102 protein-coding genes and 1 riboswitch (1 of these 103 running past the window's edge) are annotated in these 115,343 nt (G+C 55.7%); of the genes, 49 read left to right on the top strand and 53 right to left on the bottom strand.

Translation table 11 applies throughout. The features are described from left to right. Nucleotides 1-97: 97 nt before the first annotated feature. Nucleotides 98-541, bottom strand: coding sequence for an acetyltransferase (locus tag AC007G_RS17335; RefSeq protein WP_142630592.1), 444 nt, complete (start codon nucleotides 539-541; stop codon nucleotides 98-100). A gap of 155 nt (nucleotides 542-696) precedes the next feature. On the opposite strand from AC007G_RS17335, the gene metA reads away from it, so the two are divergent. The 4 genes from metA to aceK all read left to right on the top strand — a co-directional run bounded on the left by metA (nucleotide 697) and on the right by aceK (nucleotide 6,732). Beyond that, nucleotides 697-1,626, top strand: a complete 930-nt coding sequence (gene metA, locus AC007G_RS17340) for a homoserine O-acetyltransferase MetA (protein WP_032689974.1) — start codon at nucleotides 697-699, stop codon at nucleotides 1,624-1,626. A 260-nt stretch (nucleotides 1,627-1,886) separates the two neighbouring features. Next, complete coding sequence (gene aceB / locus AC007G_RS17345; protein WP_142630591.1) at nucleotides 1,887-3,488, top strand: malate synthase A; 1,602 nt, start codon at nucleotides 1,887-1,889, stop codon at nucleotides 3,486-3,488. 95 nt (nucleotides 3,489-3,583) lie between these two features. Further along, a complete protein-coding gene (gene aceA, locus AC007G_RS17350) occupies nucleotides 3,584-4,888 on the top strand; it encodes an isocitrate lyase (protein ID WP_032689983.1) in 1,305 nt (434 codons plus the stop codon). Nucleotides 4,889-4,989: 101 nt separating this feature from the next. After that, nucleotides 4,990-6,732, top strand: a complete 1,743-nt coding sequence (gene aceK, locus AC007G_RS17355) for a bifunctional isocitrate dehydrogenase kinase/phosphatase (protein WP_046853257.1) — start codon at nucleotides 4,990-4,992, stop codon at nucleotides 6,730-6,732. Nucleotides 6,733-6,741: 9 nt separating this feature from the next. Here the strand turns inward: aceK and AC007G_RS17360 are convergent, their stop codons facing one another. Further along, a complete protein-coding gene (locus AC007G_RS17360; protein WP_094898348.1) occupies nucleotides 6,742-7,146 on the bottom strand; it encodes an ASCH domain-containing protein in 405 nt (134 codons plus the stop codon). A 9-nt stretch (nucleotides 7,147-7,155) separates the two neighbouring features. Then, nucleotides 7,156-7,983, bottom strand: a complete 828-nt coding sequence (gene iclR / locus AC007G_RS17365) for a glyoxylate bypass operon transcriptional repressor IclR (RefSeq protein ID WP_032689970.1) — start codon at nucleotides 7,981-7,983, stop codon at nucleotides 7,156-7,158. 196 nt (nucleotides 7,984-8,179) lie between these two features. Here iclR and metH point away from each other — a divergent pair, with 196 nt between their 5' ends. Together metH and AC007G_RS17375 are read left to right on the top strand one after the other, a co-directional pair. Next, nucleotides 8,180-11,863: a methionine synthase gene (metH, locus tag AC007G_RS17370; protein ID WP_032698396.1), complete on the top strand. Its 3,684-nt coding sequence runs from the start codon at nucleotides 8,180-8,182 to the stop codon at nucleotides 11,861-11,863. A 221-nt stretch (nucleotides 11,864-12,084) separates the two neighbouring features. After that, nucleotides 12,085-13,716, top strand: a complete 1,632-nt coding sequence (locus AC007G_RS17375) for a Na/Pi cotransporter family protein (protein ID WP_047663753.1) — start codon at nucleotides 12,085-12,087, stop codon at nucleotides 13,714-13,716. 87 nt (nucleotides 13,717-13,803) lie between these two features. Here the strand turns inward: AC007G_RS17375 and pepE are convergent, their stop codons facing one another. The 9 genes from pepE to AC007G_RS17420 all read right to left on the bottom strand — a co-directional run bounded on the left by pepE (nucleotide 13,804) and on the right by AC007G_RS17420 (nucleotide 21,356). Beyond that, nucleotides 13,804-14,493: a dipeptidase PepE gene (gene pepE, locus AC007G_RS17380; RefSeq protein WP_049268289.1), complete on the bottom strand. Its 690-nt coding sequence runs from the start codon at nucleotides 14,491-14,493 to the stop codon at nucleotides 13,804-13,806. Nucleotides 14,494-14,705: 212 nt separating this feature from the next. Further along, nucleotides 14,706-15,518 (bottom strand): shikimate 5-dehydrogenase, encoded by an 813-nt coding sequence (locus AC007G_RS17385; protein WP_032689965.1) that lies wholly within the window; start codon nucleotides 15,516-15,518, stop codon nucleotides 14,706-14,708. Continuing rightward, complete coding sequence (sorE, locus tag AC007G_RS17390; protein WP_047663757.1) at nucleotides 15,511-16,740, bottom strand: L-sorbose 1-phosphate reductase; 1,230 nt, start codon at nucleotides 16,738-16,740, stop codon at nucleotides 15,511-15,513. The genes AC007G_RS17385 and sorE overlap by 8 nt, the downstream gene beginning before the upstream one ends. A gap of 73 nt (nucleotides 16,741-16,813) precedes the next feature. Beyond that, complete coding sequence (locus AC007G_RS17395) at nucleotides 16,814-17,638, bottom strand: PTS system mannose/fructose/sorbose family transporter subunit IID (RefSeq protein ID WP_032698395.1); 825 nt, start codon at nucleotides 17,636-17,638, stop codon at nucleotides 16,814-16,816. Between the two features lie 11 nt (nucleotides 17,639-17,649). After that, nucleotides 17,650-18,447, bottom strand: a complete 798-nt coding sequence (locus AC007G_RS17400; RefSeq protein WP_046853254.1) for a PTS mannose/fructose/sorbose transporter subunit IIC — start codon at nucleotides 18,445-18,447, stop codon at nucleotides 17,650-17,652. 173 nt (nucleotides 18,448-18,620) lie between these two features. Beyond that, nucleotides 18,621-19,115 (bottom strand): PTS sugar transporter subunit IIB, encoded by a 495-nt coding sequence (locus tag AC007G_RS17405; protein WP_099973707.1) that lies wholly within the window; start codon nucleotides 19,113-19,115, stop codon nucleotides 18,621-18,623. Then, complete coding sequence (locus AC007G_RS17410; protein ID WP_099973706.1) at nucleotides 19,115-19,522, bottom strand: mannose/fructose/sorbose PTS transporter subunit IIA; 408 nt, start codon at nucleotides 19,520-19,522, stop codon at nucleotides 19,115-19,117. The genes AC007G_RS17405 and AC007G_RS17410 overlap by 1 nt, the downstream gene beginning before the upstream one ends. A 9-nt stretch (nucleotides 19,523-19,531) precedes the next feature. Then, on the bottom strand, nucleotides 19,532-20,335 hold the full coding sequence (locus AC007G_RS17415; protein WP_032689959.1) for an SDR family oxidoreductase: 804 nt from the start codon (nucleotides 20,333-20,335) through the stop codon (nucleotides 19,532-19,534). A gap of 67 nt (nucleotides 20,336-20,402) precedes the next feature. Further along, on the bottom strand, nucleotides 20,403-21,356 hold the full coding sequence (locus AC007G_RS17420) for a sugar-binding transcriptional regulator (protein WP_032697088.1): 954 nt from the start codon (nucleotides 21,354-21,356) through the stop codon (nucleotides 20,403-20,405). Nucleotides 21,357-21,699: 343 nt separating this feature from the next. On the opposite strand from AC007G_RS17420, the gene rluF reads away from it, so the two are divergent. Beyond that, nucleotides 21,700-22,578, top strand: a complete 879-nt coding sequence (rluF, locus tag AC007G_RS17425; protein WP_032698392.1) for a 23S rRNA pseudouridine(2604) synthase RluF — start codon at nucleotides 21,700-21,702, stop codon at nucleotides 22,576-22,578. Here rluF and AC007G_RS17430 read toward each other — a convergent pair. From AC007G_RS17430 to lysC, 3 genes are all read right to left on the bottom strand, one after another. Beyond that, nucleotides 22,575-22,847: a YjbD family protein gene (locus AC007G_RS17430; RefSeq protein WP_004856415.1), complete on the bottom strand. Its 273-nt coding sequence runs from the start codon at nucleotides 22,845-22,847 to the stop codon at nucleotides 22,575-22,577. The two genes, rluF and AC007G_RS17430, sit on opposite strands and share 4 nt — an antisense overlap. A 128-nt stretch (nucleotides 22,848-22,975) precedes the next feature. Beyond that, nucleotides 22,976-23,905, bottom strand: coding sequence for a ketopantoate/pantoate/pantothenate transporter PanS (panS, locus tag AC007G_RS17435; RefSeq protein ID WP_004856416.1), 930 nt, complete (start codon nucleotides 23,903-23,905; stop codon nucleotides 22,976-22,978). A gap of 206 nt (nucleotides 23,906-24,111) precedes the next feature. Next, the gene (lysC, locus tag AC007G_RS17440; RefSeq protein ID WP_004856417.1) at nucleotides 24,112-25,461 is read right to left on the bottom strand and encodes a lysine-sensitive aspartokinase 3; all 1,350 of its coding nucleotides are present in this window, start codon (nucleotides 25,459-25,461) and stop codon (nucleotides 24,112-24,114) included. Nucleotides 25,462-25,635: 174 nt separating this feature from the next. Beyond that, a riboswitch (Lysine riboswitch) is annotated at nucleotides 25,636-25,868 on the bottom strand. A gap of 349 nt (nucleotides 25,869-26,217) precedes the next feature. On the opposite strand from lysC, the gene pgi reads away from it, so the two are divergent. Beyond that, nucleotides 26,218-27,867 carry a glucose-6-phosphate isomerase gene (gene pgi, locus AC007G_RS17445; RefSeq protein WP_032689957.1) on the top strand — a complete coding sequence of 550 codons (1,650 nt, stop codon included), beginning with the start codon at nucleotides 26,218-26,220 and terminating at the stop codon, nucleotides 27,865-27,867. A gap of 63 nt (nucleotides 27,868-27,930) precedes the next feature. Here pgi and AC007G_RS17450 read toward each other — a convergent pair whose 3' ends face one another. Next, on the bottom strand, nucleotides 27,931-28,389 hold the full coding sequence (locus tag AC007G_RS17450; RefSeq protein WP_032689956.1) for an acyltransferase: 459 nt from the start codon (nucleotides 28,387-28,389) through the stop codon (nucleotides 27,931-27,933). An 8-nt stretch (nucleotides 28,390-28,397) separates the two neighbouring features. Then, on the bottom strand, nucleotides 28,398-28,907 hold the full coding sequence (locus tag AC007G_RS17455) for a GNAT family N-acetyltransferase (protein ID WP_032698391.1): 510 nt from the start codon (nucleotides 28,905-28,907) through the stop codon (nucleotides 28,398-28,400). A gap of 146 nt (nucleotides 28,908-29,053) precedes the next feature. Between AC007G_RS17455 and psiE the strand changes: the two genes are divergently transcribed. Next, nucleotides 29,054-29,464, top strand: coding sequence for a phosphate-starvation-inducible protein PsiE (gene psiE, locus AC007G_RS17460; protein ID WP_004856423.1), 411 nt, complete (start codon nucleotides 29,054-29,056; stop codon nucleotides 29,462-29,464). A gap of 195 nt (nucleotides 29,465-29,659) precedes the next feature. On the opposite strand, the gene malG is transcribed toward psiE, so the two are convergent. The 3 genes from malG to malE form a co-directional block, all read right to left on the bottom strand. Further along, on the bottom strand, nucleotides 29,660-30,550 hold the full coding sequence (gene malG / locus AC007G_RS17465; RefSeq protein WP_015585370.1) for a maltose ABC transporter permease MalG: 891 nt from the start codon (nucleotides 30,548-30,550) through the stop codon (nucleotides 29,660-29,662). 14 nt (nucleotides 30,551-30,564) lie between these two features. Then, on the bottom strand, nucleotides 30,565-32,109 hold the full coding sequence (gene malF, locus AC007G_RS17470; RefSeq protein ID WP_032689954.1) for a maltose ABC transporter permease MalF: 1,545 nt from the start codon (nucleotides 32,107-32,109) through the stop codon (nucleotides 30,565-30,567). 116 nt (nucleotides 32,110-32,225) lie between these two features. Continuing rightward, complete coding sequence (gene malE / locus AC007G_RS17475; protein WP_032689953.1) at nucleotides 32,226-33,416, bottom strand: maltose/maltodextrin ABC transporter substrate-binding protein MalE; 1,191 nt, start codon at nucleotides 33,414-33,416, stop codon at nucleotides 32,226-32,228. Nucleotides 33,417-33,785: 369 nt separating this feature from the next. On the opposite strand from malE, the gene malK reads away from it, so the two are divergent. The 5 genes from malK to ubiA all read left to right on the top strand — a co-directional run bounded on the left by malK (nucleotide 33,786) and on the right by ubiA (nucleotide 38,935). Further along, complete coding sequence (gene malK / locus AC007G_RS17480) at nucleotides 33,786-34,895, top strand: maltose/maltodextrin ABC transporter ATP-binding protein MalK (protein WP_032689952.1); 1,110 nt, start codon at nucleotides 33,786-33,788, stop codon at nucleotides 34,893-34,895. Nucleotides 34,896-34,995: 100 nt separating this feature from the next. Beyond that, nucleotides 34,996-36,306 carry a maltoporin gene (locus AC007G_RS17485; RefSeq protein ID WP_004856433.1) on the top strand — a complete coding sequence of 437 codons (1,311 nt, stop codon included), beginning with the start codon at nucleotides 34,996-34,998 and terminating at the stop codon, nucleotides 36,304-36,306. A gap of 109 nt (nucleotides 36,307-36,415) precedes the next feature. After that, entirely contained in the window at nucleotides 36,416-37,366 is a 951-nt protein-coding gene (gene malM / locus AC007G_RS17490) for a maltose operon protein MalM (protein WP_142630587.1), read from the top strand. 189 nt (nucleotides 37,367-37,555) lie between these two features. After that, a complete protein-coding gene (gene ubiC / locus AC007G_RS17495; protein WP_004856438.1) occupies nucleotides 37,556-38,053 on the top strand; it encodes a chorismate lyase in 498 nt (165 codons plus the stop codon). Nucleotides 38,054-38,065: 12 nt separating this feature from the next. Continuing rightward, nucleotides 38,066-38,935 (top strand): 4-hydroxybenzoate octaprenyltransferase, encoded by an 870-nt coding sequence (gene ubiA / locus AC007G_RS17500; protein WP_134935689.1) that lies wholly within the window; start codon nucleotides 38,066-38,068, stop codon nucleotides 38,933-38,935. 68 nt (nucleotides 38,936-39,003) lie between these two features. Here ubiA and plsB read toward each other — a convergent pair whose 3' ends face one another. Beyond that, on the bottom strand, nucleotides 39,004-41,427 hold the full coding sequence (gene plsB, locus AC007G_RS17505; RefSeq protein WP_032689949.1) for a glycerol-3-phosphate 1-O-acyltransferase PlsB: 2,424 nt from the start codon (nucleotides 41,425-41,427) through the stop codon (nucleotides 39,004-39,006). Between the two features lie 129 nt (nucleotides 41,428-41,556). Here plsB and AC007G_RS17510 point away from each other — a divergent pair, with 129 nt between their 5' ends. The 4 genes from AC007G_RS17510 (at nucleotide 41,557) to AC007G_RS17525 (ending at nucleotide 44,474) form a co-directional block, all read left to right on the top strand. After that, nucleotides 41,557-41,925 carry a diacylglycerol kinase gene (locus AC007G_RS17510; protein ID WP_032689948.1) on the top strand — a complete coding sequence of 123 codons (369 nt, stop codon included), beginning with the start codon at nucleotides 41,557-41,559 and terminating at the stop codon, nucleotides 41,923-41,925. Between the two features lie 219 nt (nucleotides 41,926-42,144). After that, nucleotides 42,145-42,753 carry a transcriptional repressor LexA gene (gene lexA / locus AC007G_RS17515; RefSeq protein WP_004856448.1) on the top strand — a complete coding sequence of 203 codons (609 nt, stop codon included), beginning with the start codon at nucleotides 42,145-42,147 and terminating at the stop codon, nucleotides 42,751-42,753. Between the two features lie 68 nt (nucleotides 42,754-42,821). Then, nucleotides 42,822-44,138, top strand: coding sequence for an MATE family efflux transporter DinF (gene dinF, locus AC007G_RS17520; protein ID WP_032697091.1), 1,317 nt, complete (start codon nucleotides 42,822-42,824; stop codon nucleotides 44,136-44,138). A gap of 126 nt (nucleotides 44,139-44,264) precedes the next feature. Continuing rightward, nucleotides 44,265-44,474, top strand: a complete 210-nt coding sequence (locus AC007G_RS17525; RefSeq protein ID WP_004856456.1) for a CsbD family protein — start codon at nucleotides 44,265-44,267, stop codon at nucleotides 44,472-44,474. 91 nt (nucleotides 44,475-44,565) lie between these two features. On the opposite strand, the gene zur is transcribed toward AC007G_RS17525, so the two are convergent. Then, on the bottom strand, nucleotides 44,566-45,081 hold the full coding sequence (zur, locus tag AC007G_RS17530; RefSeq protein ID WP_032689946.1) for a zinc uptake transcriptional repressor Zur: 516 nt from the start codon (nucleotides 45,079-45,081) through the stop codon (nucleotides 44,566-44,568). Nucleotides 45,082-45,195: 114 nt separating this feature from the next. On the opposite strand from zur, the gene AC007G_RS17535 reads away from it, so the two are divergent. The 3 genes from AC007G_RS17535 to pspG all read left to right on the top strand — a co-directional run bounded on the left by AC007G_RS17535 (nucleotide 45,196) and on the right by pspG (nucleotide 47,168). Beyond that, on the top strand, nucleotides 45,196-45,684 hold the full coding sequence (locus AC007G_RS17535) for a cupin domain-containing protein (RefSeq protein WP_004856461.1): 489 nt from the start codon (nucleotides 45,196-45,198) through the stop codon (nucleotides 45,682-45,684). 102 nt (nucleotides 45,685-45,786) lie between these two features. Further along, nucleotides 45,787-46,785 carry a tRNA dihydrouridine(20/20a) synthase DusA gene (gene dusA, locus AC007G_RS17540; RefSeq protein ID WP_032697092.1) on the top strand — a complete coding sequence of 333 codons (999 nt, stop codon included), beginning with the start codon at nucleotides 45,787-45,789 and terminating at the stop codon, nucleotides 46,783-46,785. A gap of 140 nt (nucleotides 46,786-46,925) precedes the next feature. Next, the gene (gene pspG / locus AC007G_RS17545) at nucleotides 46,926-47,168 is read left to right on the top strand and encodes an envelope stress response protein PspG (RefSeq protein ID WP_032689944.1); all 243 of its coding nucleotides are present in this window, start codon (nucleotides 46,926-46,928) and stop codon (nucleotides 47,166-47,168) included. Nucleotides 47,169-47,398: 230 nt separating this feature from the next. Here the strand turns inward: pspG and AC007G_RS17550 are convergent, their stop codons facing one another. Then, nucleotides 47,399-48,382, bottom strand: a complete 984-nt coding sequence (locus AC007G_RS17550; RefSeq protein ID WP_032689943.1) for a quinone oxidoreductase — start codon at nucleotides 48,380-48,382, stop codon at nucleotides 47,399-47,401. 88 nt (nucleotides 48,383-48,470) lie between these two features. On the opposite strand from AC007G_RS17550, the gene dnaB reads away from it, so the two are divergent. The 6 genes from dnaB (at nucleotide 48,471) to AC007G_RS17580 (ending at nucleotide 54,470) form a co-directional block, all read left to right on the top strand. Next, nucleotides 48,471-49,886 (top strand): replicative DNA helicase, encoded by a 1,416-nt coding sequence (dnaB, locus tag AC007G_RS17555; protein ID WP_004856470.1) that lies wholly within the window; start codon nucleotides 48,471-48,473, stop codon nucleotides 49,884-49,886. A gap of 148 nt (nucleotides 49,887-50,034) precedes the next feature. Further along, nucleotides 50,035-51,114 (top strand): alanine racemase, encoded by a 1,080-nt coding sequence (alr, locus tag AC007G_RS17560; protein WP_032689941.1) that lies wholly within the window; start codon nucleotides 50,035-50,037, stop codon nucleotides 51,112-51,114. A gap of 247 nt (nucleotides 51,115-51,361) precedes the next feature. After that, the gene (gene tyrB / locus AC007G_RS17565) at nucleotides 51,362-52,555 is read left to right on the top strand and encodes an aromatic amino acid transaminase (protein ID WP_150341469.1); all 1,194 of its coding nucleotides are present in this window, start codon (nucleotides 51,362-51,364) and stop codon (nucleotides 52,553-52,555) included. A gap of 282 nt (nucleotides 52,556-52,837) precedes the next feature. Continuing rightward, nucleotides 52,838-53,548: an acid phosphatase AphA gene (aphA, locus tag AC007G_RS17570; RefSeq protein ID WP_032689939.1), complete on the top strand. Its 711-nt coding sequence runs from the start codon at nucleotides 52,838-52,840 to the stop codon at nucleotides 53,546-53,548. Nucleotides 53,549-53,693: 145 nt separating this feature from the next. Beyond that, nucleotides 53,694-54,110, top strand: coding sequence for a secondary thiamine-phosphate synthase enzyme YjbQ (locus AC007G_RS17575; RefSeq protein WP_335290088.1), 417 nt, complete (start codon nucleotides 53,694-53,696; stop codon nucleotides 54,108-54,110). Nucleotides 54,111-54,113: 3 nt separating this feature from the next. Next, complete coding sequence (locus AC007G_RS17580) at nucleotides 54,114-54,470, top strand: MmcQ/YjbR family DNA-binding protein (protein ID WP_032689936.1); 357 nt, start codon at nucleotides 54,114-54,116, stop codon at nucleotides 54,468-54,470. Here the strand turns inward: AC007G_RS17580 and uvrA are convergent, their stop codons facing one another. Next, a complete protein-coding gene (gene uvrA / locus AC007G_RS17585) occupies nucleotides 54,471-57,296 on the bottom strand; it encodes an excinuclease ABC subunit UvrA (protein ID WP_032698380.1) in 2,826 nt (941 codons plus the stop codon). A gap of 246 nt (nucleotides 57,297-57,542) precedes the next feature. Between uvrA and ssb1 the strand changes: the two genes are divergently transcribed. Next, nucleotides 57,543-58,070: a single-stranded DNA-binding protein SSB1 gene (gene ssb1, locus AC007G_RS17590; protein WP_004856483.1), complete on the top strand. Its 528-nt coding sequence runs from the start codon at nucleotides 57,543-57,545 to the stop codon at nucleotides 58,068-58,070. Nucleotides 58,071-58,168: 98 nt separating this feature from the next. Here ssb1 and AC007G_RS17595 read toward each other — a convergent pair whose 3' ends face one another. After that, nucleotides 58,169-59,719: an MltF family protein gene (locus tag AC007G_RS17595; RefSeq protein ID WP_099973702.1), complete on the bottom strand. Its 1,551-nt coding sequence runs from the start codon at nucleotides 59,717-59,719 to the stop codon at nucleotides 58,169-58,171. Nucleotides 59,720-60,396: 677 nt separating this feature from the next. Between AC007G_RS17595 and AC007G_RS17600 the strand changes: the two genes are divergently transcribed. Beyond that, the gene (locus AC007G_RS17600) at nucleotides 60,397-62,658 is read left to right on the top strand and encodes a TonB-dependent siderophore receptor (protein WP_459674167.1); all 2,262 of its coding nucleotides are present in this window, start codon (nucleotides 60,397-60,399) and stop codon (nucleotides 62,656-62,658) included. A gap of 65 nt (nucleotides 62,659-62,723) precedes the next feature. On the opposite strand, the gene AC007G_RS17605 is transcribed toward AC007G_RS17600, so the two are convergent. Beyond that, on the bottom strand, nucleotides 62,724-63,077 hold the full coding sequence (locus tag AC007G_RS17605) for a helix-turn-helix transcriptional regulator (RefSeq protein ID WP_032689930.1): 354 nt from the start codon (nucleotides 63,075-63,077) through the stop codon (nucleotides 62,724-62,726). Between the two features lie 597 nt (nucleotides 63,078-63,674). Between AC007G_RS17605 and bamA the strand changes: the two genes are divergently transcribed. Both bamA and iraM read left to right on the top strand, forming a co-directional pair. Further along, nucleotides 63,675-66,098, top strand: a complete 2,424-nt coding sequence (bamA, locus tag AC007G_RS17610) for an outer membrane protein assembly factor BamA (protein ID WP_047663771.1) — start codon at nucleotides 63,675-63,677, stop codon at nucleotides 66,096-66,098. 292 nt (nucleotides 66,099-66,390) lie between these two features. After that, nucleotides 66,391-66,741, top strand: coding sequence for an anti-adapter protein IraM (gene iraM / locus AC007G_RS17615; RefSeq protein ID WP_072000053.1), 351 nt, complete (start codon nucleotides 66,391-66,393; stop codon nucleotides 66,739-66,741). An 11-nt stretch (nucleotides 66,742-66,752) separates the two neighbouring features. Here iraM and AC007G_RS17620 read toward each other — a convergent pair whose 3' ends face one another. Both AC007G_RS17620 and AC007G_RS17625 read right to left on the bottom strand, forming a co-directional pair. Further along, nucleotides 66,753-67,235 carry a hypothetical protein gene (locus tag AC007G_RS17620; protein ID WP_227502936.1) on the bottom strand — a complete coding sequence of 161 codons (483 nt, stop codon included), beginning with the start codon at nucleotides 67,233-67,235 and terminating at the stop codon, nucleotides 66,753-66,755. Nucleotides 67,236-67,241: 6 nt separating this feature from the next. Beyond that, nucleotides 67,242-68,099: a winged helix-turn-helix domain-containing protein gene (locus AC007G_RS17625; RefSeq protein ID WP_479466631.1), complete on the bottom strand. Its 858-nt coding sequence runs from the start codon at nucleotides 68,097-68,099 to the stop codon at nucleotides 67,242-67,244. Between the two features lie 441 nt (nucleotides 68,100-68,540). Between AC007G_RS17625 and AC007G_RS17630 the strand changes: the two genes are divergently transcribed. The 6 genes from AC007G_RS17630 (at nucleotide 68,541) to AC007G_RS17655 (ending at nucleotide 75,461) form a co-directional block, all read left to right on the top strand. Further along, nucleotides 68,541-69,116, top strand: a complete 576-nt coding sequence (locus AC007G_RS17630) for a LuxR C-terminal-related transcriptional regulator (RefSeq protein ID WP_032697103.1) — start codon at nucleotides 68,541-68,543, stop codon at nucleotides 69,114-69,116. A gap of 176 nt (nucleotides 69,117-69,292) precedes the next feature. Beyond that, on the top strand, nucleotides 69,293-69,877 hold the full coding sequence (ecpA, locus tag AC007G_RS17635) for a common pilus major fimbrillin subunit EcpA (protein WP_032697105.1): 585 nt from the start codon (nucleotides 69,293-69,295) through the stop codon (nucleotides 69,875-69,877). Nucleotides 69,878-69,936: 59 nt separating this feature from the next. Continuing rightward, entirely contained in the window at nucleotides 69,937-70,605 is a 669-nt protein-coding gene (locus AC007G_RS17640; RefSeq protein ID WP_032697106.1) for an EcpB family pilus assembly chaperone, read from the top strand. 24 nt (nucleotides 70,606-70,629) lie between these two features. Continuing rightward, entirely contained in the window at nucleotides 70,630-73,161 is a 2,532-nt protein-coding gene (locus tag AC007G_RS17645; protein WP_046853249.1) for a fimbrial biogenesis outer membrane usher protein, read from the top strand. After that, the gene (ecpD, locus tag AC007G_RS17650) at nucleotides 73,151-74,794 is read left to right on the top strand and encodes a fimbrial adhesin EcpD (RefSeq protein ID WP_032689925.1); all 1,644 of its coding nucleotides are present in this window, start codon (nucleotides 73,151-73,153) and stop codon (nucleotides 74,792-74,794) included. Before AC007G_RS17645 ends, ecpD begins: the two co-directional genes overlap by 11 nt. Then, on the top strand, nucleotides 74,763-75,461 hold the full coding sequence (locus tag AC007G_RS17655; RefSeq protein WP_479466632.1) for a fimbrial biogenesis chaperone: 699 nt from the start codon (nucleotides 74,763-74,765) through the stop codon (nucleotides 75,459-75,461). Before ecpD ends, AC007G_RS17655 begins: the two co-directional genes overlap by 32 nt. Nucleotides 75,462-75,508: 47 nt before the next feature. Here the strand turns inward: AC007G_RS17655 and AC007G_RS17660 are convergent, their stop codons facing one another. Next, complete coding sequence (locus tag AC007G_RS17660) at nucleotides 75,509-75,790, bottom strand: YjcB family protein (RefSeq protein WP_004856511.1); 282 nt, start codon at nucleotides 75,788-75,790, stop codon at nucleotides 75,509-75,511. A gap of 533 nt (nucleotides 75,791-76,323) precedes the next feature. On the opposite strand from AC007G_RS17660, the gene AC007G_RS17665 reads away from it, so the two are divergent. After that, entirely contained in the window at nucleotides 76,324-77,907 is a 1,584-nt protein-coding gene (locus AC007G_RS17665) for an EAL domain-containing protein (RefSeq protein ID WP_142630572.1), read from the top strand. A gap of 4 nt (nucleotides 77,908-77,911) precedes the next feature. On the opposite strand, the gene soxS is transcribed toward AC007G_RS17665, so the two are convergent. Then, nucleotides 77,912-78,241, bottom strand: coding sequence for a superoxide response transcriptional regulator SoxS (gene soxS / locus AC007G_RS17670; protein WP_004856516.1), 330 nt, complete (start codon nucleotides 78,239-78,241; stop codon nucleotides 77,912-77,914). 85 nt (nucleotides 78,242-78,326) lie between these two features. Between soxS and soxR the strand changes: the two genes are divergently transcribed. From soxR to AC007G_RS17690, 4 genes are all read left to right on the top strand, one after another. Beyond that, complete coding sequence (gene soxR, locus AC007G_RS17675; protein WP_004856518.1) at nucleotides 78,327-78,788, top strand: redox-sensitive transcriptional activator SoxR; 462 nt, start codon at nucleotides 78,327-78,329, stop codon at nucleotides 78,786-78,788. 257 nt (nucleotides 78,789-79,045) lie between these two features. Then, nucleotides 79,046-79,711, top strand: coding sequence for a glutathione S-transferase family protein (locus tag AC007G_RS17680; RefSeq protein WP_046853246.1), 666 nt, complete (start codon nucleotides 79,046-79,048; stop codon nucleotides 79,709-79,711). Between the two features lie 390 nt (nucleotides 79,712-80,101). Next, on the top strand, nucleotides 80,102-81,451 hold the full coding sequence (locus AC007G_RS17685; protein ID WP_032689921.1) for an NCS2 family permease: 1,350 nt from the start codon (nucleotides 80,102-80,104) through the stop codon (nucleotides 81,449-81,451). Nucleotides 81,452-81,600: 149 nt separating this feature from the next. Beyond that, nucleotides 81,601-83,247, top strand: a complete 1,647-nt coding sequence (locus AC007G_RS17690; RefSeq protein ID WP_004856523.1) for a Na+/H+ antiporter — start codon at nucleotides 81,601-81,603, stop codon at nucleotides 83,245-83,247. A 96-nt stretch (nucleotides 83,248-83,343) separates the two neighbouring features. On the opposite strand, the gene AC007G_RS17695 is transcribed toward AC007G_RS17690, so the two are convergent. Then, nucleotides 83,344-84,225 carry a LysR family transcriptional regulator gene (locus tag AC007G_RS17695; protein ID WP_032689920.1) on the bottom strand — a complete coding sequence of 294 codons (882 nt, stop codon included), beginning with the start codon at nucleotides 84,223-84,225 and terminating at the stop codon, nucleotides 83,344-83,346. Between the two features lie 102 nt (nucleotides 84,226-84,327). On the opposite strand from AC007G_RS17695, the gene AC007G_RS17700 reads away from it, so the two are divergent. Together AC007G_RS17700 and AC007G_RS17705 are read left to right on the top strand one after the other, a co-directional pair. Continuing rightward, entirely contained in the window at nucleotides 84,328-84,738 is a 411-nt protein-coding gene (locus tag AC007G_RS17700; RefSeq protein ID WP_032689919.1) for a CidA/LrgA family protein, read from the top strand. Continuing rightward, the gene (locus tag AC007G_RS17705) at nucleotides 84,731-85,420 is read left to right on the top strand and encodes an LrgB family protein (protein WP_032689918.1); all 690 of its coding nucleotides are present in this window, start codon (nucleotides 84,731-84,733) and stop codon (nucleotides 85,418-85,420) included. Before AC007G_RS17700 ends, AC007G_RS17705 begins: the two co-directional genes overlap by 8 nt. Before the next feature lie 33 nt (nucleotides 85,421-85,453). Here the strand turns inward: AC007G_RS17705 and actP are convergent, their stop codons facing one another. From actP to acs, 3 genes are all read right to left on the bottom strand, one after another. After that, on the bottom strand, nucleotides 85,454-87,103 hold the full coding sequence (actP, locus tag AC007G_RS17710) for a cation/acetate symporter ActP (RefSeq protein WP_032689917.1): 1,650 nt from the start codon (nucleotides 87,101-87,103) through the stop codon (nucleotides 85,454-85,456). Beyond that, complete coding sequence (locus AC007G_RS17715) at nucleotides 87,100-87,414, bottom strand: DUF485 domain-containing protein (RefSeq protein WP_032689916.1); 315 nt, start codon at nucleotides 87,412-87,414, stop codon at nucleotides 87,100-87,102. The genes actP and AC007G_RS17715 overlap by 4 nt, the downstream gene beginning before the upstream one ends. Nucleotides 87,415-87,597: 183 nt before the next feature. Next, the gene (gene acs, locus AC007G_RS17720) at nucleotides 87,598-89,556 is read right to left on the bottom strand and encodes an acetate--CoA ligase (RefSeq protein WP_004856536.1); all 1,959 of its coding nucleotides are present in this window, start codon (nucleotides 89,554-89,556) and stop codon (nucleotides 87,598-87,600) included. Between the two features lie 411 nt (nucleotides 89,557-89,967). Between acs and gltP the strand changes: the two genes are divergently transcribed. After that, nucleotides 89,968-91,281 carry a glutamate/aspartate:proton symporter GltP gene (gltP, locus tag AC007G_RS17725; protein ID WP_032689914.1) on the top strand — a complete coding sequence of 438 codons (1,314 nt, stop codon included), beginning with the start codon at nucleotides 89,968-89,970 and terminating at the stop codon, nucleotides 91,279-91,281. A gap of 832 nt (nucleotides 91,282-92,113) precedes the next feature. Here the strand turns inward: gltP and AC007G_RS17730 are convergent. Together AC007G_RS17730 and fdhF are read right to left on the bottom strand one after the other, a co-directional pair. Then, the gene (locus AC007G_RS17730) at nucleotides 92,114-92,797 is read right to left on the bottom strand and encodes a tetratricopeptide repeat protein (RefSeq protein ID WP_032689910.1); all 684 of its coding nucleotides are present in this window, start codon (nucleotides 92,795-92,797) and stop codon (nucleotides 92,114-92,116) included. 168 nt (nucleotides 92,798-92,965) lie between these two features. Continuing rightward, on the bottom strand, nucleotides 92,966-95,113 hold the full coding sequence (fdhF, locus tag AC007G_RS17735) for a formate dehydrogenase subunit alpha (RefSeq protein WP_205343238.1): 2,148 nt from the start codon (nucleotides 95,111-95,113) through the stop codon (nucleotides 92,966-92,968). Between the two features lie 273 nt (nucleotides 95,114-95,386). Here fdhF and AC007G_RS17740 point away from each other — a divergent pair, with 273 nt between their 5' ends. Further along, nucleotides 95,387-96,115: a response regulator gene (locus tag AC007G_RS17740; RefSeq protein WP_015585352.1), complete on the top strand. Its 729-nt coding sequence runs from the start codon at nucleotides 95,387-95,389 to the stop codon at nucleotides 96,113-96,115. A gap of 37 nt (nucleotides 96,116-96,152) precedes the next feature. Here the strand turns inward: AC007G_RS17740 and AC007G_RS17745 are convergent, their stop codons facing one another. Genes AC007G_RS17745 through AC007G_RS17755 form a run of 3 tightly spaced genes read right to left on the bottom strand, consistent with a single transcriptional unit; the run spans nucleotide 96,153 to nucleotide 99,644 of the window. Beyond that, on the bottom strand, nucleotides 96,153-97,094 hold the full coding sequence (locus AC007G_RS17745) for an ABC transporter substrate-binding protein (protein WP_064793404.1): 942 nt from the start codon (nucleotides 97,092-97,094) through the stop codon (nucleotides 96,153-96,155). A gap of 31 nt (nucleotides 97,095-97,125) precedes the next feature. Further along, nucleotides 97,126-98,127: an ABC transporter permease subunit gene (locus tag AC007G_RS17750; RefSeq protein ID WP_032689906.1), complete on the bottom strand. Its 1,002-nt coding sequence runs from the start codon at nucleotides 98,125-98,127 to the stop codon at nucleotides 97,126-97,128. After that, nucleotides 98,124-99,644: a sugar ABC transporter ATP-binding protein gene (locus tag AC007G_RS17755; RefSeq protein ID WP_032689905.1), complete on the bottom strand. Its 1,521-nt coding sequence runs from the start codon at nucleotides 99,642-99,644 to the stop codon at nucleotides 98,124-98,126. The genes AC007G_RS17750 and AC007G_RS17755 overlap by 4 nt, the downstream gene beginning before the upstream one ends. A gap of 185 nt (nucleotides 99,645-99,829) precedes the next feature. Here AC007G_RS17755 and AC007G_RS17760 point away from each other — a divergent pair, with 185 nt between their 5' ends. Then, the gene (locus AC007G_RS17760) at nucleotides 99,830-102,436 is read left to right on the top strand and encodes an ATP-binding protein (RefSeq protein ID WP_032689981.1); all 2,607 of its coding nucleotides are present in this window, start codon (nucleotides 99,830-99,832) and stop codon (nucleotides 102,434-102,436) included. Here AC007G_RS17760 and alsK read toward each other — a convergent pair. The 6 genes from alsK to AC007G_RS17790 form a co-directional block, all read right to left on the bottom strand. Further along, nucleotides 102,348-103,295, bottom strand: a complete 948-nt coding sequence (alsK, locus tag AC007G_RS17765) for an allose kinase (protein ID WP_032697116.1) — start codon at nucleotides 103,293-103,295, stop codon at nucleotides 102,348-102,350. The two genes, AC007G_RS17760 and alsK, sit on opposite strands and share 89 nt — an antisense overlap. Then, on the bottom strand, nucleotides 103,279-103,974 hold the full coding sequence (gene alsE / locus AC007G_RS17770) for a D-allulose 6-phosphate 3-epimerase (protein ID WP_032689903.1): 696 nt from the start codon (nucleotides 103,972-103,974) through the stop codon (nucleotides 103,279-103,281). Before alsE ends, alsK begins: the two co-directional genes overlap by 17 nt. A gap of 10 nt (nucleotides 103,975-103,984) precedes the next feature. Beyond that, nucleotides 103,985-104,965 (bottom strand): D-allose ABC transporter permease, encoded by a 981-nt coding sequence (gene alsC / locus AC007G_RS17775; RefSeq protein ID WP_004856559.1) that lies wholly within the window; start codon nucleotides 104,963-104,965, stop codon nucleotides 103,985-103,987. Continuing rightward, nucleotides 104,944-106,476 (bottom strand): D-allose ABC transporter ATP-binding protein AlsA, encoded by a 1,533-nt coding sequence (alsA, locus tag AC007G_RS17780; RefSeq protein WP_032689902.1) that lies wholly within the window; start codon nucleotides 106,474-106,476, stop codon nucleotides 104,944-104,946. The genes alsC and alsA overlap by 22 nt, the downstream gene beginning before the upstream one ends. 76 nt (nucleotides 106,477-106,552) lie before the next feature. After that, nucleotides 106,553-107,488: a D-allose transporter substrate-binding protein gene (gene alsB / locus AC007G_RS17785; protein ID WP_032697117.1), complete on the bottom strand. Its 936-nt coding sequence runs from the start codon at nucleotides 107,486-107,488 to the stop codon at nucleotides 106,553-106,555. 65 nt (nucleotides 107,489-107,553) lie between these two features. Next, nucleotides 107,554-108,441, bottom strand: a complete 888-nt coding sequence (locus tag AC007G_RS17790; protein WP_004856567.1) for a MurR/RpiR family transcriptional regulator — start codon at nucleotides 108,439-108,441, stop codon at nucleotides 107,554-107,556. 360 nt (nucleotides 108,442-108,801) lie between these two features. Here AC007G_RS17790 and rpiB point away from each other — a divergent pair, with 360 nt between their 5' ends. Next, a complete protein-coding gene (gene rpiB, locus AC007G_RS17795) occupies nucleotides 108,802-109,251 on the top strand; it encodes a bifunctional allose-6-phosphate isomerase/ribose-5-phosphate isomerase RpiB (protein ID WP_032689900.1) in 450 nt (149 codons plus the stop codon). A gap of 69 nt (nucleotides 109,252-109,320) precedes the next feature. After that, nucleotides 109,321-109,656, top strand: coding sequence for a DDRRRQL repeat protein YjdP (yjdP, locus tag AC007G_RS17800; RefSeq protein WP_046853237.1), 336 nt, complete (start codon nucleotides 109,321-109,323; stop codon nucleotides 109,654-109,656). A gap of 70 nt (nucleotides 109,657-109,726) precedes the next feature. On the opposite strand, the gene phnP is transcribed toward yjdP, so the two are convergent. The 8 genes from phnP to AC007G_RS17840 form a co-directional block, all read right to left on the bottom strand. Further along, nucleotides 109,727-110,485 carry a phosphonate metabolism protein PhnP gene (gene phnP, locus AC007G_RS17805; RefSeq protein ID WP_099973426.1) on the bottom strand — a complete coding sequence of 253 codons (759 nt, stop codon included), beginning with the start codon at nucleotides 110,483-110,485 and terminating at the stop codon, nucleotides 109,727-109,729. A gap of 9 nt (nucleotides 110,486-110,494) precedes the next feature. Continuing rightward, complete coding sequence (gene phnO, locus AC007G_RS17810; RefSeq protein ID WP_032689895.1) at nucleotides 110,495-110,929, bottom strand: aminoalkylphosphonate N-acetyltransferase; 435 nt, start codon at nucleotides 110,927-110,929, stop codon at nucleotides 110,495-110,497. After that, the gene (gene phnN, locus AC007G_RS17815; RefSeq protein ID WP_032697118.1) at nucleotides 110,916-111,485 is read right to left on the bottom strand and encodes a ribose 1,5-bisphosphokinase; all 570 of its coding nucleotides are present in this window, start codon (nucleotides 111,483-111,485) and stop codon (nucleotides 110,916-110,918) included. Before phnN ends, phnO begins: the two co-directional genes overlap by 14 nt. Further along, nucleotides 111,485-112,621 carry an alpha-D-ribose 1-methylphosphonate 5-triphosphate diphosphatase gene (phnM, locus tag AC007G_RS17820; RefSeq protein WP_046853235.1) on the bottom strand — a complete coding sequence of 379 codons (1,137 nt, stop codon included), beginning with the start codon at nucleotides 112,619-112,621 and terminating at the stop codon, nucleotides 111,485-111,487. Before phnM ends, phnN begins: the two co-directional genes overlap by 1 nt. After that, nucleotides 112,618-113,298 (bottom strand): phosphonate C-P lyase system protein PhnL, encoded by a 681-nt coding sequence (gene phnL, locus AC007G_RS17825; RefSeq protein ID WP_032697120.1) that lies wholly within the window; start codon nucleotides 113,296-113,298, stop codon nucleotides 112,618-112,620. Before phnL ends, phnM begins: the two co-directional genes overlap by 4 nt. A 396-nt stretch (nucleotides 113,299-113,694) precedes the next feature. Then, a complete protein-coding gene (gene phnK / locus AC007G_RS17830; protein WP_142630569.1) occupies nucleotides 113,695-114,453 on the bottom strand; it encodes a phosphonate C-P lyase system protein PhnK in 759 nt (252 codons plus the stop codon). Beyond that, nucleotides 114,450-115,298, bottom strand: a complete 849-nt coding sequence (locus AC007G_RS17835; RefSeq protein ID WP_032698356.1) for an alpha-D-ribose 1-methylphosphonate 5-phosphate C-P-lyase PhnJ — start codon at nucleotides 115,296-115,298, stop codon at nucleotides 114,450-114,452. The genes phnK and AC007G_RS17835 overlap by 4 nt, the downstream gene beginning before the upstream one ends. After that, nucleotides 115,291-115,343, bottom strand: the 3' end of a protein-coding gene (locus AC007G_RS17840) for a carbon-phosphorus lyase complex subunit (protein ID WP_131056520.1). It continues 1,012 nt past the right edge of the window; 53 of the gene's 1,065 nt are visible here — the last part of the coding sequence; its start codon lies off the right edge, out of view; its stop codon occupies nucleotides 115,291-115,293. Before AC007G_RS17840 ends, AC007G_RS17835 begins: the two co-directional genes overlap by 8 nt.

Consider the following 115,343-nt stretch of genomic DNA (forward strand, 5'->3'; position numbering starts at 1 on the left):
TCCCGGAGGGGTGAGCATCAGTGATACGACGACGCATGCACCACGGCCAGCCACCATTCAGTAAAAAGCCCGTCCTCACCGACGGGCTTTTTGCGTTTCAACACGCGTCATAACGCAAATGCAGCAGCGGGTAGGGGCGGCCATGGTCATCATGAGCGGATCGCCCGCTAACCACAAACCCCATATTCGCGTAAAACCCTACCGCCTGCGCGTTCTGCTCATTCACATCGGTTGTGAGTCGGGGGATCAATTCCAGAGCATACATGACTAACTGGCGACCCACGCCCATACCGCGAAAGTCAGGATCAACAAAAAGGGCTTCCAGATGCCGTTCAGACAGCAGCATCAATGCGCAGGGCTTGTCCTCATTCGTGACCGCAACCCATAGCGGCACCTGAGGAAAAAATGCGCACACCTGCCGCTCAATTTCCCTTCGGTCCTGCGCTGAAAGAAAGTGATGCGTTGCATCGACGGAACGACGCCAGATTTCAATCAGTTGTTCGCTCTCATCACTGCGCGAACGTCGAATCACTATATTCATGATATTTCCTTGCGATTAACCGCTGTATTCTATCCTGGAGATGGTTGAAACTTTCTCACCTTCCGCTTGCAGACTCGACATTTTCATTATTCCTGGTTATTGTTAGCTGTCTGGATGTCTAAACGTTTATACGTATGCTATGAGGTAATCAAGTTATGCCGATTCGGGTGCAGGACGAGCTACCAGCCGTCAATTTCTTGCGTAGTGAGAACGTCTTTGTGATGACCACTACGCGTGCAACAACTCAGGAAATTCGTCCGCTGAAGGTACTTATCCTTAACCTGATGCCGAAAAAAATCGAGACGGAGAATCAGTTCCTGCGCCTACTTTCGAACTCTCCGCTGCAGCTTGATATCCAGCTTCTACGTATCGATGCGCGTGAATCCCGCAATACGCCAAGTGAACACCTGAATAACTTCTACTGTAACTTCGACGATATTTGCGACCAGAACTTTGACGGCCTGATCGTCACCGGCGCCCCGCTGGGGCTGGTTGAATTTAACGATGTTGCCTACTGGCCGCAGATCAAGCAGGTGCTGGAGTGGGCGAAAGATCACGTCACCTCTACGCTGTTTGTCTGTTGGGCGGTACAGGCCGCACTCAATATTCTGTACGGCATTCCTAAGCAGACCCGCGCAGAAAAAATTTCCGGCGTCTATGAGCATCATATTCTGCATCCTCACGCGCTGCTGACCCGCGGTTTTGATGACTCTTTCCTCGCCCCGCACTCTCGCTATGCGGATTTCCCGGCGGCGCTGATTCGCGACTACACCGATTTAGAGATCCTGGCAGAAACGGAAGAGGGTGATGCCTATCTGTTTGCCAGCAAAGATAAGCGAATCGCCTTTGTGACCGGCCACCCGGAATACGACGCCCACACCCTGGCCAGCGAATTTTTCCGCGATGTGGAAGCCGGCCTGAGTCCGGACATTCCGTATAATTATTTTCCGCAAAACGATCCGCAGAACAAACCGCGGGCCACCTGGCGCAGCCATGGAAATCTGCTGTTTGCAAACTGGCTTAACTATTACGTCTACCAGATCACTCCATACGATCTGCGGAATATGAATCCGACTTTGGATTAATCCTCCAGATAACGCGATCCTAAAGCGTTTCAGCATTTTGCCTCTGGCACCTTCGGGTGCCTTTTTTGTTTCCGAAATTCAACTCACGATAAAGAATAACTTTAACTTCAATGTTATCAATATGTTGATTGTATATTAAATTAAAAATGGAAATTGTTTTTGATTTTGTAATTTTATTGAGTAGTCTTAATTGTGTTGAGCGAAAACCAGACAACGATCGTTCACTCGCGCCAACTGGATCAACCAATAGGAGCTACAAAATGACGCAACAGGCGACAATAACTGACGAACTGGCCTTCAGCCGGCCTTATGGCGAGCAGGAAAAGCAGATTTTAACGCCTGAGGCGATAGAGTTTCTGACGGAACTGGTGAGCCGCTTTACGCCTGAGCGCAATAAACTACTGGCGGCACGTATTCAGCAACAGCAGGCGATTGACGCAGGAAGACTGCCTGATTTTATTTCGGAAACGGATTCCATTAGAAATGGTGACTGGACGATTCGCGGTATTCCCGCCGATTTACAGGATCGTCGGGTGGAAATCACCGGACCGGTAGAGCGCAAAATGGTGATTAACGCCCTCAACGCCAATGTGAAAGTCTTTATGGCAGATTTTGAGGACTCGCTGGCCCCGGACTGGAACAAAGTCATTGATGGCCAGATTAATCTGCGCGATGCGGTGAATGGCACCATCAGCTACACCAATGAATCCGGCAAGATTTACCAGCTGAAGCCCAATCCCGCGGTACTGGTATGCCGCGTGCGCGGCCTGCATCTGCCGGAAAAGCATGTGACGTGGCGCGGCGAGTCGATTCCCGGCAGCCTGTTTGATTTCGCGCTCTATTTTTTTCACAACTACAAAAACCTGCTGGCAAAAGGCAGCGGTCCTTACTTCTACCTGCCGAAAACCCAGGCCTGGCAGGAAGCGGCATGGTGGGGCGATGTCTTTAGCTATACCGAAGACCGGTTTGGACTGCCGCGCGGCACGATTAAGGCCACGCTGTTAATTGAAACCCTGCCAGCGGTGTTCCAGATGGATGAGATTCTGCATGCGCTGCGGGACCATATTGTCGGTCTGAACTGCGGACGCTGGGATTACATTTTCAGCTATATCAAAACATTAAAAAATCATGGCGACCGCGTCTTACCCGACCGTCAGGTTGTCACGATGGATAAGCCGTTCCTCAGCGCCTATTCGCGTCTGTTGATTAAGACCTGCCATAAACGCGGCGCGTTCGCGATGGGGGGAATGGCGGCGTTTATCCCCAGCAAAGATGCCGACCGTAACCGCCAGGTCCTCGCCAAAGTTACCGCAGATAAAGAGCTGGAAGCGAAAAATGGCCACGACGGCACCTGGATCGCGCATCCGGGGCTGGCGGATACCGCCATGGCCGTCTTCAACCAGGTTCTGGGCGAACGCCCTAACCAGCTGTTCGTCAGCCGGGAAGACGATGCGCCGATAACCGCCGACCAGCTGCTGGCGCCCTGTGAGGGCGAACGTACGGAGGCGGGGATGCGCGCCAATATTCGTGTTGCGGTGCAGTATATCGAAGCCTGGATCTCCGGTAATGGCTGCGTCCCGATTTACGGTCTGATGGAAGATGCGGCGACCGCCGAAATTTCGCGGACCTCCATCTGGCAATGGATTCACCATCAGAAAACCCTCAGTGACGGCACGCCGGTCACCAAGACGCTGTTTCGTCAGTGGTTAGCGGAAGAGCTGATGGTCATTCAGGACGAGCTCGGCGAACACCGCTACAGCAGCGGACGTTTTGACGATGCCGCACGCCTGATGGAACAGATCACCACCTCAGAGGAGTTAATCGACTTCCTGACGCTGCCGGGCTACCGCCTGCTGGCGTAACCAGCGGGCAACTTGGTTTGTCTTTTTGGCCGCGGCCAAACTGCTTTCACCGATAACGCCTGGGAAGCCAGGAGAAAATAATGGAGCATCTGCACATGAAAACCCGTACCCAACAAATCGAAGAATTAAACAAAGAGTGGACACAACCGCGTTGGGAAGGCATTACCCGCCCCTATAGCGCTGAGGACGTGGTGAAATTGCGTGGCTCAGTCAATCCGGAATGCACGCTGGCGCAGCTTGGCGCGGCCAAAATGTGGCGGCTGCTGCATGGCGAAGCGAAAAAAGGCTACATCAACAGCCTCGGCGCGCTGACCGGCGGGCAGGCATTGCAGCAGGCGAAAGCCGGGATTGAGGCGATTTATCTCTCCGGCTGGCAGGTGGCGGCGGACGCCAACCTCGCCTCCAGCATGTACCCGGATCAATCGCTGTATCCTGCAAACTCGGTACCTGCGGTGGTCGATCGGATCAACAACACCTTCCGTCGCGCGGATCAGATCCAGTGGTCGGCGGGGATTGAACCGGGCGATCCGCGCTATACCGACTATTTTCTGCCGATCGTGGCGGATGCCGAAGCGGGTTTTGGCGGTGTGCTTAACGCGTTCGAGCTGATGAAATCGATGATTGAGGCCGGTGCAGCGGCCGTTCATTTTGAAGATCAGCTGGCTTCGGTGAAGAAGTGCGGCCATATGGGCGGCAAAGTGCTGGTGCCGACGCAGGAAGCCATTCAGAAACTGGTCGCGGCGCGTCTGGCCGCGGACGTGACGGGCGTACCGACGCTGGTGATTGCGCGAACGGATGCCGATGCTGCCGATCTGATTACGTCTGATTGCGATCCGTACGATCGCGAGTTTGTCACCGGCGAACGCACCAGCGAAGGATTTTTCCGTACCCATGCCGGTATCGAACAAGCGATCAGTCGCGGTCTGGCCTATGCGCCGTACGCGGACCTGGTGTGGTGTGAAACTTCGAAACCCGATCTGGAGCAGGCGCGCCGCTTTGCCGAGGCGATTCACGCGCGTTTCCCGGGCAAACTGCTGGCCTACAACTGTTCGCCGTCGTTCAACTGGAAGAAAAATCTTGATGACAACACCATCGCTCACTTCCAGCAGTCGCTGTCTGATATGGGTTACAAATACCAGTTCATCACGCTGGCGGGGATCCACAGCATGTGGTTCAACATGTTCGACCTGGCCCATGCCTATGCGCAGGGCGAAGGCATGAAGCACTACGTTGAGAAAGTGCAGCAGCCAGAGTTTGCCGCGGCTAAAGATGGCTACACCTTTGTCTCTCATCAGCAGGAAGTGGGCACCGGCTACTTTGATAAAGTGACCACTATTATCCAGGGCGGGGCTTCCTCGGTAACGGCGTTGACCGGTTCAACGGAAGAAGAGCAGTTCTGATTGCTGCCCGGTGGCGCTGCGCTTACCGGGCCTACGAAAGCGGTAGGCCGGATAAGCGAACGCGCCATCCGGCATGAGCGGATGCCGGATGGGGAAAAGCGATGACGCGTGGCCTGGAATTATTGATTGCACAAACGATTTTACAGGGCTTCGACGCGCAGTACGGGCGTTTTCTGGAAGTGACTTCAGGCGCGCAGCAGCGGTTTGAACATGCCGACTGGCATGCGGTTCAGCAGGCCATGAAGCAGCGAATTCACCTTTATGATCATCACGTCGGGCTGGTGGTGGAACAGCTGCGCTGTATTACCGAAGGTAAAAGCACCGACGTGGATTTTTTACTGCGGGTGAAAGAGCAGTACACGCACCTGCTGCCGGATTACCCTCGCTTTGAGATTGCGGAGAGCTTTTTTAATTCTGTCTATTGCCGGTTGTTTGACCACCGCTCGCTGACACCCGAGCGGCTTTTTATTTTCAGTTCTCAGCCGGAGCGCAGCTTTCGTTCCCTGCCACGACCGCTGGCGAAAAACTTCTTTCCCGATCGCGGCTGGGAGACGCTGTTAAGCAAGGTTCTCACCGACTTACCCCTGCGTCTGCCGTGGCAAAACAAGGCGCGCGACATCGGCTACATTAGCGCCAGCCTGCAGGAGGCGCTGGGAAGCGAGATGTTATCCCGCTCCCACTTGCAGATCGCGAACGAACTCTTTTACCGCAATAAAGCCGCCTGGCTGGTGGGTAAGCTGGTTACGCCGGTGGCAACCCTGCCGTTTTTGCTGCCTGTCCATCGCAGCGAGGAGGGCGAACTGTTTATTGATACCTGTCTGACGACTCACGCCGAAGCCAGCATCGTGTTTGGCTTCGCCCGTTCTTATTTTATGGTCTACGCGCCGCTGCCCGGTGCGCTGGTGGAATGGCTGCGCGACATTCTGCCGGGTAAAACTACCGCCGAACTGTATATGGCGATTGGCTGTCAGAAGCATGCGAAGACGGAAAGCTATCGCGAATACCTGCACTATATTGCCCGCAGCGATGAGCAGTTTATTGAGGCGCCGGGCATCCGCGGCATGGTGATGCTGGTCTTTACTCTGCCGGGATTTGACCGGGTATTTAAGGTGATCAAAGACCGCTTTGCGCCGCAAAAGGAGATGACCGCGGCCCACGTCCGCGCCTGCTATCAGCTGGTAAAAGAACATGACCGCGTCGGGAGAATGGCCGATACCCAGGAGTTTGAAAACTTCGTGCTGGAAAAACGGCAGATTGCCCCGGCGCTGATGGCATTACTGCAGACGGAAGCCGGCGCAAAAATCACCGATCTAGGCGATCGCATTGTCATCAGCCATCTCTATATCGAACGCCGGATGGTCCCGCTGAATATCTGGCTGGAGCAGGTGAGTGGCCAGGCGCTGCGCGATGCGGTGGAGGAGTATGGCAACGCGATTCGCCAGCTTGCCGCCGCCAATATTTTCCCCGGCGATATGCTGTTTAAAAATTTCGGCGTGACCCGCCATGGCCGGGTGGTGTTCTATGATTACGATGAAATTTGCTACATGACCGAAGTGAATTTCCGCGACATTCCGCCGCCGCGCTATCCGGAAGATGAGCTGGCGAGCGAACCGTGGTACAGCGTGTCGCCGGGAGATGTCTTCCCGGAAGAGTTTCGCCACTGGCTGTGCGCTGATCCGCGTATCGGGCCGCTGCTTGAAGAGATGCACGCCGATCTGCTGCGGGCAGACTACTGGCGAGAGCTGCAGACGCGCATTCGTCACGGCCATGTAGAGGATGTCTATGCCTACCGGCGCCGTCAGCGTTTTTGCGTGCGCTACGGCGCGTTGCAGCAGGCGGGGTAGGCGTGCTGTTCAGGCCGCCTCGATCACGGCAAACTCTTCGTACACCAGCTCCATATCCGGCGCCCAGCTGCCCTCTCGTTCAAAGAAGGCCCGATGTGCCGATTGCCAGTAAGCCAGGCTCAAATCGCCTTCGCCTTCCAGCGCGGCGAGCTCCGGGCTCATTTCGTTAAAACGGATGAGCCTGAGCGCCAGGGTACGTATCACACATACCGCTTTTCCTTTGCCGTCCAGCACAATGTGGTATGCCCCTGGCGTCACGGGCGGCTGCTCTTGCTGATAGCTGACAAGCGAGCCGCAGGTGCCTCGCTTTTTCCCCGCGACGACCAGGGCCGCCAGTTCGTCGGCCAGCTCAGGTGAATCGCCGAAAGACCAGCAGAAAGCAGAAGGGTATTTATCCTGCCAGTATGACTTCAGATCGCTCATTTATCGCATCCCGCCGTAGGCCAGCGTCACTTCTTTCGCCGCTTTAATCACCAGCGCCCCCAGTTCGGTGACGCGATCGTCGGTCATCCGGGAAATCGGCCCGGAAATAGAGATAGCGGCAAACGGTTCGCGGTGTTCGTCATAAATACATGAGGCGACGCAGCGTAAACCGAGGGCATGTTCTTCATCATCAAATGAGTAGCCGCGCTTGCGCGTCTGGGCTAAATCCTCTTTCAGATGGACCGGGGAGACCAGCGTGGCGTGAGTATAAGCATGTAGCCCTTTGCGATGCAGCAGACCGGTGACCTGCTCTTCGCTGAGCTGTGACAGGAATGCTTTACCCGCGCCGGAGGCGTGCATCGGGAGCTTGCCGCCAATCGGCGCCGACATGCGCATCAGCTGCGTACACTGCACCTGATCAATAATAATCGCCTGGTGATCGCTTTGATCCAGCACCGCCAGATTGACGGTTTCACCGGAGTCTTCCATCAGCTGGCGCAGGATCGGGTGGACGATCGCCAGCAGGTTGCGGCTTTGCAGGAAGCTGCTGCCGACCACAAAGGCATGTGCGCCCACGGACCAGTGGCCCAGCTCACCCACCTGGCGGACAAAGCCCAGCTGCTGCATGGTCGTCAGCAGACGATGGGTGGTGGAGTTGGGCAGCCCGGCCTGCTGGGCCAGTTCAGTCAGCGCCACGCTGCTGTGAGACTCAGCAATCCATTCAAGCAATTTTAATCCACGGGTGAGCGACTGAACCTGGCCGCCAGCCTGGGGGGCGGCGGGCGTCGCGGGTTTTCTGCCGCGCTTAGCGGGAACGGGAGTGGCCATCGCAGATTCCTTTTTTCTGTATCGTGGAAATAGTTTTCATTTTATTTTTCGGATTTGCAATCACAACCGGACTGATCGGAGGAGTGAAGCTGAACATGTCTCATATTGCCCGTCGTTCTCTTTTCCGCTCTGGTGCTTTATGCCAGTATGGTCCGTTGAGTTTTTTCGGTCTGGTTGAGCGTTGTCGGGAGCGAGTGTGAGCAGCAAAGTTGAACAACTGCATCAGCAGTTAAAAAAACGTATTTTGGTTCTGGATGGGGGCATGGGTACCATGATCCAGGGCTATCGTCTGAGTGAAGAGGACTTCCGCGGCGAACGCTTTGCCGACTGGCCATGCGATCTGAAAGGCAATAACGATCTGCTGGTGCTCAGTAAGCCGGATGTGATAACCGCTATCCATGACGCCTACTTTGAGGCGGGGGCGGATATCATTGAAACCAACACCTTTAACTCGACCACTATCGCGATGGCGGATTACCAGATGGAATCCCTGTCGGCGGAAATCAATTTTGTCGCGGCAAAGCTGGCGCGCGCCTGCGCCGATGAGTGGACTTCCCGCACGCCGGAAAAACCGCGCTACGTCGCGGGCGTGCTCGGCCCGACCAACCGCACCGCCTCTATTTCCCCTGATGTTAACGACCCAGCCTACCGCAATATTACCTTTGATGGGCTGGTGGAGGCTTACCGCGAGTCCACCAAAGCGCTGGTGGAAGGGGGCGTTGACCTGATTCTGATCGAGACCGTGTTCGATACCCTGAATGCCAAAGCGGCGATCTTCGCCGTGAAAGAGGAGTTTGAGGCGCTGGGCGTTGAACTGCCGATCATGATCTCCGGTACCATCACCGACGCCTCCGGGCGTACGCTCTCCGGGCAAACCACCGAAGCCTTTTATAACTCCCTGCGTCATGCCGATGCGCTCACCTTCGGCCTGAACTGCGCGCTGGGGCCAGATGAGCTGCGCCAGTATGTGCAGGAGCTGTCGCGCATTGCCGAATGCTATGTCACTGCGCACCCCAATGCCGGGCTGCCGAACGCCTTTGGTGAATACGATTTGGACGCTGACACCATGGCGGCGCAGATTCGCGAATGGGCGGAATCGGGTTTCCTGAACATCGTCGGCGGCTGCTGCGGCACTACGCCGGAACATATCGCCGCCATGACGCGCGCCGTTACGGGCCTCGCGCCGCGCGCGCTGCCGGAGATCCCGGTCGCTTGCCGTCTGGCCGGCCTGGAACCGCTGAATATCGGCGACGACAGCCTGTTTGTTAACGTCGGTGAGCGGACCAACGTGACCGGCTCAGCCAAATTCAAGCGCCTGATTAAAGAAGAAAAATATAACGAAGCGCTGGACGTTGCCCGCCAGCAGGTGGAAAGCGGCGCGCAGATTATCGATATCAACATGGATGAGGGGATGCTCGACGCGGAAGCGGCGATGGTGCGTTTCCTTAATCTGATCGCCGGCGAGCCCGACATTGCCCGGGTGCCGATTATGATCGACTCCTCGAAATGGGATGTCATCGAAAAGGGTCTGAAATGTATTCAGGGCAAAGGTATCGTCAACTCCATCTCAATGAAAGAGGGCGTAGAGGCCTTCGTTGAGCATGCGAAGAAGGTGCGTCGCTACGGTGCTGCCGTGGTGGTGATGGCCTTTGATGAAATGGGCCAGGCCGATACCCGGGCGCGGAAAATTGAAATTTGCCGCCGGGCATACAAGATTCTGACCGAAGAGGTGGGATTCCCGCCGGAAGATATTATTTTTGACCCCAATATCTTCGCTGTCGCCACCGGTATTGAAGAGCACAACAACTATGCGCAGGACTTTATCGGCGCCTGTGAAGACATTAAACGCGAACTGCCCCACGCGCTGATTTCCGGCGGCGTCTCAAACGTCTCCTTCTCGTTCCGCGGCAACGATCCGGTTCGCGAAGCGATTCACGCCGTCTTCCTCTACTACGCCATCCGTAACGGCATGGATATGGGGATCGTTAACGCCGGTCAGCTGGCGATTTATGACGATCTGCCGGCTGAGCTGCGCGATGCCGTCGAAGACGTGATCCTTAACCGTCATGCTGACGGCACCGAGCGTCTGCTGGAGCTGGCGGAAAAATACCGCGGCAGCAAAACGGACGACTCCGCCAACGCCCAGCAGGCGGAATGGCGCAGCTGGGACGTGAAAAAACGGCTTGAATACTCGCTGGTAAAAGGCATTACCGAGTTTATCGAGCTGGATACCGAAGAGGCGCGCCAGCAGGCCGCTAGGCCGATAGAAGTGATTGAAGGCCCGCTGATGGACGGGATGAACGTGGTCGGCGACCTGTTCGGCGAAGGTAAAATGTTCCTGCCGCAGGTGGTGAAGTCGGCCCGGGTGATGAAACAGGCGGTCGCCTATCTGGAGCCGTATATTGAAGCCAGCAAGGAAAAGGGCTCCAGCAACGGCAAGATGGTCATTGCGACCGTGAAAGGCGACGTCCACGACATCGGTAAAAATATCGTTGGCGTGGTGCTGCAGTGCAATAACTACGAAATTATCGATCTTGGCGTGATGGTGCCGGCGGATAAAATCCTCAAAACCGCCCGCGAAGTGAATGCCGACCTGATTGGCCTCTCCGGGCTGATTACCCCGTCGCTGGACGAGATGGTTAACGTGGCGAAAGAGATGGAACGCCAGGGCTTTACCATTCCGCTGCTGATTGGCGGGGCCACGACGTCGAAGGCCCATACGGCGGTCAAAATCGAGCAGAACTACAGCGGCCCGACGGTCTATGTTCAGAACGCCTCGCGCACCGTGGGCGTGGTCTCGGCTCTGCTCTCCGACACACAGCACGATGATTTTGTTGCGCGCACGCGTCGCGAGTATGAAACCGTGCGTATCCAGCACGCTCGCAAGAAACCACGCACGCCGCCGGTGACCCTGGCTGCCGCTCGTGAGAACGATCTGGCCTTTGACTGGGCCAGCTACACGCCACCGGTTGCCCATCGTCTGGGCGTGCAGAGCGTGGAAGCCAGCATCGAAACCCTGCGCAACTACATCGACTGGACGCCATTCTTTATGACCTGGTCGCTGGCCGGGAAGTATCCACGCATTCTGGAAGACGAGGTAGTCGGCGAAGAGGCGAAGCGGTTGTTCCACGATGCTAACGAGATGCTGGATAAACTGAGCGCAGAGAAGACGCTGAATCCGCGCGGCGTGGTGGGGTTATTCCCGGCCAACCGGGTGGGGGATGACATTGAAATCTACCGCGATGAAACCCGTACCCATGTGCTGACGGTCAGCCACCATCTGCGTCAGCAGACGGAGAAAGTCGGCTTTGCCAACTACTGCCTTGCCGATTTTGTGGCGCCGAAGCTCAGCGGCAAAGCTGACTACCTCGGCGCATTTGCGGTGACCGGCGGGCTGGAAGAGGACGCGCTGGCGGAAGCGTTTGATGCGCAGCACGATGATTACAACAAGATTATGGTCAAAGCCATCGCCGACCGTCTGGCGGAAGCGTTTGCCGAATACCTGCATGAACGCGTGCGTAAGGTCTACTGGGGCTATGCGGCGAATGAGAACCTCAGTAACGAGGAGCTGATCCGCGAAAACTACCAGGGGATTCGTCCCGCGCCGGGTTACCCGGCCTGTCCGGAGCACACGGAAAAAGCGGTGATCTGGGAACTGCTGGATGTCGAGGCGCATACCGGTATGAAGCTGACCGAGTCGTTCGCCATGTGGCCGGGCGCATCGGTTTCCGGCTGGTACTTCAGCCATCCGGACAGCAAGTATTACGCGGTGGCGCAAATTCAGCGCGATCAGGTGGAAGATTATGCCCAGCGGAAAGGGATGACGCCTGCGGAAGTTGAACGCTGGCTGGCGCCAAACCTGGGATATGACGCGGACTAGAACGCGACCGGTCACAAATCCGTCATCTTAGCTTACAACTTACAGGGCGCCATCAGGGCGCCCTGTCTCTTTATTGTGGTTAAACCCTTATACTGGAGTATTGATCCACAACGGCCGGCATCGCCTGATATCGCTCCGGACGATATCGCCCGGATAAGCCCGGCGCGTTCAGGACGGGTTATCGGTATATATCCGTCGGGTAATAAGGAGAATAAGAATCCGTGTTAACTCTGCTGCATCTGCTGTCTGCTGTTGCCCTGCTGGTCTGGGGCACCCACATCGTTCGTACCGGCGTGATGCGCGTATTTGGCGCGCGCCTGCGTTCCGTCCTCAGTAGTAGCGTTGAGAAAAAACCGCTCGCCTTCTGCGCGGGGATTGGCGTCACGGCTCTGGTCCAGAGCAGTAATGCCACCACCATGCTGGTGACCTCATTTGTCGCTCAGGATCTGGTCGCGCTGACGCCTGCGCTGGTGATTGTGCTGGGGGCCGATGTGGGGACCGCATTGATGGCGAGGGTGCTGACCTTCGATCTGTCGTGGCTGTCGCCGCTGCTGATTTTTATCGGCGTGATTTTTTTCCTCGGACGCAAACAAACGCGTGCCGGCCAGCTCGGACGGGTGGGGATCGGCCTGGGGCTGATTCTGCTAGCGCTGGAACTGATTGTGCAGGCGGTTCATCCCATCACCCAGGCAAATGGCGTGCAGGTGATTTTCGCCTCGCTGACCGGCGACATTATGCTCGACGCGCTGATTGGCGCCATGTTTGCCATCATCAGCTACTCCAGCCTGGCGGCCGTGCTGTTAACGGCAACCCTGACTTCCACCGGGGTGATTTCGTTTCCGGTGGCGCTGTGCCTGGTGATTGGCGCCAACCTCGGTTCGGGGATTCTGGCGATGATCAACAACAGCGCCGCCAACGCTTCTGCGCGCCGCGTGGCGCTCGGCAGTCTGTTGTTCAAGCTGGTGGGGAGTCTGATTATTCTGCCGTTTGTGCATGTGCTGGCCAATACGATGCACCGTATGCCGCTGCCGGAATCGGAACTGGTTATCTACTTCCACGTCTTCTACAACCTGATTCGCTGCGTGGCGATGGTGCCCTTTGCCGAGCCCATGGCCAGACTCTGCAAACGGATGATTCGTGAGGATCCCGAGCAGGACCTCCATCTCAAACCAAAACATCTGGATACCACGGCGCTGGATACGCCGGCGCTGGCGTTGGCGAATGCCGCACGCGAAACGTTGCGCATTGGCGACGCGATGGAGCAGATGCTCGAGGGGCTGCACAAGGTGATGCACGGCGAGCCGCGGGAGGAGAAAGAGTTGCGCAGGCTGGCGGACGATATCAACGTGCTCTACACCGCGATCAAGCTCTATCTGGCCCGCATGCCGAAAGATGAGCTGGCCGAAGAAGAGTCCCGCCGCTGGGCGGAGATCATCGAAATGGCGCTCAATCTGGAGCAGGCTTCCGATATCGTCGAGAGAATGGGCAGCGAAATCGCCGATAAATCGCTGGCGGCGCGCCGCGCCTTTTCGGTGGAAGGGCTGAAGGAGCTGGACGGGCTGTACGAGCAGCTGCTCAGCAACCTACAGCTGGCGATGTCGGTCTTTTTCTCCAGCGATGTCCCGAGCGCCCGACGCCTGCGCCGCAACAAGCATCGTTTCCGCATCCTGAACCGCCGCTACTCGCACGCACACGTCGACCGTCTGCACCAGCAGAACGTGCAGAGTATCGAGACCAGCTCGCTGCATCTGGGGTTACTGGGGGATATGAAACGCCTGAACTCGTTGTTCTGCTCGGTGGCTTATAGCGTGATGGAGCAGCCGGATGAAGATGACGATCGGGATGAATACTAAGTCGTTTTCCTGCCGTCGGCGGATTAACCGGTCACGGGGGCGATATCCCGGCGGCGACGCTGACGCCGCAAGCCGGGAACCGTCATCTTAAAAGCGGTGACCGGCCTGCAGAGGCACCGCTTCCTCACCGGCTTTAAACAGCAGCGTCGGGTTCGGGCCGCCGAGGGTGGCCTGCCCCTGTGTCACCTGAATCCAGTTGCCTTCCGGTAGGCCGACGATCGTCAGCTCCGGGGCCACGACCAGCAGTTCGCGAATACGCTGCTCACGGGTTTCGCCCTGATGTCCTTCCGGCAGCGCGTTGGTAAAGTGCGGGTTAATCTGCAGCGGGAACAGCCCCAGCGCGTCAAAACCCTGCGGATCGACAATCGGCATATCGTTGGTGGTGCGGATGGTCGGGCAGGCGAGATTTGCGCCCGCGCTCCAGCCGATGTACAGCGCGCCACGCTTCACAACGTCCACAACTGGCGCCAAAAGCCCGCGTCCACGGCACTCTTTCAGCAGCTGAAAAGTATTGCCGCCGCCGACAATCACCACTTCAGCGGCGGCAATCGCCGCCACCGGGTCGGCGACGCGGTGAATACCGGTGACGGAAACGCCAAGCGGGGCGAGCACCCCGGCGGCTTTGGCCGTGTAGTCATCCCAGGTTTGCGTCACCCCGGCAAAGGGGATAAACACCGCGGAACGGCGTCCGTTTAGCTGTCCGGCAATCAGCGGCAGCGCATGTTCCAGCCATGCTTTGCCGGGTAGCGACGAGTTACTCAATAACAGCAGTTCCATCTTTTCTCCATTTAGCCAGGTTACAGAGTCGCAGGCGATCCTACCACCGGTTGCCCGCAGGCTCACTGATATGGCTCACGATGTTGCAAGGTGGCGGCGCGACACCGGGTCTCTTGCTGTTGTGACGAGTGAGAAGAGGGGAACGGTGAAGGGGAGGCAAAGAGTATGAAACCAGGAAACCGGGGTAAGAGCGCCCTCCCTGGCGCTCAGGCTTACCCCGCCCGCGCAAATGCCGCAGCCTCGTTGACGAGATCGGCATCCGGACGTACGCCGGTATAAAGCGCGAATTGTTCCACCGCCTGCAGCGCAATCACCTCCGCGCCGCTGATAATCTGCTTATCCAGCCTCTGCGCCAGACGAATCAGCGGTGTTTGCGACGGCAGGGCCACCACGTCGAACACGACCTGAGCCTGCCCAACCATCGACTGGCTGAATGCCAGGGTGTCGCTTTGCGTACCGCCTGCCATGCCGAGCGGTGTGACGTTGACCAGAATATCGGCCCTGATCCCTTCAGGCTGCGGCTGCCACTGAAAACCGTACTGTTTCGCCAGCGCCAGGCCGCTGTCGCGATTGCGGGCGGCGATAACCACATCGCGAAAGCCGGCGTCGCGAAAGGCGGCGATAACCGCTTTCCCCATGCCGCCGCTGCCCTGAATCATCACGCTGGCATGGGTATCCAGCTGGTGGCTGTCGATCAGGCTCTTCACCGCGATATAGTCGGTGTTGAGTCCGGTCAATCTGCCGTTGTCGTTAACGATGGTATTGACGGAATCAATTACCCTGGCCGAAGGATCGATGGCGTCAAGGAAGGGCATGCAGCTCTCTTTAAACGGCATCGAGACCGCGCAACCGCGAATCCCCAGCGCCCGTACCCCTCCCACCGCGGCGGCGATATCCTGCGTGGTAAAGGCTTTATAGATAAAATTCAGCCCCAGCTTCTCATACAGATAGTTGTGAAAACGGGTACCGAAGTTGCCTGGCCGGCCGGCCAGCGACATGCAGAGCTGAGTTTCGCGATTAATCATGAGCAATGTCCGGTGCGTGGGCCAGCAGGTACCGTTCCGCTTCGGCGGACCAGATCCCGTGATGACGCGCCATAATGGCCGCCAGTTCAGGGTCAGCAATGGCACCAAGAGGGGTCAGGGGAAGTGATTTTTCGGTATACACCAGCTTTTTACCGCCGCCGACGGCCGGTAAATCGAGGGTAGTTTCACCCGCCGCATTGAGTCCGAGAATATGGGTCACCACTTTCGCCGCCTGGACTTTTTTCGCCTGCATCAGCGCCACGGCGGCCCGCATATCGTCTGTATTGCCGCCGGAAGTACCGACGTAATGCGTAAAGGCATAATGCACGTCGTAAAAGTTTACCGGAGCGCTGAACTGCTTATCCTGCGGGCCGGCAAAGAAGTTCAGACAGCCGTCGGGGGCCAGCAGCGAAGAGGCCATGGTAATCAGCTCCTCTTTCGGCACGAAGACAAAAATATCGTCAAAGCCGTGGCCGCCGCTCAGCGCCATCAGCGTCTCGCGTCCGGCATCGTGCCCGTCGAGGTAATGGATCAGCGTTTGCGGTTCTGACGGATAATGCTGGCGGGCATAGCTCAGCTTCGGTTTGTTGGTATCGGTCACCACCAACAGGGAAGGGTTGACCGGCCCATGCAGGGCGTAGTCGATCGCCAGCAGCCCCATGGGGCCGGTACCACCGAGGATCAGCGTGCGGCCCTGAGGTCGGATCCCCATCACATGGTTATAGCTCCCTTCCTGCAGATGATAGTTGGCGTTGAATGCACCGATCACACAGGAGAGCGGTTCGACCAGCGAGCCTTCAAACCAGGTATCGCCTTCCCAGGTGAGCAGACAATCTTGCGTCATGACCTCATCCGGGATCACCACGTGAGTCGCTTCGCCACCGATCCACGGGAAGGAGTAGCCGGGGCAATCGGGGCGATCCGGCAGCTGCAGGTTGGCCTGAATCACATAGCGCTGACCGGCCTGGAATTTATGCTGCCACTTTTTCCCGACCGCGAGGATTTCACCGCAGAATTCATGGCCGATAATGATCGGGTTCACCGCCACGTCGTCCGGCACCTTTTTATGGTTTTCCCCCTGGTTGGCCTCTTTCCAGGAAGAGAGGCACAGGCTATCGGTGACCACGCGGGCCAGGATCTCGTCATCCTGCATTTCCGGGAGTGCAAAGGTTTCCAGACGCAGGTCGCGTTTACCGTAAAGGCGTAGAGCTGTCGTTTTCATGTTTACCACCTCATCCCCTTTTACTACGGGGTTAGCTTATTGAAGTGGCCCCGGTGCGACCGGGGCCGAATAATCAGGACAAGAAGCCCAGCGCGTTACCGATAATCCCCAGACCAAACAGGGCAAAGATCAGCCATACCGGGTTAACTTTTTTATTGAGCAGACGCACCATCAGCAGCGTCAGGCCCAGCGCCAGCAGGCCGGGACAAAGCTGGTCGAGGATGTTTTGTACGGTCATGGTGACGGTGGTGCCGTCGGCGCCTGGCGTTTGCGACACCACCAACGGCACGTGGATGGAGGTCCACCTGGTGACCAGCACGCCCATCACGAAGAGACCCAAAATAGAGGCCCCTTCGGTCAGTTTTTGCAGCAGGTTACCGCCCATATCGCTGACGATATTGACCCCCTTACGGAAACCGAGCTGCAGGCCGTACCATTTCATTGCCAGGCGTACTGCATTGAAAATAAAGAAAAAGAGAAGTGGCCCAAGAAGATTCCCGGAGAGCGCGAGCGACGCGCCGAGCGCCGCGGTAATCGGGCGCAACGTGCCCCAGACCAGCGGATCGCCGACCCCGGCCAGCGGCCCCATCAGGCCAACTTTGATGCCGTTAATCGCCCCATCGTCGATGGCCGCGCCGTTGGCTCGCGCTTCCTCCATCGCCGCCGTTACGCCCAGCACCGGGCCGCAGACGGCGGGGGTGGTATTGAAGAACACCAGATGGCGTTTTAGCGCCGCCACCTGATCCTCTTTTAGCGGATAGAGACGCTTGATCGCCGGGATCATGTCGTAGCAAAAGCCGAGACCATGAATGCGTTCAAAGTTGAAGGAGGCCTGCTGCAGGTTGGAGCGCAGAAAGATGTTAACCAGGTCGCCTTGGGTGAGTTTTTTCGGTTCCATAACGGGCTCCATCAGTCGTCAAGTTGGTCAAGGGCGGTGGAAGAGGCGGCGGCCTGCTGGGGCTCGGCCTTGCGCCATTGCGGGTTCAGCTGGATATAAATCAGCGCGATAATGACGCCCACGCCGCCGAAGGCCAGCAGGCTGAAATCGAGATAGCCTCCCACCAGAAAACCGAGGAAAAAGAATGGCATCAGGTATTTGACGCCCATCATGCGCAGCACCATGGCGTAGCCCACCACCACAATAAAACCACCGGCGATTTGCAGGCCGCGGGTGACAAATTCCGGGATGGCGTTCAGCATGTTGCTGACCATGTCGGCGCTGACAAACAGCGAGACGACCAGTGCCGGAATTGCGACGCGGAGCGCCTGTACGCCCAGCGCCGAGATATGCAGCATGTCGATAGTGCGAAAACGCGCGTCCTCCGCCGCTTTGTCCGCTGCGTGTTGAAAGACCACCGTAATGGTGCGGGCGAAAACGGTGAGCACCTGCCCGGCCGCGGCCACCGGCAGCGCGATGGCGATCCCTGTGGCGATACTTTGATGGCCGACGATAACCAGAATCGCGGAGATAATGCTGGCCAGCGCCGAATCCGGCGATTGCGCGGCGCCGACGTTCATCCAGCCGAGTGCGATCAGTTCCAATGTACCGCCGAGCATAATCCCGGTTTTTAAATCACCGAGAATTAAGCCGATGACCGTGCAGGCAATTAACGGGCGGTGCGTCTGAAATTCATCCAGCACGCTGCCCATTCCGGCAATACAGGAAAAAATAAATATGGCGATTATTTGTAGAGTACTGATTTCCATAATGTGTCACCTTGAGGGTATGCAAATCCCTGCCTGTTACGGCATTAACACGGTATTATGCTGACGGTCACGGTATGGGTTTTATATTTTTAAACCTGTCACTAAAAATTGTGCTAAGTCTATTTCCAGGGTGTGCCATTCAGAATAACGATGTGCAAAATACAGGCGCTGTTTTATTCTGTAACAGAGTGCTCGGCTATTTTGTCGAGGATATTGACGGACGGATCTGATGCCACCACACGTAAGTCCAGTTTTACGCCCAGTTTATCCAGTTCATGAAACGCATGAATATCCAGGTCGTCTAAAGATACCGCCTTGGTTAATTGTTTTTTACCCGGTCGCCAGGCCATGCCGCCGATATTTAAGGTGGCAATATTGACCCCCTGTCTGACCATCGTTAAAACATCCTGGGGGTTGGTGAATAAATAAAAAACGGTCTCGTGTTGATATTGCGGGTTGTGATAAACGGCGACCGCCTTTTCGAGGTTAACGACATTGACCTTCATGCCCGGAGGCGCGGCCTGGCGGAGTAAGGTCCGACGTACCTCATCGTTATAGACCTCGTCGTTGCAGATAATAATGCGCCCGGCGTTGGCCACTTTTGACCACACGGTGGTCACCTGGCCATGGATCAGGCGGTCATCAATGCGAGCAAGCGTAATGTTCATCAGAAATCCTCCTCAATGGTTTCCGGCTGTCGCCACACCACGCAGCACTGGCTGGCGATGGTGGTCAGGTGTGCGCACAGGGCGTCTGCGGTCAGGGTCTGCTGGTTATCCACCAGTTCCAGCGCCAGCGGTAAAGAGAGACCGCTGATGACCCGCAGTCGCGGGTTTTTCATCGCCAGCCCGGCGGCGGCATTCCATGGGCTGCCGCACTGTAAATCGACGGCGATCAGCCACTCACTATCATTGTGAGCACTTACTAACTCATCGAGCCGGGTGGCGATGTCGCTGGCGTTTTCGCCGGGCATAAATGCCACCGCGCTGGCCTTTACGTCACCATAGACCATGCGTACCGAATCCAGCATGGCGCAGGCCAGCTGACCGTGGGTGCAGAAAATAACATTCACCATATCGACTCCTTATCCGCGGGTTTTTCCGCCGGCGATGTTAGTGGTTACTCCGGTTATATAGCTTGCCCGCTCTGACAGCAGGTAGCAGACATAGTCGGCCACTTCGCTCAGACGACCGGAGCGACCAAGCGGAATCGCGTTTTTGCTATAGCCCGCGCGCAGCTGCTCGACGCTGATATTGCGCGTCCAGGCCAGCGCTTCTTCGTATTCCGGCGTGCGCAGCCCGGTTTTTTCGAGGATGCCTGGCGCAACGCCCACGACGCGAATACCGTGTTTCCCCAGCTCTTTGGACCATGAACGCGTGAAGCTATTCAGCGCGGCCTTGGTTGCGGCATAGCAGCTCTGACCTTCAGAGCCTTCCAGCCCGCTTTCCGACGAGACGTTAACAATGACGCCTGCGCGCTGTTTCACCATCTGCCGGGCCACCGCCTGCGACATCAGAAAGACCCCTTTTTGGTTGATGTTCACCATCTTTTCAAAAGCGGCCTCATTGAGTTCGTAGCGTCCTGCCGGGGCTTTCTCATCGACGAGGAGACGCGGAAAATTCACCCCGGCATTATTCACCAGGCCATCGATACGGCCGTATTGTTGAATAATCTGCTCGACGGTGTGATTCACCTCGCTGGCGCTGGAAATATCCGTGGGCCAGAACCTGTAACGGTCATTGTGGTGATGCTTGTCACCGCCGTGAATATCGCTCATCTGGACATTTGCGCCGAGATTTAATAACTCATCAACAATTGCCAGACCAATTCCCGAAGCGCCGCCGGTAACAATAATGATTTTATCTTGCAGATTTAGCCATGTTTGCATAATCGTTATCTCATTTTCAGGTAAAGGGATCCCACGCAGCGCGAGCTGCGGCAAAAGAAAACGTCTTTTATTTCAGTAACAGTTCTGCGGTTTCTCTATTCGTCACCAGGCAGTTAATATAACCCCCGCGTAATGCGCCAATGATTCCGGTATATTTTTCTTCGCCGATGGCGATACCCACGGAATAACGCACCTGTTTTAATCTGGCAATATCGATGGAGAGCGTTTTTTCATTCATATTGGTTTCAACGGCGATACCGTTGATATCATAAAAGCGTGAACAAATATCGCCGGCGACGTGCCGCGCGTTGAGATCATCGCTCTCTTCGCTACCATAAAACGCATGCCAGTTGGCGCCATCGCGAATCGCCGGGGAACCGATACCCACCAGCGCCACATCGAGATTCTCCCAGTAGGATGAAATCGTTTTAAAATGCTGGGACTGCATAATACCGTTGCGAATCAATGTGTTTTCCAGCAGCGCCGGGAAGTCAGCAAGATGCGATTCGGCTTTCAGCCTGGCGGCGGCGCCGTAGGTCAGCGTGTTCACATGATACCGGCTCTCCAGCTTGCCCGAGGGACCGCCGATAATCGGCACGCAAATCACCTGCCGCGACTGACTTGCCTGCGGAAGGGTTTCGACCAGCGCACGGACCGCACGCCCCCAGGAAAAGCCGATAATATCGCCAGGCTCAAGCAGGCGGTCGACCAGCTGAGCGCCATGCTGCCCGATGGTGCTCAGCTGGTCCTCTTCCTGTGATGACTCGCAGGAAGCGACCACCGCCTCTTTGAGAGCGAACTTTTGCTTCAGCTGCTGTTCCAGCCACAGATTTTCGTTGTAGTCGTAGTTGATGGCGATGGTGACAATACCCTGCTCACGACCGCGTTTTAGCAGGCGGCTGATCGTGGTGCGGTAAATACCCAGCTCACGGGCAATCTGCGCCTGGGTCAGGTCCTGCTCATAATAGAGCTGGGCAACTTTAACTATTAAGCGGATATCATCGCTATTTTCGATCGCCATCTTTGGGCTCCTGCACATTTGTGCAAACGACACTCTTGCTCTCTTGATCTGATATAACCCCAACTATCGCCGGCGACAAAGCAATTTTCCGCTATATCATCACCATAAGGTGGCGGTTTGTTTTGCACATTTGATTACTGACCTGCCTGGAGATGGCACTTTTGTGCAGGGTGAGCTAATGGTTTGATTCTGCTTATTTTCGCCGGGCAGAATTGCACGGCACGGGGTGGAACACTTTTGTGTCGAAAGGTGTGACGGATCACATTTAGCGGCGAGCCGTGGAGACGCGATTATTTTTGATTGTCCGCGGCCTGAGGTATATTTCGCTTTTACAGGAGAATTTATGCTGCCAGACTCATCAACCCGACTCAATAAATACATCAGTGAAAGCGGAATTTGCTCGCGTCGCGAAGCCGATCGCTACATTGAACAAGGCAATGTTTTTATCAATGGCAAGCGTGCGACCATTGGCGATCAGGTCAACCCTGGCGATGTCGTGAAGGTCAACGGTCAATTGATCGAGCCGCGCGAGGCCGAAGATCTGGTTTTCATCGCCCTGAATAAACCGGTCGGTATTGTCAGCACAACGGAAGACAGCGAGCGCGATAACATTGTGGACTTTGTTAACCACAGCAAGCGCGTCTTCCCGATTGGTCGACTGGACAAAGACTCTCAGGGGTTGATCTTTCTGACCAACCACGGCGATCTGGTGAATAAGATCCTGCGTGCCGGCAACGATCACGAAAAAGAGTATCTGGTGACGGTGGACAAGCCGGTGACCGACGAGTTTATCCGCGGTATGGGAGCCGGCGTACCGATTCTTGGCACGGTGACGAAGAAGTGCAAAGTCAGGAAGGAAGCGCCGTTCGTGTTCCGCATAACCCTGGTTCAGGGCCTGAACCGGCAGATTCGCCGGATGTGTGAGCACTTTGGCTATGAGGTCATGAAGCTTGAACGAACGCGAATTATGAACGTCGGGCTGTCGGGACTGCCGCTGGGCGAGTGGCGCGACCTGACGGATGATGAGCTGGTGGCGCTGTTTAAGCTGATTGAGAATTCGTCCTCTGAGGCCAAACCGAAGGCGAAAGCCAAACCGAAAACCGCCGGGATCAAACGTCCGGTAGTGAAGGTTGAAAAGAGCAATGAGAAAAACGAGAAAGGGCGCCCGGCGTCTAACGGAAAACGTTTTACTCAGCCGGGACGGAAAAAGAAAGGGCGTTAACGCCTGCCGCGCGTCGGCGTGCTCGCCGACCATGAAAATGAAGCTTCGCTATCGGGTTTGTAGGCCTGCTTTTTCTTTAGCTGGCGGGCCTTTTTCGCTTCGGCTTCTCGCAGCACCATCAGCTTGTCGATGTACTCTTTCTTGACGGCGTTGGTCTCGGCGTTGGTCAGCGGACGGCCGTGCGCTATTCGGGCCCGGTCAAGCAGCGTTTTGAGTTCGCGTTGCTCGCGCTCTGTCATCTCTTTTTGCGTAATGCGGGGAAGTGCCATCGTGGTGCCCTCAGTCTGCCGGATAACCCAGTGTACGGTAATCGCGGGCCGACGGACAGCGCGTTAGTCCCGTTGAGGAGGGCGCAAACGGGGAAAATACCCGGGCCGTTGGCCCGGGTGAGGGAATATTAGCGTTTGTTCACGTTTTTGGCGGTAGGTTTCCCGGACCAGTAACCCGCCAGCAGCGAACCGGACAGGTTGTGCCAGACTGAAAACAGCGCACCGGGCAGCGCGGCGAGCGGGCCGAAGTAGATTTTCCCCAGCGCGGCAGCCAGACCAGAGTTTTGCATCCCCACTTCAATCGCCAGCGTCCGACAGGTTGACTCGTCAAAGCCAAACAGCCGCCCGCCCCAGTAGCCACCGAGCAGGCCAATGGCGTTATGCAGGATAACCGCGACAATCACCACCAGGCCCACCGAGGCGATATGCGAGGCGGAACCGGCGACGACGGCGCTGATGATCGCCAGGATGCAGATCATTGAGAAGGCGGGCAGAAAAGGCTCAACCGCTTTCACCACTTTGGGCAGCGTATGGTGAATCACCAGCCCCAGCGCAATCGGGATCACCACGATCTGCAGGATGCTGAGCAGCATCCCCATGACGTCGACCTGAATGTGCGCATCCACATACAGCCGCGTCAGCAGCGGCGTGGCAACCACGCCGACCAGCGTAGAAACCGATGAGATGGTGACAGACAGCGCCACATCGCCTTTCGCGAGATAGATCATCACGTTCGATGCGGTCCCACTGGCGACGCTCCCGACCAGTACCATGCCGGCTGAAAGCTCGGGCGGCATATGGAACAGCAGCGCCAGCGCCCAGGCGGCGAGAGGCATCACCAGATAGTGAAGAAAAATACCTGCAGCCACCGGCGCCGGGCGCGACAGCACGCGCTTAAAGTCATCCAGTTTCAGATGTACTCCCATTCCGAACATGATTAGCATCAGCAGCGTGGTGACCCATGGCCCGACGGGGGTAAAGGTCGACGGAGTGTAATAAGCCAGAACAGAGAGCAGCAGCGCCCATAACGGGAACAGCCTCGTCAGAGTAGCGAGCATGTTGTTTTCCTTGCGATTAACGCCTCATTCTTCGGGCAACGCGTGCGCAGGCGGTGTCTGTTTCCCCGGACACGTTGTCTGCTGTGCATCAGGGAGCGTCGCACCGTCCAGTCGCCTGAACGATTGAGGGGGTGTTGTGTTGGTATAGTTATAAAAAAGCCGGGTTCGAGCCCGGCTATAGGTAATATTTATCGCGTGAAGAAATATTATTCAAACAAATTATGATGTAATTTCTGCACGACTTTCTCGGCATCTGCGCCAGGCACCAGGAAGCAGAGGTTATGGCTGGATGCGCCGTAGCAAATCATACGAATATTGAACGGCTCAAGGACGCCGAAAACTTCTTTGCCCACGCCACAGGCGCGCGACAACTCGTTACCGATTAACGCCACCAGCGCCAGATCCTGCTCCACTTCTACGCGGCACAGGGAGGAGAGCTCGGTCAGCAGCGCCTGCGTCAGCAGAGTATCGGTGGCGGAGGTCGAACCGGTGGTATCCATGGTCAACGCAATGCTGACTTCGGACGTGGTGATCAGATCCACGGAAATATTGTGGCGCGCGAGGATCCCGAACACTTCCGCCAGGAAGCCGCGAGAGTGCAGCATATTCAGGCTATGCAGCGTCAGCAGCGTCTGACGACGGCGCAGGGCCAGCGCCCGGAACAGCGGCGGATTTTCGGTTTTATTGCACACCAGCGTTCCGCCGGCGGTGGGTTCTTTGCTGGAGCCCACGAAGACCGGAATATCGCTACGCACGGCGGGCAACAGGGTGGCCGGATGAAGCACTTTGGCCCCAAAGGTGGCCATTTCTGCCGCTTCGGCAAAGGCGATGACATCAATGCGTTTTGCCGCCGGCGCGACGCGCGGGTCGGTGGTGTAGATACCCGGGACATCGGTCCAGATATCGACACGGCTGGCGTTCAGCGCTTCGCCCAGCAGAGCCGCGGTATAGTCGCTGCCGCCGCGACCCAGGGTTGTCGTACGCCCTTTCGCTTCGCTGCCGATAAAGCCCTGAGTGACCACCAGACCTTCAGCCAGGCGCGGAGTCAGCTGCAGCTGCGTCAGCTCGGCCAGTGCGGCAATGTCTGGCTCGGCGCGGCCGAAGCGATCGTTGGTGCGCATAATTTTACGCACATCGAACCACTGTGACGCGATACCGCGCTCGCGGAGAATTTCGACAAACAGCAGGGTGGACATCAGTTCACCATGGCTGACCAGCTCGTCGGTCAGCGCAGCGGAACTTGCCAGCGCAGCGGCTTCTGCCAGGGTGGTGATATTTTCCAGCAGACGCTCGATCTCTTCGCGAATCACGTTGGGATAGCGCAGACGCTCCAGGATATTGAATTGAATCTGGCGCAGTGACTCGAGCTTTTCAAAACGCTCAGCGGGTTCCAGCCCTTCAGCCAAAGCAACCAAAAGATTGGTCACACCCGCAGAGGCCGATAACACCACGACGCGCGTGTTCTCATCAAGTCGCGCAACATCAACGCTGCGATTCATGGCATCGAAATCGGCAACGCTGGTGCCGCCGAATTTGGCTACAACTAAATCTGTCATAACAACCTCGTGTCAGGGGGGGCCTGACTTATTAAAACGATTCCTGAGTGGGGCTGGGCTGGACACCAACTTACAGTAATAAAATGTCTTAATAAGCCAGGCCAAATTATTCAGCCATGGCACAAGGGAAGAGCGAAAAACAGGGTGGGCGCAGAGCAATAAACAGCTACGATGTCACCCAGAAGTGCTCCACCTTGTAGACCCGCTCCCCAACGTCTTGCGTCAGTTCCTGGGTATGAAACGCCCGACTGCGAACGTTTCTGGTGACAACCCAGGGGATTCAGCCCCTGTGGCCGGTGATGTGCGTACCAGACGCTTTATCACCTCGGCGTTGCTCCCCCTCACGTATTTTCGCCGGACTGGTTCCTCCAATACGGTTACCTGGGCAACGCACCTCTTCTGGCAATTACCGACGTCTTTCACTTTGCCTGGGGGCGCTGGTGATAATCCCCCTGCAATACCCTTTCGCTGTAGCGTGAAATGCGCGAGCAATACAAACCTGCGTAAATGCAGGCAGTGCAGTTATATAAAGGCTTCGGAGTAGGTATGTCAACGTTGCGGTTATGCGGATTTTTCATGCGGGGATGATTAACAGAAAAAAGCCTTATGATGGCTATACTAGTAGAGGCTTTTTGCCCCGAACTGACCCTGTTCCTGACGCGTGTCATAGGCATAACATAAAAATCATCACAATTTTTTGCCGCCGGCGCTACAATCGACCGCAGTCACAATTCTCAAATCAGAAGAGTATTGCTAATGAAAAACATCAACCCAACGCAGACCTCTGCCTGGCAGGCATTACAGAAACACTTTGATGAAATGAAAGACGTCACTATCAGCGAGCTTTTCGCGCAAGACAGCGACCGTTTTTCTAAGTTTTCCGCAACGTTCGACGATCTGATGCTGGTGGATTTTTCCAAAAACCGCATCACCGAAGAGACGCTGAGCAAACTGCAGGATCTGGCGAAAGAGACCGATCTGGCAGGGGCGATCAAGTCCATGTTCTCCGGTGAAAAGATCAACCGCACTGAAGATCGCGCTGTTCTGCACGTTGCTCTGCGCAACCGTAGCAATACTCCGATTATTGTTGATGGCAAAGATGTGATGCCGGAAGTTAATGCTGTTCTCGAAAAGATGAAGCATTTCTCTGAAGCGATCATCTCCGGTAGCTGGAAAGGCTATACCGGTAAAGCGATTACTGACGTAGTGAATATCGGTATCGGCGGTTCTGACCTCGGCCCGTTCATGGTGACCGAGGCGCTGCGTCCGTATAAAAACCACCTCAATATGCACTTTGTATCTAACGTCGATGGCACCCATATCGCCGAAGTGCTGAAAACGGTGAACCCGGAAACCACCCTGTTCCTGGTCGCGTCGAAAACCTTCACCACCCAGGAAACCATGACCAACGCCCACAGCGCGCGCGACTGGTTCCTGGCGACCGCGGGCGATGAGAAGCACGTGGCGAAACACTTCGCCGCACTCTCCACCAATGGCAAAGCGGTGGGCGAGTTCGGTATTGATACTGCCAATATGTTTGAGTTCTGGGACTGGGTTGGCGGCCGTTACTCCCTGTGGTCAGCCATCGGCCTGTCCATTATCCTGTCCGTGGGCTTCGACAACTTTGTTGAGCTGCTCTCCGGCGCGCATGCGATGGATAAACACTTCTCCACCACCGCGCCAGAGAAAAACCTGCCGGTGCTGCTGGCGCTGATCGGTATCTGGTACAACAACTTCTTCGGCGCTGAAACCGAAGCCATTCTGCCGTACGACCAGTACATGCACCGCTTTGCGGCCTACTTCCAGCAGGGCAACATGGAGTCTAACGGCAAATACGTTGACCGTAACGGCAACGCCGTAGATTACCAGACCGGCCCTATCATCTGGGGTGAGCCGGGTACCAACGGCCAGCACGCGTTCTATCAGCTGATCCACCAGGGCACCAAAATGGTACCGTGCGATTTTATCGCCCCGGCCATTACCCATAACCCGCTCTCCGATCACCATCCGAAGCTGCTGTCTAACTTCTTTGCACAGACCGAAGCGCTGGCGTTCGGTAAATCCCGTGAAGCGGTTGAGCAGGAATATCGTGATCAGGGTAAAGATCCGGCAACCCTGGATCACGTGGTGCCGTTCAAAGTGTTCGAAGGCAACCGCCCGACCAACTCCATCCTGCTGCGTGAAATCACCCCGTTCAGCCTGGGCGCGCTGATTGCCCTGTATGAACATAAGATCTTCACCCAGGGCGCGATCCTCAACATCTTCACCTTCGACCAGTGGGGCGTTGAGTTAGGTAAACAGCTGGCAAACCGCATTCTGCCAGAGCTGAAAGATGGCGAAGAAATCAGCAGCCACGACAGCTCGACGAACGGCCTGATTAACCGTTACAAAGCCTGGCGCGCATAATCACGCCCCCGGTCACGGAGCGTTAATCCGCCGCAATAATGCCGACCCCAGGGTCGGCATTTTTTATGGCAGACGGCGCAACAATTTCGCCGGATTACCCGCCCAGACGCCTTTTTCTGTTATCGATTTCGTGACCACGCTGCCCGCGCCAATCACCGCACCATCGCAGATGCTGACCGCCAGAATGGCCGCGCCGCTGCCGATAGAAACATCGTTCCCAATCGTAATTCGCCCCCAGTTTTCCCGGTTGGCATCGGGACGCCCCTCGCGAAACATATCGTTGGCAAACATCACGCCGTGGCCGATAAAGCAACGCTCGCCGATCGTGACATACTCGCAAATAAAGGTATGGGACTGGATTTTACTGTCGGCGCCGATGCGCGTATTGCCCTGAATTTCGACGAATGGCCCGACGAAGACGTTATCGCCAAGCGTGCAGTCATAGAGGTTGGCAGGTTGATAAATCACCACGTTCTCACCGCTGGTGACGTTGCGGATGCCGGTTTCACGAAGAGTGTGCATAGCGCCTCTCAGATAGGTTTGGCCAGAATATGCAGCGTGCTCATCTGGGTAGCGGAGCGGAATACGCTGTCTTTCACATATTGCATACCTGAGCGCTCATAAAAACGCCTGGCGCCGGGATTGCTGGCGAGGACTTCTAACCACAGCCAGTCATCGCCCGCCGCCTTTGCCCGCGCTTCAACGGCGCTAAAAATCTGCTCACCGTAGCCATGTCCTGTTTCAGTTGGCAGTAAATAGAGCTTATGCAGCAACGTGCCGCGCGGACCATCGGGCGCCATCGGCTGATGGCAGCTGTATTTTGCGAAGCCGACAGGATGCCGGGCTTCGGCAATCAGCCAGCAGCTGCGCTCATCGCTGAGGCTGTGGTGAAGGGCGGGCAGGGAGTACTCCTGCTGGAGGAAGTGCGCCAGCTCGCTGGCGCTGTGCCAGAGGTGGGCGAAGTGGTGGCGATAGCTGGCGTTCCCCATTTCACTCAGCAGGGGAGCGTCTTCCCGTTGCGCCGTACGTATTGTCAGCATTGCTGTATCCTTTTTAACCCGCCAGTCTGGCAAGTGATTGTTACATTTGACGCAACAGACGCAAAAAGTTAACGAATAATATCGATCTGGATCACGTTTTTGCGTTATACAGATCGGCAGGAATAACGAATATAAGAGGTGTGCCTATGCCGTCGGTCTATCGTCCGTTGGTCAATTTTGTGGCGACCGCCATGCAGGCGGTTTTGAATCTGGCGCTGCTGTGCCTGGGGGTCATCCTGGTGGTTTTCCTCGGGAAAGAGACGTTCCATCTGGCGCATGTCCTGTTTACTCCGGAACCGGTCAGTAAGTACAAGCTGGTCGAAGGGCTGGTGGTCTATTTTCTCTATTTCGAATTTATCGCGCTGATTGTGAAGTACTTTGAGTCGGGCTTTCACTTTCCGCTGCGCTATTTTGTCTATATCGGTATTACGGCGATTGTGCGTCTGATTATTGTCGATCACGAATCGCCCATGGCGGTGCTTATCTATTCGGCAGCGATCCTGATTCTGGTGATTACGCTGTGGCTGTGTAACTCCAACCGCCTGAAACGCGAATAAAAAAAAGCGGCCTTCAGAGGCCGCTGACCAACAGTCACAAAACTTAATTTATGTAGGGTCCAGTTGAGGATAGCAGTGGCATTTGCCTTACTTTTTCAGCTGAGGGCGGTAGTTGCCGTACCCGGTTGGGGTTCGTGTACAGCAACTAAAGCACCATCCCTCCGCTGAAATTTGGGGCGGGTATAACGATGAAACTTAACCTTTCACCCCGCCTGCCGTCAGGCCGTTAACCAGCCAGCGCTGGGCCAGCAGGAAGACAACCGTAATCGGAATGGCGGAGAGCACCGCCGCGGCGGCAAAGTCGCCCCACAGATAGTTCTGCGGGTTGAGATACTGTTGCATACCGACGGCCAGGGTATAGCTGTTCACATCGCGCAGCAGCAGCGAGGCCACCGGTACTTCGGTAATCGCGGCAATGAACGACAGAATAAATACGACGGCCAGAATCGGTACCGACAGCGGCAGCAGGACCAGACGGAAGGCCTGCCACGGCGTCGCGCCATCCAGCGCCGCCGCTTCTTCCAGCGAGCCATCGATAGTTTCGAAGTAGCCCTTAATCGTCCAGACGTGCAGCGCAATTCCGCCCATATAGGCGAAGATGACGCCGCCGTGGGTGTTCAGGCCGACGAACGGTAAATACTGGCCGAGGCGGTCAAACAAGGCGTATAACGCCACCAGCGACAGCACCGCCGGGAACATCTGGAAAATCAACATCCCTTTCAGCAGGGTCGCTTTGCCCGGGAAGCGCATACGGGCGAAGGCATAGGCGCAGGTCGTGGACAGCGCCACGATACCGATGGCGGTGATCCCGGCCACTTTCACCGAGTTCCACAACCACAGCAGAACCGGGAAAGGTGGCGGGGTGACGCGGCCGTCAGCGTGTTCAACGCTGAAGCCCAGCGCCAGCCGCCAGTGCTCCCAGGAGATTTGGTCCGGGATCAGGCTACCGGTGGCGAAGTTACCCTCGCGCAGAGAGATAGCAATAACCATCAGCAGCGGGAACATAATCGCCGCGATGAAAACCAGCAGCAGGAGGTGCGTGGTGAGTAAACGCAGCTTCTGAGATTTGGGTTGTACCATAGCCATGTTCAGAGCCCTCCTTAGTCGAATTTCATTCGTGTGGCTTTCAGGTTAACAATCGCCAGTACGCCCACCAGCAGGAAGATCAGGGTGGCGATAGCTGCCGCCAGACCGAAGTCCTGACCGCCGCCGCCTTCGAAGGCGATACGGTAGGTGTAGCTGACCAGCAGGTCGGTATAGCCGGCCGGCGTGGTGGTGCCGAGACGGTCCGGACCGCCGTTGGTTAACAGCTGAATCAACACGAAGTTGTTAAAGTTGAAGGCGAAGCTGGCGATCATCAGCGGCGTCAGCGGCTTAATCAGCAGCGGCAGCGTAATCTTAAAGAAGTTCTGGAACGGACCGGCGCCGTCCATTGCCGATGCTTCGTACAGGTCGTCAGGGATAGCTTTCAGCAGGCCCATGCACAGAATCATCATGTACGGGTAGCCCAGCCAGGTGTTGACGATAACGATCATCGAACGCGCGGTGGTCGGGTCGCTGAACCAGGCCGGTTTGATGCCGAACAGCGCGCTGAGCATCATGTTGATTTCACCAAAGCTCTGGTTGAACAGCCCTTTGAAAATCAGAATCGAGATAAACGACGGTACGGCGTAAGGCAGAATCAGCAGAACACGGTAAATCGCTTTACCTTTCAAAGACTCCCACTGTACGAGGCAGGCGAGGATCATGCCTACGGCCACGGTCAGAATCACCGTCAGGACTGAGAAGACCACCGTCCAGACGAAGATAGCGAAGAACGGTTTCTGAATTCCTTCGTCGGTAAAGACGCGGGTGAAGTTATCCCAGCCGATCCCGACGGTGTAACCCGGGCTCAGCTTCTCAGCGCCCCAGCTACCGTCAGCGTTGATGGACTGGTAGAAACCGACGTCATTGTTCGGACGATATTTTACGCCGCTCTGATTGTTGGCCAGCGTGCCATCATTCGCCAGCGTGTACAGCGGCTGGGTACCGGAGAACTGGCGCAGCGAGCTCATGATCACTTTGCTGTCGTCAGGCAGGATGGCGGTCAATTGGTTCAGCGCGGTGCGGTTTTGGGTGATGATACGCAGGTTCGCGCGTTCGCCTTCCGGCAGCGCTTCACCTTCTTTTAAGGCCAGTTTCTGCTCGCCGCCGAGTTTAAAGGCATCGGAGACGTAATTTTTGCCGCTGTCGCCATCGGTCAGCGCCAGTTTCCACTCATCTCCCGCCGGGAACAGCGAGAAGTTGTAGGATTTACCGGCCTGGAAGGAGCGATCCATCAGCACTTCCTGAGCGCGCTCAAAGGTCAGCTGGTTGGTGCTGCTGTAGTTGGTGAAGGCGATGGCGATGGTGCAGACCAGCGGGAACAGGACGAACAGCCCCATCCCGGCGAGACCCGGGTAGACATAGCGCCAGGCATAAGCCTTGCGGTTGGTAAAGATATACAGGCCAGCTGAGCTTAAAATCAGCGTCAGGATGGCAAACAGGTACTCCCCCTGGGCGTACATCAAAACGACAAGGTAACCCACCAGCAGGCACAGCAAGCCAATCACAGACCATGTCAGCTGCGGGCTTTGCCACCAGTGTTTCTTTTTAACGACATCCATGGGGATCATCCTCTACAGCGGTGAAAACTTATTTGTCAGGCCGCGCTTACGCTCGCCTGACCTACGGCCCAGGCCGTAGTGGTAGGGCGGGTAGCTAAGCGCCACCCGCCATTTTCTTATTTAGTGATACGAGACTGTGCGTCTTTCAGCGCGGCATCGACGGTCTGACGACCGCTAGCTGCGTTGATAACCGCGGTACGTACGGCATACCAGAAGGCGGACATCTGCGGGATGTTCGGCATAATTTCGCCTTTCTGGGCGTTCGCCATGGTTGCAGCGATACGCGGATCTTTCTCCAGTTTTTCCTGGAAGGATTTCAGAGCAACGGCGCCCAGCGGTTTGTCCTTGTTCACTTCGTCCAGACCCTGGTCGGTCAGCAGGTAGTTTTCGAGGAACTCTTTCGCCAGTTCTTTGTTCGGGCTGGCGGCGTTGATACCGGCGCTCAGGACGCCGACAAACGGTTTAGACGCTTTGCCTTTGAAGGTTGGCAGCAGCGTGACGCCATAGTTGACCTTGCTCTTATCGATATTCGACCATGCCCACGGACCGTTGATGGTCATCGCGGTTTCGCCTTTGTTGAATGCGGCTTCAGCGATGGAGTAATCGGTATCGGCATTCATGTGTTTATTCTTGATGAGGTCAACCAGGAAGGTCAGACCGGCTTTCGCGCCAGCGCTGTCCACGCCCACGTTTTTGACGTCATACTTGCCGTTTTCAAATTTGAACGCATATCCGCCGTCAGCGGCAATCAGCGGCCAGGTGAAGTACGGTTCTTGCAGGTTGAACATCAGCGCACTCTTACCTTTCGCTTTCAGTTCTTTATCCAGCGCCGGGATCTCTTCCCAGGTTTTCGGCGGATTCGGTACCAGGTCTTTGTTGTAAATCAGCGACAGCGCTTCAACCGCGATAGGGTAGGCGATCAGTTTGCCGTTATAGCGTACGGCGTCCCAGGTAAACGGATAGAGTTTGTCCTGGAAAGCTTTGTCCGGGGAGATTTCAGCCAGCAGGCCAGATTGCGCATAGCCACCGAAACGGTCATGAGCCCAGAAGATGATGTCCGGGCCGTCGCCAGTCGCCGCGACCTGCGGGAATTTCTCTTCCAGCTTATCCGGGTGTTCGATGGAAACTTTAATGCCGGTATCTTTTTCAAACTTCTTACCCACTTCGGCGAGACCGTTATAGCCTTTGTCGCCGTTAATCCAGATGACCAGCTTACCTTCTTCAATTTTGGCGAGGGCAGAGGCGGAAAACATCATCGTAGTCAATGCAGACAACGCGAGGATGCGAGCGCCGGTTTTGATTTTCATATACCAGTCCTTTTTGGTGATGTGCTCGTGGATACACTTAGGTGGCTTAACGGTGATGAGTTTCCTTTTTTAACAACCCCTTTCCATCCTCCCTATGTCTACGCCCCACCCGTGGTTTGTGTGATCTGCATTGCAGAAATGCCCGTATTGGGGTCTGGAGCACATAAAAACGGGGCCATTTTTGCTACCTGCATCACGAAAATGGCTTTGCCACGCCATCCCCCGCAGCGAGGGGCAATCTCTCATCCTCCCGTCTCCTCCCCCATAAAAAAGGCGGGGGTGGAGGATTCACCAGGTTAATGAATGCCGCATAGTCAGCCCATCTTGAATGTGTCTTTTAGTGACAGGTTGTAACGAAGGGAGATGGGGATGGCGAGCGTACAGCTGCGAAATATAACGAAAGCCTGGGGTGACGTGGTGGTGTCGAAAGATATCAATCTCGACATTCAGGAAGGGGAGTTCGTGGTGTTTGTCGGGCCATCGGGCTGCGGCAAATCAACCCTGCTGCGTATGATTGCCGGGCTGGAAACCATAACCAGCGGTGATTTATTTATTGGTGACGCGCGAATGAACGATATCCCTCCGGCCGAACGCGGTATCGGGATGGTGTTCCAGTCTTATGCGCTTTACCCTCATCTGTCCGTTGCGGAAAACATGTCTTTCGGCCTCAAGCTGGCCGGTGCTAAAAAAGATTTAATTAACCAGCGCGTCACTCAGGTTGCGGAAGTTCTGCAGCTGGCGCATCTGCTGGAGCGTAAGCCGAAGGCATTATCCGGTGGACAGCGTCAGCGCGTGGCGATTGGCCGTACCCTGGTTGCTGAACCCCGCGTATTCCTGCTCGACGAACCACTTTCTAACCTCGATGCCGCGCTGCGCGTGCAGATGCGTATCGAAATCTCCCGTCTGCATAAGCGTCTTGGGCGCACGATGATCTACGTTACCCACGATCAGGTCGAAGCGATGACGCTGGCCGACAAAATTGTGGTGCTGGACGCCGGCCGCGTTGCGCAGGTCGGGAAACCGCTGGAACTGTATCACTACCCGGCCGATCGCTTTGTTGCGGGCTTTATTGGTTCGCCAAAGATGAACTTCCTGCCGGTAAAAGTGACTGCAACCGCCATTGAGCAGGTTCAGGTAGAACTGCCGAACCGCCAGCACGTCTGGCTGCCGGTGGACAGCGCCCGCGTTCAGGTTGGCGCCAATATGTCCTTAGGCATCCGCCCGGAACATCTGCTGCCCAGCGATATCGCCGACGTCACTCTGGAAGGGGTCGTTCAGGTGGTTGAGCAGCTTGGTCACGAAACACAAATTCATATCCAGATCCCCGCCATCCGTCAAAACCTGGTTTACCGCCAGAACGACGTGGTGTTGGTAGAAGAGGGAGCCACATTCGCTATCGGTTTGCCACCAGAGCGCTGCCATTTATTCCGTGAGGATGGTACGGCGTGTCGTCGGTTGCATAAAGAGCCGGGCGTGTAAGGCTTCCCATTAAAAAAAAACACGAACCCCATAGTGCGCTGCAACCAGGCATAACGACGGGCGAAGTGTTCAAAGAAAAGCAATGATCTCAGGAGATAGAATGATGATTACTCTGCGCAAACTTCCACTGGCGGTCGCCGTCGCGGCAGGCGTTATGTCTGCTCAGGCGCTGGCCGTTGATTTCCACGGTTATGCTCGTTCCGGTATCGGCTGGACCGGTAGCGGCGGTGAACAACAGTGCTTCCAGGCAACCGGTGCTCAAAGTAAATACCGTCTTGGTAACGAATGTGAAACCTATGCGGAATTAAAACTGGGTCAGGAAGTATGGAAAGAAGGTGATAAGAGCTTCTACTTCGATACTAACGTTGCCTACTCCGTATCGCAGCAAAATGACTGGGAATCCACCAGCCCGGCATTCCGTGAAGCCAACGTGCAGGGTAAAAACCTGATCGACTGGCTGCCAGGATCCACCATCTGGGCCGGTAAGCGCTTCTACCAGCGTCATGACGTCCACATGATCGACTTCTACTACTGGGATATCTCCGGTCCTGGTGCGGGTCTTGAAAACATCGATGTTGGCTTCGGTAAACTCTCTCTGGCTGCGACCCGTTCTTCTGAATCTGGCGGCTCTGCGACCTTCGCCGATCGTGATGCGCTGGGTAACCGCGTATATGACAACATCGTTCCGAACGACGTCTTCGACGTGCGTTTAGCACAGATGGAAATCAACCCGGGCGGTACTCTGGAACTGGGTGTTGACTACGGTCATACCAACGTTCCGGATAATTACTACCTGCAGCCAGACGCGTCTAAAGATGGCTGGATGTTCACCGCTGAACACACCCAGAGCATCCTGAAAGGCTACAACAAGTTTGTTCTGCAGTACGCCACCGACGCGATGACCTCTAACGGTAAAGGCGTTCCGCAGGGCGGCAGCATCAACAACGACGGTTCCATGTGGCGCGTGCTTGACCACGGTGCAGTCTCTCTGGCTGACGATTGGGACATGATGTACGTGGCGATGTACCAGGATATCAACCTGGACAACAACAACGGCACCAAATGGTGGACCGTCGGCGTACGTCCTATGTACAAATGGACGCCGATCATGAGCACCCTGCTGGAAGTCGGCTACGACAACGTGAAGTCGCAGAAAACTGGCGACAGCAACAACCAGTACAAAATTACCCTGGCGCAACAGTGGCAGGCGGGCGACAGCATCTGGTCCCGTCCGGCAATTCGTCTGTTCGCAACCTACGCCAAGTGGGATGAGAAATGGGGCTACGCGAACGGTGATTCCGGTGCGGGCTACACCTCCGGCGTTGCGTACAACGACACTTCTGCGAAGACCTTCAGCCGTGGCGATAGCGACGAGTGGACCTTCGGTGCCCAGATGGAAATCTGGTGGTAATCCAACCTGACGTGTGATGACCAAAAAAGAGGGGCGCAAGCCCCTCTATCTTCGGCTCAGCGGGCTATTGCCTGGCTACCGCTTGGCCATCGGAATTGAGGTGATAACAATGAAAATGAAGAAAAGTCTCGTTGCCCTCTGCCTGTCCGCCGGCCTGCTGGCCAGCGTACCCGCAGTCAGTTTTGCTGATGTGAATTTCGTGCCGCAGAATACTTCTGCCGCACCGGCCATTCCTGCTTCCGCGTTACAACAGCTAACCTGGACGCCGGTCGACCAATCGAAAACGCAAACCACAAAGTTAGCGACGGCTGGCCAGTCGCTGAATATCCCCGGCATCGTCGGCCCCGTGGCGGCCTACAGCGTCCCGGCAAATATCGGTGAGCTGACCCTGACCCTGACCAGTGAAGTGAATAAGCAAACCAGCGTTTATGCGCCAAATGTGCTGATTCTTGACCAGAATATGACGCCATCGGCGTTTTTCCCAAGCAGCTACTTCACCTATCTGGAGCCGGGCGTGATGAGCTCGGATCGCCTGGAAGGGGTGATGCGCCTGACTCCGGCTTTAGGTCAGCAAAAAATCTATGTGCTGGTCTTTACTACCCCGCAGGATTTGCAGCAGACCACCAAATTAATCGATCCGGCGAAGGCCTACGCCAAAGGCACAGGTAATGCGGTGCCGGATATTCCGGACCCGATTGCCAAACATACCACCGAAGGTACCCTGGGTCTGAAGGTGAAAACTTCTTCCGGCTCCAGCGTGCTGGTTGGGCCGCTGTTTGGCTCCTCCGGCCCGGGCCCAGTGACCGTCGGTAATACCGCGGCTCCGGTCTACAACGCGCCAGCCGCCGCGCCGGCCGTTGCTCCAGCTGCGGCGCCAGCGCCGGCTGCGAAGAGCGAACCGATGCTTGACGATACGGAAACTTACTTTAACAACGGCATCAAGCAGGCGGTTGCGAAAGGTGATATCGATAAAGCCCTTAAACTGATGAACGAAGCTGAGCGCCTCGGCTCGAAATCTGCTCGTTCCACCTTTATCAGCAGTGTAAAAGGCAAGGGGTGATCGTCTCCCCACAATGCTGATGTTTAGGCACAGCCTTTAGGTGCGTCCGCCTGGACGCACCTTTTTTTATCGCGTGGCGGCTGCTGTTGCATGGCTGTTACGCCGATGATCGTATCTTGACGCTTTGCCCGCCCTGACTGGCTTATTCTGCGATACAATGCTGCTACGTTATGTAACGGAGAATCAGGCATGTCACATCCTGCGCTTACGCAACTGCGTGCGCTGCGCTATTTTGCCGCGATACCCCCGCTGGAACCGCACCTGCGCGACTGGCTGTTGCTGGAAGACTCAATGACTCAACGCTTTGAGCAACAAGGGAAAAAGGTCAGTGTTAATCGAGTCAACGAGGGTTTCGTCGGCCGGGAAGCGCTGGTGGGTGAAGAGGCGTTGCTGCCGGATGAAGCGCGTTACTGGCTGCGGGAAATCATACTTTGCGCCAATGGTGAACCCTGGCTCGCTGGCCGAACGGTCGTGCCTGAGTCGACGCTGTGCGGCCCGGAACTGGCCCTGCAGCAGTTGGGGCAGACGCCGCTGGGGCGTTATTTGTTCACGTCATCGACATTAACCCGCGATTTTATTGAAATTGGGCGCACAGCAGAGCTGTGGGGGCGTCGTTCTCGCCTGCGGCTGAGCGGTAAACCGCTGCTGCTGACAGAACTTTTTCTGCCTGCGTCGCCGCTGTATTAAGAGGAAAAGAAAATGGAGAGGAGTCTGGCGCAGAATAAGCTGTTGGCGTTTCATCGCCTGATGCGTACTGACAAACCCATTGGCGCGCTGCTGTTGCTGTGGCCGACGCTGTGGGCACTGTGGGTGGCGACGCCGGGGATTCCGCCGCTGTGGATTCTGGCCGTTTTTGTCGCCGGCGTCTGGCTGATGCGCGCCGCCGGCTGCGTGGTGAATGATTACGCCGACCGAAAGTTTGACGGCCATGTTAAACGCACCGCCCGCCGTCCGCTGCCCAGCGGCGATGTCTCGGAAAAAGAGGCCCGGCTTCTGTTTGCCGTGCTGGTTGTGCTTTCGTTCCTGCTGGTGCTGACCTTAAACACCATGACCATCCTGCTGTCGGTGGCGGCGCTGGCGCTGGCGTGGGTGTATCCGTTTATGAAACGCTATACCCACTTGCCGCAGGTGGTGCTGGGCGCGGCGTTCGGCTGGTCGATTCCGATGGCCTTCTCGGCGGTGAGCGAAGCGTTGCCGTTAAGCTGCTGGCTGATGTTCCTCGCCAATATTTTGTGGGCGGTGGCTTACGATACCCAGTACGCGATGGTCGACAGGGACGATGACGTCAAAATCGGGATTAAATCAACGGCGATCTTGTTCGGCGAACATGACCGTACCATTATCGGGATATTGCAGATTGGGGTGCTGGTACTGCTGGCCGCCATCGGCTGGCTGAACGGGCTGCACTGGGAATATTACTGGTCGCTGTTTATCGCCGCAGGGCTGTTTTTCTGGCAGCAGAAGCTGATTTTCCGTCGCGAACGGGACGACTGCTTTAAAGCGTTTTTAAATAATAACTACGTCGGACTGGTGGTGTTTCTCGGTCTGGCGATGAGCTATCTGCAGTAGTCTCTTCCTTTCCCCCGGCGTGCGGCGTAAACGCCATAGCCGGGGGAGAGGAAAGCCTGTCTCAGTCGTTACGCTTCATCCTGCGTGACGCTTTCAATCGTCAAGCGCACATCCGACGTAATCAGATCGGCCAGCATCTGGTAGACCTTCAGCGTCTCTGCCGGCTCAGCATCGCCGGTATCGCTGATATAGCCCTCATCGCGCAGCGTCAGCACTAACGTACTGAATACCGCTTTATCGAAGAACTCCGGCGCGTTGATACCGTGCAGCACCGACAGACGCTGCGCCACCGTGCGGCTCTCTTTCTCCAGAGAACTGCGGTTGATGGACGGGTTCGCGCTCAGCAGCCAGAAGGTAATGGCGTAGCGCTGGAGCGTCTCACGCGCGCCTGCGGCCAGCAGCTGCAAGGAACGGGAGTGGGACGGATTGATGCTGATTGCCTCATCGCTCAGGACAATCAGCCCCTGACGCTGCATTTCCGCCGCCAGGGCATCGATGACGCCAGCCAGCTCTGCTTTTTCCCAGCGCAGGAATAGCTCGGCCTTCAGCAGCGGATAGAACATCTCAACGTGACGCAGCACTTCCGCGCGGGTGATACGACGATGCTGGGTAATGATCGCCGCCAGCAGCGACGGCAGCATCAGCATATGGGCGATGTTGTTGCGGTAGTAGGTCATCAGCACCGCCTGCTCGCGCGGCAGAATGATGATATCGCCGATGGTATCTTTCTCGACCTCGAACTTATTCATCTTCAGCGCGTGGTCAATCAGCTCGCTGGCGGAGGCCGTCGGCGTGGTCGCATCCGGGGAGTACGGTACGTTGCGCAGCAGATCGAGGTAGCACTCCAGCTGTTGCGTCAGCTGTTCGCGGGTCAACGAGCGCTGACGAGAGGCCAGCAGCGCGGTGCAGCACAGGTTCATGGCGTTGGCCGCGCCGGCGTTGTTGATGCGCACCATCAGGTCGGAAGCAATATTGTTGACCGTCGGCGTCAGCCACGATGGGCGAACCGCTTCGATCGGATCGATAGACTCACGCCATTCCGGAACATGCTGGTTCAGGTAAGTCATCAGCGGCAGAGGTTCGCCAAAGTTAACATAGCCCTGACCGAGGTTACGCAGCTTGCTCAGGCCGCGCAGCATCTGCGGCAGACTCTCTTTTTCTTTCGTCGCACCGCGCAGCTCTTTGGCGTAGGTGCCCACTTCCATCACGTGCTCGTAACCGATGTAGATAGGCACCAGCGTGATCGGTCGGGTCCCGCCGCGCAGCATGGCCTGGATGGTCATCGACAGGGTACCGGTTTTCGGATCCAGCAGACGGCCGGTACGCGAGCGGCCCCCTTCAACGAAGTACTCCACGGAGTAACCCCGGCTGAACAACTCGCCGAGATATTCGCGGAACACCGTTGAATAGAGCTTATTGCCCTTAAAGGTACGACGAATAAAGAATGCGCCACCGCGGCGGAAAATGGGGCCTGCTGGCCAGAAGTTCAGGTTGATACCGGCGGCAATATGCGGCGGCACCAGCCCCTGGTGATACAGCACGTAGGAGAGCAGCAGGTAGTCCATATGGCTACGATGGCACGGTACGTAGACAATCTCGTGCCCTTCATGGGCCAACTGACGTACGCGCTCGGCGTTGTGGACGTTGATCCCCTGATAGAGACGGTTCCAGGTAAAACCGAGAACGCGATCGGTCAGGCGAATCATCTCATAAGAGAAGTTCGCGGCGATCTCTTCCATCAGCGCGATGGCGTTTTGCTGCGCCTTCTCATGGGAGATTTTCTTGCTGCGCGCTTCATCTTCTACCGCGCGGGCGATGGCTTTGGATGCCAGCAGCTTATTGAACAGGTCCTGACGCGCCGGCAGACGTGGGCCGACGGCTGCCAGACGCTGGCGGGCGAAGTGCATACGCGCGACGCGGGCCAGCTTCTGGGCGATAATTTTATCGGTGCCGTGTTCGGTGGCCATTCTGCGCAGAGAAACCGGCGGCGAGAAACGGACAAAGCTGTCGCGTCCCAGCCACAGAACGGCGAAGAACTTCTGAATGCCATTCAGCATGCGCAGCGGCGGGTTAACTTCGCCTTTTTCGCGCCCAGGCGCACGCCCAAACATCACCGACACCGGCACCATTTGCACGTCCAGGTCAGGATGGTTGCGGTGCAGATCCAGGTAGTCGTGGAACAGCTTAATCGACTCTTCTTTCGGCGCGTAGTAGGTAAAGACGCGCGGGCCGCCGTGGATAAAGACGTAGCGCGGCAGCAGCGCGCCGTCGATTTCCAGCGGTTCAAGCGGATCGGGTAAATCGTGCTCCAGGCACTGAGCGCGCAGGGTCAGCAGGTCCGCCTTTGAATTATAAGGCAGGACGTACATGATAGGACGCGAGGTATCCAGCCCTAATTCCTGAGCAGGTTCTGCGGGAATAGACTTGCTTTTTACCAGCACCCGTAATGGTAAATTCAGTAATTTATAGTAAATTCGTTGCCAGCCGGACATAAACGATGTGAAGCCTCTGGTTAATCATGCAAATGCGCGGCAAGAATAACAGAAAGCGCGCAAAATTTCCGTTGCCACGCGGCAAACGCGTACACTCATTGACGTCATTTACATAAAAAGGTTCTTTTGATGGCCAATAATACCACTGGGTTAACCCGAATCATTAAAGCGGCAGGTTATTCCTGGAAAGGGTTCCGTGCGGCATGGATAAATGAGGCCGCATTTCGTCAAGAAGGCATCGCCGCCATTGTTGCTGTAGCGATAGCCTGCTGGCTGGACGTCGACGCCATCACGCGTGTGCTGCTGATAGGCTCGGTCCTGATAGTGATGATAGTCGAAATTCTTAATAGCGCGATTGAGGCGGTGGTGGACCGTATTGGCCCGGAACATCATGAGCTGTCCGGTCGGGCGAAAGATATGGGGTCTGCGGCGGTGCTGCTGGCCATTGCGATCGCGCTGATCACCTGGGCGCTCTTACTGTGGGCTCGCTATCACTGAGCGGCCACGTGGTGAGATATTCCGCTTTGCGATGTCTTCCCGGCGATCGGGCGAACCCGATGAGCTTTTGCCCGGCCGGCGACAATCACCCCTGGCGCCATGGGCTATCGGGGACGCAAAATGGAAAGAATCTCCTGATTTTTGTGTGAAATTTGATTCCAAAATCACCGTTAGCTGTATATACTCACAGCATAACTGTATATACACCCAGGGGGCGGGATGAAAGCGTTAACGACCAGGCAGCAAGAGGTGTTTGATCTCATTCGGGATCACATCAGCCAGACGGGCATGCCGCCGACGCGTGCGGAAATTGCTCAGCGCTTGGGGTTCCGTTCCCCAAACGCGGCGGAAGAACACCTGAAAGCGCTGGCGCGTAAGGGCGCGATCGAGATTATCTCCGGCGCCTCCCGGGGGATTCGCCTGCTGACGGAAGAAGAACCAGGTCTACCGTTGATTGGCCGCGTGGCGGCCGGTGAGCCGCTGCTGGCTCAGCAGCATATCGAAGGCCACTTCCAGGTCGATCCGGCGATGTTCAAGCCGAATGCCGACTTTTTGCTGCGGGTTAGCGGTATGTCAATGAAAGATATCGGTATTCTCGATGGCGATCTGCTGGCGGTCCATAAAACTCAGGATGTACGCAACGGCCAGGTTGTCGTGGCGCGTATTGACGAAGAGGTCACCGTTAAGCGTCTTAAAAAGCAGGGCAACATCGTCGAACTCCTGCCAGAAAACAGCGAATTTTCCCCTATCGTGGTGAATCTACGCGAGCAAAATTTCACTATTGAAGGGCTGGCCGTTGGCGTGATTCGCAACGGTGAGTGGCTGTAACACCTTCCCCACGCAGCATCGTCTGATGCATGATGCTGCGCTGTCTCCTCCCGGTCAGGCTCTTTCTCATGTTCTTTAACGCCGCTGATAAGGCCCTGTGGCGCCTGGCGCTACCCATGATTTTCTCCAACATCACCGTTCCGCTGCTGGGACTGGTGGATACCGCCGTGATTGGTCATCTCGACAGCCCGGTTTACCTCGGCGGTGTCGCGGTCGGCGCGACGGCCACCAGTTTTCTCTTTATGCTGCTGCTTTTCCTGCGGATGAGTACCACCGGACTGACGGCACAGGCCTTTGGCGCAAAAGATCCTCTCCGCCTGGCGCGGGCGCTGGTGCAGCCGCTGGGGCTGGCAACAGGTGCCGGCCTGCTGATTGTGCTTTTCCGAACCCCGCTTATCGATCTGGCGTTGCATATTGTTGGCGGCAATGAAGCGGTGCTGGAGCAGGCGCGGCGCTTTCTCGATATCCGCTGGCTGAGCGCGCCGGCATCGCTGGCAAACCTGGTGCTGCTCGGTTGGCTGTTGGGCGTGCAGTATGCCCGGGCGCCGGTGATTTTGCTGATTGTCGGCAACCTGCTGAATATCGTGCTCGATCTGTGGCTGGTGATGGGCCTGCATCTGAACGTGCAGGGTGCCGCGCTGGCGACGGTCACCGCCGAATATGTCACCTTTATCATCGGGCTGCTGATGGCAAGACGCGTGCTGGCGCTACGCGGTGTGTCATTTGCCCTGCTCAAGCGCGCGTGGCGCGGAGATATGCGCCGCTTGCTGGCGCTCAATCGCGATATCATGCTGCGCTCTCTGCTGCTTCAGCTCTGCTTTGGTGCGGTGACCGTTTTCGGCGCTCGTCTTGGCGGCGAGATCGTTGCCGTCAACGCGCTCCTGATGACCATGTTGACCTTTACCGCCTATGCCCTGGATGGTTTTGCTTATGCCGTGGAAGCGCACTCCGGGCAGGCTTACGGCGCGCGTGACGGTAGCCAGCTGCTTGAGGTCTGGCGAGCGGCCTGCCGTCAGTCGGGAATGGTGGCGCTGGCCTTTGCGGCGACCTATGCCGTGGCGGGACAGCAGATTGTCGCCCTGTTGACCTCGCTGCCCTCGCTTCAGCTGCTTGCCGATCGCTACCTGATCTGGCAGATCGTGCTGCCGGTGATTGGCGTGTGGTGTTATTTGCTGGATGGCATGTTCATCGGCGCGACGCGCGGGGCTGAGATGCGCAACAGCATGGCGGTGGCGGCGGCGGGGTTTGCCCTGACGCTGCTGACGCTACCGGTCCTCGGCAACCACGCGCTATGGCTGGCGCTGGCGGTTTTCCTCGCGCTGCGCGGTCTGTCGCTGGCGGTCATCTGGCGGCGACACTGGCGGCGTGGAACCTGGTTTTCGTAGTGATTTTTGATATGTAATTGGTTAAAGATTCCGAATAATAAATTCAACTCAGAATTCTTATCTATAGTTAATACTATGTCCGGCACACAGCGGGCTGTTAACTCACCGAACGATGAGGATTGAATTATGAACAAAGACGAAATCGGCGGTAACTGGAAACAGTTGAAAGGTAAAGCGAAAGAGAAATGGGGCAAGCTGACCGATGACGATATGACCGTCATTGAGGGTAAGCGTGACCAGCTGGTCGGTAAAATCCAGGAGCGTTATGGATACGCCAAAGATCAGGCGGAGAAAGAAGTGTCTGACTGGGAACGAAAAAACGATCACCGCTGGTAGCGGTGAGTGTTAACGAATTAACCCTTTGTTATTGCCTGCCTGATGGTACACGGAGGTACCGGCAACCTCGATTCCCGCTGCGGCGATAGCCTCAGCGGGCTTTCTTTTTGATCTGAATGGTATGGTCGTGATGGCAGTGCCCCGGGGTGCTACAGGCTTCGACCTCGACACAACCTGCGCACAGGCCGTGCGCCTCAATCACATTGTGGCGTAGCGCAAAACCCATTCTCGCCGCCAGCGTATGCATAATGTCTTCAACGCCTTCGGCACACTCTTCCGTGACCACGCCGCAGCGGTCGCAGATAAACATGGCTGAGCTATGGGTCGGCTGATCGAAAAGATGGCACAGTACGTAGCTGTTGGTCGATTCCACCTTGTGCACGAACCCCTGTTCCAGCAGAAACTCCAGCGCCCGGTAGACCGTCGGCGGTTTCGCCTGCGGCTCTTTCTCGCGCAGCAGGTCGAGCAGATCATACGCGCTAATCGCCCCTTGCTGGAGGCTCATCAAACGCAACACTTCCAGGCGCTGCGGAGTCAGGCGCACGCCGCGCTGTGCGCAGAGCTTTTCAGCGTGCGCTAACATTTCTTGCGAAGTGGTCTTATTCATGAGCATCCTCTGGTTGCGTGAGTCTGAAGTTGTTACTTTATCACGATCCAGGCAAAACGCCGAGAACCGGCGGCTTGTGCTATACCTGATGCATCTCATTTTCGGGAGAAAACGATGAAAAGACCTGATTGCATTCGACATTGGCGCGAACTGGAAGGTCCAGATGATGCCACTTATCCCAATAACCCGGAGCGTTTTTCCATCGGCGCGCCGCTGGCACGGGGGTTAAGGCTCAACCGGCTGGGTATTCATCATGAACGTTTGCCTCCGGGCCGCCGCACCTCTTATCCCCACGCTGAAAGTGATGAGGAGGAGTTTATCTATGTGCTGGATGGCTACCCTGAAGTCTGGATTAACGGCTATCTGTGGAAGCTTGAGCCGGGCGACAGCGTCGGTTTTCCGGCCGGAACCGGGGTGTGTCACACCTTTTTGAATAATACCGACCAGGAAGTTCGCTTATTAGTGGTGGGGGAGTCGAACAAGAAATTTAACCGCATCTACTATCCGCTGAACCCGGAATATGCCGCCACGCGTCAGGATCGCTGGGTCGATCATCCGCCGCAATTTTTCGGCCCGCACGATGGTAAACCGCGCAGGCGCTAGTCTGTCCGGCAGAGGCACAGCACCCGTCGCGCTGCTATGCCTCTGTGATTTATCTTTGTGCTATAGTAGCGCCCCTTTTTACCCGGATGCCTGTTTATCGCCATGATGCCAGAATCAACATCTCACGCTTTTGCCGCCCATCGTTTTTCCATCGCGCCGATGCTCGACTGGACAGACCGGCACTGTCGCTATTTCCTGCGCCTGCTGTCGCGCCATACGCTGCTGTATACCGAAATGGTGACGACCGGAGCGATTATTCATGGCAAAGGCGACTATCTGGCCTATAGCGAAGAAGAGCATCCGCTGGCTCTGCAGCTGGGCGGCAGCGATCCTGCTGCGCTCGCCCAGTGTGCGAAACTGGCGGAGGCGCGCGGTTACGATGAGATCAACCTCAACGTCGGCTGTCCGTCCGACCGCGTGCAAAACGGGATGTTCGGCGCCTGCCTGATGGGCAATGCGCAGCTGGTAGCTGACTGTATCAAAGCGATGCGCGACGTGGTGTCCATCCCGGTAACGGTAAAAACCCGTATCGGCATCGATGACCAGGATAGCTATGAATTTCTGTGTGATTTCATCAATACCGTCTCCGGAAACGGTGAGTGCGAGATGTTTATCATCCACGCTCGCAAAGCCTGGCTCTCCGGCCTGAGCCCAAAAGAAAATCGTGAAATTCCACCGCTGGATTATCCGCGCGTTTATCAGCTGAAACGCGACTTCCCACACCTGACGATGGCGATCAACGGCGGAATTAAGTCGCTGGAAGAGGCGAAATTGCATCTGCAGCATATGGACGGCGTGATGGTGGGGCGTGAGGCCTATCAGAATCCGGGGATCCTGACCTCGGTCGACAGGGAGATCTTTGCGGTGGAAGGGGCCGATAGCGACCCGGTCGCCGTGGTGCGCGCGATGTACCCGTATATCGAGCGTGAGCTGTCCAACGGCACCTATCTGGGCCATATCACGCGCCATATGCTGGGCCTGTTTCAGGGTATCCCTGGCGCGCGGCAGTGGCGTCGCTACCTGAGTGAAAATGCGCACAAGGCGGGGGCGGATATTAACGTGCTGGAACATGCGCTGAAGCTGGTTGCCGATAAGCGTTAATGTTGCGCTAAAATTTAGTCAAATACGCCACGCTCTGATTTAATCGTCAGAGCGTTTTTCTTTAAATTCAATGTATTAAGTTTGGCACGTTTCTTGTAATACCCGGAGAGTCATTCGATTATTTCTTTGGGGAGAAGACGATGCTGGAACTCTTATTTGTCATTGGATTTTTTGTCATGTTGCTGGTCACCGGCGTGTCGATTCTGGGGATTCTTGCCGCGATTGTCGTTGCGACGGTGCTGATGTTCGTCGGCGGGCTGTTTGCGATGATGATTAAGCTGCTGCCGTGGCTGCTGTTAGCCATTGCGGTCGTGTGGGTGATTCGGTCGATAAATACGCCAAAAACGACAGACTACCGCAGTAACAACCGCTGGCGTTATTAAGGGAGTGAGCGGTCGGTCACAACCTGAAGAATTTTGCATAGAACAGCGTAGGTTTTGCTTATTAAATCTGTCACTATTAGCGCGTTAACGAATTCATCGCGCTGTACCCTACATACAGCCGAACTAAAAAAAGTAAGGGCTTCCCAGGTGGAAGCCCTAAACTTTTCTGCTCTCCCGTCATACTTCAGGCTACAGAAGCGTTGGCAGCGTTAATCTTGCCTGGGCACCCGTTACGGCAGCAGCAGGCTTGAGCCTTCAGTGGCACGGCTCTCCAGCACTTCATGCGCGCGTCGGGCATCGGTCAGGGCATATTTCTGGCTCTCCGCCACGTCAACGTTAATCGCGCCGCTGGCAATCAACGAAAACAGCTCGCCGCTGGCTTCCGCCAGCTCCTGACGGTTGGTGATATAGCCTTGCAGTGAAGGGCGGGTGACGTACAGCGATCCTTTCTGGTTGAGGATCCCCAGGTTGACGCCGGTGACCGGGCCGGAAGAGTTACCGAAGCTGACCATCAGCCCCCGGCGCTGCAGGCAATCAAGCGACGCTTCCCAGGTATCTTTGCCCACGGAATCATAGACCACGTGGACTTTTTTCCCTTCGGTTATCTCTTTCAAGCGTTCAACGATATTCTCTTCGCGATAGTTGATGACCTGCCAGGCGCCGGCCTGCTTTGCCCGCTGCGCTTTTTGCGCGCTGCCGACGGTACCGATCAACTTAGCGCCCAGCGCCTTCGCCCACTGGCAGGCAATCAGCCCGACGCCACCGGCCGCCGCATGAAACAGGAACGGTTCACCGGGCTTGATTTGGTAAGTTTTTCGCAGCAGGTAATAGACCGTCAGCCCTTTCAGGAACGATGCGGCAGCCTGTTCAAAGGAGATAGCGTCCGGCAAAAGAGCGGCCTTATCGGCAACCACGTTATGGACTGAACTGTAGGCGCCCAGCGCTGACTGAGCGTAGACGACGCGGTCGCCAGCTTTAATGTGCTGCACGCTGCGCCCGACTTTCGTCACCACGCCCGCGGCTTCGGTCCCCAGGCCGCTTGGCAGAGACGGCGGCGGGTAGAGGCCGCTGCGAATATAGGTGTCGATATAGTTAATGCCGATGGCCTTATTCTCTACCTGGATCTCGTTTTCTAGCGGATCCGCAGGGGTAAATTCTACGGCCTTGAGTACATCCGGCCCACCGTGTTGATGAAATTCTATTCGTGTTGCCATGATTATCTCCAGTTTCATTTGGGTGGGTCAAAACAGAGACCTGTGCTAATATTTCGACCCCATCTCTATCCCGGTATCTGTATTCAATATGGCAGGAAATAAACCCTTCAACAAACCGCAGACTGAACCCCGTGAGCGCGATCCGCAGGTCGCCGGGTTAAAAGTCCCGCCGCACTCGATTGAAGCGGAACAGTCGGTGTTGGGCGGTTTAATGCTGGACAACGAACGCTGGGACGACGTCGCCGAGCGCGTTGTGGCGGAAGATTTTTATACGCGTCCGCACCGCCATATCTTTGTGGAAATGGCCCGTCTGCAGGAGACGGGTAGCCCGATCGACCTGATCACGCTGGCGGAATCGCTGGAGCGTCAGGGGCAGCTGGACAGCGTTGGCGGATTCGCGTATCTGGCGGAACTCTCAAAAAATACGCCAAGTGCGGCGAACATCAGCGCCTATGCGGATATCGTACGTGAACGCGCCGTTGTCCGTGAGATGATCTCGGTGGCCAATGAAATCGCCGAGGCGGGTTTCGACCCGCAGGGGCGTACCAGCGAAGATCTGCTCGACCTGGCCGAATCCCGGGTATTCAAGATTGCGGAAAGCCGTGCCAACAAAGATGAAGGCCCGAAAAATATCGCCGACGTCCTCGATGCGACCGTTGCGCGTATCGAGCAGCTGTTCCAGCAGCCGCATGACGGCGTCACCGGGGTCAATACCGGCTATGACGATCTGAACAAAAAGACCGCCGGCCTGCAGCCGTCGGATCTGATTATTGTCGCCGCGCGTCCATCGATGGGTAAGACCACATTTGCGATGAACCTCGTCGAAAATGCGGCGATGTTGCAGGATAAGCCGGTGCTTATCTTCAGCCTTGAGATGCCATCAGAACAGATTATGATGCGTTCTCTGGCCTCGCTGTCGCGCGTCGACCAAACCCGTATCCGTACCGGCCAGCTGGACGATGAAGACTGGGCGCGCATTTCCGGCACCATGGGTATCCTGCTGGAAAAACGCAATATCTATATCGATGACTCCTCCGGCCTGACGCCGACGGAAGTGCGCTCCCGCGCGCGACGTATCGCCCGCGAGCACGGCGGTATCGGTCTTATCATGATCGACTACCTGCAGCTGATGCGCGTACCGTCGCTTTCCGATAATCGTACGTTGGAAATTGCGGAAATTTCCCGTTCGTTAAAAGCGCTGGCGAAAGAGCTTCAGGTACCGGTGGTGGCGCTGTCGCAGCTTAACCGCTCGCTGGAACAACGTGCCGATAAGCGCCCGGTCAACTCCGACCTGCGTGAATCTGGCTCCATTGAGCAGGACGCCGACTTGATCATGTTTATCTATCGTGACGAGGTCTATCACGAGAACAGTGATTTAAAAGGCATCGCGGAAATTATTATTGGTAAACAGCGTAACGGACCCATCGGTACGGTACGTCTGACCTTTAACGGGCAGTGGTCGCGCTTTGATAATTATGCGGGGCCGCAGTACGACGACGAATAAATCCTCATCATCCTTTGATTCACCGCTGCGTTGGCTGCTCGCGGTCACTTAGTGTATTCAGCTCCCGGTGATTCCTTGGCTTAGCGCCTTGCGGTGACTCAAATGATTGAGTGGATTCGGCTTATTTTATTTAAGGCAAGGAATGTAAATGCAAGCGGCAACTGTTGTGATTAACCGCCGCGCTCTGCGACACAACCTGCAACGTCTGCGTGAACTGGCGCCTGCCAGTAAACTGGTTGCAGTGGTGAAAGCGAACGCTTACGGACACGGTCTTCTCGAGACCGCGCGAACGCTCCCTGATGCCGATGCCTTTGGCGTCGCCCGTCTCGAAGAAGCCCTGCGCCTGCGCGCTGGCGGTATCACGAAACCGATCCTGCTGCTGGAGGGTTTCTTTGATGCGGCCGATCTGCCGGTTATTTCCGCGCAGCAACTGCATACGGCGGTACACAGCCCGGAGCAGCTGGAAGCGCTGGAGCAGGCTGAGCTGCCTGAGCCTGTCACCGTCTGGATGAAACTGGACACCGGAATGCATCGCCTGGGCGTGCTGCCGGAACAGGCGGACGCCTTCTGGCAGCGCCTGAGCCAGTGTAAAAACGTGCGCCAGCCGGTCAATATCGTCAGCCACTTCGCGCGGGCGGATGAGCCTGAATGCGGCGCCACCGAACGCCAGCTGGATATTTTCACCACCTTCAGTGAAGGCAAGCCTGGTCTGCGTTCCATCGCGGCATCGGGCGGAATTTTGCTGTGGCCGCAGTCGCATTTTGACTGGGTTCGCCCGGGCATCATCCTGTACGGCGTATCGCCGCTGGATTACCCCTCCACCGGCGCAGATTTCGGTTGTCAGCCGGTGATGTCGCTGACGTCGAGCCTGATTGCCGTACGCGAACATAAAGCGGGCGAGCCGGTAGGCTATGGCGGTACCTGGGTCAGCGAGCGAGACACCCGGCTAGGCGTGGTGGCGATGGGCTACGGCGACGGCTATCCGCGCGCGGCGCCCAGCGGTACGCCGGTGCTGGTTAACGGCCGGGAAGTGCCGATTGTTGGTCGTGTCGCGATGGATATGATTTGCGTCGATCTTGGGCCTGAGGCGCAGGATAAATCCGGCGACCCGGTGGTGCTCTGGGGGGAAGACCTGCCCGTCGAGCGTATTGCCGCGCTGACGAATGTGAGTGCTTACGAACTTATTACGCGGCTGACGTCGCGGGTCGCCATGCAGTACGTGGATTAAGCGCGGTTTTTCCGTTGCTGTGCGACAAGACAACCCCGGTGGCGCGATGCTTGCCGGGGCTATGGTTACACTGCCAGGCCCGGCGAAGGCGTTTACGCCGCGAGCCGGGATATTCCCTGAGAGCAAGCGGGACAGGTGCGATCTTCGCCGACTTTCCGCCAACTATCCGCCAACATCCTCTCGATCTTCTCCTGCTTCCGGTTTATTGTGTTACGACCTGCCTCTCGTAAACCCGGAGAAACATCACGTGTTTCAAAAAGTTGACGCCTACGCTGGCGATCCTATTCTCTCCTTGATGGAGCGTTTCAAAGAAGATCCGCGTAGTGACAAAGTAAACCTTAGCATCGGCCTCTATTACAACGAAGACGGGATTATCCCGCAGCTACAGGCGGTTGTTGAAGCGGAAGCGCGTCTTAACGCTCAGCCGCACGGCGCCTCGTTGTATCTCCCGATGGAAGGGCTGAATGCTTATCGCAACGCGATTGCCCCGCTGTTGTTCGGTGCAGAACACCCGGTGCTGGTGCAAAAGCGCGTCGCCTCTATTCAGACGCTGGGCGGTTCCGGCGCATTGAAAGTGGGCGCCGATTTTCTGAAACGCTACTTCCCGGGTTCTCGCGTTTGGGTCAGTGACCCGACCTGGGAGAACCACATCGCCATATTTGAAGGTGCTGGCTTCGAAGTAAGTACTTACCCTTGGTTTGATAACGAGACCAACGGCGTGCGTTTTGATGCGCTGCTGGCGAAACTGCAGACGCTGCCTGAACGCGACATTGTGCTGCTGCATCCGTGCTGCCATAACCCGACGGGCGCCGATCTGAATCCTGCCCAGTGGGATCAAATCACCGAGGTACTGAAAGCGCGCAACCTGATTCCGTTCCTTGATATCGCCTATCAGGGCTTTGGGGCGGGAATGGATGATGATGCTTACGCGATTCGCGCGATCGCCCGCGCCGGCATACCGATGCTGGTCAGCAACTCCTTCTCGAAAATTTTCTCACTGTACGGTGAGCGCGTGGGCGGCCTGTCGATCGTTTGCGAAGACACCGAAACCGCAAACCGTGTGCTGGGGCAACTGAAGGCGACCGTCCGTCGCAATTACTCCAGCCCGCCGAACTTTGGCGCTCAGGTTGTCGCGACCGTATTGAATGATGCGGAGCTGAAAGCCAGCTGGCTGGCGGAAGTGGAAGAGATGCGTACGCGTATTCTGGCGATGCGTCAGGAGCTGGTGAACGTTCTGAAAGACGCGGTACCGGGCGTCAATTTTGACTACCTGCTCAAACAGCGTGGGATGTTCAGCTACACCGGCCTGAGTGCGGCGCAGGTTGATCGTCTGCGTGAAGAGTTTGGCGTGTATCTGATTTCCAGCGGCCGGATGTGCGTGGCGGGTCTCAATTCACGCAACGTCCAGCGCGTCGCGCAGGCGTTTTCTGCCGTTATCTAATTCCCTGCGAATATCATGTCCTTTCCCGTTTGCGGGAAAGGACTATTCCCTTCCGAAGTGTGATCATTCTCTTTTTCTATGACATCTGAGCAGAAAATTCTTTTCATCGGCGAGGGCCGGAGTTAAGGTCATTGTCCAGTAATAAGCAGCCACATTATTGAAAATTATAACGATTCGACGACTTATACGCACCGTCATCCGCGCCGTATCGCGGCGGTTGCCCCAGGCGCCTTGCGGCCAGCAAAGCGGCAGTTGGCAGGATGACGCTTAAAAGGGATAACTATGCGCAAGATAACTTTGGCCTTTAGCGCCTTCTGTTTACTTTTCACGTTAAATCACTCAGCAATCGCCCTGGAGTCTTCTCCGTCACTAAATCCGGGTACCAACGTCGCCAGACTGGCTGAGCAGGCGCCTGTTCACTGGGTTTCCGTCGCACAGATTGAAAACAGCCTGTTGGGTCGTCAGCCGTTTGCCGTAGGTTTTGATATCGATGACACCGTGCTATTTTCCAGCCCGGGCTTCTGGCGCGGCCAAAAGACCTTCTCTCCCGGCAGCGATGCTTACCTGAAAAACCCGGAATTCTGGGAAAAAATGAATAACGGCTGGGACGAATTCAGCATGCCTAAAGAGGTGGCGCGTCAGCTGATTGCAATGCATGTGAAGCGCGGCGATAGCATTTATTTCGTCACCGGACGCAGCCAGACCAAAACGGAAACGGTCTCGAAAACGCTGCAGGATGATTTCCTGATCCCGGCGGCAAACATGAATCCGGTCATTTTTGCTGGTGATAAGCCGGGGCAGAATACGAAAGTCCAGTGGCTGAAAGAGAAGAATATTAAGGTCTTCTACGGTGATTCCGATAACGACATCTCTGCCGCGCATGATGCCGGGGCTCGCGGCATTCGCGTACTGCGCGCGTCAAACTCGTCATATAAACCTCTGCCGATGGCCGGAGCGCTGGGCGAAGAAGTGATCGTCAATTCCGAATACTAATTTCACCTTCTGTGGAAATGAGTCAGAAGCGAAAGCGGCAGCCTCCGGGCTGCCGCTTTTTTGTACGAAAAAGCGTGTGGGGAGGTTTTACCTTTTCGCTTATTGCTGCACACTTAGAAAGATTCATTCGCAACAGGGGTCGTTTATGTGGCATCAACAAACGCTGACGTTAGGCGCAAAATCTCGCGGTTTTCATCTGGTCACCGACGAGATCCTGGGACAGCTCCACGCGCTGTCGCGCGTCAAAGTCGGGATGTTGCATCTGCTGCTCCAGCACACTTCCGCTTCCCTGACGCTTAACGAAAACTGCGATCCAACCGTCCGTTACGATATGGAGCAGTATTTTCTCAGCGCGGTGCCGGATAATGCGCCGTATGAACATGATTATGAAGGTCCAGATGATATGCCGTCGCATATCAAGTCGTCGATGCTTGGCGTCTCCCTGCTGCTGCCGGTGAAGGACGGGCGCGTCAGGCTGGGGACCTGGCAAGGAATCTGGTTAGGGGAACATCGTATTCACGGCGGTTCGCGGCATATCGTTGCGACGCTCACGGGGGAATAACAGATGACAATTTCGGAGTTATTGCTGTACTGCATGGCAAAACCGGGCGCAGAGCAAAGCGTGCACAGCGACTGGAAGGCCACGCAGATTAAAGTGGCGGACGTGCTCTTTGCATTGGTGAAAGAAGTGGAAGATAAGCGGCCAGCCGTGTCGCTGAAAGCCAGTCCGGAGCTTGCCGAACTGCTGCGGGAACAGCATGTGGATATCCGCCCCAGCAGACATCTGAATAAAGCCCACTGGAGTACGGTCTTTCTTGATGGATCCTTGCCGGATTCGCAGATTTACTACCTGGTGGATGCTTCCTACCAGCAGGCGGTGCGGCTGCTGTCGGAACCGACCCGACAGCAGCTTTCCCGGTGATTAGCTCAGCAAGGGTTTGAGGAAGCGTGCGGTGTGCGAGGCTTCGCACTCTGCAACGGTCTCTGGCGTACCGGAGACGAGGATTTCACCGCCGCCGCTGCCGCCTTCCGGCCCAAGGTCAACGATCCAGTCCGCAGTTTTGATGACATCCAGGTTGTGCTCAATGACCACGATGGTGTTGCCCTGATCGCGCAGCTGATGCAGAACGTCCAGCAGCTGCTGGATATCGGCGAAGTGCAGCCCCGTCGTCGGCTCATCGAGAATATAGAGCGTCTGGCCGGTACCGCGTTTTGACAGCTCGCGCGCCAGCTTCACGCGCTGGGCCTCACCGCCGGACAGCGTCGTAGCGGACTGGCCGAGACGAATATAGGTCAGGCCGACGTCCATCAGCGTTTGTAGCTTACGCGCCAGCGCCGGCACGGCATCAAAGAACTCACGCGCTTCTTCAATGGTCATATCCAGCACTTCATGAATGGTCTTGCCTTTGTACTTAATCTCCAGCGTTTCGCGGTTATAGCGCTTGCCTTTGCACTGGTCGCACGGCACATAAATATCCGGCAAGAAGTGCATTTCGACTTTAATCACGCCATCACCCTGACAGGCTTCGCAGCGGCCGCCGCGGACGTTAAAGCTGAAGCGCCCTGGCGTATAGCCACGTGAGCGCGATTCCGGCACGCCGGCAAACAGTTCGCGTACCGGTGTGAAAACGCCGGTATAGGTTGCCGGGTTTGAGCGCGGCGTACGGCCAATCGGGCTCTGGTCGATATCAATGACCTTATCGAAGTGTTCCAGCCCCTGCACATCGCGATATGGCGCAGGTTCGGCGATGGTGGCGCCGTTGAGCTGACGCTGGGCAATCGGGAACAGCGTATCGTTAATCAGCGTGGATTTACCTGAACCGGAGACCCCGGTGATACAGGTAAACAGGCCGACCGGCAGCGTCAGCGTCACATCCTTCAGGTTGTTGCCGCGCGCACCGGTGAGCCTGAGCACTTTTTCCGCGTCGGCAGGCACGCGCTGCTTCGGCACTTCAATCTTGCGTTTGCCGCTCATGTACTGCCCGGTCAGGGATTCAGGCACCGCCATGATCGCCTCCAGCGTCCCTTCAGCCACCACCTGGCCGCCGTGTACCCCGGCGCCTGGGCCGATGTCGATCACGTGGTCGGCGGCGCGGATGGCGTCTTCATCATGCTCGACGACAATCACCGTATTGCCCAGATTGCGCAGATGAACCAGCGTGCCGAGCAGACGTTCGTTATCGCGCTGATGCAGGCCAATGGACGGCTCATCCAGCACGTACATCACGCCGACCAGTCCGGCACCAATCTGGCTTGCCAGACGAATACGCTGGGCTTCACCGCCGGAGAGGGTTTCTGCCGAACGGGAGAGCGTCAGGTAGTTCAGGCCGACGTTGACGAGGAATTTCAGGCGATCGCCAATCTCTTTCAGCACTTTTTCCGCAATTTGCGCCCGCTGGCCGGACAGCTTCAGATTGGTGAAGAAATCCATCGCGTGGCCAATGCTCATGTCAGAGATGGTTGGCAGCGGCGTATTTTCGACAAACACGTGGCGGGCTTCGCGGCGCAGACGGGTACCGTCACAGCTGGCGCACGGACGATTGCTGATAAACTTCGCCAGCTCTTCGCGCACCGCGCTGGATTCCGTCTCTTTGTAGCGGCGTTCCATATTGTGCAGCACGCCTTCGAACGGGTGACGGCGCACTGAAGTATCGCCACGGTCGTTCATGTATTTGAATTCAATATTCTCTTTGCCTGAGCCGTACAAAATGACCTTCTGCACGTCGGCGTTCAGGGTGCCCCACGGCGCCTCGATATCGAACTGATAATGCTCCGCCAGCGACTTCAGCATCTGGAAGTAGTAGAAGTTGCGGCGATCCCAGCCGCGAATGGCGCCGCCCGCCAGCGACAGCTCCGCATTCTGGATGACCCTGTCGGGATCGAAGTACTGCTGAACGCCCAGACCGTCACAGGTCGGGCAGGCGCCTGCCGGGTTGTTGAACGAAAACAGGCGAGGCTCCAGCTCACGCATGCTGTAGCCGCAAATCGGACAGGCGAAATTGGCGGAGAACAGCAGCTCTTCCGCTTTTTCATCGTCCATATTGGCGACAACGGCGGTACCGCCGGAAAGATCCAGAGCGGTTTCAAAGGATTCGGCCAGACGCTGGGACAGATCGTCACGCACCTTGAAGCGATCGATCACCACCTCAATGGTGTGTTTCTTTTGCAGTTCCAGCTTCGGCGGATCGGAAAGATCGCAGACCTCGCCGTCGATCCTCGCGCGGATATAGCCCTGGCTGGCCAGGTTCTCCAGCGTTTTGGTGTGCTCGCCTTTACGTTCTTTAATGATCGGCGCCAGCAGCATCAGGCGCTGACCTTCCGGTTGTGAGAGCACGTTGTCGACCATCTGGCTGACGGTCTGTGCGGCCAGAGGAACATCATGGTCCGGGCAGCGCGGCTCGCCGACGCGCGCGTACAGCAGGCGCAGATAGTCGTGAATTTCGGTAATGGTCCCAACCGTAGAGCGAGGGTTATGGGACGTTGATTTCTGTTCAATGGAAATCGCCGGCGACAGTCCTTCGATATGATCGACGTCCGGCTTCTCCATTAGCGACAGGAACTGGCGCGCATAGGCAGAGAGTGATTCAACGTAGCGACGTTGCCCTTCGGCATACAGTGTGTCGAAAGCCAATGAGGATTTGCCTGACCCTGACAGCCCGGTGACGACAATCAGTTTGTCGCGTGGGATGACGAGGTTGATGTTTTTGAGATTATGGGTGCGGGCGCCCCGAACTTCGATCTTATCCATTCACCTTTCCCGGTAGATACGCGGATTGCCTGGTTTGTTAGAAGGACAAACGGCAGAAACGGCTAATTATGACACAATTTAACCTGTTTGAATATACAGTATTGGAATGCATTTTCGCGTGGGGTATGCAAAAATGGCGTACCGCGAGAGTTATCTGGAACATACTTCCCAGCTATCAACATAGCGCCTGGAAATGGTACACTCGCGCGTTTACACTATTAAGAAACGCATTCAGGAGACACAAACATGGCCAGCAGAGGCGTAAACAAGGTGATTCTCGTCGGTAATCTGGGCCAGGACCCGGAAGTACGCTACATGCCGAGTGGTGGCGCAGTTGCCAACATTACGCTGGCTACTTCCGAATCCTGGCGTGATAAAGCGACCGGTGAGATGAAAGAGCAGACTGAATGGCACCGCGTTGTGCTGTTCGGCAAACTGGCGGAAGTGGCCGGCGAGTATCTGCGTAAAGGTTCTCAGGTCTACATTGAAGGCCAGCTGCGTACCCGTAAATGGACTGACCAGTCTGGTCAGGAAAAATACACCACCGAGATCGTGGTTAACGTTGGCGGCACGATGCAAATGCTCGGCGGTCGTCAGCAGGGCGCGGGCGCTCCGGCAGGCGGCGGTCAGCAGCAGGGCGGTTGGGGTCAGCCTCAGCAGCCGCAGGGCGGCAACCAGTTTAGCGGCGGCGCGCAGTCTCGCCCGCAGCAGCAGGCACCGGCAGCACCTTCTAACGAACCACCGATGGATTTCGATGACGATATCCCGTTCTAAGATCATCCTTAGGCACTGTCGTTAAAGCATAAGAAAAAGCCCCGTTTTCGGGGCTTTTTTATATCTGCTCTCTCCGCGTATCCAGCGATGATACTGCCTCACGGCGTAGCGGGAGCGGCCTGTTCCCCGGCGGGCGTTGCCGCGCTGCTCGACTGGGTGGTGGCTTTTTGTTTGCGCGCCATCTCATCGACAATTAGCCGATAGGCAATGTAGTACTTATAGATATTGCTGACGTAGGTGACGGTCTCGGAACCGATCTTCTCAGCGGCCAGATACTCCACATTGCCAAACCAGATATCAGGGTTAAAACCGCGCTTGCTGGTTTCTGTCCGCAGGCGGGCGATACGGGCGGGCCCGGCGTTATAGGAGGCGAAGGAAAAGAGCGCTTTGTCGAGCCGGGTCATCGGCTCATCGCCATAGTAATGGTCGATCATCCAGCGCATATATTTCACCCCGGCATGGATATTCGGATCCAGCTTGCTGATATCTCCGACCTTCAGCTCTTTGCCCGTCCGCGGCATCACCTGCATAACGCCGATGGCGCCCACGTGGCTACGAACCGACTGATTGAGGCGTGATTCCTGATAACCCTGGGCCGCCATTAACAGCCAGTCAACGTCATACCGAGCGCCGTATTTACGGAAGATATCCACCATCGCCAGAAATTTTCGCCGTTCCTTCTGCGCGGCGGCATTTTTGACATACTTCGCGTTCTTCAGATAGCGCAACAGGATGGTATTTCCCAGCTTACTGCCCTGGCCGTTAGCCTTCACAAAGCGGTTTAGCGAGGCGAGAAGCTGCGGACTGTTCTTACGTACCGCCCAGCCGATGCTGGCATCTTTACGCAGGACAATATCCTGATGGACTTCAATTTTGGGGAAAACTTGTTTCCAGAATAGCGCTTTATGACGATCGACGACGGTCAACGGAATAAGGCCGGCGCTGAGCATTTCTATCAGGTCCTCATCTTCGAGTGATTCCGGAGCGGCTTCGATAATAACCGGCGGACGAGATTCTTTCGCAAAATGCGCATTCAGGGCGACCAGGCTTTGGTAATAGCTTGATGACTGGCGAACAAATACCTCTTTGCCAGAAAGTTGTTCCAGGTTGGCGACTTCCGGTGAACCAGGACCGGAGAGCAGAAGCTCCTGAACATTGGAATAGAGCGGTATCGTGAAGTCAGCCTGCTGCTGACGATCCTCGGTAATCGTAAGATTTGCGGCGACGATATCTCCTTTGCCGGCAACGAGTGCGCTGAAGAGCTGGTCACGGGCCACCGGGACGAAAACTATCCGTACCTTCAGATGGCGATGTTTGAGCTTTTTCTCCTTCATCAACTGTTGATTAAGGTTGCGTTCGTACTCAATGAAGATGTCATGCGTTGCCCCGCGCTGGGTACCTTTGTCGATAAAGAAAAAGGTCTTGCTGTAGGTGGTTAAGACTCTGATGACGCGTCTGTCGAGCATACCGGGGAGATCGCCTTGCCAGGGCTTCTGCATCTCTTGCGTATTGAGTTCCAGCGCCTGTCGTTTTTCCTGAGGCGGAGGTTGCTTTTCCCCGACTGCCGCATAAACGGAACCGGCAAACAGCAGGGCAACAAGGCAGGCAAAGCTGGCGATAGCGGGTCGTTGAAATGAGAGGATGTTCATGGAGAGAAGCTCCGCAGGTGCATCCCTATATTTTAGTCAACTCTGGGGGGGTTAGCCTGTTCGTTTGCCCGACTGCGCGGGGAAACATCGCCGGTTGTGTCAGAGGCGAGAGCCACTTTTTGTGCTGCCAAAAGAGAGGCTATCTGCCTCGATTCTGGCAGGCATATTGCCGGGCTAACCAGGCTCTCTGTTTTGGGGCATTCATTTTATTGTGATAAAGGAATGAGCGGCCACAAATGATTATGGAGATAATATGATTGAATAATGTTTTTTTTATGTTGTTGTAAGTGTTGGTATTAATTATTTGAGTGACTTGAGAATATTATTTGTTATTTATCCCGTTGTTTTATTTGTTGTATTTTAATCTGTTTCCGCTATTTTACATTATCAACTTGATAATGAATCTCATTTCTAATAACGTGATAACGCACAATAATCATCTCTAAGGCTGATCGAAAAACGCTATCTAAGAATAGTGCTGACGCGTATTTTTCATTTTTGACAGGGTGAGACTTTATATTTTGGCCACAGGCTATTTATATCCCGTTCATTTTCCGGGAGGGCCTTGCTATGCCAAAACCAGGCACTAAGTTGTTCGCATGGAAATGATTGCCGCTGTTTATCTAAGGATGAAGGAGGCGCGCCCGACAGCAAAAAAAGAAAACAGGGCATACTCCATGAAACGAAACTCACACTACTCGCTGGCCGCGCTGATTCATCTGGCTATCTGGGGCGCGGTGCTACCCGCGCAGGCCGCCGACATCAGCAAACCGGAAGAGGCAAAGGACGCCGATACCGCTGCGGCCAAAACCGAAGAGACGATGGTAGTGACTGCTGCCAGACAGACCTTACAGGCGCCGGGCGTATCAACGCTCACGGCTGACGAAATTCGCAAACATCCGCCGGCACGCGATATCTCAGAACTGATTCGCACTCAGCCGGGGGTGAACCTGACTGGCAACTCGACCAGCGGCCAGCGCGGGAATAACCGGCAAATTGATATCCGCGGTATGGGGCCAGAGAATACGCTGATTCTGATCGATGGAAAGCCGGTGACCAGTCGCAATTCGGTACGCTATGGCTGGCGCGGCGATCGCGATACGCGTGGCGACACCGGTTGGGTTCCTGCGGAGATGATCGACCACATTGATGTGATTCGCGGCCCTGCGGCGGCGCGCTATGGCAACGGCGCAATGGGTGGCGTCGTGAATATCATCACTAAGCCTGTGAATAACGAATGGCACGGCTCCTGGAATACCTACATGAACGCGCCGCAGCACCGAAAAGAGGGGGCGACGAAGCGGACGAACTTCAGCCTTGAGGGGCCGATGTCGGACAGCGTGAGTTTTAATTTATGGGGCAACCTGAGTAAAACCCAGGCTGATGCCCAGGATATTAACGCCGGCCACGAGGCGGAGCGGACCGGCAGCTATGCCGGATCTTATCCGGCCGGGCGTGAAGGGGTGGTGAACAAAGATATCCACGGTAAGCTGCGCTGGGAATTTGCTCCCATGCAGGCGCTGGAGTTTGAAACTGGCTATAGCCGCCAGGGCAACCTCTACGCTGGCGATACCCAGAACACCAATACCAGTACGCTCGTGAAAAGCATGTATGGTAAAGAGACCAACCGAATTTACCGTCAGACCTACGGCCTGACCTGGACCGGAGGCTGGGACAACGGTGTCACCAGCAACAGCTATGCGCAGTATGAACATACCCGTAACTCCCGTATGAATGAAGGTCTGGCCGGCGGGACCGAGGGCATCTTCTCCAGCAGCGAATTCTCGGATATCGATCTGGCGGACGTTCTGCTGCACAGCGAGGTCAATATCCCGTTTACGCTGGGCGTTGAGCAGAACCTGACGTTGGGCACCGAGTGGAATCAGCAGCGGATGAAAGATGGCGTGTCGACCACCCAGGCACTCTCTTACGGCTCGATTGACGGTATTTCGACCTCCGGCCGCACGCCTTACAGCAGCGCCGAAATTTTCTCGCTGTTTACCGAAGATAATATCGCGCTAACCGATAGTACGATGCTGACGCCGGCCCTGCGTTTTGACCATCACAGCATCGTCGGTAATAACTGGAGTCCGTCGCTGAACCTGTCGCAGGGACTGAGCGACGACTGGACCCTGAAGCTAGGCATTGCCCGCGCCTATAAAGCGCCGAACCTCTATCAGCTCAACCCCAACTATATTCTCTACAGTAACGGCCAGGGGTGCTACGCCAGCAGTTCGGCCTGTTATCTGATGGGAAATAGCGACCTGAAGGCGGAAACCAGCGTTAACAAAGAGATTGGTCTGGAATACAAGCACGAAGGCTATCAGGCGGGGATAACCTGGTTCCGTAACGACTACCGCAATAAAATTGAGTCCGGGTATTCAGCTGTCGGTACGGCAAGCAATGGAACCACGAATATTTATCAGTGGGAGAACGTCCCCAAAGCGCTGGTGGAGGGGCTGGAAGGTTCGCTTAACCTGCCGGTGAGTGAAACGGTCAACTGGAGTAATAACCTGACCTGGATGTTGCAAAGTAAGAACAAGACGACCGGCGATCGCCTGTCGGTGATTCCGCAGTTTACCCTTAACTCTACGCTCGGCTGGCAGGTCCGCGACGATCTCTCGTTGCAAAGCACCTTTACCTGGTACGGGCGGCAGAAACCTAAGCGTTTCAATTACAAAGGCGAGGCGGTATCCGGTAGTGAGCTGAACGAAGTGAGTCCGTACAGCATCGTCGGGCTGAGCGCGACCTGGGATGTGAACAAAAATCTCAGCCTGACCAGCGGCGTGGATAACCTCTTTGATATACGCCACTACCGTGCTGGAAATGCCCAAACGACCGGGAACGCGACCACCGGCGCCTATTTATACGGTGCCGGTGCGGAGACCTATAATGAGTCAGGGCGGACCTTCTATGTCAGCGTAAATACGCATTTCTGATCCTGTTCTGCCTGGCCGGGAACATAAGTCTGTTCCCGGCCTTTTATTTTTAACTTCAGCAAGGATTATCCGGATTGTTCATTAATACGCTGGCGAAACTGCGTGGGGGTGAGAGAATAATACCTCTTAAATGTCCGGTTAAATGCACTGATATCTTCATATCCGGCCATAATGCAAATATCGACGATACGGAAAGCCGGTTGCATCTGTAATAAATCACGACATAGCGACATACGCTGTTGCCTGATATATTCCATCGGCGACATATTAAAATGATGACGGAACAGACGAAAGAGGTGCCACTCGGAATACCCGGAAAACACGCTGAGTGCATTGACCGTGAGTTTTTTCTCGAGGTTGTTTTTTATCCAGCGTACCAGTTCGTTGAGAACGGACTGCTGGATCTCATTTCTACGCATGATTCATGCTCATTCCAGGACCGGGCCTTTCCATCGTGTGGCGGGAGGGCTGCAGGCGGCCAGGTAAATGCCTCACCCTCCATGGTAAGGCGCCACTACTTTACTTTTGCGATATAACGCTTGATGTGCTTTGATGTTCCCATAAGCCTCTCATACTCTATTCTGCTATTTTGAGGAAAAGATGAAGAATTCATACAAATTAACGCCCGGAACCCTTGCGGGTATTACGGGTCGTTACTGCATAATTTATTCAATATCTCTTCATTTTAAGTTCGGTATTTCAGGGTAAATTGCCGGTGTTCCTGGTTTATCCCAGAGAGCATCATTCCTGACAAGATCATTCCCCCTTTCACCCCATTAGAAAGGGGGCTTTTTGTTTTATACCTTAAAGTCATTGTGCGCTTTCATTCGGTTGTCAGGTTGCTGCTCAGACTGACTTATTAGAACGAAGTTCCGTTAAATTTTATTTTTTTCTCCAGCCAATAACATCCATTTTTTCTCCATTGTTTCGCCATAATGAAGTGTAATTCTGCGCGTTGCTTACGCAAATCCCAGCAGAATTCTGCTATCGCCAAATATCTCTTAGACGAAACGTCCATGCTAAAGAAAACAAATATCATTGCCGGGTTATTAATTTCTCCCTTAACGCTTTATGCATCAACAACGTACAAAATTGATGATATTCGCTTTGAGGGGTTGCAGCGTGTTACCGTAGGGGCCGCGCTATTAAGCATGCCGATCCATACCGGAGAACGGGTGTCTAATGATGATATTAGCGAGTCGCTACGCGCTTTATATGCCAGCGGTAACTTTGAAAATGTCCAGATCCTGCGCGATGGAACGACGCTGGTGGTACAGCTTAAAGAGCGGCCGACCATCGCCAAATTAAGTTTTTCGGGGAATAAAGCGGTGAAAGATGACGCCCTGAAAGACAATCTGGCGGCCAGCGGCGTCGAAGAAGGGAGCGCGTTAGATCGTAATGCCCTCAGTGAAATAGAAAAAGGATTACAGGATTTCTATTATAGCGTCGGGAAATACAGTGCGCAGGTCCATGCTGTGGTCACGCCGCTACCGCGAAACCGCGTCGATTTAAAGTTTGTTTTTCAGGAAGGGATCGCCGCGACGATTGCCCAGATTAATATTATCGGCAATAAAGCCTTCCGCGAGGAAACTCTGCTGGACCAGCTGCAGCTGCGTGACCATGTTCCATGGTGGAACGTGATTGGCGACAAGAAATATCAGAAACAAAAAATGGAAGCCGACCTGGAAACCCTGCGTAGTTATTACCTCGATCGTGGCTATGCGCGCTTTACCATTAACTCCAGTCAGGTCAGCATCACGCCGGATAAAAAGTCGCTGTATCTGACGGTCAATCTCTCTGAAGGCGATCGCTATAAAGTCACCAGCACGCTGGTGAGCGGCGAGATGGCCGGGCATGCGCAAGAGACAGAAGCGCTGGCGCAGTCTCTGTCGGGCAAATGGTACAGCGGAGCCGACATTACCGCCGTTGAAAACAGCATCAAAAAACGCTTTGGTAAATATGGCTATGCCTGGCCCCAGGTGAATACCCGTACGGAAATCGATGAGACCAACAAAAGTGTGACCCTGCATATCAATGTTGATGCCGGACGTCGGTATTCCGTGCGCCAGATCCGGTTTACCGGGAATGATACTTCGCGTGACGCCGTCTTGCGTCGTGAAATGCGGCAAATGGAGGGGGCGTGGCTCAACGACGAAAAAGTACAGCAAGGGAAAGAGCGGCTGGATCGTACGGGCTTTTTTGAAACGGTGGATAAAGAAATCACCCCGGTTGCCGGGAGCCAGGATCAGGTCGACGTGGTGTATAAAGTGAAAGAACGTAACACCGGTTCGTTTAACGTGGGCCTGGGATTCGGGACAGACAGCGGCATCAGCTATCAGCTTGGCGTCACTCAGGATAACTGGCTAGGCACCGGCAACAGCGTGAGTTTTAACGGCACCCGTAACAGCTACCAGTCCTATGTTGAACTGGGCGCAACCGACCCCTATTTTACCGTTGATGGCGTCAGCCTCGGCGGGAAAATTTTCTACAACAGCTACGATGCTGCCGATGCAGATGCCGGGAGCTATAACCAGCAAAGCTACGGGCTGGGGAGCAATCTTGGTTTCCCGATTAGTGAGAATAACTCACTGAATGTGGGCATTGATTACGTCCATAACTACCTGACGAACATGGATCCGGAGCTGACGACGTGGAATTACCTTAATTCGCGAGGGATTTATCCGAACGTGGTCACCAAAGATGGCGACAGCGGGGCGACGTATAGCGCCAACGACGTTTTCGCCAGTCTCGGCTGGAGCTATAACAATCTCGACCGCGGGTTTTTCCCTCGTTCCGGGAATAAAAGCAGCCTGAGCGGTAAAGTGACCGTGCCGGGATCAGACAACAGCTATTACAAACTCACCCTGGATACCACGCAATATCTCCCTCTGAATGAAGGGAAAAGCTGGGTCTGGATGGAGCATCTGAAAGCAGGTTATGCCGGCGGCCTGAACGGGAATTCGGTTCCGTTTTACGATAACTTCTATGCCGGAGGGTCGTCGTCAGTGCGGGGGTTCTCTTCCAATACGATTGGTCCAAAAGCGGCCTATTATCGCTGTAACGGGACTGAAAGCAGCTACAGTAACTGCCCGGTTGAAAGCTCTTCGGATGCGGTGGGCGGCAACGCCATGGCGGTACTGAATAGTGAATTTATTATTCCGACGCCGTTTATTAATGATAAATATGCCGACAGTTTACGCACCTCGCTGTTCGTCGATGCGGGGACGGTATGGAGTACATCATGGCAAAATAGCGCTCAGACGCAGGCCGCCGGGATCCCTGACTACGGCGATCCGCTGCATATTCGTATGTCGGCAGGGATTGCGGTGCAGTGGATGTCGCCGCTGGGGCCGCTGGTCTTTTCCTGGGCCGAACCATTTAAAAAATATGATGGCGATAAAGCGGAGCAGTTTCAGTTTAATATTGGCAAAACCTGGTAAATTATTCATCAATAACGCGATGGGTTGATGACAATCCGTCGCGTCCTCTTTAACTGTAGTCGGCACATCAATCATCCGCGGATTGTAAATTTATACCTGGCGTAATGTAGAATTATGTCGCTATATTTTCATGTCTACGTATTTTATATTACTCCGCTACTAACTGTTTATCAATTTACTGGCAGAATATCGTGATTTTACCTCACAATATCGAGGAGAGGGCTTGCGGATAATTATAATCTTTGCTATGACTAGCTATGTGGCTGTTTCTCATAAAGCACAAGGACGCGACATGAAATGGATAATTCAGAACACAATTATTTGCCCACATTCCGGTGTAGCATTTTCAAGTATATCGAGATTGCGCTTTTTAAAATTTATTATATGGTATGAAGCCGATATTCTGTTACTTCCCGGAGAATCCATGAAACTGTATTCCTCGAAGGTATTAGTTAATGGAAAATATCATTATATTAAGGTCTACAATATGTCAACCTACAGCCATGAGCAATGGGAAATCCTAAGGGAAAGACCATCCTGCCCCTATGATTTCGGGGCCACGACGATAGAGGGTTGCTGTTATCAGCCACATTGTGCGATTAAACGTTGCCCTGGCAATTTCAAGCACCATGCGCTGTGTTAACGAAGTTGGCGCTAACCATTGGTATTTTCACAAATAAAATAGGGGGTATTTGTTGACATAAATACCCACGAGTCATGTTTTATCTTTAATATTTTGATAATGAATCGATCTTCTTTTCTGATCCCCGTAAAGAACGGCGGTAGAATCTCATCGAATTTATCAGGGAGCGCTGTGGAATTTGAGCGAATGTTCGTGTCGCTACTTCTGAAAATATAAATATTATTTTTATTTTTTACATAGGTTATATATTTTCTGATGCTGATGTCATCCTTTGTGTTTCTGGAGTTACCGGTGAATGTAATTAACCCATCCCCATCGCTGGCAAAGAAAGTGACAGAGAAAGAATATTCCTCACCGTCATTAACTATTGAAAAAGCGGATGTGCAGTTAATGCTCTCATCGTCATCAAATGAACTGATGTAATAAAATACAAGACTTATCGTGATAATAATGAAAGTATATGCAATGACTTTGTTTATTTTTCGTGTTTTCATATTGTGTTATTTTAAGTAATAAGATGAGGTACAGAATGATTTTTTATGAGATTTTATTGGGTATCGACAGGAGATCAGTGAGGTCCTGCTCGATGGGTAATGATTCGTTATATAAATAGTCCGTCCATTTGAGCAGGTGATATTATGCTCTTTAAGAAAATTAATATAGTACTCATCAAATCTTAGATCATCATTTCTGAAAACCTTGCAGCTATTGATCGTCGTGATCAGCGTATACGACGCGAAAGGTGAATCGATCGTGGCTGACGGGTTAAGGTAGATAATATGCAACAGAATAATCAACAGACTGGTAATACCGGCGACAAGCCATCCTGTCTTTCTTTTTCTCACGGCCTCGATGATTCTCGTCGACAGGACGTCACCTTTGTCTTGCGCTGTCGGTGGGTCGGCGTGAAGTTGCTGGCTCCCTTCATGATGAGCGCCGCTTCCTTCCGTCACAACTCTGTTCAGCTGATTTATTTCTGGAGTGGCAATATCATTATCCTTCTCCGCAGGGGCGCCGGGAGTATCAATCCGGATATTCGCTTCATCCGCAATCATGAAACCCCGTTTAGGGATCGTTTGAATCAGTGTTCCATTCACATTGAAGTAATTTAAAGACTTACGCAGCAAAGAGATATTTTGATGTAGAGTATTCGGCGTAACACTCATCCCCCTTTCTCCCCACGCATTTTGCAGTAGCTCTGCCTGAGTGACGATTCTTCCTTGATTTTTTATTAACAAATCAAAGCAAAGGCTTGATGGTATTGCCAGGGCCATACGTTCATTACTTTTTATGGAATGGAGAGTATGCGCTTCTGAGTTAAATCGCAGCGTGTTCTCTATAACGTAAATAGTAGCCATATATGATTTCTTATTGTGAGAATAGTTACCACTGTGTCATTTATCTGGGATTTGATGCCGCGATACTAGCACCAAAGAGTAAACCTGACATTCACTCATAACTAAGAATACTCTTAATCCCCAGGTGAGGTTTTGCCTGAATTGCTTTTTATTTGTTAAATTTACTAATTATTCTTATGTTTATCAATAGTTTGAGTTTTAACAAATACTCAACAGATGTGATTTTTTTGCCCTTCATAACTTTATGAGTAATAAATTTTGCTTATTAAGCTTACTATTTGTGCATGAAATGTGGCGGTGTTACCGTAACAAAAATAATAGTGATGTTTTGTCACCTTTCATAAAAGAAAAGTAAAAAGCTGAGGCGAACTTCATTATAGGTGTTTGTCTCAGCCAACGGATGGGGGTCAACAGACTCAATGGAATGGAGGTTCTGTTATCATGGCGGTATTGATCGTAACAGATAATTATTTCTATATGCAGGGTCTGGTCAGCATGGCTGACGATGATTGCAACATTACCTGGGTCGATAACATTGACAGTGAGTATGCGTACCAGCAGTGCCAGGTACTGAGTGCCGAAGATTACGTCATTATCCATTTTGCACAGATAGATAAAATGCTTTGTTCATATCAGTATTATTTGATGAACAGTCCGGCGAAAGTGATCGTGGCTCCGGATGCCAAATTTGTCAGTGATGTTTCTGACATCAATAATATCTGTTTTCTGTCTGCTGACGCGAGTGTTAAAACGGTTGAAAACATCCTTAAGCTGAAGAGGTTTAAAGCCAGAAAAAGAAACCTCACGGTTCGTGAAGAGAAAATTATGTCATTAATGATTATTGGGAACTTAATTAATGATATTTCTAAAACTCTTGGTCTGAGTATCAAGACGGTGAGTTTACATAAAAGTAATACCAGTAATAAGGTCGGCTTGTTAAATAACAACAACATTACCATGCTTGCCTTAATGCGTTTTATCTTGCCGGCATCAGGGACCGACATGATCCTTATTTAATGTTGTATCACTGGCAGCATTATTGCGTTTTATTTTCGCGGAAATTTATTGAGTTTTATCGATTTTATTCAAGTTTTGCATTTAAGAACATCAGGTTCTTAAGGGTAATGGCTCCATAAATAACTATGGAACAGCACGGGCGATAAAAAGCCTATTATTTTTATCAGGTGATGAATATGAAATTGAAAATGTTAGCAGCAGCTCTTGTGACGACTTTCTGTGTGGGCGCTGTTCAGGCAGCAGACGTTACGGCTCAGGCCGTCGCAACCTGGTCAGCAACGGCAAAAAAAGACACTACCAGCAAACTGGTTGTGACCCCTCTGGGTAGCCTGGCTTTCCAGTATGCAGAAGGGATTAAAGGCTTTAACTCTCAGAAAGGTCTGTTTGATGTTGCAATTGAAGGGGATGCGACTGCGACAGCATTTAAACTGACCTCCCGTCTGATTACCAATACCCTGACCCAGCTGGATACCTCCGGTTCGACGCTGAATGTGGGTGTGGATTATAACGGCGTTGCCGTCGAAAAATCGGCTGATACCGTCATGATCGACACCGCGAATGGCGTTCTGGGCGGCAACCTTAGCGCACTGTCTAACGGTTATAACCAGGCTGGCCGCGCGACCGCACAGGATGGTTTCAACTTCTCTATCATCAGTGGCACCACCGATGGTACGGCTGCAGTGACCGATTACAGCACGCTGCCGGAAGGGATCTGGAGCGGTGACGTCAGCGTCCAGTTCGACGCGACATGGACCAGCTGATTTCTCTGTAGCACGAGCAGGGGGGATTCCCCCTGCTTTCTTCCACGGACCGAATTCATATGAAAAACCGCATTCTGGCTATCAGCCTGTATTTTTGCGCCATCATGCCGGCCCTGGCACTGGATGTTGGCGATATTTCTTCATTTATGAACAGCGACGCCAGCGTGCTCAGTAAAGAGATTAAAAACACCACCGAGAGTGGACGCTTAATCAATATCCATGTTGAACGCCTTTCCTCACCGCTTGAAGGCGGCAGCGTGATTCCGATGGACAGTCAGGATGAAGTGCTGCTGACACCAGCCAGCCTGCTACTGCCCGCGAAGAGTAGCGATGTCATTCGTTTTTTCTACAAAGGACCGGCGGATAATAAAGAGCGCTACTACCGCATCGTCTGGTTCGATCAGGCGTTGAGCGATGCGCAGCGCGATAGTGCCAGGCGCAGTGCGGTGGCTACCGCATCGGCCCGCATCGGCACCATCCTGGTCGTTGCCCCACGCAAGGCGGATTACCGCTATCAGTATGCCAATGGAACGCTGGTGAATACCGGCAATGCCACGCTACGTATCCTGGCTTACGGCCCCTGCCTGAAGCCCGCAGATGGCAAAGAATGCAAAGAAAACTATTACCTCATGCCCGGCAAAGAGCGCCGTTTCACCCGCGTGAATGTTGCCGATAAAAAAGGGCGGGTCGCACTCTGGCAGGGCGAGCAGTTTGTTCCCGTAAAATAACAATTGTGCTGACGGAATCAGGTTATGCCTTTACGACGGATTTCACCTGAGCTGAAAACGCTCCTTGCCTGTGGTATGGCCATTTTTACTCTTCCGCTTAGTGTGAATGCCGCTCCTCAGCAGGTGCAGCAAATTGGCGGCGTAGTGATTCCCCAGGCCTTCAGCCAGGCGCTACAGGATGGAATGAGTATCCCACTGTTTCTTCACCTGGAAGGCAGCGCGGGGACGCAGGATGACCAGCGGCTTGGCAGTGCGTTTATTTGGCTGGACGCCGGTACGCTTCGCGTCCGTCATATTCAGCTGGAAGAGCGCGGGGACAACGCCAGCGTGAGTGAACAAACCCGAAAAACGCTGACTGAACTGGCGAATGAACCTTTCAACAGCGATTTACACATCATGCTCACCCGCGATGCGCAGCTGCAGCTCAGTCTGCGGCAGCTGCTGCTGCAACTGGTCGTGAAACGAGAGGCGCTGGGAACCGTTCTGCGTTCGCGCAGTGAAGATATCGGCCAGTCCAGCGTTAACAGCATCAGCAGCAGTCTGAACTATAACCTCGGCGTGTATAACAACCAGATGCGTAACGCTGGCAACAGTACGTCCAGCTATCTGTCGTTGAACAGCGTCAGCTCACTGCGCGAGCACCATATTGTGTTGGACGGGTCGCTCTACGGCACCGGAACCAGCAATCAGGATAGCGAAATTTATAAGGCCATGTATGAGCGTGATTTCGCCGGGCATCGCTTTGCCGGCGGGATGCTGGATACGTGGAATTTACAGTCGCTTGGACCGATGACCGCCATTTCTGCCGGGAAAATCTACGGCGCATCCTGGGGAAACCAGGCCAGCTCAACGGTGTTTGATAATTCACAATCGGTCACGCCAATCGTGGCTTTCTTGCCGGCAGCAGGTGAAGTGCATTTATCGCGCGACGGACGTCTGCTGAGCGTACAGAACTTCGTAATGGGTAACCACGAAGTGGACACCCGAGGCCTGCCATACGGCATTTATGATGTGGATGTTGAGGTGATCGTCAATGGCCGGGTGGTCAGCAAGCGCACTCAGCGGGTGAACAAACTTTTCAGTCGCGGGCGCGGAGCGGGTGCTCCGCTGGCCTGGCAGGTGTGGGGCGGCAGCTTTCATATGGATCGCTGGTCAGAGAGCGGCAAGAAGAGCAAACCGGCGAAAGAGAGCTGGCTGGCGGGGGCGTCGACATCCGGATCCGTGGGCACGTTCAGCTGGGCGGCAACCGGCTACGGTTATGATAGCAATGCCGTCGCCGAGACGCGTCTGACCGTACCGCTGACGGAGTCTGTCAACGTCAACCTGCAAAATATGCTGGCCAGCGATAGCTCCTGGAGCAGCATTGGCAGCATCAGCGCCACCTTACCCGGAGGTTTTAGCACCGTCTGGGTTAACCAGGAAAAAACCATTATTGGCGCCCGGTTACGGCGCAGCGATGCCGACAACCGGGCGATTGGCGGAACCCTTAATCTGAACCCGCTGTGGTCAAAGCTGGGGACCTTTAGCATTAGCTACAACGACGACCGTCGCTACAACAGCCATTACTACACGGCGGATTATTATCAGACTCTCTTTAGCGGGGCCTTCGGCTCGCTGGGCCTGCGTGCCGGTATTCAGCGCTTCAATAATGGTGGCAGTGGTAGCAGTAGCAGTACCGGGAAATATGTTGCGCTCGATTTCTCACTCCCCCTGGGAAACTGGTTCAGCGCCGGTATGACCCACCAGAACGGCTATACCATGGCAAACCTTTCCGCCCGTAAACAGTTTGATGAGGGCGTGGTACGTACTCTTGGGGCCAATATTTCGCGGGCGATCTCCGGTGATACCGGCGATGACAAAACGCTGAGCGGCGGAGGCTATGCCCAGTTCGATACCCGCTATGCCAATGGTACGCTCAATATTAACAGCGGCGCTGACGGCTATGTGAATACCAACCTGACCGCCAGCGGTAGCGTCGGCTGGCAGGGGCGGAATATCGCCGCCAGCGGGCGCACCGACGGTAACGCCGGCGTGATTTTTAACACCGATCTCGATGATGACGGCAAGCTGAGCGCCAGGGTCAACGGACGGGTCATCCAGCTGACCGGCAAACGCAACTATCTGCCGCTCTCGCCGTACAGCCGTTACGAAGTCGAGCTGCAAAACAGTAAGAACTCCCTCGACAGCTACGACATTGTCAGCAACCGCAAGAGCAGCCTGACGCTCTACCCGGGCAACGTGGCGGTTATCGAACCGGAAGTGAAACAGATGGTGACCGTTTCCGGGCGCATCCGCGCCGAAGATGGAACGCTGCTGGCCAATGCACACATCAATAACCATATTGGCCGCACCCGTACCGATAACACGGGAGGATTCGTGATGGACGTGGATAAAAAATACCCCACCATCGATTTCACCTACGGCAATAACCAAAGCTGTGAAGTCGGGCTTGAGATAAGTCAGGCGCGCGGGGCGGTGTGGGTCGGCGATGTCGTCTGCACGGGTCTGAAAACTTACGCCAGCGCGCAGCAGGCAGGAGAAGGTCATGAAAGCTAAGTGGTTCCCGTTGGTAAGCCTGTTTATTGTCGCACTGTGCGCGGTGCGGGCAGAGGCGGCGGTAACGAAAACAACCTGGCCGGACGCGGCAGCGGTGCAGTTTGTTTTCGTGGAAAACAACTCCGATGATAACTTTTTCGCCACTCCAGGCGGCGTGCTGGATCCGCGCATGACCGGCGCCAGTCGCTGGACCGGGCTGAAATATACCGGTAGCGGCACTATCTACCAGCAGAGTCTGGGCTATATCGATAACGGCTATAACACCGGGCTGAATGCCAACTGGAAGTTTGACATGTGGCTGGAAAACTCGCCGGTGTCGAACCCCCTGAGCGGGCTGCGCTGCATCAACTGGTACGCCGGTTGCGATATGGCGACCAGTCTGATTTTGCCCCAGGTCACGGATACAAACGGCTTTTACGGTGCGACGGTGACCTCCGGTGGCCAAAAATGGATGCATGGCATGATGTCGGACGCTTTCTACCAGTATCTGCAGCAGATGCCGGTTGGTGGCAGCATGTCGATGACGATCAATGCCTGCCAGACTTCCGTCTCCTACGATGCAAGCAGCGGGGCGCGCTGCAAAGATCAGGCCTCCGGCGCCTGGTACGTGCGTAAAGTGACCCATACTAAAGCGGCAAACTTAAAGCTGATTAACACCCATTCTCTGACCGAAGTCTTTATCAATAGCGATGGGATCCCGACGCTGGGGGAGGGCAGCTCGAACTGTCGCGCCCAGACGATTGGTACCCGTAGCGGTCTGAGCTGCAAGATGGTCAACTATGCGTTGCAGCATAATGGCCTGAGCAACACCTCGATTCATATTTTCCCGGCGATTAACAACACGTCGCTGACGTCGGCGGTGAATATCTATGATATGCAGTTCAGCCTCGATGGTAACAGCTGGAAACCGGTCAGCGGCAATGCCTACTACTATACGTTTAACGAGATGAAATCCTCGGATTCGGTCTACATCTTCTTTTCCAGTAACTTCTTTAAGCAGATGGTGGCGCTGGGCATCAGTGATATTAATACCAAGGATCTGTTTAACTTCCGCTTCCAGAACACCACCTCGCCGGAGTCCGGCTGGTATGAATTTTCTACCTCCAACTCGCTGATTATCAAACCGCGTGATTTCAGTATCAGCATTATTTCCGATGAGTACAGCAGTTCACCGTCGCGCGAAGGGTATGTCGGTGCCGGACAGCCGTCACTGGATTTTGGCTATATCGTCACCACCAGCGGAAAAACCGCCGCCGATGAAGTCCTGATCAAAGTGACCGGCCCGTCGCAGTCGATCGCCGGGCGTTCATATTGCTTGTTCAGTTCGCCAGACGGGGTGACAAAAGTGCCTTTCCCGGCGCTGCTGACGTTTACCACCCAGACCGGAACGAGCAAAAATTATGACGCCGGCTGCGATGACAACTGGCGTGATATGACGGATGCGCTGTGGCTGACGACGCCGTGGACAGATGCTTCCGGCGATATTGGCGTGATGAACAAGACGACGGTGAAATTTTCCATACCGATGAACGACAATATTTCGTTGAGAACGGTAGATGACGATGGCTGGTTTGGTGAAGTGAGTGCTTCAGGAGAGATTCATGTTCAGGCGACATGGCGCAATATTAATTAATCTGCTCCAGGCCGTCGCGTGGTTGCTGCTTCTGGGTCTGCCAATGGCGGGCCGGGCGATTTCCGTCGGCAATTTAACTTTTTCGCTGGGTGCTGAAGAGAACTTTGTCGCCAAACGGGTACTGAATAACAACCCGAGCGCGCGGCTCTATCAGATTTCCGTCGTCGGGATAGACCGGCCGGGAGGTCACGAGGTCCGTTCGCGTCCGGCAGACGGCGAACTGCTCTTTGCCCCGCGTCAGCTCACCTTGCAGGCCGGGCAAGGGGAATACTTTAAATTTTATTATCATGGCCCGCAGGATAATCGTGAACGTTATTACCGGGTTTCGTTTCGCGAAATTCCCACCCGAAACCGCATTGGCCGTACTGCGGCCGGCGGGTCAATCGGTATTGATCCGGTGGTCGTGATGGAAACGATTCTGGTGGTACGCCCGCGGCAGGTGCAGTTCAAATGGGCCTTCGATCGGCAGGCGGGAAGCGTCAGCAACAGCGGCAATACCTGGTTTAAACTGCTGATCAAGCCGGGATGCGATGCAACGGAAGAAGAGGGCGAGGCCTGGTACTTACGGCCAGGAGATGTGGTTCGCCAGGCGACGCTGCGCCAGCCTGGGAATAAATACATTATCTATAATGATAAATTTATTAAAATATCAAAGGATTGCGAGTAGTGTTTGCCGGTAAATAAAAAAGCCTCCCGTAGGAAGCTTTTTTATTATCAGGTCATGACCATTGGCCATTGTGGTGGCGTCTGGCTCATGACTTCGATCATGACGTCTTTGATATTGCCCCAGATTTTCGCGATATCCAGCAGCGTGATCCCCAACAAGCCGGTGGCGAACCAGCAGGCCGCCACCAGGCCGATGCAGCTACAAATAACGGCTAAACCGGCATAATCACTTTTGCGTAGCTGAATGTTCATCGAACTGGCCAAAAACATCAGAACCGCGCTCACCAGCGGCCAGCGCAAAAGTATGACACTGGTAGTTATGGAAGCCATCAACCTCATCCTCAAAGAAAATCGGGTGCCTTTGACAACCTGGCGAGACTGACGATGACGTGGCGCTCTGGCTATCTACGGGCAATCAGGAGAATAATGAAACATTGTTCTTGTTTCATCAAGTTGTGTGAACTATATCACATTTGCTGTTTTATTCACCAGCCCCAAATGCGCGTTTTTGGCGGTTTTTAAAGCCGTATTTTTGTTGTGGATAATGAGGGCGGGGGCATCTTCCCACCACGTCAAACGGGCAAACTGCTCTTCCCGGCGTCTGATTGCTTTTTTTGAGCTCGTTATCTGCGGCTTTTATTACTTATTCTTGTCGATCGTACGGATAAACCGAATTAGATAACGACTCTGTTTTTAGAATACCGAGAGTGTTTCTCGATTTTCTGCGAAATTAGTATTATTCATCATTATTGAGGATGGGGTTTTTACATCAAACGACCGGTTGCTGAAAATAGTCTCTGTTGTATAACAACGAGTGTGATCTTTTACCGTGATAAGGCATATCGCATGGATAAAAAACGGAAATGAATCGTCGCACATTGCGCAACGCGTTGAGAATATTGGGAGTGACGCTGGTGATTCTGCTCCCCGTCGTGCTGGCACTGTGGTTTGCGCAAATCAGAGCCAAAGCCGAAACCTCCGATCGGCTCCGCGCATTTTCACAGCTGGCGCTGCAGAAAACGGAAATGGTGGTTTATGAAGCCGATCGGGCGCGTGAAAAAGCCTTGCAGTTTAAAGGGGAAATGTGCTCTGCCGGACATCAGCAATATATGTTGTCGATTGTTCGCAGCCTGCTTTATGTTGACGATTTAATTTATGCCGACGGTCCCCGTTTGTTTTGCTCGACTGCGGTCCGCCCCGATAGCGCATGGCGTATTCCGTCGGCGAATTATACCAAAAAGCCGGATATCGCTATCTACTATTACCGCGATACGCCTTTCTATCCCGGCTTTGCGATGAACTATATGCAGCGAGGGCACTACATTGCGGTGATTAATCCACTCTCCTACAGTTCGTTAATATCGAGTGATAAAGATTTATCCTACGGTTTGTACGATACAAAAACGAATCAGTTTTTTTCCACCAGTAGAAATGCCGACCCCGCGGTACTGCATGGCCTGATTCGTCAGGAAGATGCCTTTTTTCGCCAGGGTAACCGGGTGTACACCGTGGCTCATTCCGCCATCCGCCCGATCGCCGTGATTATGTCTACCTCGTACGCCAGTTATTACCAGAGCTTTTATGATCAGGTGACGCTCACCCTCCCGCTGGGGGGGATTTGCAGCATTTTGATCTTACTGGTGTGGTTGCGCACCCGGCAGCAATACCATTCACCGCGCAATATGTTGCAACGCGCGCTCAATCGGCGTCAGCTGTGTCTGCATTATCAGCCGATTATTGATATCGAAAATAACCGCTGCGTCGGAGCCGAAGCGCTGCTGCGTTGGCCGGGATTTGACGGGCCGGTGATGACGCCGGCGGAGTTTATTCCACTGGCGGAAAATGAAGGGATGATTGCGCAGGTCACCGATTACGTGGTGGATGAGTTATTTTCCGAACTCGGGGAATTTTTGGCCGGGCATCCGCATCTGTATATTGCGATTAACCTGTCGGCCACTGATTTCCACTCTTCGCGGCTCATTGCCCAAATCGGTGAAAAGGCGCGGAGCTCCGCGGTGAATATCGATCAAATTAAAATTGAAGTCACCGAGCGCGGATTTATTGACGTGCAGAAAACGATGCCGGTCATCCAGGCATTCCGCGCAGCCGGATATGAAATTGCTATTGATGACTTCGGTACCGGCTATTCCAATCTGCATAATCTCCACTCGCTTAACGTGGATATCCTGAAGATCGATAAATCGTTTATCGATACGCTCACCACCAATAGCACCAGCTACACGATCGCCGAGCATATTATTGAAATCGCCCGCAGCCTGGGCTTAAAGACCGTTGCCGAAGGCGTCGAAACGGCGGACCAGGTTAACTGGCTGCGAAAACGCGGGGTCCGGTATTGTCAGGGCTGGTACTTTGCGAAAGCGATGCCGCCACAGGAGTTCAGGCAGTGGCTGGCCAACGCGCCCAGGCTGCTCAGCCCTTGCATGTGAACGCTCAGGCGGAAATTTGATGACGATAATCGCTGGGGGTGCGGTCGAACTCCCGGCGAAATACCCGTGAGAACGTCTGCTGCGACACGTAGCCCAGATCCATCGCAATATCAAAGATGGGTCGCTGGGTGGTCCGCAGCGCCTCTGCGGCCAGCAACAGCCGGCGCTGGCGGATGTAATCGCCCAGCGTTTGATGCATCACGGCGCGGAACATCCGCTGGAGGTACCATTTTGAGTACCCGGATTTTCTGGCGACTACATCAATGTTAAGTGGTTGATCGATATGTTCATCAATCCATTCAATAAGCGTTTGGATAATATCCTGATGGGACATAAAGCGGCCTCTCTCAATTCTCGATTCGTCGTTTTGTCTGCGGGCGAGTATAATTCCTCAAGTTAACTTGAGGTAAAGCGCTTTTATGGAAAAGAAATCCCCCCGTATTAAAATGCTGTTGACCCCCGGCGAGGTGGCAAAGCGTACCGGCGTTGCCGTCTCTGCCCTGCATTTCTATGAAAGCAAAGGGTTAATTCACAGCCAGCGTAATGCCGGTAATCAGCGGCGCTATCGCCGCGATGTGCTGCGCGCGGTGGCGATCATCAAGATTGCCCAGCGAATCGGCATTCCGCTGTCGACCATTGGTGATGCGTTCGGCGTGTTGCCGGAAGGGCATAACCTCAGCGCGAAGGAGTGGAAACAGCTCTCATCGCAGTGGCGGGAGGAGCTTGATCGGCGTATTCATACCCTGACCGCACTGCGCGACCAGCTGGATGGTTGTATCGGCTGCGGCTGTCTGTCGCGACGCGACTGCCCGCTGCGCAACCCGGGAGATAAGCTGGGTGAAGAGGGGACCGGCGCGCGACTGCTGGAGGATGACGTATAAAACTAAAGCGCCACAACAGGGCGCTTTAGTTGTTTTCCGGTCTTGGTCTTTAACACTATCCTGGTCGTTCGCAGGAGGGTTTCCCCCGACGTCGGCTCACCTCGGTATTGCGCAAGATGTTGCTGGAGGTTCCGGTTTGCGCCGACAACTTAATTGTGGCACAGCCCGGCTTTTTCACCCGTTTATTTCGGCGAAATTTTTCCGCCAATCGCCGTCAGTTCCTATAGTTAATTCGAACGAATTACGGGAGAACCTCCATGCTGACGGTACATCATCTCAATCAATCACGATCCCAGCGCGTGCTGTGGGCGCTTGAAGAACTCCAGTTGCCTTATCGCATTGTCAGCTACCAGCGGGAAAAAAATATGCTGGCGCCGCCGGCGTTAAAGCAGATCCACCCGCTGGGGAAATCTCCGGTGGTGGAAGATAACGGCTACGTGCTGGCGGAATCGGGCGCCATCCTCGAGTACCTGCAGGAAACCTACGATAGCGACCACCGGTTCAGACCGCAGGCGATAGCGGATAAGCTGCAATACCGTTTCTGGCTGCACTATGCCGAGGGCTCACTGATGCCGCTGATGGTGATGAAACTGGTGTTTGCCAGTCTCGGTAAACCGCCCATTCCGCTCGGGATGCGAACGCTGGGCAATGCCCTGGGTAAAGGGGTACAGAAGGCCTGGCTGGACCGGCAAATCGCCACGCACGCTCGCTATATTGAGGATCATCTCTCCCGTCAGCCGTGGTTTGCCGGCGCGCAGCTCAGCATGGCCGATATCCAGATGAGCTTTCCGGTCATGGCGCTGCTGGCGCGCGGCGGCATCAAGGATGTACCGCGGATCGCACAGTGGGTGCAGCGAATAGAGCAGCGTCCGGCCTGGCAGAAAGCGATTGAACGCGGCGGCCCGTTCACCCTGCCGGAGTGAGGCGGTAATTTTTGTGATGGCCGCGGTGAATTGCTATCAACGCAATACAAAAATGTTACCGGATTGCGCATAGACGACAACGTTTGCGCATCGACTGGTTATTTCATGAACGCCATAAGCAAAATTTAGCGAATTAACACAAACTTCAGTTGAAAAGGCCCGTCTAAAGGCTGGATAATCGTTTGCCTTTGTATTTTGCTCGCTATTTATCCCTGTTCTGGGGGGAGCAAATTCATTCTGACCACCGTATTGTATGCGCGGAGTTAAACGTTTGCTTTTTTGCAGCCCCCCTGGCGCTGCGAGGTAGCACAAGGAGATCGCGTTTAGCTGGCAGTGGATGGTCCACCACGCATACGGACGAACGATTAAAATTTTCAGGGGAAGTTTTCTATGTCTACGCCTTCAGCGCGTACCGGCGGTTCATTAGACGCCTGGTTTAAAATTTCAGCTCGTGGCAGCTCCGTTCGTCAGGAGATTGTTGCCGGTTTAACCACCTTCCTGGCAATGGTGTACTCGGTCATTGTTGTCCCGGGCATGTTGGGTAAAGCCGGGTTCCCTCCGGCAGCCGTGTTCGTCTCGACTTGTCTGGTCGCCGGCGTAGGCTCTCTGGTGATGGGGCTGTGGGCAAACCTGCCGCTGGCCATCGGCTGTGCGATTTCGCTGACCGCGTTCACCGCCTTCAGCCTGGTGCTGGGGCAGCACATCAGTATTCCGGTTGCGCTGGGCGCCGTGTTCCTGATGGGCGTGCTGTTTACCGTTATCTCTGCCACCGGTATTCGTAGCTGGATCCTGCGCAATTTACCGCAGGGCGTTGCGCACGGCACCGGGATAGGTATCGGCCTGTTTCTGCTGCTGATCGCCGCCAACGGCGTGGGCCTGGTGATTAAAAACCCGCTGGACGGTTTGCCGGTCGCGCTGGGTCACTTCAACAGCTTCCCGGTGATTATGTCGCTGGTGGGGCTGGCGGTGATTATTGGCCTCGAAAAAATGAAAGTGCCGGGCGGTATTCTGCTGACCATTATCGGCATTTCGATCGTCGGGCTGATTTTTGACCCGAGCGTTCATTTCTCCGGTATTTTCGCGATGCCGTCGCTGAGCGACGACAAAGGCAACTCGCTGATTGGCAGCCTCGATATCATCGGCGCGCTAAACCCGGTGGTTCTGCCAAGCGTCCTGGCGCTGGTGATGACGGCGGTATTTGATGCCACCGGCACGATTCGCGCCGTGGCGGGGCAGGCAAACCTGCTGGATAAAGACGGGCAGATTATCAACGGCGGTAAAGCCTTGACCACCGACTCCCTGAGCAGCGTCTTCTCCGGCGTGGTCGGGGCGGCACCGGCGGCGGTGTACATCGAATCTGCGGCAGGTACTGCGGCGGGCGGTAAAACCGGCCTCACCGCGGTGACCGTTGGCGTGCTGTTCCTGCTGATTCTGTTCCTCTCTCCGCTCTCTTATCTGGTACCTGCGTATGCCACGGCGCCAGCGCTGATGTATGTTGGTCTGCTGATGCTGAGCAACGTGGCGAAAATCGACTTTAATGATTTCGTCGATGCGATGGCCGGGCTTATCACGGCGGTCTTTATCGTGCTGACCTGTAACATCGTCACCGGCATCATGATTGGCTTTGCCGCCCTGGTCATTGGCCGTCTGGTGTCCGGCGAGTGGCGCAAGCTGAACCTGGGGACCGTCATCATCGCGGCCGCGCTGGTTATCTTCTACGCCGGTGGTTGGGCCATTTAAGCTTTTCCTGCCAATAGCGGGCGGCTCAGGCCGCCCGTTTTATTTTTAAGCCACATCCTGTTTCCTTTTGCGTTAATCTGAGTAGCGTATTATCCAGAGACATGACGCCTCCGGTGTAAAAAAAAGAAAACGCAGCAAACAGGGAACACATGGAAATATTCTTCACCATACTCATTATGACCCTCGTGGTCTCTCTCTCCGGGGTGGTTACACGCGTACTGCCCTTTCAGGTTCCACTACCACTGATGCAAATCGCCATTGGCGCGCTGTTGGCGTGGCCGACGTTTGGTTTGCATGTTGAATTCGACCCCGAGCTGTTCCTGGTCTTGTTTATCCCGCCGCTGCTTTTTGCCGACGGCTGGAAGACGCCGACCCGCGAATTTATTGAGCACGGACGAGAAATCCTCGGGCTGGCGCTGGCGCTGGTGCTGGTCACGGTGGTGGGTATTGGCTTCCTCATCTACTGGATCGTGCCGGGTATTCCGCTGATTCCCGCCTTTGCGCTGGCGGCGGTGCTGTCACCGACCGATGCCGTGGCGCTGTCAGGCATCGTGGGCGAAGGGCGCATTCCGAAAAAAATTATGGGGATTTTGCAGGGCGAGGCGCTGATGAATGATGCCTCCGGCCTGGTCTCGCTGAAGTTTGCCGTCGCCGTGGCGATGGGCACGATGGTCTTTACCGTCGGCGGTGCCACGGTCGAGTTCCTCAAAGTCGCCATCGGCGGTATCCTGGCCGGGTTTGTGGTGAGCTGGCTGTATGGTCGTTCGATGCGCTTCCTCAGCCGCTGGGGCGGCGACGAGCCGGCGACGCAGATTGTTCTGCTGTTCCTGCTGCCGTTTGCCTCCTACCTGATCGCGGAACATATCGGTGTTTCCGGGATTCTGGCGGCGGTGGCGGCGGGGATGACCATCACCCGTTCCGGCGTGATGCGCACCGCGCCGCTGGCCATGCGTCTGCGTGCGAACAGTACCTGGGCGATGCTGGAATTTGTCTTTAACGGCATGGTCTTTCTGCTGTTGGGTCTGCAGCTGCCGGACATTCTGTCGACGTCGCTGGTGGCGGCGGAAGCGGATCCGAATGTTGAAACCTGGATGTTGTTTACCGACATTATCCTGATCTACGCCGCGCTGATGCTGGTACGTTTTGGCTGGCTGTGGACGATGCGCAAGTTAAGCCAGCGTTTCCTGAAGAGGAAACCGATGGAGTTTGGCTCGTGGACCACCCGTGAACTGCTGATCTCCTCCGTTGCCGGGGTACGCGGGGCGATAACCCTCGCCGGTGTGCTGTCGATTCCACTGCTGCTGCCTGACGGCAACGTCTTCCCGGCCCGCTATGAGCTGATCTTTTTGGCCGCCGGGGTGATTCTGTTCTCGCTGTTTGTCGGGGTGATCGCGCTGCCAATTTTGCTACGTCACATTGAGTCGAGCGACCATGTTCAGCAGCGTAAAGAAGAGCGGCTGGCGCGCGCGGCGACGGCAGATGTGGCGATTGTCGCGATTCAGAAAATGGAGGAGCGTCTGGCGGCCGACACCAAAGAGAATATTGATAACCAGCTGCTGACCGAGGTCAGTTCGCGGGTGATTGGTAATCTGCGCCGCCGCGTCGACGGACGCAACGATGTGGAAACCTCTATACTCGAAGAGCAGCTTGAGCGTCGGTTCCGTCTGGCGGCGCTGCGTTCAGAACGCGGAGAGCTGTATCATCTTCGTGCGACCCGGCAGATCAGCAATGAAACGCTGCAGAAGCTGCTCCACGACCTTGACCTGCTGGAAGCGCTGCTCATCGAAGATCAGTAGCACCGCACCGCTTCCCCGGCGGCGCTACGCTGGCCGGGCGATGAATTCAGAATGACTGTTTTTGTCGCCCGGACAGGCGCAACGCGCCTCCGGGACTTACTCCAGCCAGAACGCCTTACTGCATTCCAGCCACGCCTGCGCGCTGTGCGACAGATAAACGCCTTCCCGCCAGATCATCCCCAGCTCCCAGTGCAGCTCACTCTGCAGCGGTATCCAGCAAAAATTCTGCGCGTCGAGACGTTCGCAGATCGGCTGCGGCAGTATGGCCACGCCGATTCCCGCCTGCACCATGGCCGCGAGGAAATCCCACTGGCCGCTGCGCACCGCGATGCGGGGCTTCACATCATGACAGGTAAACAGCGCCATCAGCTGCCGGCTCAGCGCGAAATCTTCGTTATAAATGACCAGCGGATGGGCCGCGAGGGCTTCCGGCGAGAGCGACTGAACGCTTTCCCACTCCTCGGTTCTCGGCGTCAGCACGCACAGCGGATGGTTGAACAGCGGCAGCGTGCTCAGGCCGCTGTCCTCGTCTACCGGCAGCGCCGTCATGGCGAGATCCAGCTCGCCGTTGCTCACCGCCTGCTGAACCGTCAGCCCACCGAACTCGGCAATCTTCAGCTCCACGCCCGGGTAGCGCTGGCGAAACAGGCCGATCGGTTCTGCCATCAGCATCCCGACCATCGGCGGGATCCCCAGTCTCAGGACCCCTTTGTGCAGGTGGTTAATATCGCTCAGCTCCGATTCCAGCTGATGAAACTCGCCCAGAATCGCCTGCCCACGCTCAAAAACAACCCGACCGGTATCGGTCAACAGGAGCCGGCGGCCATCGCGAATCAACAGGGTGCAGTTCAGCTCATCTTCCAGATTTTTGAGCATTTTGCTGATCGTGGGCTGTGTGACGAACAGTTTTTCCGCAGCGCGCGTAAAACTCTGCTGACGCACCACTTCGACAAAATAGCGCAGCGTTCGGATATCCATAATTATTCCCAGAGACTATACCTGTGATGATTTTAATTCATTTCTGTCCGCTCAGGCGGCTCTCTATACTGCATACCTTGCTTCTTTTCAGGAATTTCGCTCATGGCCTTCGCGCCAGCTCGTGTGACCCCCTTCGTTGTACAGCGCCTCCAGGTCCCGGTTCAGGTGCTGATTTATGCCGGATTGTTCGTCTGCGCTGAATATTTGGTTAACTGGCTGCATCTGCCGCTGCCGGCGAACCTGGTCGGTATGTTGATGCTGCTGGCGCTGATTATCTGTCGGGTTATCCCGCTGAACTGGGTGCGGGCCGGCGCGCGCTGGCTGTTGGCGGAAATGCTGCTGTTTTTCGTCCCGGCGGTGGTGGCGGTGGTGAATTATACCCAGCTGCTGATGGTCGACGGCTGGCGTATTTTTCTGGTGATTGCGCTGAGTACCCTGATGGTGCTGGGGGCGACGGCATGGGTGGTGGATAAAGTGTATCGTTATGAAGTCAGCCGGATGAAGCATGAGTGATTTTCAACTGAGCGTCCTGTGCCTGGTTGTGACGCTGGCACTCTATTTCGCCAATAAGCGCCTGTATCGCCGCTTCCACAGGCTGCCGCTGATGCCGCTGGTGTTTACCCCGATACTGCTGGTGCTGATTCTGGTGTTTGGCCACATTTCATATCAGAACTATATGGGCGAGGCCCACTGGTTGTTATGGCTGTTGGGGCCTGCAACCATCGCGTTTGCCGTCCCGGTATATGACAACCTCGCGGTCATTAAACGGCACTGGATGTCGCTGACCGCAGGGGTGACGACGGCAGTGGTTGTCGCCGTGACCAGCTCGGTGTGGCTGGCGCGACTGTTTACGCTGCCGGATGAGATTCAGCGTAGTCTGGCGGTGCGTTCGGTCACGACGCCGTTTGCGCTGGCCGCGGCAAAACCGATCGGCGGCCAGCCGGAGCTGGTGGCGCTGTTTGTGGTGATCACCGGCGTGTTTGGCATGGCGGTGGGTGATGCGCTGTTTATGCGGCTCGCCATTCGCGAAGGGATGGCAAAAGGCGCTGGATTTGGCGCCGCCTCGCACGGCGCAGGCACCGCCCGTTCATATGAGCTGGGGCCGCAGGAAGGGGTGGTGGCCAGTCTGGTGATGATGTTGTCTGGCGTGGTAATGGTACTGGCAGCGCCGCTGGTGCGCCTGCTGATGTTTTAATGTTCCCCGGCCGGGCGGCCGGGGAGAGTCAGGTTAGTGCGCCTGGCCGCGTTCGATACCGATCCCGGTTTGCGAACGAATAAACTGAGCGCGGAACTGCTCACGCTCGCGCATCCCTTCCGCCGAATTGTCGGTGGCGGAGAAGAGCCAGATACCGATAAAGGCGATAGCGATAGAGAACAGCGCCGGATATTCATACGGGAATATCGCCTTTTCATGGCCGAGGATTTGCACCCAAATCGTCGGGCCAAGGATCATCAGAATCACGGCGGTCAGCAGCCCAAGCCAGCCGCCTACCATGGCTCCGCGAGTGGTCAGCTTCGACCAGTACATCGACAGCAGTATGATCGGGAAGTTACAGCTGGCGGCGATGGAGAAGGCCAGACCCACCATGAAGGCAATATTCTGATTTTCAAACAAAATCCCCAGCAGAATCGCCACCACGCCCAGCACCAGAACGGTGATTTTCGACACCCGCAGCTCATCGCGCTCGCTGGCGCCCTTGCGGAAGACGTTAGCATACAGGTCGTGAGAAACCGCCGAGGCGCCGGCCAGCGTCAAACCGGCGACCACCGCCAGAATAGTGGCGAAGGCGACCGCTGAAATAAAGCCGAGGAACAGGTTGCCGCCCACCGCATCGGCCAGGTGTACCGCCGCCATATTATTGCCGCCAATCAGCACGCCCGCGGAATCTTTGAACGCAGGATTCGCGCCCACCAGCATGATCGCGCCGAAGCCGATGATAAAGGTCAGGATATAGAAATAGCCCATAAACCCGGTGGCGTAGAACACGCTCTTGCGCGCTTCTTTCGCATCGCTCACGGTGAAGAAACGCATCAGAATGTGCGGCAGACCGGCGGTTCCGAACATCAGACCGAGACCGAGCGATAGCGCCGATATCGGGTCTTTCACCAGCCCGCCCGGGCTCATAATCGCTGCGCCTTTCGGATGCACCGCCATGGCTTCACTGAACAGGTTGTTGAAGCTGAAGCCGACGTGCTTCATAACCATAAAGGCCATAAAGCTGGCGCCGCACAGCAGCAGGACGGCCTTGATAATCTGCACCCAGGTGGTGGCGAGCATACCGCCGAAGAGGACGTAGAGCACCATCAGCACGCCGACCAGCACCACCGCGACGTGGTAGTTCAGGCCGAACAGCAGCTGAATCAGCTTGCCTGCGCCGACCATCTGAGCAATCAGATACAGCGCCACCACCACCAGCGAACCGCAGGCGGAGAGGGTACGAATCGGCCCTTGCTTAAGGCGATAAGAGGCGACGTCAGCGAAGGTGTAGCGCCCGAGGTTACGCAGGCGTTCGGCGATCAGGAACAGAATAATCGGCCAGCCGACCAGGAAACCGAGGGAGTAAATCAGTCCGTCGTAGCCGGAGGTGTAGACCAGCGCAGAAATACCGAGGAAGGAGGCGGCCGACATAAAGTCGCCGGCAATCGCCAGCCCGTTCTGAAAGCCGGTAATATTTCCGCCCGCGGTATAGTAATCGCTGCGTGAGCGAACGCGTTTTGACGCCCAGTAGGTGATATACAGCGTCAGGGCGACAAAGATCAGGAACATGATGATCGCCTGCCAGTTGGTCGGCTGGCGCTGTACCGCGCCGGAGATGGCGTCAGCGGCACTCGCGGAAAAAGGGAGCGTGGCGGCAATCGCCGTCAGGACTTTCTTCATGATGAGTGCACCTCGTTGATAACGCTTTTCGTCAGACGGTCAAATTCTCCGTTAGCCCGCCAGACATAAATCCCGGTCAGGACAAAAGAGATAACGATAACGCCGATGCCGATCGGGATTCCTCGGGTGACGCTGGTGCCGGCATGCAGCGGCGTGCCCAGCCAGCCAGGGGCGAAAGCGATGAGTAGAATAAAGCCCACGTAGATCACTAACATAATCAGTGACAGGATGGCGGCAAACCTTTGCCGGGTTGCAACTAACTCCCTGAAATGCGCACTATCTTCTATCCGCTGACAAATTTGCTCATTCATCACAGCGTCTCCAGAGGTACCCTTTTCGTCATCCGCGCGCTGACCGTCGGCAGCACTTATCCCCCCGGCAACATACTGTCGGGAAGAGAAGGTGCTTCCTGCTGTCCTGCTACGTGGAATCCTTAGGGCGTATGATTTATGTCCTCTCCCCTGACGGGGAGAGGGTGTAGGGAATGAGTCCGTTTACGACGGCATCGCAATGGCCTGCTTCTCTTCGAGCAGTTTTTCCACGACGCCAGGATCCGCCAGTGTCGACGTATCGCCGAGGTTGCTGGTATCGCCCGCGGCAATCTTGCGCAGAATACGGCGCATGATCTTGCCCGAGCGGGTTTTCGGTAAGGAATCGGTCCAGTGGAGCACGTCCGGCGTGGCCAGCGGGCCAATCTCTTTGCGTACCCAGTTGCGTACTTCCGCATACAGCTCCGGCGTCGGCTCTTCACCATGATTGAGCGTGACGTAAGCGTAAATCGCCTGACCTTTGATGTTATGCGGAATACCGACCACGGCCGCTTCGGCGATTTTCGGGTGCGACACCAGCGCCGATTCGATTTCTGCGGTCCCCAGGCGGTGGCCAGATACGTTCAGAACGTCGTCCACGCGGCCGGTGATCCAGAAGTAACCATCTTCATCACGACGAGCGCCGTCGCCGCTGAAATACATATTTTTGAAGGTGGAGAAGTAGGTCTGTTCAAAGCGCTCGTGGTCGCCGAACAGGGTTCGCGCCTGTCCCGGCCAGGAGTCGGCGATGGCCAGGTTACCTTCGGTCGCGCCCTCCAGCGGAGTGCCTTCATTGTCGACCAGCACCGGCTGCACGCCGAAGAACGGACGCGTGGCGGAGCCGGCTTTCAGCTCAATGGCGCCCGGCAGCGGAGTAATCATGAAGCCGCCGGTTTCAGTTTGCCACCAGGTATCCATCACCGGGCATTTCTCGTTGCCAATCTTCTTCCAGTACCACTCCCAGGCTTCCGGGTTAATCGGCTCGCCGACCGAACCCAGAATACGCAGGGAAGAGCGGTCGGTGCCTTCGATGGCCTTATCGCCTTCCGCCATCAGCGCGCGGATCGCCGTCGGCGCGGTGTAGAGAATATTGACCTTGTGCTTATCGACGACCTGACACATCCGCGCCGGCGTCGGCCAGTTCGGCACGCCTTCAAACATCAGCGTGGTGGCGCCACAGGCCAGCGGGCCGTACAGCAGATAGCTGTGGCCGGTCACCCAGCCCACGTCAGCGGTACACCAGTAGATGTCGCCCGGATGGTAGTCGAAGACATATTTGAAGGTGGTGGCGGCATAGACCAGGTAGCCGCCGGTGGTGTGCAGCACCCCTTTGGGCTTACCGGTTGAACCGGAGGTATAGAGGATGAACAGCGGGTCTTCCGCATTCATCTCTTCCGGCTGATGCTGGTCGCTGGCTTGCGCAATCAGGTCGCTCCACCACAGGTCGCGACCTTCCTGCCAGTCGATTTTGCCGCCGGTACGTTTGAGCACCACCACGTGCTCGATGCTTTTCACGTTCGGATTTTTTAACGCGTCGTCAACGTTCTTCTTCAGTGGAATCGCACGTCCGGCGCGCAACCCTTCATCGGAAGTAATGACCAGACGAGAATTCGAGTCAATGATACGTCCGGCAACCGCTTCGGGAGAAAAACCGCCGAAGATCACCGAGTGGATAGCGCCGATACGGGCGCAGGCCAGCATAGCGACGGCGGCTTCCGGCACCATTGGCATATAGATAGCGACGACATCGCCCTTTTTAATGCCGAGGTCGAGCAGGACGTTAGCAAAACGGCAGACGTCGTGATGGAGCTCGCGATAAGTGATGTGTTTGCTCTGGCTGGCGTCGTCGCCTTCCCAGATAATCGCGGTCTGGTCGCCGCGTTCGGCCAGGTGGCGATCGAGGCAGTTAGCGGCAAGATTCAGCGTGCCGTCTTCATACCATTTAATAGAGACGTTGCCCGGTGCGAATGAGGTGTTCTTCACGCGCGTATAGGGCCGCATCCAGTCAAGGATTTTGCCTTGCTCACCCCAGAACGCATCCGGGTCGGTGACAGATTGGTGATACTGCGCCTTGTACTGTTCCGGGTTAATCAGGCAGCTGTCCGCAATGTTAGCGGGAATAGAGTGCTTATGTATTTGGCTCATGGCTTTTTTTCTCCTGTAGGTTGTTAAATATATGTCAAGTAAACGTTAAGAGTAGGGGCTTTCGCGGCTTTGTTTGCTATTTGGGGGACAGATCACGCATTGATTCAACTGAATGAAAATCAATCAAATGAAACTTTGAAGTGAAATAATTTCAGAAATGTATTTATAGAAATGGAAGCTATGAAATTTTTTTTATAACAGATACTTATGCATCAGAAGTGGGGAAAGTTAGCGAATTTATGCAGAAACCCAGAGAAAAGCCCTGTTCTTAAACGCTTGCGTAGCATGCCGTGCAGATGATACTGATACCGCGCGTTAAAAAACCCCATAGAGCAACGCAACACAATTCATATCCCTTTCAGTGGGCATCATGACTTCCGGGAATGGTGCCTCTCATTGAGGAAGTCAGTAGTGAAGAAAAAAACAAAAGTCAGCCTGGCCTGGCAGATTTTGCTGGCCCTGGTGCTGGGTATTCTGCTGGGCAGCTATCTGCATTACCATGCCGACGGTCGTGATTGGTTAATTGCGAATTTCCTGACGCCGGCAGGCGATATCTTTATCCACCTGATCAAGATGATCGTCGTTCCGATTGTTATCTCGACGCTGATTGTCGGGATTGCGGGCGTTGGCGACGCGAAGCAGCTGGGCCGTATCGGCGCGAAAACCATTATCTATTTTGAAGTGATCACCACCGTGGCGATCGTGCTGGGGATTACCCTGGCCAACGTCTTCCAGCCGGGTAGCGGTATTGATATGTCGCAGCTGGCCGCGGTGGATATTTCGAAATATCAAAGCACAACGGCAGAGGTGCAAAGTCACGCTCACGGCCTGATGGGAACGATACTGTCGCTGGTGCCGACCAACATTGTCGCGTCGATGGCGAAAGGCGATATGTTGCCGATTATCTTCTTCTCGGTACTGTTCGGTCTGGGACTCTCTTCGCTGCCAGCGACCCATCGTGAACCGCTGGTGACCGTTTTCCGCTCCATTTCCGAAACCATGTTCAAAGTGACCCACATGGTGATGCGCTATGCGCCGGTCGGGGTGTTTGCGCTGATTTCGGTGACCGTTGCCACCTTTGGCTTCGCCTCGCTGTGGCCGCTGGCCAAACTGGTTATCCTGGTCTACTTCGCGATTCTGTTCTTCGCGCTGGTGGTGCTGGGGATCGTGGCGCGGGTATGCGGATTAAGTATCTGGATTCTGATCCGTATCCTGAAAGACGAGCTGATTCTGGCCTACTCTACCGCCAGCTCCGAGAGCGTATTGCCGCGTATTATTGAGAAGATGGAAGCCTATGGCGCGCCGGCTTCTATTACCAGCTTTGTCGTGCCGACCGGCTACTCGTTTAACCTCGATGGCTCAACGCTGTATCAGAGCATCGCGGCGATCTTTATTGCCCAGCTGTACGGTATTGACCTGTCGCTGTGGCAGGAGATAACCCTGGTGCTGACGCTGATGGTAACTTCGAAAGGGATTGCCGGCGTGCCGGGCGTCTCCTTCGTGGTGCTGCTGGCGACACTGGGGAGCGTAGGGATTCCGCTGGAAGGGCTGGCCTTTATTGCTGGCGTTGACCGTATCCTCGATATGGCGCGTACCGCGCTGAACGTGGTGGGGAATGCGCTGGCGGTACTGGTGATTGCCAAGTGGGAGCACAAGTTTGACCGCAAAAAAGCGCTGGCTTATGAGCGTGAAGTGCTGGGCAAATTTGATAAAACGGCGCAGTAAAATGCAAAACCCGGCGCTATCGCGTCGGGCTCAGATTGTAGACAAAGAGTAAGCGTCTTAATAAATTGCCCGGCGGCGCTGCGCTTGCGCGGGCCGACTGAAATTGTGCAAGCGTTGAGATTGCGGGTTTCGTAGGCCGGGTCAGGCGTCAGCCGCCACCCGGCAAAACGCGGGCTCAATGTTCGGGCAGGTTTGTCAGGCCGTCTTAAAACCTGGCGCTATCGCGTCGGGCTCAGATTGTAGACAAAGAGTCAGCGTCTTAAATTGCCCGGCGGCGCTGCGCTTGCGCGGGCCTACTGAAATTGTGCAAGCGTTGAGATTGCGGGTTTCGTAGGCCGGGTCAGGCGTCAGCCGCCACCCGGCAAAACGCGGGCTTAATGTTCAGGCAGGTTTGTCAGGCCGTCTTAAAGCCCGGCGCTATCGCGTCGGGCTCAGATTGTAGACAAAGAGTCAGCGTCTTAAATTGCCCGGCGGCGCTGCGCTTGCGCGGGCCTACTGAAATTGTGCAAGCGTTGAGATTGCGGGTTTCGTAGGCCGGGTCAGGCGTCAGCCGCCACCCGGCGAAACGCGGGCTTAATGTTCAGGCAGGTTTGTCAGGCCGTCTTAAAACCTGGCGCTATCGCGTCGGGCTCAGATTGTAGACAAAGAGTCAGCGTCTTAAATTGCCCGGCGGCGCTGCGCTTGCGCGGGCCGACTGAAATTGTGCAAGCGTTGAGATTGCAGGTTTCGTAGGCCGGGTCAGGCGTCAGCCGCCACCCGGCAAAACGCGGGCTTAATGTGCGGGCAGGTTTGTCAGCCATCTTAAAGCCCGGCGCTATCGCCGGGCTTTTTCTTATCTTTTACTTATCCTGTCGAACTCTTCGCAGCCGGTATCAAACCCCTCCTGACAGCTGACATTGAGCCAGTGCAGCGCTTTCTGCTGGTTGGGTTCGATAAAGCCTTGTTCTCCCTGCAGGAACATCATCCCGGCCCAGTATTCGGCATAACCGGTACGGGACAGCGAGGAGCTGCGTTTAAAATAGTCCGTTGCCCTGGCGTCATCCTCTGTCATCTGGACGCCGCTGGCGTAAATCAAACCTAACAGCATCTGGGCGTCGACGGCGGAGTCGCTTTCCGGATCCTGGGCGGCATCCTGTAGCAGGGTGATGGCATGTGAATAGTCCGTCGGCCCGGCCTGATGGTTGACCAACACGCGGGCCAGGATAATTTCTCCTGCCTTGCTGCCAACCTGTACCGCCTTCTCAGCCAGGTCTCTGGCCTGTTTGTAATCGGCCTGCTGCGGGTTGCGAATTTTCAGCTGGGCCAGCAGCGCCAGCGCATCCCCGTCACCGTTATCGGCCGATTTCTGCGCCCAGTATTCGGCCTGCTGATAATCACCGTAACTGACGTAGGTATCGGCAAGATAGTACTGCGCCCGCGGATCGCCGGCTTCCGCCTGTTGTTGGTACTGGCTGCCGGGATCGGTAGCGCCCGCGGCAAGAGAGAACAGCATCAGAAGTAAAGAGAGGTATTTCATTTTTTATTATCGGTCAGGAACACAGCGCGCAGTATAAAGGGAGGCGAAAAAGAAGAAAATGGCGGCGGTTGCCAGGTTCGATAAAAGTGGGCTGCGTCAGCTATCCCGCAACCCGGATGGTGAAAATCCCCCCCGGCCAGCGTCATGTAGCCGGGGGGGCCTTCTGTCTTAACCCAACGCGCTTTCGCGCAGACGGGCTTTCAGCCTGGTGTACTCATCAATCACATACTGCTCGGCGGCGCGCTGGTCGGCGATGCGCTCAACGTTCACGGCACAGTACTTGTACTCCGGCGTTTTGGTTATCGGGCTTAAGTTCTCCGCGACCAGCTCGTTACAGGCGCCAATCCACCACTGATAGGTCATATAGACCGCCCCTTTATTCGGACGATCGCTGACCTGCGCGCGGGTGATAATGCGGCCTTTCCGCGAGTTCACCCACACCAGCGCCTCATCCTCAATGCCCAGTCGCGCGGCATCGGCGGTATTGATTTGCGCATACCCCGGTTCATCCGCCAGCGCGGCCAGCGCCGCGCAGTTGCCGGTCATCGAGCGGCACGAATAGTGGCCTACTTCCCGCACCGTGGAGAGCACCATCGGATACTCGTCGGTGAGTTTATCGATCGGCGCAACCCAGTCGCAGGTGAAGAACTGCGCCAGGCCGTTCGGGGTGTCGAACTTCTCTTTAAACAGATAAGAGGTCCCCTGGTCGGCGTCGGACTCATCGCGGCACGGCCACATGACGTAGCCCAGCTCGCCCATTTTCTCGTAGGTGGCGCCGTAAAAGTCCGGGCACAGATGCCGCAACTCGTCCCAGATCTCCTGGGTGTTGTTGTAGTGCATCGGATAGCCCATCCGGGTGGCGATTTCGCTGATGATCTGCCAGTCGGTTTTCAGGTCCCACTTCGGCTCCACCGCTTTAAAGAAGCGCTGGAAGCCGCGGTCCGCTGCGGTATAGACGCCTTCGTGCTCGCCCCACGAGGTGGACGGCAGGATAACGTCGGCCGCCGCAGCGGTTTTGGTCATGAAAATATCCTGGACAATCACCAGCTCCAGCTCTTCAAACGCTTTACGCACCGCAGAGAGCTCGGCGTCGGTCTGCAGCGGATCTTCGCCCATAATGTACGCCGCCCGCACTTCACCGTGCGCCGCGCGGTGCGGCAGCTCGCTGATGCGATAGCCGGTATGCTCCGGCAGGCTCTCTACGCCCCAGGCCCGGGCGAACTTCTCGCGGTGCTCCGGAAACTTCACGTATTGATAGCCCGGATAGGTGTCCGGCAGCGCCCCCATATCGCAGGCGCCCTGCACGTTGTTCTGGCCGCGCACCGGGTTGACGCCGACGCTCGGCTTGCCGAGGTTACCGGTGAGGATCGCCAGGCTGGTCAGCGAGCGCACGGTCTCCACGCCCTGATAGAACTGGGTCACGCCCATGCCCCACAGGATGGCGGCGGATTTCGCGCCGGCGTACATCCGGGCACAGGCGCGGATCTCCTGCGCGCTGACGCCGGTGATGGTTTCCACCGACTCCGGCGTATAGCCTTCGACGATTTTGCGATACTCGTCGAAGCCCTCGGAACGGCTGGCGACGAAGGATTTATCGTAGAGATCTTCTTCGATAATCACCTGCCCGATGGCGTTGAGCAGCGCGATGTTCGAGCCGTTCTTCAGCGCAATGTGCATATCGGCGATACGCGCTGTTTCGATTTTACGCGGATCGCAGACGATAATTTTCGCCCCATTGCGTTTGGCGTTGATCACGTGATTCGCCACAATAGGGTGTGAATCTGCCGGGTTGTACCCGAAGATAAACACGAGATCGGTGTTATCAATCTCTGTGATGGCATTACTCATGGCGCCATTACCGACCGACTGGTGCAGACCTGCAACCGAAGGGCCGTGTCAGACGCGAGCGCAGCAGTCGACGTTATTGGTACCAATAACGGCGCGCGCGAACTTTTGCATCACATAGTTGGTTTCGTTCCCCGTCCCGCGGGAGGAGCCGGTGGTCTGAATGGCGTCCGGACCGTACTTCGCCTTAATGGCGCTGAGACGGGTCGCGACGTAGTCGAGCGCTTCCTGCCAGGAGACGGATTCCAGTTTGCCGCCACGCTGACGGCGGATCATAGGGGTTTTCAGGCGCGGGGTGAGGATCTGGGTATCGTTAATGAAATCCCAGCCATAATAGCCTTTCAGGCACAGGGTTCCCTGGTTGGTTTTCCCCTGTGCCGCCTCAGCCCGGACGATTTTGCCGTTATCGACCACCAGGTTGATTTTGCAACCTGATGCGCAATACGGGCAAACCGTGACGACTTTTTTCATCGGTCTTGCTCCAGTTGATCAATGGGCGCATATGCGCTATCACGCCGTCAATATGCATCTTCTATGCCATGTTTTCATTGTGGGTATTGACTGATGATACGTCGATTTTTTGGGCTAAATGCTGACGAAAAGCAGGGCGTCGTCAGTTTTGACGTGTCGAAGGGAGGTGAGATGTGACATGGATTGAAGAAACGCGATCCGGTAATGGATTTGTCGTGGGGGCTTTGCTGAATTAATCAGACAGAGATCGTTCCGTGCGGGCAGAGGCAAGTAATGAAACCGGTCATTTTGGTTGTGGATGACGACAGCGCGATTGGCGAGCTGCTTAGCGATGTGCTCAGCGCGCATGTTTTTGACGTGCTGCTGTGCCAGACCGGCAGCGATGCGCTGGCGGTGGCGGCCCAGCGGACGGATATCTCGCTGGTGCTGCTGGATATGATTCTCCCTGACACCAACGGGCTGCTGGTACTGCAACAGCTGCAGCGCAGCCGACCTGATTTACCGGTCGTGATGCTGACCGGCCTCGGCAGCGAATCCGACGTAGTGGTAGGGCTGGAAATGGGCGCCGATGATTATATTGCCAAGCCGTTTAACTCCCGGGTGGTGGTGGCGCGGGTGAAGGCGGTGCTCAGGCGTAGCGGCGCGCTGGGCGCTGAAGGCGCGAGCGGCGGCACGGGATTGCTCTTTAACGGCTGGCGGCTGGATACGTTTCGCTGCGAGTTGTTTAACTCGCAACAGCAAGCGGTGCCGCTGACCCAGGGAGAGTACAGCCTGCTGCTGGCGCTGGCGCAAAACGCCCGCCGGGTGCTTAACCGTGAGCAGCTGTTGGCTCTGACCCATAGCGAAAGCACCGAAGTCTTTGACCGGACGATTGACGTGCTGATCATGCGCCTGCGGCGCAAAATCGAACCGAATCCGCATCAGCCGACGCTGATCAAAACCCTGCGCGGTCTGGGCTATGTGTTCGCCGCAGATGTTATCCACGGCGACAGGGCGGCGTAGCCCCGGCAGACGCGGGGCCAGCGGGGAGATAGTGCTCTTACTTCACGGTCCAGCCTTTGTAACTACCGATATTGTTTTTATCGATCAGGGTCACCGGGATCAGCACCGGTGCGGACGGGGCCGGTTTACCCTGCAGAATGTCATAACCGATCTCGACCGCTTTCGCCGCCATCACCTGCGGGTCCTGCGCCGGCGTCGCCACAAACAGCGAGTTTTTACGTTTCAACGCCTCTTCACCGTCCGGACTGCCGTCGACGCCAACGATAAAGAACTCATGACGTTGCGCCTGTTTTGCCGCCAGATCGGCACCGATCGCGGTCGGATCGTTGATGGCAAAGACGCCATCGATCTTCGGATTCGCGGCCAGCAGTGAGGTCATAATTTCCAGACCCCCCTCACGGCTGCCTTTCGCGTTCTGGTTGTAGGAGAGCACTTTGATATCCGGGTGGCGTGCAAACTCGGCCTGGCAGCCTTCAACGCGGTTCTGCACGGCGGAAACCGGCGGCCCGTTGATAATCACCACATTCCCTTTGCCTTTCAGGCGGTCGGTGATGTATTTACAGGCCATTTCTCCCGCCTGAGTGTTATCAGAGGTGATAGTGGCATTGGCGCCTTCGGCGGCCACGTCCACCGCAACCACCACGATCCCGGCATCTTTCGCGCGTTTTACCGCCGGGCCAATCCCTTTTGAGTCGGCGGCGTTGAGGATAATCATGTCGACTTTGGCGGCAATAAAGTTATCGATCTGCGCCACCTGCTGACCCAGATCGTAACCGCTGGAGACCAGCGTCACTTTCACATTGTCTCCGGCCAGCTTACGGGCTTCCAGTTCCGCGCCTTTGGTGATTTGTACAAAGAACGGGTTGGCTAAATCCCCCACCGTGACGCCGATTGATTTCAGCTCTTTGGCCTGGGTAAAGGGCGCTGCGGTAAGCAGCGCGCCGGCACAGAGTGCGGTTACTATGGGTTTCAAACGCATGCTGTTTTCCTCTGTCTGTAGGGTATTGTTGTTATGCACTTTGATGGTGTCGGGTACGGTATTTGTCGATCAGCACCGCAATGATGATCACCGCCCCTTTGATCACCAGTTGCCAGAAATAGGAGACGCCCATCAGCGTCATACCGTTATTGAGCGTGGCGATAATCAACGCCCCCACTAGCGTGCCGGTGATAGTGCCGATGCCGCCAACGAAGCTGGTCCCGCCGAGAATAACGGCGGCGATGGCATCCAGCTCATAACCTACGCCGAGGTTGCCGTTGGCGCTGTACAGCCGCGAGGCGCTCATGACGCCGCCCAGCCCGGAGAGCAAGCCGCTCATGCCGTAAACGAACAGCAGCACCAGCCACACTTTGATCCCCGTGAGCCTTGCCGCCTGCATATTGCCGCCCACGGCGTAGATATGAACGCCGAGGGTGGTACGGCGCAGAATGAACCAGCACACCGCCACCACCAGCAGCGCGATCACCACCAGCCACGGAACCGGCCCGAGGTAATCGTTGCCGATCCATTCGAAGCTGATATCGGAGTTAATCACCGTGGTGCCGTCGGCCAGCAGATAGGCGGCCCCGCGCAGGGCCGTATAGGTCCCGAGCGTGACGATAAACGGCGGTAGCCCGGCGAAGGCGACCAGCGCGCCGTTAAACAAACCGAGCAGCAGGCCGAGCATCAGCGCCGCCGGAATCGACAGCAGCGACAGCTCCGGGGTCAGCGATACCACCATGGCCGCCACCGCGGTCGTGCCGAGAATCGAGCCGACGGACAGATCGATCCCCCCGGTCAAAATGATGAAAGTCATCCCGGCGGCGAGCACGATGTTGATCGACGCCTGACGGGTAATATTCAACAGATTGCTTTCGGTAAAGAAATTGGGGGCGATAAAGCCAAATACCGCCACAATCAGGATTAAAATCGGCAGGATACCGACCGTTTGTAGCAGATCGCCCATCAGGATTTTCTTCGCCGATACCGATTTTGCCACCGGCTGCGCGGCGGTCTCTTTCTGTGTTGTCATGGTGATACCGCCTTAAGGTGAGAGTCGTTTACGCCGGTGGCCAGCGTCATAATGCTTTCCTGGCTGATGTCGCCGGCCTGGAGTTCGCCGGCGATGCTGCCTTCGCGCATGACGTACACCCGGTCGCTCATGCCGACCACTTCGGGGAGTTCGCTGGAGATCATCAGAATGGCCACCCCCTGGCGCGCCATCTGGGTCATGATGCGGTAAATCTCGCTTTTGGCGCCGACGTCAACGCCGCGCGTCGGTTCATCAAGCAGCAAAATGCGCGGACCGATGGCGACCCAGCGGGAGATCAGCAGCTTTTGCTGATTGCCGCCGGAAAGGCCGCCGGCCCGCACCTGCGCGTGCGGTACGCGAATATTGAGCAGGGAGATCGCATCGTCGGAGACGGTCTGCGCCTTTTTGCGATTGAGCATGCCCCAGCGGGCATCCCGTTCGAGGGTGGCCATGGTGATGTTCTCCTGCGCCGCCATTTCGAGGAACAGCCCCTGCTCCTTGCGATTTTCGGTGAGAAAGCCGATTCCCAGCTCGATGGCTGCGCGCGGAGAGTGAATGACCACCGGCTCGCCGTCGATCTCGATGACGCCGCCGGTGGCCCGACGCACGCCGAAAATCAGCTGCGCCAGTTCCGAGCGGCCGGCGCCGACCAGACCGGCCAGGCCGACGATTTCCCCGGCCCGTACCACCAGACTGCTGGCTTTCACTTTGCCGCCGTCGGTCAAATCCTGTATCCGCAGGCGCGGCTGGCCGGGTGGAATATCACGCTCTTTATTGAACAGGTCGCTTAACGGACGGCCGACCATCATGCGCACCAGCTCGGAGGCGTTGAGCTTGTCGCGGGTCAGGCTGCCGACGTACTGGCCGTCGCGCAATACGCTGACGCGGTCGGAGAGTTCATAAACCTCCGCCATCCGGTGGCTGATGTAGATAATTGCCATCCCTTCGTCGCGCAGGCGCAGAATCAGCTCAAACAGGCGCTGGGTCTCACGGGAGGAGAGGGCAGCGGTGGGTTCGTCCATCACCAGGACCCGGCTGTTGCGATGCAGGGCGCGGGCGATCTCCACCTGCTGCTGTTCGGCAATGGTCAGGGTCATCACCCGGTCGCCGGCCTTAAACTGAGCGCCGAGACGATCTATCACCGCCTGGGCCTGATGAATCATCTCTTTGCGCTGTACCAGTCCGCCGCGCGCCAGCTCGCTGCCGAGGAAAATGTTCTCAGCGACGGTTAAATTCGGCGCCAGCTGCATCTCCTGGTAAATCAGCGTGATCCCGGCGGCCAGCGCATCTTTTGGCCCTTTAATGGCGTGCGGCCGTCCGTCGATCAGGATCTCGCCGCTGGTAGCGGTATACGCTCCCGCGAGGATCTTCATCAACGTGCTTTTGCCGGCGCCGTTCTCCCCCATTAAGGCGTGGATCTCACCGGGCCAGACCGTCAGATCGACGCCTTTCAGCGCATAAAACTTGCCAAAGGCTTTGGCAATATTGCGCATGGATAGTACCGGTGTCCCCTGCATGGCGGCTCTCCTGCGAGTGTGATCGAGAATCGCAGTGCACCACAGGACGATAAATACAAAATGTCAGACGCCGTTCATATTTGTCATATTGATGAATAGTTAACCTGGCTCACAATTACGCGATGCGGCTCTCCCGGTCCGGGTCAGCAACCGCCAGGATAAATAAAAAGATCGTGGAGCTGACCATGCCATCCCATCGCTACCCGTTTTTCACCAGCGCTCGCGGGCGTCTGCTGTCGTTTAATTTGCTGATGGTGGCGGTGACGCTGATGGTGGCCGGCGTGGCGCTGCTGGGCTTTCGCCATGCCAGCCTGCTACAAGAACAGGTGCAGCGGCAGACGCTGGATGATATGACCGGCAGTATGAATCTGGCGCGCGACACCGCGAACGTTGCCACCGCGGCGGTTCGCCTCTCCCAGGTGGTCGGTGCGCTGGAGTATAAAAGCGAGGCTGAACGCCTGCTGGAGACCCAGCAGGCCCTGAAATATTCCCTCTCTCACCTCGCCGCCGCGCCGCTAGCGCAACAGGAGCTGGCGCTGGTGGCCAGTATTATTCGCCGCAGCAATGAGCTGCAGCAGAGCGTGGGTGGCATGCTGGAACGCGGTCAGCGTCGTCATCTGCAGCGTAATGAACTGCTCAGCTCGCTGTATCAGAACCAGAGCTATCTCCGGCATATTCAGGATCTTAACGATCGGTATGGCGCAGACGCGATCGATCCCCGGCCGCTGGCCGAGATGGATCGGCTGATCGTTGCGGCCATCCATACTTCGACGCCGCGATCGATCGTCCAGCAGCTGGATAAGGTGCGAGGTTTTCTGCCGACGACCAGCCGCGATCCTACGCTGGCCGCGATTCTGCAGGATTTCAACGGCGAGCTGGCCAGGCTGGAGCCGCTCTCGGCGCAGCTGGAGGAGAGCGATTTGGCCATCGGCTGGTATATGTTTCACATCAAGGCGCTGGTGGCGCTGCTCAACAGCGATATTAATCAGTACGTTGCCCGGGTCGCGCAGGCGTCTGAGCTGCGGGCGGCGCAGAGCCATCGGGAGCTACGTTCCATCAGTATGTTTATTTTGCTGTCGGCGCTGCTGGCGCTGGTGATAACCGGCTTCGCCGGCTGGTATATCTACCGTAACCTCGGCTCCAGTCTGACCGCCATCTCCCGCGCGATGTCGCGTCTGGCCCACGGCGAGCAGGAGGTCTCTGTCCCGGGGCTTCAGCGACGCGATGAGCTGGGAGAGCTGGCGCGCGCCTTCAACGTCTTTGCCCGCAATACCGCGTCGTTGGCCCATACCTCCCAGCTGCTGAAAGAAAAAAGTACCCTGCTGGAGACCACCTTTCATGCCATGCGCGACGGCTTCGCGCTGTTTGATAACCAGGGGCTGCTGGTGGTGTGGAATCCGCAGTATCCGCTGCTGTTAGGGCTGGCGGCCAATGATCTGCAGCGCGGCATTCACTATCAGCAGCTGCTGGGCCAGGCCGCTCCGCTGGCGGAACATATCCGTGACAACCTGTCCCGTCCGCTACCCAAACCCCAGGAGCTACAGCTGGCGGGCGATCGTACCATTGAGCTGCGCTTTAGTCCGGTTCCCGGGCGCGGGCTGGTGAACGTGGTACTCGACAGAACCGAACGCAAAGGGCTGGAGCAGGCGCTGGTTCACAGCCAGAAAATGAAAGCGGTCGGCCAGCTGACCGGCGGCCTGGCGCATGATTTTAATAACCTGCTGGCGGTGATTATCGGCAGTCTTGAACTGGTTCAGCCGCAGGACGCGGACGTGCCGCGGATCTCCCGGGCGCGAAAAGCCGCAGAACGCGGCGCGCTGCTCACCCAGCGGCTGCTGGCCTTCTCGCGTAAGCAGTCGCTGCACCCCAATGCCGTGGCGATGAAACCGCTGCTGGAGAACCTGGGCGAACTGATGCGCCATTCTCTGCCGACGACGCTGACTCTGCAGATTGAGGCACAGTCACCCGCGTGGCCTGCGTGGATTGACATCGGCCAGCTGGAAAACGCCATTATCAATCTGGTGATGAACGCTCGCGATGCAATGGAAGGGCGCTCAGGGGTGATTAAGCTGCGCACCTGGAACCAGCGCGTGGCCCGCAGCGACGGGCGGCGGCAGGATATGGTGGCGCTGGAGGTGATTGACCACGGTAGCGGGATGTCACAGGAGGTCAAAGCCCAGGTGTTCGAACCGTTCTTTACCACCAAACAGACCGGCAGCGGCAGCGGTCTGGGGCTGTCGATGGTCTATGGTTTTGTCCGCCAGTCCGGCGGGCGGGTGGCTATTGAGAGCGCGCCGGGCCAGGGGACCACGGTGCGTTTACAGCTGCCGCGCGCGGCGGTGCAGGCGCCGAGCGGCGGCACGTTACCGGAAGTAGAGCAGACGGTGAGCGGTGAACGGCTGGCGCTGGTGCTGGAGGATGAGGCCGATGTGCGTCAGACTCTTTGTGAGCAGCTTCATCAGCTCGGCTGGTTAACCCTGGAGGCCGGGAACGGGGAGCAGGCGCTGCAGTTACTTGAGGCTTCGACGGAAATTGCGCTGCTGATTAGCGACCTGATGCTGCCGGGCAGATTGAGCGGAGCCGAGGTGATCAACGAAACCCAGCGCCGTTTCCCGACGGTGGCGGTGCTGCTGATCAGCGGCCAGGATCTGCGTCCGGCGCACAATCCTGCGCTGCCGGACGTCGAGCTGCTGCGTAAACCCTTCAGTCGGACACAGCTGATGCAGGCGCTGCGACAGGTTGTGGTAAATAACGGCTGCGGGCCAGTGCCGCAGCCCCTTGAGCACCATTAAATGTTGAGGACGATGCGGCAACAAACTGCACTGCCTGATAAGGCAACGGGCGGCGAATATGCGCTTTGATCATGGTGAGCAGCGCCTCGCGTGGAAAGCCGGACATGTCCATCACGCCGCCGCCGAGGATCACTGCATCGGGGTCGAACAGGTTGATGCTGGTGGCGATTGCGCGGGCGGCGTGGTGCAGGAGAGCCTGTACAAACGGCTCCTCAGCGGCGTGCAAAAACAGCTCATCCAGCGCATAGTCGCGCGGTTGTTGTTCATACCAGCGTTTGAGCGCGATGCCGGAGCAGACGGTTTCCAGACAACCGGGATTACCGCAACCGCAGATGAGCGCGTTGTCGCCCTGAGGGATATGACCCAGCTCTCCCGCCACGCCGTGCGCGCCTGTCCACGGCCCGCCGTTTAACCAGATGGCGAAGCCCATGCCGGTGCCGAGATAAGCGGCTAGCACCTGTTGCTCTTGCAAACCATTTTCCTGCACGTCAAATGAGAGCTGAAGATTGACATCGCGGGAAAATTCGACCGGACAGGCCAGCGAATGCTCCAGCTCATCGGCGAGCGTACGCAGGGTTTCCGGCGGTAACGATAGGTTGGGGGTGGAGATAATCGTCCGTTTATCTCTGCTTACCAATGCCGGAAAGCCCATCACCAGGCCGCAGCAACGGGCCTGAAAGCGGTCAAGCTGCTGCTGAATCAACATGGTTATCCCGCTGACCAGACCGTCAGGCGCGATCGCTTCAGCAGTGCGCAGCTTCTCGCAATGCAGAGTCTCGCCCTGCGCGGTTTGCAGGCAAAAGCGGATATGGGTTGCGCCCATGTCCACACCTGCGACGACCTTACGCTGTTTTTGCATGAGGGAATACCTCGTTTTTGGCCGCCAGAATCTGCTCTGCCATGACCTGCCACGCGTCGTGAATATTGTCGCCATGGTTAAACAGACCGGAGGTACCGACGATAAAGACGTCCGCGCCTGCCGCCATCAGTTTTTGATAGGTCGCTTTATTGCATGAGCCGTCGATCTCAATCTCGTAGGCCAGTCCTTCTCGTTCTCGCCACGCTTTTAGTTCGCCGATCTTCTCCAGCATTTCAGGAATAAAGGGTTGGCCGGCGAAACCCGGATCGACGGTCATCACCGTAATTTTGTCCGCCTTGTGGATGTAATATTTCATCGTTTCAACCGGCGTTTCCGGATTGAGAATGAGCCCGACCTTCATGCCGTGGCGACGAATCTCCTCTATCAGGCGGAAAGCCTGACCGTTAATCGTTTCCGGATGCAGGGTGATAAAGTCCGCGCCTGCCTGCGCCAGCTGGCTGATGTAATCCTGTGGCCGGGTGACCATCAGATGGCAGTCCAGCGGTTTACTGGCCAGCTTCTTCACCTGACTGACGAAAAACGGCGATAGTGTCAGGTTAGGGACAAAATGACCGTCCATGATGTCGATGTGGAAGTAATCTGCATGCCGATCGATAAACTCGATCTGTTCTTTGAATTTCAGCAGGTCCATACACATTAAAGAGGGGGAAATTTTCATCATAAATTCCTTACTTACTGATAAGACGGTCGAGGGCGACAGCCGCGATAATTAATCCACCCATCACCACCAGCTGGTAGTAGGTTTGTACCTGGAGAATATTCAGGCCGTTGTTGATGGTGCCGATGATCAGGCCGCCAATCACCACAGAAAAAATGCGTCCCTTACCACCAAAGAAGCTGGTGCCGCCGATAATGGCGCTGGCAATGGCGTAGGTTTCAAAGCCCATTCCGGCCAGAGGCTCCGCGGCGCCGAGACGTGCCGTCGAGACCACCCCCGCCAGCCCGGCGCAGATGCCGGAGATAATGAACACCAGCAACATGTGGAATTTGACATCAATGCCAGAGTAAAAGGCGGAGTTTTTATTGCCGCCGAGGGCGTAGATATTGCGGCCCAACCGCATCCGGGTGGTCAGGAACCATAGAATCACGGCCACAATAAGCGAGAAGATGACCGGTACCGGGATCCCCAATACGCTGGCGGCAAAGAAATTGACGAACTCGAAAGAGAAGCCATAGACCGAGTTGGCGTCGGAGATAACCAGGGTGATACCGCGAAAAATCGCGTTAGTGCCGAGGGTAATAATGAACGGGTGCAAGCCGGTCCAGTTGACCAGGCAGCCGTTAATCGCGCCTAGCGCGCCGCCGACCAGCACGCCGCCAATCAGCGCCGCGAGGAACGGATCGACTCCTGCCAGCATGAGTTTGGCGGTCACCATGCCGGAAAGCGCCAGAATCGCCCCCACCGACAGGTCGATGCCTGCTACCAGAATAGCGAAGAATTCTCCCATTCCGATGAGCACCGTCACCGAGCTCTGAACAAATATTTGCGTGATGTTATTGGTCGTCAGAAAGTATTCCGACGACAGCGAGCCGAAAATCGCGACAATAATTGCGAGGATAAAAAAGGTGCCGTATTTATCCCAGAACAGTGCGAAGTTGAACGGCTTTTTGCCATCGGACTCCCCTTTTACTCTTGCGGCAGTGCCCATACCATAATCTCCTCTTCGCTCATGTCGTCGCGATTGGTCAGAATTTTCGTCAGCCGCCCTTCGCAGAACACGGCGATGCGGTCACAGACGGCGATAATTTCAGGAAGCTCGGATGACACCATCAGAATGACTTTTCCGTCATCCGCCAGCTGGCGCATCACTTTATAAATTTCGGCTTTCGCGCCGACGTCGATCCCGCGCGTCGGCTCATCGAAAATAATGACGTCGGGGTTGCAGCATAACCATTTGGATATCAGGACCTTTTGTTGGTTACCGCCGGAAAGTTCGGTGATGCTCTGATCGACAGAGTGGCACTTCAGCGCCAGTAATTTACGCTGCGCTTCCGCCGTTTTACGCTCGTTCTCTTCATGGAACAGCCCCATTGCCCCTTTATAGCCACCGTGTTTCAGGCTCTGACTGACAGCCATGTTTTGCGCAATGGAGAAATTGCCGAAGAAACCGTTGTCCCGGCGACTCTCCGTGATGTAACCCATACCTTTCTTTAAGGCATCCAGCGGTGAACGCGGGGTAATCGCTTTACCATTGAGGATGATTTCACCGCTGCTGCGCTTATCAACGCCAAACAGACAATCCATCAGTTCGGTACGCCCGGAGCCCACCAGACCGGCAAAGCCGAGAATTTCACCGCGATTGACGCTAAAGGAGATATCGCGGACCTTTTTCTTGTCCCGGCTGGTGACATTTTTCACCTCGAATACCGTTTCGCGCGCGATATTTCCGGTGTTCTCTTTCATCGCGTTAAAGCGGTTTTGCAACTCACGACCGACCATCAGACGTACGATATCGTCGTTATTGACCTCGCTGACCATGCCACTGCATACGCTGCTACCGTCCTTCATCACCGTGTAGCGGTCGCAGATCCGGCGTATCTCCGCCAGCTTGTGCGAGATATAGACGATGGCGGTCCCCTCTTTACGCAGCTGGTTCATGATCAGGAACAGGTAGTCCACCTCTTTGTTGGTCAGCGAAGAGGTAGGTTCATCCATGATCAGCACTTTGGCGTCGAGCATCAGTGTTTTCGCGATTTCCAGCATCTGCTTATGGCTGATGGACAGATTCGCGACTTTCTCATCTAAATCGACCTTTAATCCGATGCGCAGCAGCATCATTGCCGCTCTGATGCGCATCTCTTTCCAGTCGATAATATTGACGCCACAGACTTTTTTCGTCAGATGGCGGCCGATATATAAATTTTCCATTACGGTTAATTCATCAATAACGCTGAGTTCTTGATAAATAATGCCGATGCCGAGTCTGGCGGCTAATTTATGGTCGAGCCTGGCATAATTCACGTTATTAACCGTGATGGTGCCTGTGGTCGGTTCATGTATTCCCGACAAAACTTTCATTAACGTTGATTTCCCGGCACCGTTTTCCCCTAGCAACGCATGTATTTCGTGCGGATAAACGGTTAAATCGACCGATTTTAATGCGTGAACCGGACCAAATGATTTGCCGATCCCCGCCATTGAAATATATGGCGTGAGCATAATAACTCCTTACTTATTTTTACCCTCCTGAGGTCAGGAGGGTAAGGGGAGAACATCGGGCTAGCTGCTGGAAAAATTATTTTGTGACCAGAATAGAATCCACCAGTTTGAATTCCGGTGTTTTATCCAGTGCAATCACCTTGCCGGTTTTTTCGGCATCAACCATCATTTTCAGTCCCGTCGCGCCGATATTACCAGGGTTTTGCGCAATCGTTGCGGTCATCTGACCGGCTTCAACCATTTTACGCGCTTCAGGGATACCATCAGTGCCGACCACCAGAACCGTTTGGCTTTTCCCGGCGTTGGCTACGGCCTGGGCAACGCCCATTGCCATGGTGTCATTCGCGCAGTAAAAGGCTTTCAGGTTAGGGTTCCGCTGTAGCACATTAGTGGCAACATCGAGCGCCTTAATGCGATCCCAGTCGGCTGGTTGGCTGGCAACAAGCTTGATCTGAGTGGCTTTTTTGAATGCCTCCGTCGCGCCGTTACGACGGGCTTCGCCCGACGCGTTCCCCGCTTTTCCCTCGATGATGGCAACGTCGCCGCCCTCAGCTCCCAGTTTCTCGATAATAAAATCGGCCCCTTTTGCCCCCACCGCGACGTTGTCCGTGGTGACGAAACCTTCCACGTTACCGCCTGCTTTCTTCAGGTTATCCATATCAATTTTTTCATCGAGATTGACCAGATAAATCCCTTTCTTCCAGGCTTTCGCCACGGGCATCACCAGGTTGACCGATGAGAGAGGGGCGAAAGCGATGCCTTTATAGTTCTTATTGCTTAAGTCTTCGAAGAGCTGAAGCTGTGATTGAAAATCCCCTTCCGAAGGCGAGGCAAAAATATCGACGCTGACTCCCAGCGTTTTAGCCTCATCTTCAATACCTTTTTTCATATCAACCCAGAAAGGGTTCGATAATGTTTTTAATACCACAGCGTAATCGGCGGCGGCAAAAGCGCTGGTAGATAACATTACGCCCATAGCCGCGCCGCTGAAAATTTTCAGGTATTTATTCATAACAGTGTTCTCGGTGTAGGATACAGTAATATTGATCCCACCGTAGTGGGATCGGTGTTTATTATTTACTTCAGCGCTCCTGGTGAAAAGAAATCAACAATGGCGCCGGTTTTTTGCATGTTTAAAGTGGCCTGTTCAATATTTTGTTGGGCTACCGAAACAAAAAAAGCATCTAATAATGTAAGTTGTAAAATACGCGCTGAGGCGTTTCTCCCTAATAGAGGAGTTTCTGGTGCTGGCGAGCAAATAATAAAATCAGCTAATTTAGCAATCGGTGAATGGTAACTATGGGTAATACAGATAATTTTAGCGCCGTTCTTCTTTGCCAGTTCTACTGCCGATTTAATATCGCTGGTGCGCCCGGAATGGGTGACTACCAGCACGACGTCGCCTTTTTTCAATAACGAGGCGGACATCATCATGATATGCGCATCCGGATATGTCTGGCAGCGCACGCCGATACGTAAAAACTTATGCTGCACATCGGCACAGATGGCATTTGATCCACCGGCACCGTACAGATCGCGCTGGTTGGCCTGGGCGAAGAAACGTGCCGCGCGATGAATTTCGTCGACATTAACGATCGACTGACCTTCCATAATGGTACGCAGGGTAATATTAAAAACCTTATTCACCACGTCCTGAGGTGCTTCATCAAAGGAGAGCTCTGCCGGAAGGACCTGTTCAGATTGAGAAAAATACTCCACCAGGGCGCTACGCAGGTTACGAAAACCGCTAAAACCGAGCAGTTTGGAGACCTTAACGATCATTGCTTCGGAAACCGACAGCGCTTCCGCCACATCTTTAATGGCGGGAGCGTCGCTCAGATTGCCAGGTTTAAGCAACCATTCGACGATTCGGCTTTCGTTTTCGGTCATTCCTTCCTGCTTCATGCGTAGCCAGGGGGCGAGGCCGATACCGTTGGGGAGCGAACTGGATTCTGACTGACTCATCGCTTTCTCTTGTCCATAAAGTGAAGACGTCACTATATCACCACAGGCAAAACAGAAAAGATACAATCAACTTCACAAAAATATAATTTTTATAAAGTTTTGGTTTTTGTAAAGTGTTGGCGATTTTGAGAGTGACCATTTTTTGATTAACTATTTATAAAACAAGTATTTTTCATCTTTACCCGTAAGATTTAAGACGATAGGCAATATGAGTTGGCTATTTTTCTCGCTTGATTTGTGAATTTTCGCGATGTAGAAAGGGCACATCAGACCGGATTTTTGACGATTATTGCGCCAGTTTTTCCGGTTTAAATCACAACTCCATCTATGTTCGTAAAGTAAGAACAGGCGAGGTTAAGTATGAAAAGGATTGCAATTGGCTGTGATCACGTCGGGTTTATCCTTAAAAACGATATTATGGCGCATCTTCGGCTGCGGGGGATCGAGGTGCTGGATAAGGGAACATGGTCACCTGAGCGTACCGATTATCCCCGTTATGCCAGCGCTGTCGCGCAGGCCATTCTGACAGGCGAAGCCGAGGGGGGGATCCTGATCTGCGGCACCGGCGTCGGGATCTCCATCACCGCCAATAAATACCCCGGCATTCGCGCGGTGGTGTGCAGTGAACCCTATTCGGCCCAGCTATCGCGGCAACATAATAATACCAATGTGCTGGCCTTCGGCGCGCGCGTGATAGGTCTTGAGCTGGCGAAAATGATTGTCGATGCCTGGTTGGGGAGCGAGTATGAAGGCGGACGTCATCAGACGCGAATTGATGCGATTACCGCGCTTGAACAGCCGCGGATTTGAGATTCCTCCGCTACTCGCCGCCACGACCGTTGATTAACGTAGGGCCAGCCCCCCGAAGAGACTGGCTCTATGAAACGTTACTTTACCGCTTTAATCCTCTGCACGCTGTCGCTGAGTAGCCAGCTGGCGCGCGCTGATATTATTGACGACGCAATCGGTAATATTCAGCAGGCGATTAATGATGCCTACAATCCCGGCGATAGCCGCTCTGATGACGACGACCGCTATGATGACGGACGTTACCAGGGCAGCCGCCAACAAAGCACCGATCGCCAGAGGCAGTATGACGATCGGCAACGACAGATAGAGGATCGTCGCCGTCAGCTCGACGATCGCCAGCGCCAGTTGGATCAGGATCGCCGGCAGCTGGAGAACGACCAGCGGCGACTGGATGACGACGATTAACCGAGCTGCGTTTCTGGCCGCGGCGACGCGATGCTGACCGGGTGACGATAGCGCTTACCCGGGTTAAAGATTAATCCAGCACGATCTCCATACCGTCATAGCCGGCCTCAAACCCCGGCGGCAAGGGATGCTCCATCATCCAGAGATCAAACCGGTGGCTGATATGAGTCAGAATGACCCGCGGGCAGGCCAGTACCTGGTTGATGGCGCGTACCGTATTCAAATCGCAGTGGTTGCGCGGAGGCTGCGGGCGCGGCTCATGGCTGCAGTCGATCACGATCGCCTGCGGCTGGTTATTCAGTAAGAATTTGAGCGTTTTTTCCGGTAATCCGGCGGTATCCGACAACCAGGCTACCCGGCTGTGCGCCGACTCCAGCAGATAGCCGTAGGTCAGCTTCGAGTGATTGAGCGGTAGCGGCGTCACCCGCAGCCCCTGCAAGGTAAACACCACAAACGGCTCAACGGTATGGCTGAAGTCCAGCAGGCCGGGGTGTTTAAACAGGTCATCGCAACCTTCAGGGTCCGGCGGTCCAAACACCGGAATCGGCGCGCCGAGGCCCCAGCGCAGCGGGAATAATCCCTGAACATGATCCATATGATAGTGGGTAAGTAAAAACTGCTGAAACTGGCCGGCGGGCCACTGGTCCATCAGGTCGGGCAGCCCGGCATCCAGCAGCGTCACGGCGTCATTGAAGGTCACGACCGCGCTACAGGGGCGCCGACGATGCGCCTCATCGCTGCGCGCACGCTGACAGGCTGCGCAGTCGCAGCCGAAGACTGGAACCAGCTGGGCGCCGCCGGTGCCGGTTAAGCGAATAGTCAGGCCCATACTTCCTCCTCACAGCGCTTTTTTAAAACGCAGATGGCTTTGCGTATACCCTTCACGGAGATAGAAACGGTGGGCGTCGGGACGGGCTTTGCCGCTGGAGAGCTCCACCATTTGCGCGCCGTGTTCGCGGGCTTCCTGCTCCGCCCATGCCAGCAGCGCCTGGCCGACGTGCAGGCCGCGTCTCTGCGGCAGCACCACCAGTTCCTGCACTTCCCCGATCCAGGCGTTGAAATTAAGCGGAAATTGCAACTGTAGCCCAATCAGCCCGACCGTCTCTCCCTCCACCTGCGCCAGCTGATAGCGCAGGGTTGGATTTTGCAGGTTCATGGCAAATCCGGCGGTGAAATGGCGGCGATCGTACGCTTTCTGCTTTAATTCGCAAATTAACGCATATACGGCATCGACGTCGTCCAGAGTCGGGGCCCGGAGTTCACAGGTAGGCATGTTGATTCTCTTGTCGGGCGTAGTGGCGGCGCAGCAGCGTGAGGAACTGGTCGACGGATTGCCCGAGGCTGCCGTTGTTGTTCAACGTCAGACAGTCGGAAGGGGCGTAGCGCGCCGCACGCTCCAGGCGCAGGGCGATCTCCGCTTCGCTCTCTCGCCCGCGTTGTTGCAGGCGCTGGCGTAGCACCTCCGGCGTGACCTGCAGGCAGATGGGTAGCAGGGCGTCAGCGTAGCGCGCCCGGGCCTGCGGCAGATGGGCGCGGGAGCCATTGGCCACCACGTCAAAACCGGCGTGCAGCCACAGGTCAATTTCGATACCAATTCCGTAGTAATTGTTATTGGCATGCCAGCTCAGGGCGAACAGCTGGCGCTCGGCGCGGTTGAAAAACTCCTGCTTGCTGAGCGCAATATGATTTTCGCTGCCGGCGTTGAACGGGCGCGTAATATAGCGATGCGCCACCAGCAGTTGGGCATTTTCGCGCTGGCGTAAGGCCGCCAGCAGGCTATCTTTTCCGGAGCCTGAGGCACCCACCAGCCAAATCAATTTTCCGCTCATCAGAAGACCCTCTTTCCTTGACGCCAGACGTGGTCAATATGGACGTGTTCGCCGCGACGGTGCGCCAGCACCATATCGGCACGCTTACCTTCCGCGATCACCCCGCGGTCGTCTAATCCCAGAGCCTGGGCCGGATTTTTGCTGACCAGACGAATGGCCTGCGGCAGCGAGAAGGCGTTGTCGTGGTCGTCCGCGATGCGGAACGCCGCATCGAGCAGGCTGGCGGGATAATAGTCTGACGACAGAATATCGAGCAGGTTGCTGGCCGCCAGCTGATGGGCCGCGACGTTGCCGGAGTGCGAACCGCCGCGCACGATATTGGGGGCGCCCATCAATACGTTCATACCGTGGCGACGTGACGCCTCGGCGGCGGCTAACGTCGTGGGAAACTCGGCGATCACGCTGCCAAGCTGATGGGATTCGAGGACATGCTCCGCGGTGGCGTCGTCGTGGCTGGCGAGCGCAATACGGCGATCGCGACACATCGCGGCGATGGACCGACGGTTGGCGTGGGACCAGGTTGCCGCCAGCGCGATCTGCTCTTCTTCATAGCGCAGCATCTGCTCATGAGTTAGCTGATATTTGCCCTGGTAATACTCGCGATACTTCTCGCGATTGGCGAACTGACGCTGACCGGGCGAGTGGTCCATCAGCGAAACCAGGGTGACGGGTTCACGGTCTACCAGCTTTTCAAACAGCGGCAGCGTGGTGTGGTGCGGCAGTTCACAGCGTAAATGCAGGCGATGTTCGGCGCGGTTGATGCCCCGTTTCTGCGTCTCCTCGATGGCGTTGATCATCTTTTCCAGATTCTCCAGGCGATCGCCGCCGTCGCGTACGTCGCCGATGGCGACCGCATCCAGAACGGTGGTGATACCGCTGGCGACCATCAGCGCATCGTGGCTGCTCATCGCCGAGTGGGCGGGCCAGTCGACTTTCGGGCGCGGAGTAAAGAATTTGTCCAGATTATCGGTATGCAGCTCAATCAGCCCGGGCAGCAGCCAGCCGTCTTCGCCGTCGAGCGCCTGCGGCAGCTGGCTCTGACTTTCGGCAAAGGCGTAAATGCTGCCCTCCTGCACTTCCAGCGACCCGTGCACCACTTCGTCTTCGAGAACCAGGTTTACATTATTGATAATCATGCTGTTATTCCCATCGGGTGCAGTCGGTCGGCGACCTGATTGCGGACCGTTTCATCATGGAAAATGCCGACGATAGCCGCGCCGCGCGCTTTGGCTTCGTTAATCAGTTCCACTACGGCGGCGCTGTTTCTGGCGTCCAGCGAGGCGGTCGGCTCATCAAGCAGTAAAATCGGGTAGTCCACCGCGAAACCGCGGGCGATATTGACCCGCTGCTGTTCCCCGCCGGAAAATGTGGACGGCGCCAGATGCCATAACCGTTCCGGAACGTTCAGACGCGTCAGCAGGCGGGCAGCCTGCGAAGCGCAGGTATCGCGCGCAATGCCGAGGTCGAGCAGCGGTTGCATCACCACTTCGAGAGCCGAGATGCGCGGGATGACGCGCAGAAACTGGCTGACCCAGCCGATGGTGCGCTTGCGGACTTCCAGCACTTTACGCGGCGAGGCGTTGACCAGGTCAACCCATTCGTCGCCGTGGCGGATATGGATATGGCCGGTGTCCGGCAGGTAGTTGGCATACAGCGAACGCAGCAGGGTGGATTTGCCGCTGCCGGAATGGCCGTGCAGCACCACGCATTCGCCATGGCTGACCTCCAGAGAGGCATTCTGCAGCACCGGCAGACGCACGCCGTTTTGCTGGTGGAGTACAAAGGTCTTACTGACATTTTCAACGTGAATCATTTTGGCCTCGTGGTTTGGGTGCCGGGTGGCGGCTTCGCCTAACCCGGCCTGTGGGCGCTGCGTTCGTAGGCCTAACCCGGCCTGTGGGCGCTGCGTTCGTGGGCCTAACCCGGCCTGGGGGCGCTGTGTTCATGGCCTTACCCGGTCTGGGGCGCTGTGTTCACGGCCTTACCCGGCCTGTGGGCGCTGCGTTCGTGGGCCTTACCCGGCCTGTGGGCGCTGTGTTCGTGGGCCTTACCCGGCCTGTGGGCGCTGTGTTCATGGTCTTACCCGGCCTGTGGGCTCTGTGTTCGTGGGCCTTACCCGGCCTGTGGGTGCTGTGTTCATGGCCTAACCCGGCCTGGGGTGCTGTGTTCGTAGGCCGGGTAAGCGCAGCGCCACCCGGCGACAGCAACCTCAGTTCTGCAATACCGATGACACCAGCAGCTGGGTATACGGATGATGAGGATCGTCCAGCACCCGGTCGGTTAAGCCACTTTCCACCACCTGGCCCTGTTTCATGACCAGCAGACGGTTAGCCAGCAGGCGCGCCACCCCCAGGTCGTGGGTGACAATCACCACCGCCAGGTTCAGCTCGACCACCAGGCCACGCAGCAGGTCGAGCAGACGCGCCTGCACCGAGACATCCAGACCGCCGGTCGGCTCGTCCATAAACACCAGCTTCGGCTGGGTCACAAGGTTGCGGGCGATTTGCAAACGCTGCTGCATACCGCCGGAAAAAGTGGTGGGCAGATCGTCAATACGCGACGGCGGAATTTCGACATCGCTCAGCCACCGTTCGGCGGTGGCGCGGATATTTCCGTAGTGGCGTGCGCCGGTGGCCATCAGGCGCTCGCCGATATTGCCGCCCGCCGACACCTGGCGCCGCAGGCCGTCCATCGGATGCTGATGTACCACGCCCCATTCGGTGCGCAGCAGACGGCGGCGATCCGCTTCGCTCATCGCATACAGCGAGCGGTTTTCATACCGCACTTCACCTTCCTGCGGCGCCAGGAGCGCCGAGAGGGATTTCAGCAGAGTGGTTTTCCCCGAGCCGGACTCGCCCACGATGCCCAGCACTTCACCGGGCCACAGTTCAAAAGAGACGTCGCTGAAGCCTTTGCCCGGCGCATAAAGATGGGTCAGATGATTGACCGCGAGTAACGGATGGCTCATTTGTTCAGCGCCTCGCTCTGTTGGCGGCAATAGTCGGTATCGGAGCAGACAAACATCCGTTTGCCGCTGTCATCGAGTACCACTTCATCAAGGTAGCTGTGGCGAGACCCGCAAATGGCGCAGGGTTCATCCCACTCCTGGACGGTAAAGGGGTGGTCGTCGAAATCGAGGCTCTCCACCGGGGTAAACGGCGGCACGGCGTAAATGCGCTTTTCCCGCCCGGCGCCGAACAGCTGTAGCGCGGGCATCATGTGCATTTTCGGGTTGTCGAATTTAGGGATAGGCGACGGGTCCATCACATAGCGGCCGTTCACTTTTACCGGGTAGGCATAGGTGGTGGCGATATGACCGAAGCGGGCAATGTCTTCATACAGTTTCACCTGCATCACGCCGTACTCTTCCAGCGCATGCATGGTGCGGGTTTCGGTCTCGCGCGGCTCAATAAAGCGCAGCGGTTCCGGGATCGGCACCTGGAAGATCAGGATCTGATCTTCGGTGAGCGGCGTTTCCGGGATCCGGTGACGGGTCTGGATCAGCGTGGCATCGCAGGTTGCCTCGGTGGTCGCGACGCCGGTGACGCGCTTAAAAAACTGCCGTATCGACACCGCATTGGTGGTGTCATCGGCGCCCTGGTCAATCACCTTCAGCACGTCATGCTCACCGATGATACTGGCGGTCAGCTGAATACCGCCGGTGCCCCAGCCGTAGGGCATCGGCATTTCGCGACCGCCGAACGGCACCTGGTAGCCGGGAATCGCCACCGCTTTGAGAATTGCCCGGCGGATCATGCGCTTGGTCTGCTCATCAAGATAAGCAAAGTTGTAGCCAGTGAGTGGGTTAGCCACGTTCGTTCTCCCGTTGCAGGCGTTTCAGCAGCGCCAGTTCGGCCT

Source organism: Klebsiella sp. CSG-1, assembly GCF_056521145.1.

Coding starts and splice junctions, on each gene's coding strand:
- ecpD (WP_032689925.1), top strand. CDS start 73,151: ATGAAAGCTAAGTGGTTCCCGTTGGTAAGCCTGTTTATTGTCGCACTG.
- AC007G_RS17550 (WP_032689943.1), bottom strand. CDS start 48,382: ATGGCAACACGAATAGAATTTCATCAACACGGTGGGCCGGATGTACTC.
- AC007G_RS17700 (WP_032689919.1), top strand. CDS start 84,328: ATGGCCTTCGCGCCAGCTCGTGTGACCCCCTTCGTTGTACAGCGCCTC.
- AC007G_RS17510 (WP_032689948.1), top strand. CDS start 41,557: ATGGCCAATAATACCACTGGGTTAACCCGAATCATTAAAGCGGCAGGT.
- acs (WP_004856536.1), bottom strand. CDS start 89,556: ATGAGCCAAATACATAAGCACTCTATTCCCGCTAACATTGCGGACAGC.
- ubiC (WP_004856438.1), top strand. CDS start 37,556: ATGTCACATCCTGCGCTTACGCAACTGCGTGCGCTGCGCTATTTTGCC.
- AC007G_RS17755 (WP_032689905.1), bottom strand. CDS start 99,644: ATGCAGGGGACACCGGTACTATCCATGCGCAATATTGCCAAAGCCTTT.
- rpiB (WP_032689900.1), top strand. CDS start 108,802: ATGAAAAGGATTGCAATTGGCTGTGATCACGTCGGGTTTATCCTTAAA.
- AC007G_RS17655 (WP_479466632.1), top strand. CDS start 74,763: ATGTTCAGGCGACATGGCGCAATATTAATTAATCTGCTCCAGGCCGTC.
- zur (WP_032689946.1), bottom strand. CDS start 45,081: ATGAATAAGACCACTTCGCAAGAAATGTTAGCGCACGCTGAAAAGCTC.
- soxR (WP_004856518.1), top strand. CDS start 78,327: ATGGAAAAGAAATCCCCCCGTATTAAAATGCTGTTGACCCCCGGCGAG.
- lysC (WP_004856417.1), bottom strand. CDS start 25,461: ATGACAGATTTAGTTGTAGCCAAATTCGGCGGCACCAGCGTTGCCGAT.
- AC007G_RS17645 (WP_046853249.1), top strand. CDS start 70,630: ATGCCTTTACGACGGATTTCACCTGAGCTGAAAACGCTCCTTGCCTGT.
- AC007G_RS17525 (WP_004856456.1), top strand. CDS start 44,265: ATGAACAAAGACGAAATCGGCGGTAACTGGAAACAGTTGAAAGGTAAA.
- ecpA (WP_032697105.1), top strand. CDS start 69,293: ATGAAATTGAAAATGTTAGCAGCAGCTCTTGTGACGACTTTCTGTGTG.
- phnO (WP_032689895.1), bottom strand. CDS start 110,929: ATGCCTACCTGTGAACTCCGGGCCCCGACTCTGGACGACGTCGATGCC.
- alsE (WP_032689903.1), bottom strand. CDS start 103,974: ATGAAAATTTCCCCCTCTTTAATGTGTATGGACCTGCTGAAATTCAAA.
- rluF (WP_032698392.1), top strand. CDS start 21,700: ATGCTGCCAGACTCATCAACCCGACTCAATAAATACATCAGTGAAAGC.
- actP (WP_032689917.1), bottom strand. CDS start 87,103: ATGAAGAAAGTCCTGACGGCGATTGCCGCCACGCTCCCTTTTTCCGCG.
- phnP (WP_099973426.1), bottom strand. CDS start 110,485: ATGGGCCTGACTATTCGCTTAACCGGCACCGGCGGCGCCCAGCTGGTT.
- AC007G_RS17485 (WP_004856433.1), top strand. CDS start 34,996: ATGATGATTACTCTGCGCAAACTTCCACTGGCGGTCGCCGTCGCGGCA.
- alr (WP_032689941.1), top strand. CDS start 50,035: ATGCAAGCGGCAACTGTTGTGATTAACCGCCGCGCTCTGCGACACAAC.
- AC007G_RS17605 (WP_032689930.1), bottom strand. CDS start 63,077: ATGCGTAGAAATGAGATCCAGCAGTCCGTTCTCAACGAACTGGTACGC.
- plsB (WP_032689949.1), bottom strand. CDS start 41,427: ATGTCCGGCTGGCAACGAATTTACTATAAATTACTGAATTTACCATTA.
- AC007G_RS17630 (WP_032697103.1), top strand. CDS start 68,541: ATGGCGGTATTGATCGTAACAGATAATTATTTCTATATGCAGGGTCTG.
- iraM (WP_072000053.1), top strand. CDS start 66,391: ATGAAATGGATAATTCAGAACACAATTATTTGCCCACATTCCGGTGTA.
- sorE (WP_047663757.1), bottom strand. CDS start 16,740: ATGAAAACGACAGCTCTACGCCTTTACGGTAAACGCGACCTGCGTCTG.
- AC007G_RS17715 (WP_032689916.1), bottom strand. CDS start 87,414: ATGAATGAGCAAATTTGTCAGCGGATAGAAGATAGTGCGCATTTCAGG.
- AC007G_RS17595 (WP_099973702.1), bottom strand. CDS start 59,719: ATGAACATCCTCTCATTTCAACGACCCGCTATCGCCAGCTTTGCCTGC.
- metA (WP_032689974.1), top strand. CDS start 697: ATGCCGATTCGGGTGCAGGACGAGCTACCAGCCGTCAATTTCTTGCGT.
- AC007G_RS17750 (WP_032689906.1), bottom strand. CDS start 98,127: ATGACAACACAGAAAGAGACCGCCGCGCAGCCGGTGGCAAAATCGGTA.
- AC007G_RS17335 (WP_142630592.1), bottom strand. CDS start 541: ATGAATATAGTGATTCGACGTTCGCGCAGTGATGAGAGCGAACAACTG.
- pgi (WP_032689957.1), top strand. CDS start 26,218: ATGAAAAACATCAACCCAACGCAGACCTCTGCCTGGCAGGCATTACAG.
- AC007G_RS17430 (WP_004856415.1), bottom strand. CDS start 22,847: ATGGCACTTCCCCGCATTACGCAAAAAGAGATGACAGAGCGCGAGCAA.
- phnN (WP_032697118.1), bottom strand. CDS start 111,485: ATGAGCGGAAAATTGATTTGGCTGGTGGGTGCCTCAGGCTCCGGAAAA.
- aphA (WP_032689939.1), top strand. CDS start 52,838: ATGCGCAAGATAACTTTGGCCTTTAGCGCCTTCTGTTTACTTTTCACG.
- AC007G_RS17455 (WP_032698391.1), bottom strand. CDS start 28,907: ATGCTGACAATACGTACGGCGCAACGGGAAGACGCTCCCCTGCTGAGT.
- ubiA (WP_134935689.1), top strand. CDS start 38,066: ATGGAGAGGAGTCTGGCGCAGAATAAGCTGTTGGCGTTTCATCGCCTG.
- AC007G_RS17660 (WP_004856511.1), bottom strand. CDS start 75,790: ATGGCTTCCATAACTACCAGTGTCATACTTTTGCGCTGGCCGCTGGTG.
- panS (WP_004856416.1), bottom strand. CDS start 23,905: ATGCTCGCTACTCTGACGAGGCTGTTCCCGTTATGGGCGCTGCTGCTC.
- pspG (WP_032689944.1), top strand. CDS start 46,926: ATGCTGGAACTCTTATTTGTCATTGGATTTTTTGTCATGTTGCTGGTC.
- alsC (WP_004856559.1), bottom strand. CDS start 104,965: ATGGGCACTGCCGCAAGAGTAAAAGGGGAGTCCGATGGCAAAAAGCCG.
- malF (WP_032689954.1), bottom strand. CDS start 32,109: ATGGATGTCGTTAAAAAGAAACACTGGTGGCAAAGCCCGCAGCTGACA.
- AC007G_RS17685 (WP_032689921.1), top strand. CDS start 80,102: ATGTCTACGCCTTCAGCGCGTACCGGCGGTTCATTAGACGCCTGGTTT.
- psiE (WP_004856423.1), top strand. CDS start 29,054: ATGCCGTCGGTCTATCGTCCGTTGGTCAATTTTGTGGCGACCGCCATG.
- dnaB (WP_004856470.1), top strand. CDS start 48,471: ATGGCAGGAAATAAACCCTTCAACAAACCGCAGACTGAACCCCGTGAG.
- AC007G_RS17535 (WP_004856461.1), top strand. CDS start 45,196: ATGAAAAGACCTGATTGCATTCGACATTGGCGCGAACTGGAAGGTCCA.
- uvrA (WP_032698380.1), bottom strand. CDS start 57,296: ATGGATAAGATCGAAGTTCGGGGCGCCCGCACCCATAATCTCAAAAAC.
- AC007G_RS17575 (WP_335290088.1), top strand. CDS start 53,694: ATGTGGCATCAACAAACGCTGACGTTAGGCGCAAAATCTCGCGGTTTT.
- alsA (WP_032689902.1), bottom strand. CDS start 106,476: ATGCTCACGCCATATATTTCAATGGCGGGGATCGGCAAATCATTTGGT.
- AC007G_RS17705 (WP_032689918.1), top strand. CDS start 84,731: ATGAGTGATTTTCAACTGAGCGTCCTGTGCCTGGTTGTGACGCTGGCA.
- AC007G_RS17690 (WP_004856523.1), top strand. CDS start 81,601: ATGGAAATATTCTTCACCATACTCATTATGACCCTCGTGGTCTCTCTC.
- malK (WP_032689952.1), top strand. CDS start 33,786: ATGGCGAGCGTACAGCTGCGAAATATAACGAAAGCCTGGGGTGACGTG.
- AC007G_RS17745 (WP_064793404.1), bottom strand. CDS start 97,094: ATGCGTTTGAAACCCATAGTAACCGCACTCTGTGCCGGCGCGCTGCTT.
- dusA (WP_032697092.1), top strand. CDS start 45,787: ATGATGCCAGAATCAACATCTCACGCTTTTGCCGCCCATCGTTTTTCC.
- malM (WP_142630587.1), top strand. CDS start 36,416: ATGAAAATGAAGAAAAGTCTCGTTGCCCTCTGCCTGTCCGCCGGCCTG.
- phnL (WP_032697120.1), bottom strand. CDS start 113,298: ATGATTCACGTTGAAAATGTCAGTAAGACCTTTGTACTCCACCAGCAA.
- AC007G_RS17450 (WP_032689956.1), bottom strand. CDS start 28,389: ATGCACACTCTTCGTGAAACCGGCATCCGCAACGTCACCAGCGGTGAG.
- phnM (WP_046853235.1), bottom strand. CDS start 112,621: ATGATTATCAATAATGTAAACCTGGTTCTCGAAGACGAAGTGGTGCAC.
- AC007G_RS17580 (WP_032689936.1), top strand. CDS start 54,114: ATGACAATTTCGGAGTTATTGCTGTACTGCATGGCAAAACCGGGCGCA.
- malG (WP_015585370.1), bottom strand. CDS start 30,550: ATGGCTATGGTACAACCCAAATCTCAGAAGCTGCGTTTACTCACCACG.
- AC007G_RS17400 (WP_046853254.1), bottom strand. CDS start 18,447: ATGGAAATCAGTACTCTACAAATAATCGCCATATTTATTTTTTCCTGT.
- dinF (WP_032697091.1), top strand. CDS start 42,822: ATGTTCTTTAACGCCGCTGATAAGGCCCTGTGGCGCCTGGCGCTACCC.
- aceA (WP_032689983.1), top strand. CDS start 3,584: ATGAAAACCCGTACCCAACAAATCGAAGAATTAAACAAAGAGTGGACA.
- lexA (WP_004856448.1), top strand. CDS start 42,145: ATGAAAGCGTTAACGACCAGGCAGCAAGAGGTGTTTGATCTCATTCGG.
- AC007G_RS17420 (WP_032697088.1), bottom strand. CDS start 21,356: ATGGCGATCGAAAATAGCGATGATATCCGCTTAATAGTTAAAGTTGCC.
- alsK (WP_032697116.1), bottom strand. CDS start 103,295: ATGCAAAAACAGCGTAAGGTCGTCGCAGGTGTGGACATGGGCGCAACC.
- AC007G_RS17740 (WP_015585352.1), top strand. CDS start 95,387: ATGAAACCGGTCATTTTGGTTGTGGATGACGACAGCGCGATTGGCGAG.
- AC007G_RS17640 (WP_032697106.1), top strand. CDS start 69,937: ATGAAAAACCGCATTCTGGCTATCAGCCTGTATTTTTGCGCCATCATG.
- AC007G_RS17730 (WP_032689910.1), bottom strand. CDS start 92,797: ATGAAATACCTCTCTTTACTTCTGATGCTGTTCTCTCTTGCCGCGGGC.
- soxS (WP_004856516.1), bottom strand. CDS start 78,241: ATGTCCCATCAGGATATTATCCAAACGCTTATTGAATGGATTGATGAA.
- alsB (WP_032697117.1), bottom strand. CDS start 107,488: ATGAATAAATACCTGAAAATTTTCAGCGGCGCGGCTATGGGCGTAATG.
- AC007G_RS17665 (WP_142630572.1), top strand. CDS start 76,324: ATGAATCGTCGCACATTGCGCAACGCGTTGAGAATATTGGGAGTGACG.
- iclR (WP_032689970.1), bottom strand. CDS start 7,983: ATGGCCACTCCCGTTCCCGCTAAGCGCGGCAGAAAACCCGCGACGCCC.
- AC007G_RS17625 (WP_479466631.1), bottom strand. CDS start 68,099: ATGGCTACTATTTACGTTATAGAGAACACGCTGCGATTTAACTCAGAA.
- AC007G_RS17695 (WP_032689920.1), bottom strand. CDS start 84,225: ATGGATATCCGAACGCTGCGCTATTTTGTCGAAGTGGTGCGTCAGCAG.
- yjdP (WP_046853237.1), top strand. CDS start 109,321: ATGAAACGTTACTTTACCGCTTTAATCCTCTGCACGCTGTCGCTGAGT.
- AC007G_RS17395 (WP_032698395.1), bottom strand. CDS start 17,638: ATGGAACCGAAAAAACTCACCCAAGGCGACCTGGTTAACATCTTTCTG.
- AC007G_RS17385 (WP_032689965.1), bottom strand. CDS start 15,518: ATGATTAATCGCGAAACTCAGCTCTGCATGTCGCTGGCCGGCCGGCCA.
- malE (WP_032689953.1), bottom strand. CDS start 33,416: ATGAAAATCAAAACCGGCGCTCGCATCCTCGCGTTGTCTGCATTGACT.
- AC007G_RS17600 (WP_459674167.1), top strand. CDS start 60,397: ATGAAACGAAACTCACACTACTCGCTGGCCGCGCTGATTCATCTGGCT.
- AC007G_RS17760 (WP_032689981.1), top strand. CDS start 99,830: ATGCCATCCCATCGCTACCCGTTTTTCACCAGCGCTCGCGGGCGTCTG.
- AC007G_RS17790 (WP_004856567.1), bottom strand. CDS start 108,441: ATGAGTCAGTCAGAATCCAGTTCGCTCCCCAACGGTATCGGCCTCGCC.
- ssb1 (WP_004856483.1), top strand. CDS start 57,543: ATGGCCAGCAGAGGCGTAAACAAGGTGATTCTCGTCGGTAATCTGGGC.
- phnK (WP_142630569.1), bottom strand. CDS start 114,453: ATGAGCCATCCGTTACTCGCGGTCAATCATCTGACCCATCTTTATGCG.
- AC007G_RS17680 (WP_046853246.1), top strand. CDS start 79,046: ATGCTGACGGTACATCATCTCAATCAATCACGATCCCAGCGCGTGCTG.
- pepE (WP_049268289.1), bottom strand. CDS start 14,493: ATGGAACTGCTGTTATTGAGTAACTCGTCGCTACCCGGCAAAGCATGG.
- AC007G_RS17410 (WP_099973706.1), bottom strand. CDS start 19,522: ATGGTGAATGTTATTTTCTGCACCCACGGTCAGCTGGCCTGCGCCATG.
- AC007G_RS17620 (WP_227502936.1), bottom strand. CDS start 67,235: ATGAAAACACGAAAAATAAACAAAGTCATTGCATATACTTTCATTATT.
- bamA (WP_047663771.1), top strand. CDS start 63,675: ATGCTAAAGAAAACAAATATCATTGCCGGGTTATTAATTTCTCCCTTA.
- aceB (WP_142630591.1), top strand. CDS start 1,887: ATGACGCAACAGGCGACAATAACTGACGAACTGGCCTTCAGCCGGCCT.
- AC007G_RS17415 (WP_032689959.1), bottom strand. CDS start 20,335: ATGCAAACATGGCTAAATCTGCAAGATAAAATCATTATTGTTACCGGC.
- aceK (WP_046853257.1), top strand. CDS start 4,990: ATGACGCGTGGCCTGGAATTATTGATTGCACAAACGATTTTACAGGGC.
- AC007G_RS17405 (WP_099973707.1), bottom strand. CDS start 19,115: ATGAACATTACGCTTGCTCGCATTGATGACCGCCTGATCCATGGCCAG.